Consider the following 101,066-nt stretch of genomic DNA (forward strand, 5'->3'; position numbering starts at 1 on the left):
CCCGACCCCGACAACTTCACCGCCCCGTTCTTCGGCGACGGCAACGTGCTGTCCAACAACTACGTCAACAAGAAGATCACCGGCGAACTGCTCCCGCGCACCGCCGCCGAAGCCGGCCGCGCCGCCACCACCACCGACTTCGAGGACCTCCAGAACCTCGTCGCCGACGACGTGCCGATGATCCCGCTGTGGCAGGGCAAGCAGTACGTCGTCTCCAAGGACAACATCAACGGCCTGGAGTGGACCCTCGACCCCTCGACCGTCTTCCGCTTCTGGGAGATCCAGAAGGGTGCGACCCAGTAGCCAGGTGTACGGGCGGGCGTCGGCCGCCGGGGGCGGTGGGAAGAGGGCTCACGCCGCTCTCACACCACGACGGCCAGGATGGACGCAGACGCGGCAGCCGCTTGCTCCCTCTTGCGGCTGCCGCGTCCCCGTGAAGTGGTCGGGAACCGGCCGCCCCGGTCGGTCCCGGCGCGGAGGCCGGCGGTGAGCGGTCGGACCGGTGGCGTTGCCGGCCACCCACGTACGGCGGCCGCCACGACCCGGTCGACGGGGGTTCCGACGATGCCGATGGCACGGGCGGCGTAGTGCGCCCGGCTGCGCTGTCCAGTGGCGTCCCGTGGGTGAAGCGGACGAGGTCGTCGGTCAACTGCCGCAATGGCAATGCGTGGTGGCCCGCTCCCGAGCACGACGACCGCGCGGCGGGAGCGGGCCGGCATCAGCGCCCCGTTCAGCGCGGCGCTCCGCCGGTTCGTCCGTGGCGTCCCCTTCCCGCGGTCCGCACGCCGGCGGAGCCGGACGCTGCCGACGCCGGGCATGCCTTGCCGTGAGCGCATAGAGTCTTGCCCATGACGCAAGACGATGGTGATCTGGACAGCCTGGTGCGCAAACGCATCCGCGCCCTGCGCGTGGCCCAGGGCTGGTCCCTGGAGGAGCTGGCGACCCGTGCCAACGTCAGCCAGTCCACGCTCTCCCGGATCGAGAACGGTCAGCGGCGGCTGGCCCTCGACCAGCTCGTCACCCTCGCACGCGCCCTGGACACCTCCCTCGACCAGTTGGTGGAGACCGCGTCGGACGACGTCGTCTCCAACCCGGTGGTCGACAGGGCGCACGGGCTGATGAGCTGGCCCATCAAGGCGGAACCCGGCATGACCGTCGTGCGGCAGCGCATGACGAACCCGCCGCCCGACCAGCCGTCCCGCATGCGGGCCCACCCCGGCCGTGAATGGCTCGTCGTCCTGTCCGGGACCGCGGTCCTGCTCCTGGGCAATCGCCGCCTGCGGATCGAGACCAACCAGGCGGCGGAGTTCCCGACGATGCTCCCGCACGCCATCGGGGCCGAGGGCGGACCGTGCGAGATCCTGGGCATCTTCGACCGCGACGCGCGCCGGGGCCATCAGCGCGGCGCGGACACCGGCAAGGCATCACCGTGACGGTTTGCGCGTGCCGCAGCGCAGCGGGCCATCGCCTTGCGCTTTCCGGAAGGCGCCGGGACGTGGCCGTACGGCCCGGTTAGCGTGGCCGCCATGAGCCACCCCCACCCGCAGGCAGCGCCCCATGGCGCGCCCCACGTCCACGATCACGACACGGACGTCCAGGCCGAGATCCTCGACCTGGACGCGGAAGTGCTCGCCGAACACACCGCGTCCCTCACAGCCTGGCTGCCGGTCGGGAACGGCCCCCGCCACATCGTGGACCTGGGCTGCGGCACGGGAGCCGGAACCCTCGCCCTGCTCCGGCGCTTCCCCGAGGCACAGGTGACGGCCGTCGACGCGTCGGCGCCGCATCTGCACCGCCTGCGGGCGAAGGCGGCCGAGGCCGGAGTGGCCGACCGCGTACGCCTGGTCCACGCCGACCTCGACGAACCGGCCTGGCCCGGTCTCCGCACCCCTGACCTGGTGTGGGCCTCGGCCTCGCTGCACCACATGGCCGACCCCGACAGGACCCTGCGCCAGGTCCACGACCTCCTGGCGCAGGGCGGCCTCCTCGCCGTCGTCGAACTGTCCGGCTTCCCCCGCTTCCTGCCCGAGGACGCCCCGGACGGCGCCCCGGGCCTCGAGGAGCGCTGCCACACCGCCCTCGACCACCACCACGCCGAGCACGTCCCCCACCGCGGGGCGGACTGGCCGGCCAAGCTGACCGGCGCCGGCTTCACCGTCGAAGCCGAACGCACCCTGGCCATCGACATCGCCCCGCCCCCCACCGAGGCCGTCACCCGCTACGCCCTCGCCACCCTGCGCCGCATGCGAACCGCCGTCGCCTCGGCCCTGACGCCGGACGACCTGACCGCCCTGGACCGCCTGCTCGACGCCGACCGCCCCGACGGCATTCCGCGCCGCACCGACCTGCACGTCCGCACCGAACGCACGGCCTGGGCCGCCCGGCGGGCGTGAGGTCCGTGCCGTGATTGGCCCCGCGTACCGCGGCGAGTAGTGTGGGAAATGCCCTGGAAGTCGGCTTTGCGCGGGGAATTCCGCGTCCCGTCCGGGACATCGTTCCTCACCTGACGGAAAGTCCGCGCGGCGGATCCGACCCCATCGCCGTCGGCCGTCATCGGGCAGAGACATCGCCATGATCTGGGAAGTACTGGTCCTGGGTTTCGTACTCAGTCTCGACAACTTCCGGGTGTCGATCGCACTCGGCACCGTTCCGTTCGGTCTGAAGCGCGCGGTGCAGGTTGCGCTGACCTTCGGGTTGTGGGACGCCGTCATGCCCCTGGTCGGGCTGCTGATCGGCCGCCGGATCGGGGAGTCCGTCGGGGACGTCGCCGATCTGGTGGGCGCCGCCGCCCTCGGTGGGTACGGTCTGTACCTCGTCGTCTCGGCCCTGCGGCACCCCGAGCCCGAGGAGTTGGACCATCCCTGGGCGCTGTTCGGCATCCCGCTGACACTGAGCCTGGACAACCTGTTCGCGGGGGCGAGCCTGGGGATCCTGGGACTCTCGCCGTGGTTCTCGGCCGCCGTCTTCGGCGTCACGACGGCGGTGATGTCGCTGGTCGGGCTGCAACTCGGCCGGGCCGCGGCGCGTCTGATCCGGCTCCGCCCGGACCTGCTGAGCGGGGTCACCTTGATCATCGCCGCCGTGGCACTGCCGTTGTGGTTCGGTGGCTAGCCGCGGTCCGCTCGGTCAGGGACGCGGTCCGGGCGGCGGGCTCGGTGCGGTCGGGGGACCAGCGGGGGACCGTGGGCGCGCGAGCCGGCGTTGGCGGCGTCGACCGCGCGGGCCACCAGGTGGTGGTCGGGCGACAGGTGGCAGACCGGGTCGGTGCGGGCCGCGTCGCCGGTGAGCAGGAACGCCTGGCAGCGGCAGCCGCCGAAGTCCACCTCCCGCCGGAAACAGCTCCGGCAGGGCTCGGGCATCCAGTCGGTCCCCCGGAACGCGGTCATCACCGGGGACTCCGCCCAGATCCGCTCCAGCGAGTCCTCCCGCACACTGGCCCGCGGCAACGGCAGGGTCTGTGCGGCCGGGCAGGGCAGGACGTCGCCGTTCGGCGTCACGGTCAGCTGCCGGGACGCCCAGCCGCCCATGCAGGGCTTCGGGTAACGGCTGTAGTAGTCGGAGAGGACGTAGATGACGTCCATGCGGTCCCGCAACCGCTCACGGGCCGCCCGTACGACGACCTCGGCGGCCTCCAGCTGGGCCCGGCTGGGCAGCAGCGCGGCTCGGTTCCGCCAGGCCCAGCCGTAGTACTGGGTGTTGGCCAGCTCCAGCCGGTCGGCACCCACCTCCTCGGCCAGGTCCAGCACGTCGGCGACGTGGTCGATGTTGTACCGGTGCAGCACCACGTTCACGGTCAGGGGCCAGCCCAGTTCCTTGACCACGTGCATGGCCTCGATCTTGCGCCGGAAGGACGGGACGCCGGCGATCCGGTCGGACGCGGCCGCTTCGTGGGCCTGGACGCTGATCTGCACGTGGTCCAGGCCCGCGGCCCGCAGCTGTTCGGCCCTCGGCCGCGACAGCCCCAGCGCGCTCGTCACGAGATTGGTGTACAGGCCCAGGTCGTGGGCGGCCGCCGCGATCTCCACCAGGTCGCGTCGCAGCAGCGGTTCCCCGCCGGACAGGTGGCACTGCAGAACTCCCAGTTCCGCCGCCTCGGCCAGCACCCGCCGCCACTCGTCCGTGGTCAGCTCGTCCTGGTAACCGGCCATGTTCAGCGGGTTGGAGCAGTACGGGCAGGCCAGCGGGCAGCGGTAGGTGAGTTCGGCGAGCAGACCGAACGGGCTATCCATCGGTGAGCTCCATCCAGCGCCGGGCGACGAGCCGGGCCAGGAACCGCCGCACCTCGTCCTCGGGGACGGTCCGGTAGCGGGTGCCCAGTTCGGTCACGATCTCGGCCACGGTGTGCCGTCCGTCGCACAGTTCGAGGATGGCCGCGCCGCTGCCGTTCAGGACCACCACCGTCTCGGGGTGCAGCAGCACCGGACGTCGTCTGGTCCGGCAGAAGGCGAGCCGGACATGGCGTGCCAGCCGGGGCCGGTCCGAACCGCGCACCTCGGTGCCGCGACCGGTCCGGGCCGTGGTCAGGGTCGTGGTCCGGGTCGTTCCGGCAGGGGTCGGGTCCATGGCGGTCACTCCGGGTAGGCCTGTTCGACGGCGTCCATCAGGCTCCACAGGACGTCGCACTTGAACGACAGCGCGTCGACGGCGCGCGCCTGGGACTCGGCGGAGAGGCAGTGCGACGTGACCACTTCGAGGGCGTGCTCGCAGTCACGGGGTGCCTGCTGCAGGCGGGTGCGGAAGTAGGCGAGGCCCTCGGGGGCGATCCACGGGTACCAGCGCTCGAACGCGGCCAGTCGTGCGGCCATCAGGTCGGGTGCGAACAGCTCGGTGAGCGAGGACGCCACCGCCTCCACCCAGGGGCGGGTCCGGGCGAAGCCCACGTACGCGTCGACGGCGAACCGCACTCCGGGCACCAGGTGCCGGTGGTCCCGGACCTCCTCGCGGGTGAGCCCGGCGGCCTCGCCCAGGCGCAGCCACGCCTCGGTGCCGCCCTCGCCGGCCGCGGTGCCGTCGTGGTCGACGATCCGCCGGATCCAGCGGCGGCGGAACTCGGGCTCGGGGCAGTTGGAGAGGATCGCGGCGTCCTTGCGGGGGATGTTCTCCTGGTAGTAGAAGCGGTTGGCCACCCAGCCGCGGATCTGCCGGCGGCTCAGCTCCCCGGCGTTCATCCGCACGTGGAACGGGTGCTGGTCGTGGTACCGCTGCGAGTGGGCGCGCAACGCCTCGACGAAGCCGTCGGCGCCGCTGCTCCTGCTCGTCCTCGTGGGTGTCGTCGTCACGGTGCTACACCTGGACCTCGAGGCCGTCCGTGGCCACTTCAACGCCGCTCTCCCGCACCGCACGCCGCTCGGGCGTGTCCTCCAGGAGGACGGGGTTGGTGTTGTTGACGTGGACGAAGATCGTCCGCCCCGCGGCCAGCGAGGGCAGCTGCGCCAGGCTGCCCTCCGGGCCGTCGATGGGCAGGTGGCCCATCTCCCGGGCCGTCCTGCCGGCCAGTCCGAGCCGTACGAGCTCGTCGTCACGCCAGCAGGTCCCGTCGATCAGCAGGCATCCGCAGCCCTCGAGCTCCGCGCGCAGCGCCGGCGTCAGCGATTGCACCGCCGGCAGGTAGACCAGCGTTCCCCCACTGCGCCCGTCGGTCAGCCGGTACCCGACGACGCGGCCGTGGTCCGCCTCGGTCGCGAACCGGGCCCGTTTGGCGGTGGGTACGTCGAACGCGCGGCAGGAGATGCCGTCCGTCAGGGCCAGATCGGTGCCGGGGACCACCGCCCGCCACTCGACGGCGCAGTAACGCCGGAGCGTGCTCAGGATTCCGGAGCCGTCGCACAGGGTCTTGTGCGCCGCCGGCGTGGCGTACACCCGCAGGGCCCGGGCCTCGCGCAACAGGAGCAGGCCCAGAGTGTGGTCCAGTTCGGCGTCGGTGAGCAGCACCGCTTCCAGCGGCGTCGTGCGGTCGCCCCGCGGGTGCAGTGCGGGGAAGGCTTCGAACTGGGAGCGGAGGTCGGGGGAGGCGTTGAGGAGGAACCACCGGCGACGGTCGGCGCTGACCGCGATCGAGGACTGGGTGCGCGGCGGGCCGGCCCCGGAGCGGATCGCGGCGCACACCGGGCAGCCGCAGTTCCACTGCGGGGATCCGCCCCCCGCCGCTGAGCCCAGCACTCGCACCAACACGCCGGAACTCCGTTCGTCGCAGGTCCGGGTCCGAAGCCGGCCCGGCCGTCCGTGGGCGTCCGGAGCCCGAGGCCGGGGCGCCGGACTCGGTCCGGCGTGCCCCGTGTCCGCTAGTCCTCCAACCGGGCGACGTACATGGTCACCTCGGCCGCGACCGCGATCTCCTCGAACTCGGGCGTCTCCCACTCAGCGAGCTGGGATTCCATGAATCCACCTCCTTCCCGCCGGACACGGCAGGTTCCGGTCGCGCTACGACCAGTCGGGGAGGGCGAAGGCGATCAGGGCGCTTCCGTGCCCCGCGCCGAGCATGCCGGGGAGGAACCCCTCGGCCCATCCGCCCCAACCGACCGGCACGGCGACGTACTGCCTGTCGTCGACCATGTAGGTGGTCGGGCTGCTGTGGTGGCCGCTGCCGCACTGGAACTGCCACAGCTCCTGCCCGGTGCGGGCGTCGAGTGCGTTGAACTCGCCGGAGGGCTCACCGGCGAACACCAGGTCGCCGCCGGTGGCCAGCACCGAGGCGCACATCGGGAGGTCGTTGCGCCAGCGCCACTGCTCAGCGCCGTCGGCGTCGAACGCGCTGACGGAGCCCGCCATGTCCTCGATGTCGACCTGAACGCCCGCGCCCCAGTACGGGATGCTCTCCTTGAACTCCCGCCGCCGACGGGTCGCCGTGGCGCCGGTGTCCTGGACGGGGACGTAGAAGAGCCCGGACTTCGGGCTGTAGGCCGCGTGGGTCCACTCCTTGGCGCCGGCCGGTCCCGGGTAGAAGTGGACGGGCTCTCCTTCCTTGTCCGGGTAGAGCTTGGCCGTCACCCGGCCGTCCCTCGTGATGGCCCCCCACGTGATGCGGTCCACGAAGGGGGTGATCCCGACCCTCGCCCCGTTCGTGCGGTCGAGGACGAAGAAGTAGCCGTTCTTGTCGAAGTGCCCGAGCAGCTTGCGCCCGTCCCGCTCGAACAGGATGCACTCGGCGATGCTGTCGTAGTCCCACACGTCGTGCGGGGTGCACTGGTAGTGCCAGCGGATCTGACCGCTGTCGACGTCCACGGCGATGACGCAGTCGGTGAAGAGGTTGTCGCCCTCGCGGACACCGCCGTCGAAGTCGGGCGCCGGATTGCCGGTGCCGACGTACAGCAGGTTGGTCTCCGGGTCGAAGGTGCCGGTGACCCAGCAGTTCGCCCCGCCACGCGCCCAGGCCTCGCCGTCGGCGGGCCAGGTCTCCGAGCCCGGCTCCCCGGGCTTGGGGACGGTGTAGCAGCGCCACTGGTGCTCGCCGGTGGCGAGGTCGAACGCGTCGAGGTGGCCGCGTACGCCGAACTCGCCGCCGGAACTGCCGACGACGACCATGTTCTTGACGACCAGGGGCGCCAGTGTGGCGCTCTCCCCGGCCCGGACGTCACCGTAGGTCCTGTCCCAGACCCGCTTGCCGGTGGTCGCGTCGAGTGCGAGCAGGCGGGCGTTCGGCGTGACGGAGAAGACCTTCCCCTGCGCCACGGCGACCCCGCGGTTCACGTTCCCGCAGCACAGGGACACGTCGAAGGGGACGGCGTGCTTGTACCGCCAGATCTCCACACCGGTCTTCGCGTCGAGGGCCCAGACCCAGCCGTCCCAGCCGGAGAGGAACATCACCCCGTCGACGACGATCGGGGCGGCCTCGAACGAGTAGGTCGACGCACCCGCGATCAGACCGGTCGTGCCGGCCTGGAAGACCCATGCGGGGACGACGCGCTTGACGCTCTCCGTGTTGATCTGGTCCAGCGGGCTGTACCGCTGCCCGTTGTAGGCGCCGTAGTAGGTGAGCCAGTTGTGCGGCTCCCGGCGGGCGTTGAGTATACGTTCGTAGTCGACGCCGGCCACCACGGGCGGCGCGACGTCCCCGCCCGCGACCTTGCCGCTCAGCATGCCTTGATCGACGGCCTCACCCGCGTCCACGTAGTCGACGGTCATGTGCTTCTCCTCCTCCTTCTTCCTACGGCCGCGGTTGCTCGGGGCGGTCGAGGCGGGCCTCCGGCGGAGCTTCTCCCATGACGACGATGGCACCGGTCAGTCCGCGGCCCTCGTCGTTGCCCGTGGGCGAGCCGAACCAGTAGTAGCCGGGCCCGTCGAGGTTGAGGGTCGCCCGTCCGCGCGAATGGTTCACCAGCCAGATGAACTTCCGGTCGCCATTGCTCGGCAGGAGCGCGCAGTGCGTGTTCAGGTCGTCGTTGACGAGTTCGAGCTCGATGTCGCCTCCATGGGGCATGACCAGAATGGAGGGATCCCAGGTCAGCTCATCCGGGTGGATCCGGATCGTGGCCTGCATGCTGCCGTCCGATTTCTCGGCGGCGTACCCGATGCTGCCGGTTCCCAGCACGTGACCCAGCGCCGCTTTGTTCTGTTCGGCCAACCCGATCTTGTCCAGCAGGTCGGATCGCTCCTGCATGGTCGTCATCGGGACTTCACTCTCCTCGTGCCGAATCGCTGCGTTTTCTCCGAATTGAATTCACTGAATTCATCGCACCGGATTGAATTACGCAGAAATGGCGGTAATTTGTCACCCAATAAGCACGCTACGCCGCATGGATCACACCGACAAGGGTGGGCGCGAGCGCGGGCGGGCTCATGCCGTTCGGCCGCGAGGCGCTACCGTTCGTCCCCCGTGTGCCACCGCCCGGAGGTCACATGAGGTCGTAGCGGTCGAGGCTCATGACCTTGTCCCACGCGGCGACGAAGTCCTTCACGAACTTCTCCCGTGCGTCGTCGCCGGCGTAGACCTCGGCGAGGGCGCGCAACTCGGAGTTCGAGCCGAAGACGAGGTCGACCCGGCTGCCGGTCCACCTGACCTCGCCGGTGGCCCGGTCGCGGCCCACGAAGGTCTCGTCGCCCGCAGCGGCCGGTTCCCACTGCGTGCCCGGGTCGAGCAGGTTCACGAAGAAGTCGTTGGTCAGCGACCCGGGCTCCGTGGTGAGCACCCCCAGCGGCGACTGCCGGTGGTTGGCCCCCAGTACCCGCAGGCCCCCCACCAGCACGGTCATCTCGGGCGCGCTCAGGTCCAGCAGGTTCGCACGGTTGACCAGCAGGTGCTCCGACGGCAGCCGGGCGCCCTCGCCGCGGTAGTTGCGGAACCCGTCCGCGACCGGCTCCAGGGCGGCGAAGGACTCCGCATCGGTCCACTCCTGCGTGGCGTCCGTGCGTCCCGGAACGAAGGGGACCCGTACGTCGTGGCCGGCCCTCCCGGCGGCCCGCTCGACGGCGGCGGACCCGGCGAGCACGATGAGGTCGGCCAGCGAGATCTTCTTGCCCCCGGTCCGGGAGTCGTTGAAGGCCCGCTGGATCCCCTGCAGGGTGCGCAGCACCTGTGCCAGTGCCCCGGGGTCGTTGACCTCCCAGTGCCGTTGCGGCTCGAGGCGGATGCGCGCGCCGTTCGCCCCTCCGCGTTTGTCGCTGATCCGGAACGTCGAGGCCGACGCCCACGCGGTCGAGACGAGCCGGGAGAGCGGCAGCCCGCAGGACAGGACCTGTGTCTTGAGCGCGGCGATGTCCGCCGCGCCGACGAGCTCGTGGTCCACGGCGGGGACCGGGTCCTGCCAGAGCAGCGTCTCCTGCGGGACCAGCGGTCCGAGGTAGCGCCGGACGGGGCCCATGTCGAGGTGCGTCAGTTTGAACCAGGCCCGGGCGAACGCGTCCGCGAGCCGGTCGGGGTTCTCCAGGAAGCGCCGTGCGATCGGCTCGTAGCCGGGGTCCGCCCGCAGCGCCAGGTCCGTCGTCAGCATGGTCGGGGCGTGTGCCACCGACGGGTCGTGGGCGTCCGGGACGGTGCCGGCCCCGCCGCCGTCCTGCGGGATCCACTGCCACAGACCGGCGGGGCTGAGCTCCAGGTCCCACTCGTAGCCGAACAGCGTCTCGAAGAAGCTGTTGTCCCACGTGGTGGGGGTGGGCGTCCATGTGCCGTCGAGCCCGCTGGAGATGGTGTCCGGGCCCTTTCCGGTGCCGTAGCTGCTCCTCCAGCCCAGGCCCTGTTCCTCCAGGGGGGCACCCTCGGGCTCGGGGCCGAGGCAGGCTTCGGGGTCGGCCGCACCGTGGGTCTTGCCGAACGTGTGGCCGCCCGCGATCAACGCGACGGTCTCCTCGTCGTCCATCCCCATCCGCCGGAAGGTCTCGCGGATGTCCCGGGCGGAGGTGAGCGGGTCCGGGACGGTGTTCGGCCCCTCCGGGTTGACGTAGATGAGGCCCATCTGGTCGGCGGCGAGGGGACTCTGCAACTCCCGGACGCCGCCATGGCGTTCGTCGCCGAGCCAGGCGTCCTCGGGTCCCCAGTAGACGTCCTCGTCGGGCTCCCACACGTCCGCCCGGCCGCCCGCGAAGCCGAAGGTCGTGAAGCCCATCGTCTCCAGGGCGCGGTTGCCCGCGAAGACCATCAGGTCGGCCCAGGAGATCCTGCGGCCGTACTTCTTCTTCACCGGCCAGAGCAGCCGGCGCGCCTTGTCGAGGTTGCGATTGTCCGGCCAGCTGTTCAGCGGCGCGAAACGCTGCATGCCGGCGGCCGCGCCGCCGCGGCCGTCGTGGATGCGGTACGTCCCGGCGCAGTGCCACACCATCCGGACCACGAGCGGCCCGTAGTGGCCGAAGTCGGCCGGCCACCACTCCTGCGACGTGGTCAGCGCCGCGTCGATGTCGCGCGCCAGGGCGTCGAGGTCGAGGCCGCCGAACTCCGCGGGGTAGTCGAATCCCTCCCCCATGGGATCGGCCCCGGGGTGGTGCTTCCGCAGGACCCTCAGATCGATCCGGTTCGGCCACCAGTCGCGGTTGTCCGCGCCGCCGGCCGGCCGGGTGCGGTGCCCGCCGGAGACGGAGAGGCCGAGGCCGCCCGCGTTGCCGGCGCTCGTCCCGCCGGCAGCGGCGCCCGGAGTGTCCGACACGGGGATCTCCTTCCGGAGGTTGCGTCGACGTTCAGATGTTCAGCGCGCGACGCACGGCCGGCGTGTTCCGCCGGGAAACCGGCACCATCTCGTTCGCCCGGTCGTCCATGACCAGGGACAGCTCGCCCTTGAGTCCGCGCTCGATCTCCCGGATGCGGCTGAGATTGACCACGTACCGGCGGTGCACCCGCAGGAAGCCGACGTCCGCCAGGTCGCTGTCGAGCTTGTCCAGGCTCAGGGAGGCGGCCCGCAACCGCCCCTGATCGGTGGAGAGCCACACGTCGTTCCCGTGCGATTCGGCGAAGGAGACCTCCGGCAACCGCAGCAGCACCATCCGGTTGTCGCGCATCGCGACCAGCCGGCGGGGCGGCACCCGGGGGTGCGCGGACCCCTCCACCCGGGGCAGCCGCACCCCGTCGGAAACCCCGAACAGCACCAGGCTCCCGATCAGGTGTCCGGAGGAGAAGACGGGCCGGAAGCTGATCGACGTCGGCTCGTCGGCGAGGTGGGCGAAGATCTGCGTCGAGCCGACCCAGCCGGGATCGTGGGCCCCCTGCCTGCTCGCGTACCGGGCGGCCGCGATGAACTCCGGCAGCCCGGGGTTCCACCGCAGGGTGGGGTCGATCGCCGGGGTGTACGCGGGGACGCCCAGGAGCACACTCGCCATGCCGTCGGCGATCACCACCTTGCCCGCGGTGTCCACCGCGGCGAGCGCCGCACCGGACGTCGCCCTGGCCTGGGTGTACGCCGCGACCAACTCGGCGCCGCTGTCCCGGGCGCGCCGCTTCAGCGGATACCGGGTCATGGTGACGGCGCTCGCCAGCCAGCTTTCGGCGGCCGGGGGCAGCCCGCTGCGCCAGCAGGAGATGTTCAGGACCGCGATCGGTTCCCTCGACACCACGTCACGCACCGCGATGCCCGCGCACACCCAGTTGTGGAACGCCTGGCACCAGTGCTCGGCGCCCCTGATCGGTACCGGGCCGTGCGCCTCGAGCGCCGTGCCCATGCCGTTCGTGCCGGCCGCGCACTCGGACCAGCAGGACCAGGGCGCCAGATTGCAGTCGCCGGCCCGGGCGAGCGTGGCGTGATCACCCCACGCGGCGAGGATCCGGCCGGTGGCGTCGGCGACGGTGACGACGCCGCCGAGGCTGCCCACCTCGTGGGCCACTGCGGCGGCGCGAAAGCCCAGTTCGGCGAAGACCACATCGTGCTCGGGCGTGCGGTCGGGCATCGCGACGGCGACCGGGGCCCTCGGGAGCCGGGGATCGACCCGGTACTGCTCCCGGCAGCGGTGCCAGGAGATCGCCACCAGGGGCCGGATGCCCGGGACGTGATCCTCGCCCTGCACGAACCTCTCCCACGCCGCGAGCACGGGGCCGTTGCCGAGGTTCGCCGAGTCGGGTTCGAGTCGATGTGCGTCCCTGTCCCTCATGGTTCAGAACCGCCTGTGGTCCATCCCCGGTGCCCGACGGCGCGGGCACGATCCGCTCCGGTCGCCGCCCGTGGCGGCCGGACCTGCGGCGGACCGGCGACCGCGTCGCGGGTCTTCCTGCCTCGTCACCCGTTCAGGCCGTGTCGCGGCCCTCCACTGCCCACCCTAGTACCGTCGACGGGATGTGGACGTCCGCTCGCTGCCAGGTGCGGGGTGCAGCTAGGCGGGGCGGCGGTAGATGCCGTGCCACCAGGTGTGCGCGAGTTCGCGGGCGAACGCGGGGTCGCTCGCGGCGCCGGCGGTGGTGACCTGGTCGGTCAGGGCGCGTTCGCCTCCGGTGACGATGATCCGCGTGGCGCTGACGGGGTCGAGGCCGGCGGGGGTGCGGCCGGCCTCCTGTTCGGCACGGAGGATCTTGATCGTCCAGTCGGTGAACTGGCGGAGCTCGGCCGTGAAGTAGTCGCGCACGGCGCTGTCGTACGCCGCGACCTCGGCGAGCGCCCGCCGGACGGCGGCGTGCCGCCGGTAGACCCGGATCACGTCGAGGAAGGCCGCCTCGAGCCCCTCGACCCCGGCCGCGGGCTGCCAGGCCGAGGTGACGTCGAAGGACGAGGCCATGAGCTGGTTCGCCAGGCGCAGCAGCAGGTCGATCTTGTCGCGGAAGTGGCTGTAGAAGGTCGAGCGGGCGACGCCGGCCTCGGTGCAGATCTGCTGCACGCCCAGTTCCGTGAAGTTCGCGCCGCCCGCCAGCAGGCGCTCGGTCGCGGCCAGGACGTCCGCCTCGGCCGAGGTGGGGCGGCCGACCTTCGCGGTGCGGCGGCGGGTGATCGAGGGCATGTCCGGATCCTGGGGTCGTCGCGGGGCCGGGGGTCTGCGGCAGCGAACGTCACATTACACCGCGTCCGGACATCGTGTAGCGTAATTTCCGGACGCAATGTCCGGACGCGGCGACTGGAAAAGCGTGAGGGACCGGTCGGGCCGCGGAGCAAGCACGTGTGCGTACGAGGAGTGACTGGTGAAATATCGTCTGCTGGGACGTACCGGGGTCTGGGTCTCCGAGATCTCCCTGGGCGCCATGACGTTCGGCGGCAAGGACCACCCGGTGTACGGCACCCACGGGGCCCTGGGGCAGCAGGAAGTGGACCGGGTGGTCGGCGCGGCCCTCGACGCCGGGATCAACTTCCTTGACACCGCGGACGTCTACGCCGACGGCGAGAGCGAGGAACTGCTCGGCCGGGCGGTCGGGCGGCGCCGGCGGGACGTGGTGCTGGCGACCAAGCTGCTCGCCCCGGTCGGGCCGGGCCCCAACGACCAGGGACTGTCGCGGCTGCACGTGATGCGGGCCCTGGAGGACAGTCTGCGCCGACTGCGCACCGACCACATCGACCTGTACCAGATCCACAACCACGATCACCTGACGCCGGTGGAGGAGACGCTGAGCGCCCTCGACGACGCCGTGCGCCAGGGCAAGGTCCGCTACGTCGGCTGCTCCAACCTGGCCGCCTGGCAGATCAGCAAGGCGCTGGGCATCTCCGCGCTGCACCACTGGACGGCGTTCGTCGCCAACCAGACGCACTACTCGCTGGTGGCGCGCGACGCCGAGCACGAACTGGTTCCCCTGGCCGAGGACGCGGGGCTGGGCCTGACGGTGTGGCAGCCGCTGGCCGGCGGATTCCTCACCGGCAAGTTCGACCGCGGCGGGACGACCACCGAACCGGACTCCCGCCGCGCCAGGAACGGCTTCGACTTCGTCCCCTTCGACGAGGACCGCGGCTTCGCGGTGCTCGACGCGGTCCGGGCCGTCGCCGCGCGGCACGAGGCGAGCCCGGCCCGGGTGGCGCTGGCCTGGCTGCTCGCGCAGCCTGCCGTCACCAGCGTCATCGTCGGCGTCCGGACGGTCGGGCAGCTCGCGGACAACGTCGCCGCAAGCGGCCTGACGCTGACCGCGCAGGATCTCGCCGAACTCGACGAGGTCAGCCGGCCGCCCGCGGTCTATCCGAACTGGATCCAGCAGTGGTTCGCCCCGACCCGGACACCCGCCGGCAACCTGGCCTGAAAGGCCCACCGGGTGGCCGCGACCACCAGGGGCAGGGCATCCGGACTTCCCCGAACGCCCTGCCCCACCGCCCGGCCGGGCGGTAGATTCCGTAGGTGCGTTGATCTTCCGGGCGGCGGCCACCACGTGCAGCCGCGGACGATGCGGGGGCGCCTCACGTCACGGGGCCGCCCCGGCAGGCATGCCCGTCGTCACCCCACCGGAGATCCCCATCATGACTGCCCGGCAGCCGCTCGAATACCAGACGTTCATCGCACTCGCCGCCGCCGATCCCGCCGTGGTCGGCCTCGTCCTCAAAGGCTCCCGGGCCCACGACGACATGGTCACCCGGCACTCCGACCACGACCTGTACGTGGTCGTCGCCGACGACGCCACGACCGGTCTCACCCGCTTCGCGGGCCACCGCACCGCCGAACTCGATCTCGTCATCGTCTCCCTCAGCGGGTTCCGGGCGGCCGGGATGCCCGGCTTCGAGCGCTACGCCCTCGCCCGTGCGAGGGTCGTGCTCGACCGGCTCGACGGAGGCATCGCCCGGATCCTCGCCGACAAGGCCCGTCTCGGCGCCGATGAGGCGTTCCGGGACGCCGGCCGCCGGCTCGACGCCTACGCCAACTCCCTCTACCGGTCGGTCAAGAACCACCGGGACGGCCAGGCTCTCGCCGCGCGCCTCGACGCCGCCGACAGCATGCGCTTCCTGCTCGAACTGCTCTTCGCCCTCGACCGTCGCCCCCGCCCCTACAACAAGTACCTGGAGTGGGAGCTCGCCCGGCACCCACTGCCGGGCTGGGACACCGACGTGCTGCTCCACGCCGTGGACCGCGTCTCGGCGACAGGCGACCCATTCCTGCAGCGGCAGCTCTTCGCCCTTGTCGAGACGGCGGCCCGGGAGGCCGGGCACGGCGAGGTGCTGGACGCATGGGGCGAGGACCTCGACCTCATGCGACCGCAATAGACCCTGTCCATGGCGCAGCCGGAGGGGTGTGTCAGAGTCTGCGCATGCTCGAGATCGTGGTGAGGACGGAGAACCGGGAGCGGCACGTCCGCGTGTCCGCCGAGGAGCTGGCCGGGTTCGTCCGGCGGATCGGTGGTGACGGTGACCGCTTCCTGGTGCTGCAGCGGATACCCGACCTGCCGGACGTCTTCGCCCAGGTCTGGCACCGGGCGGGTGGCGACTACACGCTGGAGTACCGGGACGGTGCCGCCGACCGGCACTTCCAGGCGATGACCGGCGGGCCCGAAACCGTGATCGCGGCGATCACCGGCTGGGCCCGCCGGGAGGCCAGTTGGGACGCCGGCGCGGCTTGGTCGCTCCTGGACATGGGCCCCGCCCGCGAAGTGCCGCCGCTCGACCTCGACGAGAGCGAGCATGCGGAGCTGGAGAAGTGCGTCCGCGGGGTACTGGTCGGCGGCTACGCCTCTCGCGCCGAACTGGCCGAGCTCGCCGAGGAGTACCTGGTCACGGAGGACCGCCGGCCCGTTTCGCGTGAGCAGGCGGAGGCGCTGGCAGACCGGTTGTGGCTGGAGCGGGTCGCGGAGCAGGCCGCGTGGCAGGGCGAGACCGACCCCGAGCGACTCACCCGCGCGTTCACCGCGCTGCAGCAGACCGGCATCACGGCCCGCGAGAACTTCACCTGCTGCCGCAGCTGCGGCCAGTCCGAGATCGGCGGCGAAGCAGGGCCCGACGCCCGAGGCTTCGTCTACTTCCACACGCAGTGCACGGACTCCGCGGCGGCCGGCCACGGACTGATGCTCCTCTACGGCGGTTTCGACGGCTCGACCGAGACCACCGCCGGCATCGGCCACGAGGTCATGGCTGCTCTCGAGGCGGTCGGCCTCCACGCCGAGTGGGACCGCGACCCCGGCCGGGCGATCACCGTCACCCCCCTGGACTGGCGCCGCCGCCTGGTCGGTTAGGGGCCGGCGTCAAGGATCACGCACGCCGGGGCCTGCGCCGGGCCGGTCATCGCGAGCACGACCGGCTGCTACGGCGAGGGGGCGACGTTCCTGCTCCTGGCGGCCGCGGCCCGCACCGCCCTGGCCGCGGTACGCCATCCGCGGCGGCGCGGTGAGGGCTGACCACCTGCGCACCGGCACCGCGTCTGGGGGAGGATGGGGCCCGGCCCGTCGGCGCCGGTGACGTCGCGAACGGGTCTGGCCGAGCAGCTGGATGAGGGGAACGGTGGAGATCGCCATGCAGGCCGGCACCGCGGCGCGGCCCCGCAGGCCGTTGAGCAGGGAGCGGATTCTGGGTACCGCGGTGGCCCTGGCCGACGACGGCGGGGTCGCCGCGCTGAGCATGCGGAAGATCGCGGCGGCACTCGGAGTGGTGCCGATGGCGCTGTACAAGCATGTGGCGAACAAGGACGAGTTGCTGGACGGCATGATCGACGCCGTGGTCGGGGAGATCGACCCGCCCGACGAGGGGACGGACTGGAAGCGGGCCGTAAGGCGGCGGGTGCTGTCGGCGCGCCGGATGCTGCTGCGCCATCCGTGGGCGCCAGGTGTGATCGAGGCCCGGATGAAGGCGCGTTCGGCTCCCACCCCGGCGGTGCTGGGGTACCTGGACTCGATGATCGGGACCTTCAGGGCCGGGGGGTTCACGGTGGATCTGGTCCACCATGCGATGCACATCATGGGCAGCCGTGTGCTCGGCTTCTCCCAGGAGTTGTTCGAGGACACCCCGGGCGGTGAACCGGACCCGGACGCGTTGCCGCCCGAGGAGATGGCCGCGCGCTATCCGCACGTCACCGAGCTGGCGATGGCGGTCGCCCATGACGCGGAATCCGTCGTCGGCGCCGGTTGCGACGACCAGCTGGAGTTCGAGTTCGCCCTGGACCTGATGCTGGACGGCCTGGAGCGCCTGCGGCAAGCGGCCTGACCCTGCGAGAGCACGTCCGCCAACACCTCCTTCTCCCACGCCTCTTGACGAGTGTACGCCGTACACCTACGGTGCGCAGCAAGGGAGTTCGGACATTGGGGGCGTGATGCGAGCGATCGTCCAGAAGAGGTTCGGTCCGCCGGAGGTCCTGCGGCTGGAGGACGTCGACCGGCCCGAGGCCGGGCCCGGCGAGGTGCTGGTACGGGTGCGCGCGGCGGCGGTCAACCCGTACGACTGGCACATGATGCGCGGCGACCCGTATGTCGCGCGGCTCATGGGCGGCATGGGGCTCAGCCGGCCGAAGGCGCCCGTGGCCGGTATTGACGCGGCCGGTCAGGTGGCGGCCGTCGGTCCCGGCGTGCAGGGCATCGAACCCGGTGACGAGGTGCTGGGCTTCTGCCCGGGGTCCTTCGCCGAGTACGCCCGCACCACCGCGGACCTGGTGGTCCCCAAACCCGAGGGGCTGACGTTCGAGCAGGCCGCGGCGGTGCCCATGGGCGCGGTGACCGCGCTGCGCGGCATCCGGACCGTCGGCGGGGCGAAGGCCGGGCAACGCGTACTGGTCAACGGCGCCGCCGGCGGCGTGGGCTGCTACGCGGTGCAGATCGCCTCGGCCCTGGACGCCGAGGTCACCGCGGTGTGCAGCCCCGGAAACGCGGAGCTGGTGCGCTCCTTGGGCGCCGCGCACGTCATCGACTACACCCGGGAGGACTTCGCCCGGTCCGGCGTGCGCTACGACCTGATCCTGGACAACGTCGGCAACCACCGGCTCGGCCGCCTGCGCCGTGCGCTCACCCCGGAGGGCACCCTGGTGGCCAACGGCGGCGGATCGCCCGGCCGCGCCGTCGGGGCGGTGGGCTCGACGCTGCGTCTGGTCGCGGCCAACGCGTTCGTCCGGCAGCGGCTGCGGGTGATCCTCCCCGCGGCTCCGGCCGGACCTACCCACGAGGATCTGCTCGCGGTCACCACGCTCATCGAGGCCGGCCGGCTCACCCCCGTGGTCGACCGGACCTACCCTCTGGCCGACGCCGCCGAGGGCATGCGCCACGTGGAGCGGGGCCACGCACGCGGCAAGTCCGTGATCACCATCGGCTGAAGGCTGCGGTTCCTGCCGGGAGCACGGGATCCGGGAACGGGGCCGCACTTCGGTGTCACCCAGGGCATACGGGCCGTCAGCCGAAGCCAGGGGGCGGGGAACTCACGGCTTCACAAGGCTCCCGCCTCTCTGGGATGCCGCTGATAACATCTGCACCCGTCGATCCCCCCACCCGAGCGAAGGCCCGGAAGTCGCGCAATGAGTCCTCTGATCGACCGCGCCGCCATGGAGTCGGCTTTCGGCCCCGACGGGCTGGTCACCGTGGATGAAACGGCTCTCGCCGGAATCGTCCACGAGCCCACCCGGGACTTTCTGAGGGACGTGGGCCTTCCGGACCGGATGGGCTGGTTCCAGGCGGATCAGCGGCTCGTCGACGGCGACCCGCGCATCGGCGGCGAGGCCTGGCGGGCCGTCGCCAGGAGGTACCCGCGTTCCCCGTTCGACATGTCGGCCTGGCTGTCCCTCGGCGGGATCGGCATGGACGACGTCAGCGTCGACACCACGACCGGGGCCGTGCACTGCGTTCCGGAGGACGGGGCCCCGCACCTGCTCAACAGCGGCGTGGACGCGCTGGCGTTCTTCCTCCGAGCGCTGGAGGAGGAACGGCCCGACTACGACGCGGAGGCCGCCACCGACGAGGGCGTCGACCCGGAGGGCGCGCACGACCGGCTGCTGGCGCTGATGCGCCGGACCGACGCCGCGGCCATGGAGGACGAGGAATCCGCCTGGTACTCCGTGCTGCGGTACGTGCGGAACCTCATGCAGGACTAGCGAGAGCCTGCCCGGCGGATCACATGAGGGCCGCGGGGATCGTGGAGGAGGCGTCCGACGCAATGCCGACGTGCGGATGCACGGCCGGCACCGTGGCGGAGGTCGGCAGGTTCGGCCCGTTCCATCAGATGCGCACGGGATTTGTGCGGCTGCCACAGGTTGCTTCGTCGGCCCGATGAGACCGCCCCGGGTCGCGGTCGGCGCCTTGACCGACGCTCGGCCATGCCGACCGGCCGGCCCTGGTGATGAGTTGTCGCGCCCGCACCCGTCACACCTACGACGGGACACGACGAGACGGAAGGACGACGCGATGAGCGCGGACACGCGGACGGAGGGGCTGGGCGAGCGCGGTGCGGACGGGAGCGGTCCTGGCGAGGTCGGCGAGCCGGCCTTCGCGGGGCTCGCGGAGCGGCACCGGCGGGAGCTGCACGTGCACTGCTACCGGATGCTCGGGTCGTTCGAGGACGCCGAGGACACCGTGCAGGAGACGTTCCTTCGCGCGTGGCGGCGGCGGGAGACCTTCGAGGGCCGGTCGACGTTCCGCGCCTGGCTGTACCGGATCGCCACCAACGCCTGCCTGGACCTGCTCGCCAAGCGCCGCCCGGAGCCCGCGACCGGCGGCGAGGTGCCGTGGTTGCAGCCCTACCCGGACCGGCTGCTCGACGAGATGCCCGCGGCCGACGCCGACGAGCCGGAGGCCGTCGCCGTCGCGCGGGAGACGATCGAGCTGGCGTACGTCGTCGCCGTCCAGCACCTCGCGCCGCGCCCGCGTGCCGTACTCATCCTGCGCGACGTGCTCGGCTGGCCGGCGAAGGACGTCGCGGGGCTCCTCGGCGACTCCGTCAACTCCGTCAACAGCGCGCTGCAGCGCGCCCGCGCCGGCATGCGGGAGCACCTGCCCGCCGAGCGGCAGGACTGGAGCGGCGGCGCCGGGGACTCCGGGACGCGAGAGCTGGTACGTCGCTTCACCGACGCCAGCGTGGCCACGGACGTCGGCCGGCTCGCCGGCATGCTCCGTGACGACGTCCGCTGCTCGATGCCGCCCACGCCGGGCCTGTCCTTGGGCCGCGAGGCGGTGGTCACCGGCTGGGTCGAGGACGGCTTCGAGGGCATGCGGGGACTGCACGGCGTCCCCACGGCGGTGAACCGGCAGCCCGCCGTCGCCTTCTACCTCTGGAACGAGCGCGAGGGCGCCCACCTGCCGTTGACGCTCGACGTCCTGCGCGTCGCCGGTGGGGTGATCACCGAGATCGTCATCTTCCACGCCGACCGGTTCCCGCGCCTCGGGCTGCCGGAGCGCCTGCCGGCGGACGGCACGGAGTAGTCCCGGTGCGGACGCTCGCGCTGCGCGGTGGCGCGCGTGTCGCGGTGGTCGCGGCGGAATGGTGCGGCGCGTTCGCCGTCGTCACCCGCGGTCGGGTGCAACTGGAGCTGCGTGACGGCGGGCCCGGGCCGGTCCTCGGACGCGACGCCGGGTTCTGGCTTCGCGACACCGGCGTCCGTGCGCTGCGCAACCCCGGCCGCCGTACGGCGAGGGTGCGCATCGTCACCCCCGGGGCCCGGACCGTCACATGCCGGTCGACGCACCCCGAACGCCGGTCACCGAACGATGGAGGAACGACATGAACAGCATGAATGACACCGGGGTTGTCGCAGGCCCGGCATCGTCCCGGGCCGGCCGCACCCACCGGCTCCGCAGGCTCGCCGGCACCGGTTTCATCGCCACGCTCGCGGCGATGGCGGCCACCACCCTCGCGGCTGCGCTTGCCCGGGCCGTCGGCGTCGACTTCGAGGTCCCCGACGGCGGCGAGAGGATCCCGTTGTCCGGGTTCGCCGTGGTGACCGGCTTCTTCTCGGTCGTGGGCATCGTCATCGCCGTCGCCCTTCTTCGCCGGAGTGCCCGCCCCGGCAGGCGATTCGTGTGGACGGCGGTGCCGCTGACCGCGGTCTCGCTGGTCCCGCCCCTGCTCGCCGGGGCGAACACCGCCACCACCGCCGCCCTCCTCGGGCTCCACCTCATCCCTGCGGCGGTGATGATCCCCACCCTTGCGCGGAGCCTCCGCACCGCGTGACACGCGGGCGCCGGCCTCGCCGCCGGCCCCGGGCGGAACGGCCCGGGGCCGGGCGGAACAGCGAGCCGGTCGCCGTCGGTCAGCGACGCGTATAGGGCCGGGTCAGGACCTCCATGTTGTGGCCGTCCGGGTCGGCGAAGTACGCGCCACGGCCGCCGAAGAGGCGGTTGATCCGACCGGGCTCGGTATGGCGGGGGTCCGCGTAGTGGGTGACGCCGACCGCTTTGAGCCGGGCGATCGCCTGGTCGAACTGCTCCTCGGACACGAGGAACGCGTAGTGCTGCGACTGGATCGGCTCGTCGAGCTTCTCGTAGTAGTCGAGTGTGACGCTGTTGCCGAGTTCGACGGGGAGGAACGGCCCGAAGGGGGCGCCGACCTCCAGGCCCAGTATCACGGCCAGGAACTCGGCCGAAAGCTGCCGGTCCCGGGCGTGGACAACGGTGTGGTTCAACTGGGCGGGAGCCGCTGACGGCTCGGTCGCGTACGGGTCCTGCCGGTCGTTCGGCATCGGTGACATCGGTCTCCGGGTCTCGGGTTCGCTGGGGTCGGTGCCGTCTGGGGGCACCACGGGGAGACTCGGAAGGAGGGGCGGGGCTCTTGCCCGCCTCGTGCTCACGCCAAGGCCGGCGACCCAGCTCGTGCATGGCTCGAGGCCGACCCGGCAGTCACCTCACGAAATGTAGTGACTGCCGGGTGCCCGGGCAACATCGGGGTCAGCGGGTGGTGCTCTCGGCGGCCTCCTGGATGAGGCGGGCGACGGCCTCGGGCCGGGAGACGGAGACCGCGTGGGAGGCGTCGATCTCCACGGTGCGGGCTCCGGCACGTTCGGACATGAAGCGCTGCGCGGCCGGGGGGATGTTGCGGTCCGCGGTGGCGACCAGGCTCCAGGTGGGGATCGCCTGCCAGGCGGCCGCGGTGGCCGCCTCCTCCAGGGCCGCCGCGGCGATCGGGCGCTGCGTGGCGGCCATCAGATCGGTCACGTCGTGCGGCACGTCGGCGGCGAACTGGTCGTGGAAGCTCTCGGTCTTGATGTACAGGTCGGTGCCGGTCCCGCCGTCGGACAGGGGGAAGGCCGCCGTGTCGTCGGTGAGGGGGAAGGGCAGTGCGTCGAGGTTCGGGCCGAGGGTGCTCCCGGGGTACTTGTCCGACAGCTCCATCGCGCTCTCGCCCTTGTCGGGGATGAACGCGGCGACGTACACCAGCGCCTTGACGTTGGTCTCCCCGGCGGCCGCTTCGCTGATCACGGCGCCGCCGTACGAGTGCCCGGCGAGGACGACCGGGCCTTCCACGCCCCTCACCACGCTCGCGACGTACGCGGCGTCACCGGCCAGGCTCCGCAGCGGGTTCGCCGCCGCGACGACCGGGTACCCGGCCTGGCGCAGGTGCGTGATGACGCCGTTCCAGCTGGAGGAGTCCGCGAACGCGCCGTGCACCAGGACGACCGTGGGCTTGTGCGGGGCGGGGTGGGTGGCGGTGTCGTTCATGGTGGTTCTTCTCCTTGGGCGTTGCGGGTCGTTGCCTCTGCCGGTGCGCCGGTGCGCGGTGCTGCCGACACCGAGAAACTTAGCGCCACATTGTCTCGTGCACAAGTTACTTGTGGGCAACTAAAGTGAACAGCCGCGATGGTCAAGGAACTTGTATATGCAGTTCGCCGATATATAGTGACGGCCATGACTGAACGTTCCCTGCAGGAGCCGACGTTGCTCCTGCTCACCGCCCTCGCCGATGCGCCCCGGCACGGCTACGCGCTGATCGAGGAGGTCGCCGCGATATCCGGCGGCCGGGTCCGTCTCCGGGCGGGCACGCTGTACGGGGCGCTGGACCGCCTGCTGGGGCAGGGGGTCGTCAGGGTCGAGCGGGAGGAGGTCGTCGAGGGCAGGCTGCGCCGGACCTACGCGCTCACCGACGCCGGCTACACCCTCCTCGCCGCGGAGGCGGACCGGTTGCGCGCGACGGCACACGAGGCCGAGCGGCGGATCGGGCTGGCCCGCCCCGGCGCGGTGGTGCGCCCGACGCGGGGCGGAGCGGGCGCATGAGGGGTGACGAGGCCGGGGCGGGGGAGCGCGGCGTGCGCGGGCGGCATCCGGTGATCGCCCTGTACCCGGCCGCGTACCGCCGCCGGCACGGCGCGGAGATCGCGGCGATCCTCGAGGACGCCGGCGCCGGTGCGGGCCGGCTGGAGGCGTTGCGCGAGACGGCTGCCGTGGCGGGGCACGCGCTGCGGATGCGCACGGGCCTGGGGTCGGCCCGCCCGGCTGGACGCCTGCTGGCCGGCCTGGTCCCGTACGTCGTCGCGGTGGCTGCCTCGTTGGCGGCGGCGCTGCTGGCCGTGTGGCCGCTCGATCCACTGCCCTGGGACGGCGAGCGTACCTACACCCCGCTCGCGTACGCGCCCTGGCCGGTCGCCCTGGGATGCCTGCTCGCGGGCCGCTGGGCGTGGGCGCGGACCGCGGCGGGCGCGGCCCTGCTCGGGGCGGGGGTCTCCGTACCGCTGGCCCAATGGTCGGGCGGCCCGGCGGGGTTGTCGCAGAACCTGCCGACCGTGCTCGGGCTGGCGCTCGCCGCGGCTGTGGTGCTGGCCGCCCCGCCCGACCTGCCACCGGTCGGTGTGGGTGCCCGTCGCGCCGGCGCCCTGATCGCCCTCGCCCTCGGGGTGCCGATGGTCGTGGGGTCGCTCACCGTCTTCCAGGCGCTCGCCGACGTCGGGGTGACCGTACCCGGGCGCGCGGACCCGATGCGTCTGTTCGCCTTCTTCGCCCCGCTGGTGCTGGCCTTCCCGGCGGCCTGGGGCCTGGCGCGACTTCGGCACGGTTGGGTCAGCTCGGTGGCCCTGGTCGCCGTGCCGTTGATCGTCCTGCTCCACCCCCACTGGCCGGCGGCCTTCGCCCCGTACGACTCCGGGTACCTGTGGGCGGAGATCGCGACCCTGACGTGTGTGGCCGCCCTTGTCATCCGTCTGGGTCTGCGCCTGCGATCGGCCCTGGAGCGCCGCCGGACGACGTGAGGCCGGGACCGGCGAGAGCGGCCGGAGCGGCAGCGTCATCGGTCAAGTTCCGTGTGAATCGGGCATGTTGAAGGAGGGCGGGTGCGGGGTTGCCCGCCCTCCGACGTGGTGTTCGGCACTACGGTCGGTGTCACAGAACCGGTGCGGGGCCGGTCAGTTGATGTGGAGCCGTGAGCGCTGCGGGCGTTCGGCCCGCACGACTCCGTCCCACGCTCCTCGACCGACGACAGAGAGAACCGGATGCGTTTCACCATTGCGGGCATCACGCTCGCGAGCACTGCCGTGATCACCACCCTGGCCGCCTCGCCGGCCGTCGCCGCGACCCCGTCGCTGCCCGCCCCCGACATCTCCGGCGTCCTGGCCGTCCAGAAGCAGGCCATGGCGAACGGTGCCCCGGGCGCGCTGACCCGTATCGACTCGGGCACCTCGAGCTACCGCATCTCCATGGGGCAGTCGGACACCGCCGCGGGTACCGCGATGGACGCGGACCGGCGGTTCCGGGTCGGCAGCGTCAGCAAGAGCTTCACCACCGTGGTGCTGATGCAGCTCGTCGCGGAGGGCCGGATCGACCTCGACGCCACGGCCAACACCTACCTGCCCCGGCCGCTGCCCGACGACCGCATCACCGTGCGGCACCTGCTCAGCCACCGCAGCGGCCTGTGGGACTACACCAACGACATGTTCTACGACACCGTCCCGGGTTTCGAATCGGTACGGAACAAGGTCTTCACCTACCAGGAGCTCATCGACCTCTCCACCGCCCACCAGCCCACCAACGCACCCGGCGCCGCCTACAGCTACTCCAACACCAACTTCGTCGTCCTCGGCGCACTCATCGAGAACGTCACCGGCGTCCCGATGGCCACCCACTACCAGCAGCGGATCCTCACACCGCTGAACCTGAGGAACACCACCTACGTCCACCCGCAGACCACCATCTCCGGCTCCTACGCCCACGGATACCTGCGCCCGGACGACACCACCCTGCCCCTGGTCGACTCCACCGAGCAGACCGTCTCCTGGGCCCAGTCCGCCGGCGCGGTCATCTCCAACGCCGCCGACCTGAACCGGTTCTTCTCCGCCCTGGTCTCCGGCAAGCTCGTGCCCGCCGCCCAGCTCCAGCAGATGATGACCATGGTCCCGGTCAACGCCGACGGCACCCAGTCCTACGGACTCGGCCTGCGGGCCAGGAAACTGTCCTGCGGCGTGACCGTCTACGGCCACACGGGCACCGTCCAGGGCTTCTACACCTACGCGTTCACCACCGCCGACGGCAAGCGCAGCATGACGTCCATGGCGAACACCTCCAACAACGGCACCGTCAACACCATCCTCGGCGGCACCCTCGAGGCCGCCTTCTGCGGCACGACCACCGCCAAGGCCACCACGCTCAAGACCACCGAGGGCGAACCCTTCACCGAGGACATCGCCCCCCAGGTCGTCCGCCACAACCGGTAGTCACCATCACCGGTGGTCGCCATCACCGGTGGTCACCGCACCCGGTCGACCCGGACCGCCGCCGCGCACCCGCACATCCTCCGGCGGGTGCGCGGCGGTTCCTCGGGGTCCGGTTGCGCGCGGCTCAGCGGTACGTCGGGACGGCGGCGGCCGCTTCCGCCGGGGCACCGGCCCGCGGGCGACGGAAACAGGCACCGGACAGGCAGAGCAGCAGCACCCCCGCGAGGAACGCGGCCCGCGGGCCGATGCCCTGATGGGCCCACCCGGCCGGCAAGGTCCCCAGCGCGCCCGCGCACATGCCCTTCCGGGAGCAGGGACTGGCGCAGCGACACCGCGGTCACGTTCCACACCAGGCCCACCGCGCCGTACACGGCGATCGGCACCGTCGCCACCAGGACGGACGAGGCCGAACCGATGCCGGCGCAGAGCACCGCGGTCGCCGGCACGGGCGGCGCTATGACGGACTCCGTCGTGGCCGGCGACGGCCGCCGCCGACCGTACGGGTCCCGAGGCCGTGGCGAGGCGAGACGTCAGGAACGGTGAACGCGAGGACAACAGCGGGCGTGCGGTCGGCGAAGAGCACGCGAACCATGCCGAATGACCACAACTCTCCCCGGAGGTGGAAGGTCATGGCCGGTGGCGCCGCACGGCTCGGCGCCATCCGTCCTGATCAAGGGAGAGTGCTGTGGTGCGAGCGACGTGGCCTGCGGAGAACGTGACGCCGGCGCCGGCGCTCCCACCGTCGGCCCGGCCCGGCGGCCGGGCACCGGACCGGTCCGGCGCCGCCCCGGACCGGCCGGCCGCCGCCGGACGGCTGCGCGCGGACATCCAGGGCCTGCGCGCCCTCGCGGTGGTGCTGGTGGTGCTCTCGCACGCCGGAGTCCGGCCGTTGGCGGGCGGCTACATCGGCGTCGACGTGTTCTTCGTGATCTCGGGCTTCCTCATCACCTCGTTGCTGTCGCGCGAGCTCGTGCGGACCGGCCGCGTGTCCCTGCGGCAGTTCTACGCCCGCCGTGCGCTGCGGCTGCTCCCCGCGTCCACCGCCGTGGGGCTCGTCACGCTCGGCGGGGCGTGGCTGTTCCTGTCGAAGGTCCGCTTCCAGGAGTACGTGGGTGACGCCCTCAGCAGCACCTTCTACCTGGTGAACTTCCGGCTGGCGAGCGCCGGCACCGACTACCTGAGGGCCGACAGCCCGCCGTCGCCCTTCCAGCACTACTGGTCCCTGGCCGTCGAGGAGCAGTTCTACCTCCTCTGGCCGTTGCTGCTGTGGGCGAGCTGGAGGCTGGCCCGGCGGCGGACCGGGCTCCTGGCGGCGCCCCTCGCCGTGCTGTGCGTGGTCTCCTTCGCGCTGAACGTGTCGGTCACCGGCGTCTCGCCCTCCTGGGGGTACTTCGGCTCGCACACCCGCCTGTGGGAACTGGGCGCGGGCGCGCTGCTCGCCCTTTCCGCGGGCAGGCTGCGGCGGTTGCCCGGCTGGGCGGCCGCGGTCATGAGCTGGACCGGACTGGTGTCGCTGGCGGTGGCGGCCCTTCGGTTCGACGACGACACGCCGTTCCCCGGGTGGTACGCCCTCGTGCCGGTGCTGGGCGCCGTACTGGTGCTGGCGGGCGGTTGCCCACCCGCCCGGTTCGGCGCCGGGCGGCTGTTGTCACTGCGCCCGGTCACGTGGGTCGGCGGCCTCTCCTACAGCTGGTACCTGTGGCACTGGCCGGCGCTGGTGATCCTGCCGATGGCGTTGAACCGACCGCCGACCGTCAGGTTCGGACTGGTCTCCGCCGCGTTCGCGCTCCTGCTCGCCTGGGCGACGCTGCACCTCGTGGAGAACCCGGTGCGGTTCCACCGTCTGTTCCGTGGCCGTCCGGTACGGGCGCTGGGGCTCGGGGCCGGGCTGACTGCGTGCGCCGTGGTCGCGGCACTGGTCGCGACGGCGTTCCCGCCGCCCATCAGCTCGGGTGTGGCGGCGCCCCGGCTGAGGAGCGTGCTCTCCGGGTCCGCCGACCCGCAGGCACGCCTGGCCCGGCTGCTGGCGGCACCGTCCACCAGCCTGCCGGCCAATCTGCGGCCAGGACTCACAGAGATCAAGACGACGACGTCCGCGATCTACCGGGACGGCTGCCACATCGGCTACGGGAGCGCGGCGACCCCGCCCTGCGTCTACGGCGACCGGTCCGCGCCGAAGACGGTGGTGCTCTTCGGGGACTCCCACGCGGCCCAGTGGTTCCCCGCTCTCGAGCGGCTGGCCCGGGAGCACCACTGGAGACTGGTCTCACTGACCAAGTCCTCGTGCAAGGTAGCCGCCGTCACCACCGTCTACCAGGGCCGGCCGTACACGTCCTGCGACCAGTGGCGCACCGGAGAACTCGCCCGGATCAGGTCCCTGCGTCCCGCGCTGGTCATCGCCTCCTCCTCGGACGCGGCCGACCTGGCCAGGCCGTCCGGAGACCCCCGCCGGCAGTGGACGGACGGATTCGAGCGGACCTACCGGGAACTGCTGGAGTCCGGTGCCCAGGTGCTGGCCGTCGAGGACACCCCCTGGCCCGAGGGCGACGCGGTCGAGTGCGCGGGAGGCCATCCGCTGGAGCTGCAACGGTGCGCGTCCGACACCGCGCACGCGGTCAAGGACCCCGACAAGAAGCGGGAGATCAGCGAAGCGGCGGCGGCCACCGGCGTCTCGGTCCTGGACCCCGTGCCCTGGCTCTGCGGGGCCGCGGGTGTCTGCCCCGTGGTGGTGGACGACACCTTCGTCTACCGCGACGACAGCCACCTCAGCGAGTCCTACGCCGAGGCCATCGCACCGGTACTGGACCACGCGATCAGCACCCGCTACGGAACCGACCTGACCCGGCATCCCGGAACGGCCGGCCCGAGCTAGGTGTCCGAGAGGAGGTCACCGACGGCGGCGATGCCCTCGGTGACCGCGTGCCGGCCGGTGTTGCCGAAGCCGAGCACGAGGCGCGACCCGCCGACCGGGTCCGGTGCCGTGCGGTGGGCGGCCATCCCGTAGAGGCCGACCCGTCGGGCCCGGGCCGCGGTCACGACCTGTTCCTCGTCGCGGCCCGGGCCGAGGTGGGCGACGGCGTGGAAGCCGGCGGCGAGACCGGTGAGCCGCACGCCGGGGGCGTGCACGGCGAGTGCCTCCACCAGGGCGGCGCGCCGCGCGGCGTACTTGGCGCGCATACGGCGGAGGTGACGGTCGTACCGTCCGGAGGCGATCAGGTGCGCCAGTGCGACCTGGTCGATGGTGGGCGATCCGCGGTCGTCGGCGGCCTTGAACGCGACGACCGGTGCGTGGAGGGCGGCCGGGCACAGCAGCCAGCCCAGCCGGAGGGCCGGCACGAGTGACTTGCTGACGGTGCCGATGTTCAGTACGCGGTCGGGGGCGAGGCCCTGGAGGCAGCCGACGGGGTCGCGGTCGTAGCGGAACTCCGCGTCGTAGTCGTCCTCGATGACGAAGGCGTCACGGCGCTGCGCCCAGTCGATCAGTGCGCGCCGTCGCCCGGCGGCCATGACGACGCCGGTCGGCCATTGGTGTGCCGGGGTGACGAGGACCGCTCGCGCGCCGGTGGCCTCCAGGGCCCGCACGTCGATCCCGTGCTCGTCGACGGGCACCGGTACGGCGGTCATCCCGGCGTCCGCGGCGGCCCGGGAGGTCGCGGCGGGCGCGCCCGGATCCTCGTGGGCGAGGGTGGTCACACCGCGGCCGGCCAGAGCGCGCAGGGCCAGGCCGAGCCCCTGGGCGTAGCCGGAGCAGATGACGGTGCGTCCGGGGTCGGCGGCCGCGGCCCGTACCCGCCGCTGGTACCCGGCCACCACCTCGCGCAACACGGGCGCGCCGTGCGCGTCGCCGTAGTCGAGCGCGGCCGTCGGCAGGGCGCGGGCCGCCTCGCGCACCGCCCACAGCCAGTCGGCGAGCGGGAAGGAAGCGAGGTCTGGGACGCCGGAGCGGAAATCGGCGATCAGCCGTGGCCCGGCGGATGGCTGCCGGCCCGCCGGTCGCCCGGGCGGCGTGACGGGCGCGGGCTGCGGGCAGGCGTGGGCGGAGACGGTGGTGGCGGCACCGATGCGGCCGGTGAGGTAGCCCTCCGCCTGGAGCTGGGCGTAGCAGTCCTGCACCAGACCGCGGGAGACCCCGGTGCGGCGGGCCAGTTCACGGGAGGACGGCAGACGTTCGCCGGCCTGGAGGCGGCCCGCCCGGATGGCGTCCCTGATCTGGCGTTCCAGCTGCGCGCGCAGCCCCTCGGCGCTGTTCCGGTCCACGGCGAGCAGCAGTTCGGGCGACAGACCGGACCAATGGAGCGGCATGGAATTGGAGCTTACCGGGGGACCGGCCGGCTTCTAGCGTCAATGCCATGACCACGCCACCCAGCGTCCCGCCCACCGGTACCGCCGCCGGCAACGCGCACCTCCCCGACCCGCCCTCCGCGCCCGTCCGCCCCCCACTGGTGACCCGTCAGCTGCTCCTGCGCTTCGTGACGGTGATCGGCGCCTCCGCCGGCTTCTTCCTGCTGCTGTCGGTGGTGCCGCTGTACGCGGAGCGCGGTGGCGGCGACGCCGGCCTGGCCACCGGCGCTCTGATGCTCGCCACCGTCGGCGGCGAGCTGGTCACCCCACGCCTGGTGGCCCGTTACGGCTACCGGACGGCGCTGGCCGCCGGGCTGGTCCTGCTCGGCGCGCCCGCACTGGTGCTCACCGCCGGGGACGGCATGGCGTGGATCGTCGCGATGTGCCTGCTGCGTGGGCTCGGCTTCGCGCTCACCGTCGTCGCGGGCGGCGCCCTGACGGCCTCGCTGATACCGGCCGAGCGGCGCGGCGAGGGGCTGGCACTGGCCGGGATCGTGTCCGGCGTACCGTCCCTGGTCGGCCTGCCGCTCGGTGTCTGGCTGGCCGCGCACGTGGGGTTCACCCCGGTGTGCGTGGCCGGCGGGGTGGTGGCGCTCGCCGCGGTCGTGGTGGTGCCGGGGCTGCCGGGGCGGGAACCGTCCGCGGGCCGGGACGCCGGAGTGGTCGCGGGCCTGCGCAACGGGGCCCTGGCCCGGCCCACCGCGGTGTTCGCGACGACCGCGCTGGGGGCGGGGATCATCGTCACGTTCCTGCCGGTCGCCGTCCCGGCGTCGCTGTCCGTCCTGGTGACGGTCGCGCTCTTCGCGCAGCCCGCGACGTCCACCGTGGCGCGCTGGTTCGCCGGCCGGTACGGCGACCGCCACGGCCCGGCCCGCCTGGTGCTTCCCGGCCTGCTCGCGTCGGCCGCCGGCCTCCTGCTGACGGCGGCGACGAGCAGCCCGCCGGCGGTGCTCGCCGGGGTCACGCTGTTCGGAGCGGGCTTCGGCGTGGCGCAGAACGCGACGCTCACGCTGATGTACGCCCGGGTCCCGGAATCCGGGTACGGCACGGTCAGCGCACTCTGGAACGTGGCGTACGACGGCGGGATGGGCGTGGGCGCCCTTGCCTTCGGCGTGACGGCGGCCCACACCGGTTACCCGGCCGCCTTCGCGCTCACCGCCGCCGCGATGCTCGTCGCCCTTGCCCCGGCCTGGCGCGACAGGTGAACAGGCCGGCCGCGCGCCAGGGTTCGGCCGACGGGCCGGGAAGTGCTTCAGCCGGCAGGTGCTCTCCCTCACTTCCGAGGTCGGCATCGCCCCTCGCGGGGGGCTCGGCATATGGTGGCGTCATGTTCGATCCCCGGGCGTTCGATGTGTTGGCCGGCGATCACCGTCACCACCAAGTGGAGCGGGCAACGATGCCGGAAGCAGGGCCGACAGGTTCTTCCAGCCCCTGGTCCAGGGGTATTCGGCTCGGCGTCCTCTTCGGGGGGCTGGCCTCACTGGTCTCCGTCGTCGGTATCGGCAGGACGTGGGGTGCATGCGACATCGGCGTCAATGCCGCCGCCGACTCCATGACGTTGCTGTTCCTCGCCCCCGTGATATGGGTTGCCGCAGCGGTCCCGTGGGCTGTCCTGTACGGAACCCTCGGCAGACGTCACCGAGCGGCGGCACTGACAGCAGGGCTCGTCTTCACCGTCTGGTTCACGTGGTTCCTGGTGACATGGCTCGGCATCATGGACTCCTACCCAGACCCTCTGTGCCCGGGGAACGTTCCGCCCTGGTGGCCGGGTTTCGTCCCCACCTGATCGCGCCCGGGCGCCGCGCGCCACCGGCGTCGGATCGCGCGGCCGATGGCGGCGGGTGCGTCCCGCCCATCGCGGTTTGCTCGCGGGGCTTTGCGTCGCTACCCTCACTTCGAGTTGGTTCTTGACGCGTCAAGCAGCGCGGCGTGATCGATGCGCGGCTTCCATGACCGGTGTCCCCCTCAGGGGGCGCACTTCGGCCGAGTCGGCGTCGCCGTTCTCGAATGAATTTTCCCCGGTTGTTCAGGGCCCATTGCGGCGTCGATTCGTCGGGGCTGTGAACATCACTTGATTCTCTCCCGATTGGCTCCGCCGGGATGGGAAATCAGGGAAGCGGCGGCGCCCCGACGGCCTTTCACCGCCACCCCTGAAACGCCATGAGAACGTCCGCGCCGCCGGGTTCAGCCCTGCGTCCGGGTGGCGTCCGCATGCCGCGTGAACTGCTGATAAGCCGTCATCGGCCACCATCCGGCCCGGGGTGACCCCGCTCGGGTTTTCAGTTCTGGAAAGGCACTGGATCGCCTTTCGTCATCTCCCGTCCGCCCAGCACGCGCTGCTTCTGACTAGCGTCGTTGGTGTTTGAAACTATCGACCCCAGAAGGGCCCCTCATGTGCATTCACGATGACAACCCGTCACACGGGCCGGACGGGCAGAGTCGGCGAGGGTTCCTCCGCAACGCCGCGTTGGCCGGTGCGGGGGCGGCAGCCGCGGGTGCCGGTGTGTCCGCGCTCGTCGGAACGCCCGCGTTCGCCGCGGACGCCGGTGAGAGCGGCAGGACCGGCAGCTGGAGCCCGGACCCGACGGCCCTCCAGTTCACCCTCGCGGTCATGCCGGACACCCAGTTCCTCTACTGGGGCAGCCAGGACAGCGTCAACAGGACGCCCATGGAGGAGTCGTTCCGCTACATCATCAACAACAGCGGTGACGGCGCCGACAACATCGTCTTCATGGCGCACCTCGGCGACCTGACGCAGGACGCCGACGCGTCGTCCTTCGCCCAGGTCGACAAGGCGTTCGCCCTCCTGGACTCGCACGGCGCCGCCTACAGCGTGGTCGCCGGCAACCACGACGTGAGCGGCGACGACTCCCGCGGTGACACGCCGTACCTGCAGACCCTGGGGCCGCGGCGGTTCAAGCGCTCGAAGACCTTCGCCGGAGCGGACCCGACCGGCTACAACACCGCCCACGTCTTCAAGGCCGCGGGCCTCTCGTGGCTGGTGCTGGCCCTGGACTGGCGGACCACCGACCAGGGCTTCGCGTGGGCCAACGAGGTCATCAAGGCCCACCCGAAGATGCCGGTGATCCTCACGGCGCACGACATCGTCTACTCGGACTACGATGACAACGTTTTCCCGTACGAGTCCGGCAACCCGGAGGACAACGCCGACCTCTCCGGCTACGGCCAGACGATCTGGGACAAGCTGATCAAGGACAACGACCAGATCTTCCTCACCCTCAACGGCCACTACTGGCCGTCCGGGCGTACGACCAAGAAGAACACCGCCGGCAACGACGTGTACATGCACATCACGAACTACCAGAACCGCTACTTCGGCGGCGGCGGCATGATCCGGCTGTACCACTTCGACCTGGCCCGCAACACCATCGACGTCGAGACCATCAACCCGTGGATCCTGGCCCAGGACCCGGAGTCCCGCAACAAGCTGGCGGCCGAGCACGCCCGCATCACCGGCGCGGTCGACGACTTCTCGGTGCCGATCGACTTCGAGAAGCGGTTCTCGAGCTTCATCCCGGTCCCGGTCCGGCCCGCCCGTCCGGCGGGCAGGCAGCTGGTCAAGGGCACGCTGGCCTACTGGCGCTTCGACGGCCAGGGCGCGCCCGGCACCCCGCTCACCGCGGGCGACACGGTCCGCGACCTGTCCGGCAAGGGCAACGACCTGACCGTGGTGACCGTGCCGGGCAGTGCCGCCGACGCGCTGACCTGGTCCGACGACCACCACCCCGACCAGCCGGCGCACGCCAGCCTGAAGTTCACCGGCGGCAGGAACCCGGTCAACGGCTCCTACCTGACCACCGGGGCCAAGGCCCCGCTGAACGCCGAGACGTTCAGGTCCGGGTACACCTTCGAGACCTTCGTGCGGATGCCGCTCGACTGGGACGCCGGCAGGAACGGCAACGCGTCGGTACTCAGCCGCCGGGGCTCGGCCGGAGCCGCCGGCAAGCACGGCAAGAACACCGACGCGGACGAGCCCCTGGCCCAGTTCGCCATCACGAACAACGGCCGCGAGGCGCAGTTCAACCACTACCCGCTCAACAACACCTATCCGACGACCAACTGGGGTCACGGCATGGTGGAGCTGAAGTGGTGGCACGTGGCGGTCGTCAACGACGGCCGCTACACGAGGATGTACGTGGAGGGCGCGCCCGTCGCCGACAACCCGAGCCGGGTGTCGCAGGGCCTCACCACGCTCGGGCTGCCCTGGCTGGTGGGCGGCCACGAGTACGCGGGTGCCGTCGACGTCGTCTTCCACGGCAACGTCGGTGACATCCGCATCGTGAACCGCCCGTTGTCCGTGGACGAGTTCCTGACCGCCGAGTAGGACATCGGGCAGGACGGTCCCTCCCGGAGCCCCGCCGGCGGGTGGCGGGGCCCCGGGCACGGACGGGCCGGGCCGTTCGGCGGCGCCGGCGTCGTTGCCTCACGCGCTGCGGGCGGTGATGTCGCCGTGAGGGGTCGTGGCGTGGATGTGGAGTTCGGTCGCGCCGTCGTTCTTCAGGGCGTTGCTGACGCGGCCGTGGCCGGCGCCGGCGTCCAGGGCGGCCGAGACGCCGGCAGCCGCGATGACCGTGATGTCGCCCATCTGGGTGCGCAGTTCGACCGTGCCGCGGACGGCTTCGGCGATACGGATGTCGCCCCGTGCGGTGCTGATGTCCGCGGGACCGGTGAGCCTGCCGATCTCGACGTCGCCGTCCACCGCGGTGAGGCGGACCCCGGCGGCCTCGTCGATCTTGACCTGCCGGTACGCGCCGTCGAAGGCGATGTCGCCGAGCCTGCCGACGCCGCGGAGCTCGCAGCCGGCGGTCCTGGCCTGGATGCGCGAGCCGGTGGGCAGTTGGACGGTGACCTCCAGGGATCCCGAGGGACCGAGGAGCCGGTTGGCGCGCTCGGGGGTGCGGATCTGCAGGACGCCGTCGGTGCAGGTGACGGTGGTCTGCTCGGCGGCCTGGACGTCACGGTTCTTGGAAGCGTCGGCGGGCAGGACCTCGACGGTGGTGTCGGCGCGGTCGCCGGCGATGAACTGGACGCGTCCCGCGGGGATCTCCAGGACGGCGGAGACGGGGGCGGGGGTGTCGAACTTCTGCATCGTGCTCTCCCGTTGTCGATCGCTGTTTCTGACACCGGAAACGCTACGTTGCTTTCCATTTTGTGGCAACGAGCTTGTTGCGTTGAAGCAGCGTAATTGCAGGTAGAGACTGATATATCGTTGCAACGATCGCGAAGGTAACGCAACGTCAATTGCTTCGATCATTGCAATGGCTGACAGGTGAACGCTATGCTGACGGAATCAGAGGGCACCACGAGGATCACCGAGGAGATCGCGATGCCGGGAGGCAGGCTCACCCAGCAGGAACGCCGGCAGATCGCGTCGGGGCTGGCCGACAGCCTCCCCTACGCCGAGATCGCCCGGCGCCTGGACCGTCCGACCTCGACGGTCACGCGGGAGGTGATGCGCAACGGCGGTCCCACCGCCTACCGCGCGGACCTGGCCCACCACGCCACGGAACGCCGGGCCCACCGGCGCAGGCCCGCCGCCTCCCGGGGACCGCAGTCGGCTCCTCAGGCGCACGGACGTGACGCGGAGGCCGTGGCCGAGTACGAGGAGACGTTCACTACGGTCATGATGGCCTCGGGCCTGAACAAGATGGCGGCCCGGGTGCTGACGTGCCTGTTCACCACCGACGCCGGCAGCCTCACCGCGGCCGGGCTCGCCCAGCGGCTCCAGGTGAGCCCGGCGTCCATCTCCAAGGCGATCACCTTCCTGGAGAGCCAGAGCCTGGTCCGCCGGGAACGCGACGAACGCCGCCGTGACCGCTACCTCGTCGACGACGAACTCTTCTACCAGGCGACCATCGCCAGCGCCCGGGCCAACGACCGGCTGGTCGCGACCGCACGCCAGGGCGTGGCCGTGCTCGGCCCCAACACCCCCGCCGCGGCCCGCCTGGAGAACATCGCCCGCTTCCTCGACTTCATCAGCGAAAGCATCACCCGCGCCGCCGAGCAGGCCCGCGCCGTCCTCCACACCAAACCCGACGCGACCTCAGACGATGCCGCCCAGCCGGGCCCGGACCGCGGATAGCCGGCACCAACCGCGCAGGATGTCCCGACCCCTCCGCGGCCTCCGCACCGGGTGAGGGCGAGCGCAACGGCCGCGTCTGGACGCGCGTGCCCGAGGGCTTCACGCGGTGACCTTGGCGATGAACGCGGCGAGGTTCGCGACGGTCCGCTGGATCTTCTCCTCCAGGGTGAGCGTCTCGTGGAGCCGCGCGCCGATTCCCGCGTCCTTTTTGCCCCTCACGTACAGCGGGCAGGCGAGGTCGCTGCAGATGTAGGCGCCCACGGTGTTGCCCTGCTGCCCGGCCTTGCCGGCCCTCGCGGCGACCATGAGCGAGACGCCGCCGGAGTGGGTGGTCAGGCACATGGAGCACATGCTGAGCCGGGCCTGCCAGGAGGTGGAGCCCGAGGAGCGCAGGGCGAGGGCCACCGTGCGGCCTTCCCGCTCGGCGACGAGGTAGGACCGGTCGGGGGCCTGGGGGTCGCGCCAGCCGAAGAAGTCCAGGTCGTCCCAGGGCTGCTCTGCCAGGTCGCGGGGCACGTGCAGACGCTTCGCCTCGCCCTTGCTGCAGTTCACGAAGGCGCTACGGATCTCTTGCTCGGTCAATGGGTTCATGGGCGGCAGGCTAGTTTGCCTAAACCCATTAGGCAAGTTCTTAATGGTCGAAGCCAAGACTGCCCGTGCCGTGCGCCGGGGCGGACGTCCGGCGAAAGTCGCGTGACCCTGCCAATGGCACCGGTGACACTGACGCCATGACTGGTTCCGTACCGCCGCAACTGCCTCGACTGCTTCGACCGCGGGCCCTGAGGCCCGGGGATCTCGTCGTCGTCGCATCGCTGTCCGGTCCGCTGCCGGCCGCTCACGAGCCCAACGTCGAGCGGACGGTGGGTGTGCTCGAGCGGATGGGATTCCGCGTGCGCCGGGCTCCGCTGCTCGAAGCGGGACGCCGCCACTGGTGGAGCGCGGCCACGCCGGCGGAGATCGCCGGTGAGCTCAACGGCCTTCTGCGTGATCCCGAGGTGCGCGCGATCGTCGCGAGCGACGGTGGCCAGACGGTGCTCGGCTACCTCGACCTGGTCGACGTCGAGGCGATCCGTGCCGACCCCAAGCCGATCCTCGGCTACAGCGACATCTCGCTGCTGCATCTGGTGCTCTACGCGCGCACGGGCCTGGTCGGGTTCCACGCCGACATGGCCGTCCCCGGCTTCGGCGGACACTGGCGGTCCGCGCCCGTGGCGCGCCAGGCGGAACTCGAGGACCTCTACTCCAGGTTGCTGACCGGTACCGAGGCGATCGGAGCGCTGCCTGCGAGCCCCTCGTGGGAGTGCTGGCGTCCTGGTCGTGCCGAAGGCCGGCTGATCGGCGGGGTGATCAATCGCATCGTGCTGACGCAGGCGACACGTTTCGCGCTACCGCTCGAACGGTTCGACGGCGCGGTGCTGTTCTGGGAGGAGATGGGCGGCCTGGCGTCGTACGTGTGGAGCTATCTGCAGGTGATGCGGCACAGTGGCATCCTCGACCGGATCTCCGGCATGGTCGTGGGCGTTCCGCGCGAGATCGGCGGACTCGAGCCGGGCGCGTCCCCCACCCTGCGCGAGATCGTCCTCGACGTCCTCGGTGACCGTGACATCCCGGTCCTGGGCGACGTCGATTTCGGGCATGCCGGACCGAATCTGCCGATGCCGGTCGGCATCCGCGTCGGCCTCGATGCGCGGCGGCGGACGCTGTCGCTGCTCGAACCGGCGGTGGGGCCGCACGCGGTCACGGGACCGGTCGGCTGAGCACCGCGGATCAGTGAGCCGCCGGCCCTCGGCGGCCGCCGCGCTCCGACGTCAGCGGCGCCCACGCCGGCAGCAGGCCGTACGACACCGCCCCGCACCGTCCTGGTGCGGGGCGGTCCCCACGGTCCGGCAACCCGCGGCTCAGCGGTAGTCCTCGGGGTGGCCCTGCATCCAGCGGTTGATCCGGTCGCGGGTCGCCACGAGCTCGTCCTGGTGCTCCTTGAGGTTCTCGAAGGAGGTGTCGGTGCCGAGGGTGCCGTGGAGTTCCGCCATCCATGCGAGAGGTTCGCGGAAGTGCCCGGGGCCCTGGGGGTCGGCCTTCATCGCGGCGTCGAGGCCGCCGAGTTCGTCGTGCAACCGCGTGAGGAAGTACTCGCACTCACCCGCGGACGTGGTGGGCGTGCAGCCGGAGTGGTACGTCGCCTGCAGGGTGGCGAAGGCGTCGCGCACCAGCTCCACCGGCGCCTTCGGCCGCGAGGCGGAAGCCGAAGCGGCCGCCGGCGCAGGGTCGTTGCCCGCGGTCCGGTCGGAACCGTTGTCCGACGGCGCGGAGCACGAGAGCAGAAGAGCGACGAGCGGGACCGCGAGCAGCGGGACACGGGCACCGGTCAGGTGCCGTGCGACGGGTTCCTTGATCATGGGAAGTACGACGTGCGGGACGATCGCTCGGTTCCTCGCGGCTCCGGGAAAACCGGCGGTGCCTAGGCCTGCAGGGTGAAGCGGAGGACGCGGGTGTCACGTACGAGGAAGCCGAGCCGTTCGTACAGCCGGTTCGCCGCCTGACGCGTGGGGCGGGACGTGAGGTCCACCGTGCGGGCTCCCGCCGCGTCGGCCAGGCGTACTGCCTCCTCGGTGAGGGCGGCGCCGACGCCGTAGCCGCGGGCGGCCTCGTCGACCACCACGTCCTCGATCCAGGCGCGCATCCCGGTCGGCAGGGGGAACATCGCCAGCGTCAGCGTCCCGACGACGCGACCGTCGACGCGCGCCACCAGCACCGTGTTCGCCTCGGCGGCCAGGAGCCTGCGCAGCGATTCGTGGTCCGGCGGCGCGGCGCCGGCCGACAGCTGGGGCAACAGGCGGGTGAACGCCTCGACCATCTCGTCGTCGGCTTCGCGGACGACCACAACCTCAACGCTCATGATCCGGTTCCTGTCCAGGTGTCACGGCACCGGGCGGCCTCCGCGGTGCCCGGGGGCGCGGCCTCGTACGGCCACGGGCACCAGTCTCCTCATGCATGCTGCCGGGGGGCCATTCCTGCTCATCCACCCGTGGGCGGCGCGGCGGGCGCGGGACGCACCGGGGGACCGCGGGGACCGCGGCCGCGGGGGACCCCGCGCTACGTCGTCGCCCTGCGTTCGCGGGTCTCCGGTTCCTCCGTCGCTTCGTGCGAGGGGGCACCGGCTTGCGTGAGCGGCGCCAGCCGGTCGGTGGCGGTGTCGACCAGTTGCAGGTCGGTCTTGGTGTGGGCGATGGCGGCGTCGATGAGGAGGGCGACGAGGGGGTCGTGGGTGTGGGTGCGGCGCAGGCGTGTGAGCGCGGCGAGTTCGGAGAGGTAGGTCTGACGCTGGGCGGCCACGAGGGCGTCGACGGCCTCGGCGCCCAGCGAGGCCGCGCCGAAGAGCTTGAGGAAGAGCTCGTCGCGGTATCCGCCGGTGCGGACCCAGGCCGTCGTCGCCCAGCTGTCGAGCTCGTCCAGTCCCTGGGAGGTGAGGGTGTAACGGGTCTTGTCCGGGCGGTCGTTCTGCGCGACGTGGGAACGGATGACGTGCCCGTCGCGGACCAGCCGGTCCAGGATCTGGTACAGGTGCCCGATGTTGAGCCCGCCCCACTGCGGGCCGATCGCCTCCTCGAAACGGCCCTTGAGCTCGTAGCCGTGACTCGGTCCCTCGGCCAGCAGCGCGAGCACCGCATGGTGCAGTGGCATTTTGCATCCCCTCTGTGTTGTGACAATGTACCCCTGCATTGCCGCAATGCAGGAGGGGTGGTCGGAACCATGGGCGTGGCCTTGCGGGGTGTGACCCGCCGGCATCCGGGGGTGGTGGCGCTGGACGGCGTCGACCTGGAGATCGGGGACGGCGAATCGGTGGCCCTGACCGGCCCGTCCGGCGCCGGAAAGTCGACGGTGCTCCATGTCGTGGGCGGCATGGACCTGCCCGACTCCGGCACGGTGGAGGTCGACGGCACCGCACTGGGCCCGGGCGGACTCGATGCCCACCGCCGCCGGATCGGCTTCGTCTTCCAGCGCTTCCATCTGCTGCCCGCCCTCACCGTGCTGGACAACGTACTTGCCCCGGTGCTGCCCCGCCGGGTGGACTTCGACCGGCGGGCCCGCGGCATGGAACTGCTGGAGGCCGTGGGCCTGGCCCACCGGGCCGGGGCCCTGCCGTCGGAGCTGTCGGGTGGTCAGCAGCAGCGCGTCGCTGTGGCGAGGTCGCTGATCAACCGGCCTGGTCTGCTGCTGGCGGACGAACCGACGGGCAACCTGGACAGTTCGACGGGCCGGGAGATCGTCGACCTGCTGCTGTCGCTGACCGCGCAGTACGGGATGACGATGCTGGTCGCGACGCACGATCTGGAGGTCGCCGCGAGCTGTGACCGGATCGTGCGCCTGCACGACGGACGGGTCGTGGCCGACGAACGGATCACGCCGGCGGCCGACGTCCTGGACCGGCTCGGGGGGCTGCGCCCGTGATCGCGATGATCTGGTCGCAACTGCGGCGTCAGCGGACCCGCGCGCTGGCCCTGGCCGCGGGCATCCTCGTGGCCGCCACCAGCTTCACCCTGCTCACCTCGACAGTGACCACCAGTCAGGCCCGGACCACGGAGACCGTGCGGAAGAACGCCCGCTCCGCCTACGACGTCCTGGTGCGCCCCCACGGCAGCCAGACCGCCCTCGAGCGCGGCGACCAACTGGTCGGGGCGAACTTCCTGTCCGGCATCTTCGGCGGCATCGGCACGGGCCAGTACGAGCGGATCAAGGAGATGCCCGGGATCGAGGTCGCCGCGCCCGTCGCCAACGTCGGCTACCTGATGGTGCAGGGAACGCTGAAGGTTGACGTGTCGTCGTTCCTCGACGGCACGGCGCGGGCCCAGATGCTGCGCATCAAGCCGACGCTGACCGCGGGTATGGGCCGCTATCGCGCCGCCGACCAGTACGTGTACGTCAGCCGCAACCCGATCGAGCCGTCCAAGACGCTCTCCGACTCCACGTTTCCGGGTCTGCTCGAGGAACACGCGGACCACCGGACCTACCCCGTGTGTTGGTACTACAACTACAACAGGACCGATGTACACGTCGAGCACACCGACGACGGCGGATTTGGGCCACTGCAGCCCAACCTCATACGCGAGGACCGCCGCGAGGAGTCGCCGTTCGACCCCGACATGAACAGCTGGCTCACCTGCCGATCGGAAGGGGGCAAGGCGGTCGCCGAGATCCCGGTCTCCTATCCCGTGCTGCTGTCGGCGGTGGACCCCGCCGCCGAGGACCGGCTGGTGGGCCTCGGGCACGCCGTCACCTCCGGCCGCATGCTCACCGACCGGGACAAGCCCGCCTGGGGCCGCAAGGAGAACTGGTCCAACGAGTCCTACTGGACGATCCCGATGGTGCTCAGCGACCAGGCCCTGACCGCGGGGAGCGTGAACGCGACCGTGGAACGCCTGGACACCGGCGACCCCGTCGCCCTGCGCGGCAAGCTCGGCAGTCCCGCCGCCCACGACTTCGTCAACGACCTGAGCGGAACGCCGGTGGGACGTGTCGGCGCCGACCTCGAACAGGGCTTTCCCGGCACGTCGCTGTTCGCCCCGCAGGCCGACAGCTACTGGACCGTCGGCCCCGTCGACTACCGCCGCGCCGGGGCGGACCTGGAGCCGCGCGCCCGCGAGGACCAGTCCCCGGAGACCTGGCGCACCTACCAGGACCGCCAGTTCATCGAGTTCGTGCCGGAGGAGAACACCGGGACCCAGTTCCGGGAGGTCGTCAGCCACCCCGGAACCACCTGCTGGGGCACCCGCACCTGCGGGCAGGAGGACTACGGCAGGACACCGATCCCCTACCTGAAACCGGTCGGCCGCTACGACGCCGCCAAGCTCCCCGGCTTCTCCGGCGCGTCCTCGCTGTCCGCCGTGCCGCTGGAGACCTACCGCTCCCCGCAGGTCACCGGCGCCGACGAGGCCGGGCGGAAGGCACTGGGCGACAAGCCGCTGCGTCCGGACCGCAACCTCGGCGGGTACCTGGCCGCACCGCCCACCATGCTCACGTCCCTGGACGCGCTGCCCGTGCTGACCGGCAGCCGCCGGCAGCCGACCGTGCAGGACAAGGCCCCCATCAGCGCCATCCGCATCCGGGTCGCCGGCGTCACCGGAGTCGACCCCGCCTCACAGGCACGGGTCAACGCGGTCGCGGGCCGCATCCGCACCGCGTACCCCGGTCTCCAGGTGGACATCACCATCGGCAGCTCACCGGCACCGCAGACCATCGCGCTGCCCGGCGCCGACGTCGTCGAGAACTGGACCGCCAAGGGCGTGGCCCTGCGCATCCTCAAGGCCGTCGACGCCAAGAGCGCCGTGCTGTTCGTGCTGGTCCTCGTCGTCTGCGCGCTGTTCCTCGCCCAGGCCGCCCTGGCCTCCGTGCGATCGCGCCGCACCGAGATCGGCACCCTGCGCTGCCTGGGCTGGAGCCCGCCGGAGATCCTCCGGCTCATCCTCGGCGAACTCCTCGTCATCGGCCTGGGCGCGGGAGCCCTCGGCGCAGCGCTGACCTACGTCCTCGGCGTGGTGCTGGGGCTTCCCGACGCCGGATGGAAGGCGGCGCTCGTGCTGCCGGTCGCGCTACTGCTCGCCGTCACCGCGGGGCTGATCCCGGCCTGGCGCGCCACCCGCCTCGAACCGCTGGACGCGATCACGCCCCCGGTGACCGCCACCGGACGCGCGGCTCCCGTCCGTACGGTCCTCGGGCTCGCGGTCCGCAACCTGCTGCGCTTCCCCGGCCGTACCGCGCTCGGCGCGGCGGGACTGGCCCTCGCGGTGGCGGCCTTCACCGTCCTGCTCGCCCTCACCCTGGGCTTCCGCGGCGAGGTGGCCGGCTCACTGCTCGGCAACGCCGTCGTCGCACAGGCCCGCGCCGCGGACTACCTGAGCGTCGCGCTGTCGCTGCTGCTGGGAGCCGCCGGGGCGGTGGACGTCCTGGTCCTGTCCATGCGCGAACGCGCCGCGGACCTCGCCGTCCTTCGCGCCACCGGCTGGACGACCCGCGAACTGGCCCGGCTGAGCTACTACGAGGGCGCGCTGCTCGCCGTGCTGGGCGGACTGGCCGGAGCGGTCACCGGGCTCGCGGCGGTGCTCGCGATCGGGTGGGGCACGCTGGGCGGGCGTCTTCCGGCCGTCGGCGGCGCGGCGCTGCTGGCCACCCTGGCCGCGGTGGTCCTGGTCTGCGCGGCCCTGGCCCTCCCGGTCCGCACCCAGTCACGCGTCGCCCCGGCCCATCTGCTGGCGAGGGGGTGACCGGCCCCCGGGCCCAGCGGGGACGGTCACCCGTCACGGAGCCCCGGGCGTGGGCCACGGTCCGGGGCGGTCCAGCCCGCGGTGATCCTCCGCGAGCAGTGGATGTCGAACCGTCGCGGTCGGTTCGGCTACGACACCCGAGCGGAGTCGTCGACGGGGGTCCGGGCCGCGGACCGGGCCTGGTCACCGTCCTCCGGGGGAGTGTCCTCCAGCAGGATCCGCAGCACGTCTTCCAGCCGCCCGGCCAGCCGGTCGGGATCCGCCTCCACCAGAGCCGTGTTCCCGATCAGTTTCCGCATCAGCCACACGCCGGCGATCAGCGACAACGCGAGCGCGGAACGTTCCGAGGTGTTCTCGCCCGTCAACAGGCCGACGAGGCGCCGTTCCACGTGGCGCTCAATGCCCAGGCGGGCGATCTCGGCCGTTCGCGGATTCGAGGCGGACCGCAACGTCAGCAGGAAAGGGCTCAGTTCGTCGGCTTCGGGTGCGGTGCGCTCCACCAGCGACCTGGCGACGTCGTGGACCAGGGTCGCCGGATCGCTGCCCACCACGGTGCGCGGGGCGAAGGTTGTGTCCACCACCTCGGCGAACAGTTGTTCCTTGGAACCGAAATAGCGGTTGACCATCATCGCGGTGACGCCGGCGTCCTTCGCGATGTCCCGAACGCCCGCGCCGTCGTAGCCGAGCCGGGTGAAGGCCTCCACAGCGGACGAGAGGATCGCCTCGCGGGTCGCGGCCGCGTTCCGGGACCGACGGGGGGCGGCAGGGTGCGGCTCGGGCCGGGGCGATTCGTTGTCCACGACACAAGTGTAGTGAGGCCGAAAGTGCGGTCTACGGTGGTAGAGCTGTCGAGGTCTCCGCGGTCCGGCCGCCGCCTGGCCACCGACTTCGTGCCCTACGGCTCATCAGGGCGCGGCGTCCTCGCGGGCGCCTTCGAACGAGGCGCCCCGTTCGGCTCGAACCCGGCCCGGCCGCGGTCCCGTTGTGGCGCGCGCTGCCCTCGGCGGTCTCGCGCTCCACTGGGGTGTGCTCACGGCCCTGCCCGAACCGCTCGCCGGGACGGCGGGCCGTCAGGTCAACCCCTCAGGTCAACCCGACGGCCCGCATCCGCCGCAGTGCCGGCGGGCGTGGCGCCGGGTCCGGGCGCCTTGTGGCGCCCGGACCCGCATCGGTGCCCCCGTTCTCAGAACGCGGAGCGGATCAGTCCGCCGTCCACGCGGATCGTGGCTCCGCTGACGTACTCGGCATAGTCGCTGCACAGGTACGCCACGGCAGCGGCGATCTCGTCCGGCTTGCCGAAACGGCCGCGGTCGTTCGGAATGAGGGCCTCGACTGCGTTGGGCTGGACCTCTTCCCAGGTCTCACCCCACCCGCGGGCGGGACCGATCGCGGTGACGAACTCCTTCGTCGCCTCGACGAGGATCGCGCCGGGCGAGACGGTGTTCGAGGTGACGCCGGTGCCCTTGAGGTCCCGGGCCAGCGACACCGCGAGGTTGTGCCGCGCCGCCAGCGTGGCGTTGTACTGCGGATGGGTGTTCATCGGCTGGGACGCGAGACCGCCACCGATCGTGACCACACGGCCCCAGCCGCGCTCGCGCATCGCCGGAACCAGGTGCCGGATCATCCGGACACCCGAGACGACGTTGACGTTGTAGGTCTCGGTCCACTCCGCCGGACTCGCCTCCGCCCACGACAGATGCCGGTAGAAGCCGGCGTTGTTCACGAGGATGTCGACGGGACCGTCGGCGGTGGCCGCCCGGGCGACCGCGGCGGCGCCCTCATCCGTGGCCAGGTCGCCCAGCACGGTGGTGGCGGCGCCTCCGGCCCGGCGGATGCCGGCGGCGACCCGTTCCGTGCGGTCCTTGTCCCGGCCGTGGATCACGACCGCGGCGCCCTCCGCCGCCAGCATTTTCGCGGTGGCCTCGCCCAGGCCGGCACTCGAACCGGTGACCAGAGCGCGCTTGCCCTCGAGATTGAGGTTCATTCCTTGCTCCCATGCGGATTGCTCCCGCGCCACGGCGCGGGCAGGTGGTGCTGTGCAGGTAAGTATACAACTGTAGACTTGAGGGCGTTCCACCACGTTCTCCCGGGGCGTCGCCGCAGGTGAGCGCGTCCCCGGCGACGGCAGGACGCACCGGCCGAGACGTCGTGGACGTCGTCGGGTCGACGCAGGTCGTGCCTCGCGAGAAAGCCGGCCGTCACAGCCGGCCGAGGCGGCTGGAGTACGTGACCCGCCTCGAGCGCCCCGGCCACTGCCTGGCCCCGGGCAGGAGCCGGCGCGGTGGTCGTGCCCCCCGGCGCCGATGAAGCCCTTCCCCACGCCTCCGGCGCGCGAGGCCGGTCCCTCGGGCCGGGCGGAGGGGTCCTCCCCGCGGCATCGGTCGATCACCGCCGTGGGCCGGCCCCGCACGCCGCCGGCATGCGGCCGTCACGACCCGCAAAGCATGGTGGGGCCGGTCCCGCCGGACCGGCCCCACCAAGTTCCGCCGAACCGCCTAACGCCGTGTCAGAGACACGTCGGCGGTGACGGAGTCACGACCGTGCGGCCGCACGGTGCGCTCGGCCGTCCGGTAGCCCTCGGCGCTCACGGTGAGCGTGACGGTACGTCCGGCCTCAGGGAGCCACAGCTGGTACGTGCCGTCGACGGCGGTGCTCAGCGTGTACGCACCCGTCCCGGTACCGACCCGCACCGTGGCTCCGGCCAGCGGCGTGCCGCCGCCGTTCTGCCCGGCGCCGCTGACGGTGCCGCTCAGGTGCGTCCACCCGGGCGGCGCCACCACCGTCATGGTGACGGGCACGGTGACGGAGGCGTACGGCCCGTCGCTGTCGATCACCAGCCGCGCCCGGTGCACGCCCGCGTCGGCCGGTCCCATGGACCGGGCGTCGACGGTGACGGTCAGCTCCGCCGTCCTGCCCGCGCCGACGGAGGACGCGTCCGCCTTCCCCGCCAGCCACGCCACGTCCCCGTGGGGCGCGTCGTAGCCGGGCAGTTCGAGCGCGGAGGTCTGCATCACCCTGTCGGCGCTCTGGCCGCCGAGGACGGACCAGCCGGGTGCCCCGGCCGCCGCGTAGAGCGGCTGCGGAAGGTTCGGCAGCGCGCTCCAGGCGTCCGCGCCCGGATCGTAGGCGTACGCCTCGTTGGTCACCGCGGCGGCCCCGACCAGCACACCGCCGGCGGCCATGAGCCGGCCCGCCCCGACGGCCGTCGCGGCGCCCCAGAAGTCCACCGGCGGGTCGGCGATCGGAGTCCAGCGGCCCGCGGCGCGGTCCAGGGCGTAGCCGACGGCCGTGGCGTGCGGAGGCTGCCCGTCGCCCTGGTGGACACCGCCCGCGCAGTACAGCGTCCCGTCCACGGTTCCGCAGCTCTGCCAGGAGGTCGGCAGCGGGTAGGCCGGGCCCGTGGACCACGTGTCGCCCGCCGGGTCGTAGACCTGCACGTCGCGCGTGCCGCAGGAGTAGGCGGTGCAGCCGCCGACCACGTACAGCCGGTCGCCCACCGCCGCCGCGGCCGAACTGCCGTAGGCCTTCGGCGCGTCGGCGATCCGCGACCATGTGTTGCTCGCCGGGTCGTAGACCTCGCCCCCGGCAATCGGGGCTCCTGCGCGGTTCTTGCCGCCGACGACGTACAGCTTGCCCCGGACGAACCCGTAGGCCGCGCCGCTGCGCTTGGTGACGGCCGGGGCGAGGTCCTTCCAGGTCGCCGTGGCCGGATCGTAGGAGCGCAGGGCGGTGGTCCACTGGCCGTCGGGCGTCTGACCGAGACCGGTGTACAGGACGCCGTCGTACGCGGCCGCGATGCCCCCGGTCATCGGCTGCGGGAGGTCCGCGAGCGGCTGCCACGCCTGTCCGGCGGTCGCCCCGGTGGCCCGGCCGGATGACGTGGCCGCGGTCGTCGCGGTCGTCGCGCTGTCGAGCGGATCGGGCCTGGCCGCCGTCCGCTGCCTGGCGGCGCCGGGCACGCGCGCCGAGGTGTCCGCGACGGCCTGCTCGCCGACGGCGAGGGACGCCGGGGCGCCGCCGGTGTTGCGGACCTTCACGGTGACGGTCTTCTTCCCGCCCCAGGGAACGGTGACGCCGACCGCACCGGGGGTGGCCTTCAGCCGTGACGGGCGGAGGGCGAAGTCCGCCGTGGTGACGGCGTCGGCCTTGACCGTCACGGTGGACGTCCCGGCCGGATAGCCGAAGGCGGGCAGCCCGGCGGTGAACTCCTGGCGGCCGGTCCGGGAGGAGAACGCCCAGTACAGCCCGTCGCCGACGGCCGGGTCGTCCGGCGAGGCGATGGTACGGCCGCCGTCCTGCGGCGCCTTCGCGGCGGAGACGGCCGCCCCGACGATTCCGGCGCCGGTGTTGGCGTCCGTCACACGGCCCGTCAGCAGCCCGCCGGGCACGGTGACCAGCGAGCGGGTGCCGACGGCGACGTTGTCCAGCTGCCAGATGCCGGTCAGGGAGCCCGCGAAGTGGAAGCGCAGCCGCACCGAGGCCTTCCCGGCGTAGGCGGTGAGCGGAACCGTCTGGTGGGAGGGGCCCTCCACGACGTCCGTGTGGTGCCAGATGTTCTCCCAGTGGTCCCCGCCGTCGGTGCTCACGTCGATGTCGGCCGTGGGGTCGTTGAAGCGCCACAGACTGGGCAGAGCGGTGTCGAACTCCAGCGCCGGACGGGTCTGCGCCGAGAAGTCGTAGGCGGGACTGATCAGTTCGGTGTCGACCGCGCCCCAGCCGAGGGCGTAGTCGTCGACCTGGGCGAAGCCGCCGTCACCACCGGTCTGGTTGCCGCGGGTGAGCGGGTCGTCGAATCCCCAGCCTCCGGCGTCGGTGTGGTTGACGATGCTCCACCCGGCAGGCTTCGCCGCGGTGTCGAAGGACTGGAACCCGCCGCCGTGGTAGTCGACGGCGTAGCCGGGCGGGAGGGTGCCGGAGCCGACCAGCGGGAGCGTCAGGTCGGCCGTCCTCGGCGACGACCCGAGCGCGACCTTCGTCTCGGCCGGCCTGTATCCGGGATACAGCCCGGTGGCGCGCAGCGTGTACGTCTTCCCGCGCTCGAGCCGGACGGAGTAGCGGCCGGTCCTGGGGTCGGTATGCACGGTGCCGGGGACGCCGTCGACGGTGAGGCGGGCGTAGACGCCCCACCCGTGTCCGCCGCCGTCCCGGACCGTGCCGGAGACCGTGGCGGTCGGCACCGCCGTGAGCGCGGCGTTCCGGGTCAGCTCCGCTGCGTCCGCGAGGGTGACGGTGCCCAGGTTCTTCTGGTCGTAGCCGAAGGCGTCGACCGTCAGCGGGTACGAGCCGGTGGGCGCCACCAGCGACCACCCGCCGTCCGCCCCGGTGACCGCCGAGTGCGTGCCCAGCCGTACGGTCGCCCCCGGCAGCGCCTTGCCGGTCGCCTTGTCCGTGACCTTGCCGCTCACGGTGCCGTGCGGACCGGGGCGGAAGGCGCCGACCCCGTTCGGGGTGCCCAGGCCGGTGGGCCCGTCGTAGCCGGGACCCGCCGTGCAGCTGTTCGCGGGCTCGCAGGCGGGCGCGGTGTCCGGGTCGCAGGGCGCGTCGTCGGAGCACTGCGCGTTGCTGCCGGTGGTCACGTCGTTGAGCGCGCCGGGTGTGCGGTAGGGGTACGCGGCCGGGTAGGTGCCCTCGACGGGCGTCCCGGCCAGCGCGTACAGACCGGCGATGATCGGGGCGGAGGCGCTGGTGCCGCCGTAGACCCCCCACCCGCCGCCGGAGTAGGTGTTGTAGACCGCCACGCCCGTGTCGGGGTCGGCGACGGCGCTGACGTCCGCCACCGATCGCCGGTCACAGCCGGTACCGGTCTGGAACGCCGGCTTCGGCTGGTACGCGGAGCACCCCGAGCCCGTGCCGCTCCACACCGTCTCCGTCCAGCCCCGCGCACCGCTGTCGTTCCTGCTGAGCGAGGTGCCGCCGACCGACGTCACGTAGGGGGAGGAGGCCGGGTAGCTCAGCCCGTGGCCGTAGTCGCCGGAGGCGAAGACCACGGCGGTCCCGGGGTGGTCGAAGTACGCCGCGTCCAGGGCGGCGAGGTCCGGGCCGTCGTAGTAGGCGCCGTAGGAGTTCGACACGTAGCGGGCGCCCAGCCCGACCGCGGTGTTGACGGCGCTGCCCAGATCGTCGGTGGCGGAGCTGTCGGCCTCGACGAGGAGGATGTGCGCCTTCGGGGCGACGGCCGAGACCATGTCCAGGTCGAGGGAGATCTCACCGGCCCAGCCGTCGTTGGGCTGCGGGTAGTCCGTACCTCCGCGCTGGTCGACCTTGCGGAAGCAGCCGGTGTCGGTCGTGCACGGCGGCAGCCCGTACTGTGCCCGGTAGGCGGCGAGGTCCTGTTCGGCGTTGGGGTTGTCGTACGCGGCCACGACCGCGATCGTCGCCCCGGCGCCGCCGTCCTCGGGCAGGTCGTACGCCGAGCGCAGGTCGGCCGGACCGAACCCGTCAGGAGCGGCGGACCGCGCGCCGCGGCCGCCGGCGGTGTCGGCCTGCCGCACCGCGAAGCAACCGAAGTGCCCGGGCTGCGGGGTCCCGCACAGCGACTCCGCCGCGGGCCCGGTGTCGTCGGCGACCGCGGCGCTCTGCTGCGGCAGTTGGACGGCGAGCGCGGTCAGCAGCAGGGCCGCGGCCGCGCCGGTCGCACGTTGCCACAGGGATCCCGTCGGTCTGGAGAGGGGGCGCGAGAGGCGGGGCACGAGCACAGGGCGACTCCGAGGGACGGCGGAGTGGACAGGGCGGTATTCCGATAACGATGTCGGACGACTTCACGGTCGCCCGAAGAAAGATCGCGTGCCCCCGACGACCGGGTCAATGGCTGGAGTTGGCGACTTGGCGCCGTGTGTCGTGTTCACGCCGCCCCGGCGATGGGCCCCCCGCCGTCAGCGACAGGGCGCGTTGCCGGGCCGCACCCGCGCGTGGAGCCGAACGGTCCATGTCGGCATCGGAATTGCGCAAGCCGTGGCGAGCGTGAGGGTCCTGGCGTCTCGCCCCACGGCAGTGCGACCGATGAACGGCGCGTCGACTCGCCAGCCGGCCCACCGCTTGCCGGGGAGCGGGAAGGCTGATGCCCCACGACGAGCCCGGTCCGTGGGAAACCTCTGTGCGGACGGGGCGGGACAACTGACGGGCATTCGGCACCGCCGGCTTGGTACCGCCGAGTTCTGGCGTACTCCGGCCTGACCCCGGCGACCGTGCCCGCTCGTGGCCAGGCCTCTGTATCTCGCAGATCGCCGCGCACCGGCACGGCGCACTGGCGCCGACCGCGACGATCGGACAGATGACAGTGGGCTCCGGGCCGACTTCGGCGCGGTATTCCTTAAGCCGTCGCCTCGGGTTGATCGGCAGTGGGCATGCCTTCGACAAGGCTCCCCAGGACCGTCTGGAGATATGGCGTGAGGTCCTTTACGTCACCGTTGAGGGCGTTGATGCCGAGGACGTCCCGCATGAGCAGGAAGCCGATGTTCACGGACATGATCAGTGCGGCCCGCTCATGACGTTGGTCCCCTGAAAGCCCTTCAGCCAAGACTCGTTCAAACCGTTGCTCGATCAACTCCCTCATGATCTGTACGGCCTCAGGGCTGGATGTGGAGCGAATTGTCATGAGCATGCCGTCCATGCCCCGTCCGGGCGGCGGCGTGGCGAGAAACGTGGCGGGCGACTCCCTCAAGTCCGCCAAAGGCAGGTCCATGGTGAGTTCAAGGGCTGCCGCAAAGAGGCCCTCTTTGGAGCCGAAGTAGTGGCCCACGAGCCGAGGGTCGACGCTCGCCCGCCTGGCGATCTCGCGCAGGCCCACGCCGTCGTAGCCGCGCTCGGCGAAGGCGTCGATCGCGACGTCGCGAATGCGGTCCCGGGTCTCGGTCGTGGCAGAGGGTGCCTCGCGGGCCGAAGCGTTGCGTGCAGTCATGGGTGCAGTATAGGCTCACCGTCATTCCACAGTCGTGGAAAGGTCGAGGGTCAGCGGTATATGATTTCGACCGGCCGAGCGGGCGGCATGTCATCGTGCCGCTAATCCGGCATTCCATATGTCGCTTTCTTCGAAGCAGGCATTTTCTCGATAAATTTCCGCAAAAGGAGTTTGCGTGACCGTCTCCACGGATCATGAGGACAAGGCCGAGGCGCGTAAGATCGCCGAAGCGCTGACGTACCTGCACGGTTTCGGCAACCTGCACTCCAGCGAGGCCCTGCCCGGCGCGCTGCCGGTCGGCAACAACGCCCCCCAGCGGCCCCCCTTCGGGCTGTACACCGAGCAAATCAGCGGTAGCGCCTTCACCGAGCCGCGTGCCAGCAACCGTCACTCGTGGATGTACCGCATCCGGCCGTCGGCACAGCACCGCGCTTTCCACCGGATCGACGGTGGCACGTTCTGCGGCATCGCCGACGCCCAGGTGGAGATGAATCGCTCCTTCTGGCGGCCGCTGCCCGACCCGGCGCCCGGGACCGACTTCGTCGCCGGCCTGTGGACTCTCGGCGGCAATGGCGACCCGAGTGCGCGCACCGGTATGGCCGTGCACCTCTACGCCGCCAACACCTCCATGAAGGACAAGGTGTTCAGCAACTCAGATGGCGAGATGCTGATCACCCCACAGGCGGGTGAGCTGCTGGTGCGCACCGAGTTCGGCCTGTTGCACGTCAAGCCCGGCGACGTGGCACTGATCCCGCGAGCCGTGCGCTTCCGGGTCGAGCTGCTTGACGACATCGCCCGCGGCTACGTGGCCGAGAACTACGGCCGGCCGGTCATCATCCCCGAGCTCGGCCCGCTCGGCGCCAACGGCATGGCCAACCCCCAGCACTTCCGCGCGCCGGTCGCCGCATACGAGGACGTCGAGCGCCCCGTCGAGGCGATCGTCAAGTACAGCGGCGAACTGTGGGCGTCGACCTACGACCACTCCCCACTCGACGTCGTGGCCTGGCACGGCAGTCACGTGCCGTACGTCTACGACCTCTACTCCTTCCAGAACGTCGGCACCCTCACCCACGACCACACCGACCCGTCGATCTACACGATCCTCACGTCGCCGACCGACACCCCCGGCGTGCCCAACATGGACTTCCTCGCCCCGACCGGGCGCTGGGAGGTGTCGGAGGACAGCTTCCGGCCGGCCTACTACCACCGGAACATCAGCACCGAGTTCTACGGAGTGATCGAGGTCCCGGAGGGCGGCGCGACCAGCATGTACGGCGAGCCGGGCTCGAGCTCCCTGCAGAACATGATGACGCCGCACGGCGTGGTCCCGGAGATCGACGACTTCGCGACCAACATGCCGTCCGGTCCTCAGCGGCTCAACTGGGGCCTCATGGTCGTCTACGAGTCCCGGGACCCGTTCAAGGTCACCCGCCAGGCCCTCGAGTCGCCGCGCAAGCACGAGGACTTCGACGCGCTCTGGCAGGGCTACGAGCGCCGTTTCGCACGTTGATCGTTCCAAGGAGACATTGATGCACGACAGGTTCGATATTCAGGACGTCCTCTCCCGGTACGTCCGCGCCACCGACGAGCGGGATGTCGAGGCCCTGGCCGGACTGTTCGCAGAAGGCGGGGAGTTCCGGTTCTTCGGTCGGTCCGGTACCGAGAAGTACCAGCGCGTCGGAAAGCCGCTCGTCGGCCCGGAGCAGATCGGGGAGTTCGTCGCGAGCTGGCCCCCGCTCCCGGAGCGGATGTACTTCCACCACATGACCACCGACCACGTCATCGAGATCGACGGTGACGAGGCGACCATGAACGCGCAGTTCCTGGTGATACCGGCGATCGCCACGGCGGAGCCCGAGGGCGGCTGGCCGGCGGACCTTCGCGGCATACAGGGCAGCGCCATGCCGACCATGATCGGCTTCTATGACGCACACCTCCGCCGGATCGACGGAGTGTGGAAGCTGACCCGGTTTGACGTCCTGCACAGCCTGCCGAACCTCGGGAACTGACCCGGACCACAGGTGACCCTCAACCGGTCTGCCCGTCCTGTTCCGGGACACGCCCACTACTGAGCCCGGTCCTGGCGAGAGGGCACGCAAGGCCGAGACGGGAACGGGCCGCACCCCCCGAGGGGCGCACGGGTGCCGCCGCCCATCCATACGCCGCTGCGGGCGTGATGGGCGGCGGCACCGTGCACTGGCCGCACTGGCCGCATGGGCCGAGGGTGCATGCGCACGCCGAGGTGGCCGCAAAGACCAATTCACCACGCCGCCCGCTCGTTCGCTCGCGTCATTCCGCAAGGAGAGCGTTCGCCGGTGCCGGCTGTGCCGCCCGGCCGGCTTCCCACCGCATGTTCCGCCGTCGCCTGAACGGCACGCGCCCGGAGATCTCACCGACCACGTCGCGGGCGCGTCACTGCCCGCATCCTTTCCTACCTGGAGGTCACGCGAGTGCCGAAGAGGACAAATACTTTGTATTCGGGGACTCGGCCGGTCCCCGGAGAACGTCACACCGCAACGATTGTTTCCAGCCTCGCCATCACGGGAATCGCCGTCGCCGTCATGCAGACGCTGCTGATTCCGGTCCTGGCCGATCTTCCGGGTCTCCTGCACACGTCCGCGGCCAACGCCACCTGGCTCCTGACCTCGACGCTTCTCGCCAGCGCCGTCTCCACGCCGATCATGGGTCGCCTCGGGGACCTGTTCGGCAAGCGTCGGATGCTGCTCACGAGCCTCGCGATCATGATCGCAGGGTCGATGCTCTGCGCCTTCACCGACAGCCTCGCCACGATGATCGCGGGCAGGGCCCTTCAGGGCTTTGCCACAAGCGCCATTCCGCTCGGCATCGGAATTCTCCGGGACACTCTGCCACGAGAGAAGCTCGGTACGGCGATGGCATTGATGAGTTCTTCCATCGGCATGGGCAGCGCACTGGGACTGCCCGCCGCAGCCCTCGTCGCCGAGCACGTTGACTGGCACTTCCTGTTCTTCGGTTCGTCCGGGCTCGGCTTGCTGTCGATGGCACTCACTTTCTCCCTCGTACCTGAGTCGCCGGTCCGGGCCAAGGGCAGGTTCGACTGGCCGGGCGCGATTGGGCTGAGTGCCGGACTGGTGGCCCTGCTGCTGGCGATCACCAAGGGCGCTGCCTGGGGGTGGAGTTCGCCCACCACTCTGGGGCTCTTCGTTCTCGCAGTTCTCATCCTGCTTCTCTGGGGCGCGGCGGAGCTCAGGATGTCCACGCCGCTGGTAGATCTGAGGGCGACCGCCCGTCGCGAAGTGCTGCTCGCCAACCTCTCCGCGTTCATGCTGGGAATCGCGTTCTACGTGATCACGCTGGTCCTGCCGCAACTGCTGCAGTTGCCCACCTCCGGTGGGTACGGGCTCGACCAGTCGATGGTCGTCGCCGGTCTGTGCGTGGCGCCGATCGGCATCATGATGATCCTGGTAACCCCGGTGTACTCCCGTATCCTGGCCACTTGGGGCCCCAAGGCCGCGATGATGACCGGAATGATCGTCATGGGGATCGGCTACGGCGCGGGAATGGGTCTGATGAGCGCCGTCTGGCAAACGGTCGCCGTGGCGGTGGTCGTCGGCGCCGGCATCGGTCTCGCGTACTCCGCCCTTCCGGCTCTCATCGTCAGGGCGGTGGACCAGACGCAGACCGGGGCGGCCAACGGGCTTAACACCCTTGCGCGTTCCGTCGGCACATCGATGTCCAGCGCCGTCACCGGCATGGTGCTGGCTCGCACCTCGGTACGGTCCGGCACCCTCGTCGTGCCCACCATCAGCGGTTTCCGGATCTCGTTCGGCATCGCCATAGGCGCGCTCCTCGGCGGTCTGCTGCTGGCGGCGTTCTTGCCCTCACCGGTCGCCGCGGACATCGTGAAGGCCGCGGCCCGTGGTGAGGGTGAGGAGGACGGCCCGGCGTCGAGCCGGTCGGCACCGGTCGCCGGGGCGCGCGGGGCATCGCACCGCGGTTGACGTCAGGTGCGGGAAAGCGAATCGGGTCCTCGGGCACAGCGCCGTCCGGAGCGGCCGCCTCAGAACCGAGAACGCCGCCCTGCCGTTGCACGAGGCCCCGCTGGTAAGAGACACCCATCAGGTCCCACAGGATCTGCTGGGGCTCGTCGGCAGCCAGCAGCGCAGTGGCGTGGTGGGCGATGTCCTTGTCATCTGCCACATGGGCGACTTTGCCGCGAGCCTGTTCGATCAGATTCCAGAACTGTTCGAGATCCGTGGCCGCACGGCATGGCACCGCACCCATGTCTGACAGCCCGGCTTGTGGAACCTCGTGTCATTCCCCATCAGCAGCGTCAGCGTCCTCAGCCAGATGTTCGAGCACGCCGACTGTGCCCCCGCCCCGATAAAACAATGAGGCGGCCTGCGGGAACCTTCGTATCTTGGCACCATGACGAACGAAGGAGAGCCACGGATCCATGTGAACTGCTGGGGCGACACGTCGGATCCGGTCCCAGGTCGGCGTGGGGCCCGCCAGGACAGCTGCTCGTGCTTCGACCAGTCCAGGCCTCATCCGAGAGCCCGAGTCGGATTTCACTCCGAGCGCCAGGACCCCTCCGCTCCAGGATGGCAGCGTCTCCTGGAGATGGTCGACGAGGCGGCCGCCGACAAGCGCGAAGAGTTCCGCCCCCTGATTGAGCTCACCCCGGAGGAGCGGCGGCAGATCGTCACCTTGCCGCCGAGCATCGCCCAGCTCACCGCGGTCAAGCACCTGGTGCTCTACGGCAGCAACCTGGTCCGAATCCCACCCGAGATCGGGGCGATGACCAGCCTGGAGGAACTCACGCCCTACACGTCCTACCGGCTGCACTGGTTCCCGTACGAGATCACCCGGTGCCAGAAGCTGACCCGCAGCACGGTGAGCACGCGCGCATTGTTCGGTAACTACAAGGTGCGACCGCCGTTCCCTCGACTGCAGGCTTCCCTGAACTTCGTCACGAACCTCGACCTGGGAAACCTGGATCCCCGGCGCTGGGGCACCGCCACCATTCACAGCTGCAGCGTCTGCGACCGCCCGCTGGAACAGGGCGGACTCCATCAGATGTGGATCTCCCTGCGTGTGGCCACTGATGTACTGCCCCTGCTCATCAACGCCTGCTCAGCGGCATGTGTCGACGTGCTGCCCGACGGTCCTCACGAGTACATCCCCACACCGCACAAAGGCGGCAGAGTCGAACAGCCTGCGTCTGATTGGGACTGATCAGCCGAGTACCTCGCCGCTCGCCGGAGAAACGACGACGGCCACGTCCCTGGAGCTCAAACCGTCTGGGCGGGGAGGCTGACGTCGCGGGTAGTCGAGCGTCCATGCCCGCTCGGTCGATCCACGTTCTTCGTCTCACCTCACCGCGCGAACATGTCTCATGCCCGGATGAGGTCCCTCAACCCTTACGCGGGCCAAGCCGGAGAAGCGCCCCGCCGGCTGCACCACTCTCAGAGTGCCCCAAGGGGGCGGGGCCCCGGAGGAACACCGAGCACTCTCGTTCCATCGGCGGCCCCGCGGGTGTGGCTCAACCCAGAGTACGGTCCCCCGCTCATCGGCGAGTTCTGCCCCGGACTTCGTGATTATGGCCGGACAACCCTTGGTGCTGTGACCGCCAGGTTGCACCGGGTTGGCGCTTCACTCCTGTTCGGAGGCAGCGGCGAGGTGACGGCGACAGAGGTCGGCAGCCGTGAGGTGGGGCTTTCGCAGCGCATCGCTGTAGAGCCGCATCTCACGAGCCGCTCGGTCCAGGTGCTGCCAGAAACTGAGGGGCAGGTCGAGATCGAGGTCCGTGCCGAGCTCGACCAGGCAGTCGAAGGCAAGTCCCAGTTCGTTGTGCTCCAGGAATTCCAGGGTCGCTGAGAGATCTGTGCCTGGTTGTTTTATGAGCTGGCCCCGGGCGGCATCGAGGTGGGCACGCGTCTTGTTCCAGCCGGCCCGGACAGCCTCACGATCAACGGTCATGGCGTCAGTGTTACCGATGGCCGTCGGCGAGGTCACGGGACTTTCACCGGGGAGGTCGTCGTTGGTGCCTGATGACCGGTGGGGCACAGTAGGGGGCATGCCTGCGTACGAGACGATGTCGTTCCACCTCGAGACCGAGCGGCTGATAATGCGGCCGTGGGCGGACTCGGACGCTGATGAGTTCAGCGCCCTCCTCGCCGAACGCGGCAAGGGGACGCCCACCGTTGAGCAGACCCGGACGGGCATCGCCGACCTGCTCGCCGCGACGGAGACCACGGGGTTCGCCCTGCTGCCCATCCAGCGCCGTGAGGAAGGCGACTTCATCGGCTACTGCGGGTTGATCATCGGTCGCTCCACCGTGGAGGAGCCCGAAATCGCCTATGAGCTGTTCCAGCGCGTGCATGGGCGTGGCTACGCCACCGAGGCGGCCGGCGCGGTGCTCGAGGCCGCTGCGGCGACCGGGCGGAAACGGCTCTGGGCGACCGTCGGCACGTGGAACGCGCCGTCGTTGCGTGTCCTTGAGAAGCTCGGGTTCGAGCGGGATCACGTCTCCACGGAGGACAACGGCGAAGTCGTCTGGCTCACCCGCGCGTTGCCGTGACGCGGGGTCGCTCCGTGCAGGTGAGCGGGACCTACGCCGGCGGTCCAGACGCCGCGGTTGCGGCGGACCGGCGCCGCCCGCCGCCGGCGGGCAGGGTCCGGGGCGGTCACGCGAAGGGTGACAAGCCCTTGGTTTCCAGGTGCGCGAGCAAGGCGTCGAGACATGCGTCGGCCGTGGCCAGGTCCGCACGGAAGAACGAGTCCTCGCCGAGCGCCCCACCGCTGACGACGACCATCCATGCCTTCCTGTGCTCAAGCATGCGGTCACCATCGACTTTGAAAACGGTCGTGACCCCGCGCTCGGCCAGCCATGCCATCAGTTCGAACATGTCCATACGCGCCCTCCGAGGAGATCGTCCCACCCGGAGCGCGCCTTCCCGGGCCGCCGCCGCGCCGTCTCCGCGCCGATCGAGGCCACACCACGACGCCCCGACGCCGACAACTGCTGTCGTCCCGGCCGCAGGTCACGGCGCTGACCACTTACGAGCTTCCGATTCTCGGCTACTGTGCGTGCCGCGGTACGCCGACACTCCACGCCGAACCACTGCCGACCGTGGTGGCACGCGTTCTCGGTTCTGTGATCCCGATCGGGACCGGCATCCCGCGTTGAGGGCCTGCGGCGGCGACGAGTGTGCGCGCGGTGCGGGGTGAGTCTCGCTTCACAGCGGACGGACCCCGACCGGCGCCTCCTCGCCATCAGATCGCTGCGGTGGAAGGAACTCTGGGAGCGGACGGCCTGACCGGAGCCCGACGACGGGGTCGGATGATCGCCGACAGGTGGCGGAAATGTGGCCGGTGTCCGGACATGGCATCCGCCACGCACCTTCTGTGCGAATTCCGTTCGCCTCCCGTACGCCTTTTCCGTATCTGATGGCAGACGGCCGTGAGCGCGGCGGGTACGATCCCGTCCGTCCACTGCCGTCTCGCTCTGGGTTGCACGCCCGGCGTCCGGGGCTGACAACGTTGTCATCTGGTGAGGCCGAACCGTGCGTGCGTATTGCGACGCTGGAGAGGTTACGTGTCCATCAGATCCCATCCCCCCTTGCCCCCCGCGGTCCTTCCGGGAACCGCGCGCGGGCGCCGACGGCCGCTGCGCGCGACCGTCGCCGCACTGCTGACCGGTGCGCTCGGCCTCGGCGCGCTGGCGGGTGGCGGCGCGGCCGCCGCCGTGCCCGCCGCCACCACGTCCACGGGGTCCGGCGGGACGGACTACACCAAGCTCGTCGACCCGTTCGTGGCGACCGCCGGCGACGACGGCAACGACCTGCCCGGCGCCCAGGCGCCGCACAGCCTGGCCAAGGTCAGCCCGCTGACCACGCCGAACCGCAACCACCCCGGGTACGACTACAACGAGGACCACATCGCCGGGTTCACCGCGACGAACCTCGACGGCGTCGGCGGCTCGGGAGGCGGTGGCGACCTGCTGGTCGTCCCGACCTCCGTGCGGTACGACAAGCGCCCCGCGCCCAGCACGTACGCGCACGCGTACAGCCACGCGGACGAGACCGCGACGCCCGGCTACTACCAGGTGGGCCTCGGGGCCATCTCCGGTACCGGGTCCGCGGTGACGCAGGACCCCGGCACCATCAAGGCCGAGGTGACCGCGACCACGCGCACGGCGCTGGAGCGGTTCAGCTTCCCCGCCGGGTCGGACCCCGAGCTCGTCCTCGACCTCGCGAACAACTTCACCAGCCGCACCCGCTCGACGATGAAGGCGACGACGCTCCCGGACGGGACCACGTCGATCACCGGCCTCATCGCGGGATCGTTCAACGGCGCCTCGTACAAGCTGTACTACGACGCCACCACGAACGTCCCCGTCACCTCGCTGAAGAGCTGGGGCGCCGACGGCAAGCTGAGCGACGCGACCGAGCAGGACGGCGCCGACACCGGTGCCGTCCTCGGGTTCGACAAGTCCCACGGGGACGACATCGAGCTGCGCATCACGCTGTCGCCGATCAGCGCGGAACAGGCCGCGACCGACCAGCGCAACGAGGTGGGCGACCTCACCTTCGACCAGGCGCGAGCGCGGACGAAGGCGGAGTGGAACAGCGCGCTCGGCGCCGTCGACGTGCGCGCCTCGGCGAAGTCCGACCCCGGGTCGACGCTCACCAAGGAGTTCTACACGCACCTGTACCGCATGTACGCGCTGCCGGTGAACGCCACCAGCACCAGCGGGACGTACCGCGGCGCGGACGGAGCGGTGCACAAGGCGAACGGCTTCACGTACTACGACGGCTGGTCCACCTGGGACGACTTCCGCAAGTACTCCGTCGAGGCCTACATCGACCCGGCCACCTACCGGGACATGATCCAGTCGCTGATCGAGCTCTTCGCCGACGCGCGCGCCTCCGGCAAGAGCCTCGGCAGCCTGACCCACTCGGTCCCGACCGTGCGCTGGGAGCGCTCGGCCGTGCTGGTCGCCGACGCGCTGTCGAAGGGCTACAAGAACTTCGACCGGCTCGACGAGGCGTACCCGGCGCTGCTGTCGTACTCCGGCTACTACACGGGTACGCAGCTGCGGCAGGGCTACGTCACCGGTGACCCCGGTACGACCGTGCAGCGCGGCTACGACCAGTGGGCGCTGTCCGTCATCGCCGACGCGCTTGGCAAGAAGGACGACGCGGAGAAGCTTCGCGCGCAGTCGACCATGGCGATCGACAACCTCGTGAAGTCCGGCGCCTGGACCGCGGCCGACGGCACCAAGGTCGGTCTGCTCACCCCGCGTGCCGCGAACGGCGACTGGCAGAGCGCCGACTACGAGAAGTTCGAGGCGGCCGGCCTCTACCAGGGCACGCTCTGGCAGTACCACTGGTACGACGCGTACGACATGGGCGGTCTCATCGAGGCCATGGGCGGCGAGAAGGCCGGCAAGGCCGCGGTCAAGCACATGTTCGGCGAGGACTCGACCGTCGACGACGGTTCGACCATGCTGCACTCCAACGCGAACGAGATCGACCTCCAGGCCCCCTACCTCTTCAACTACGTCGGCGAGCCGAGCCTGACGCAGAAGTGGGTGCGCGCCATCTACACCGGCGAGACCTGGAACCGCTACATCGCGACGGGCTCCACGAACGAGGCCCCCAGCTCCGGCGGCCAGTTCACCCCGCCGATCAAGACCCAGGTCTACAAGCTGTCCCCGAACGGCTTCCTGCCGACCATGGACAACGACGCCGGCACCATGTCGACCATGTTCGTGGGCGCGGCGCTCGGCCTGTTCCCGGTGACCGCCGGCTCCAGCCAGTTCCAGATCGGCAGCCCGTTCTTCGACTCCACGACGATCAGCTACGCCAACGGCTCGAAGTTCACGGTGAAGGCCGACGGCGTGTCCCCGAGCAACTACTACGTGCAGAACGCGACCCTCAACGGCAAGCGGTTCGACAACACGTGGCTCGACTACTCGCAGATCATCTCCGGCGGGACGCTGGACTTCACCATGGGCTCCAAGCCCTCCCAGTGGGGTGCCAAGACCAAGCCCGCGTACTCGCTGAACACCGACGGGGGCGACACCGGTGACGGCGACACGGGCACGGACAAGGGCGACACCGTCGTCTCGGCCCGCCCGGGCACCGTCGACACCACCGCCGACGGCACCGTCGACGGCAGCGTGAAGCTCACCCTGGACGGACCGGCGACCTTCGACGCCCACAAGGGAACCAGCCTCACCAAGACCGGCGCGGCGAGCGTGACCGGCCTGCCGAAGGGCGTCACCGCGGACCTGCGCGTCGGCGACAAGCGGACGGCGACGCTGTCCCTCACCGGCATCACCCAGGTCGACGCGCGCTTCGGGATCACCTTCCGCGACGCGGCCTTCGCCCACGGCGTAGGGGCCTCGACCGTGAGCGGCACCGGGATATCCCCGACCGACCCGCTCCTCATCTCCGCCGCCGCGGTGCACCGCAAGGCCCTCGGCGCACTCGTCGACCAGGCGTCCGTGGTGCGCAGCGCCAACTACTCGGACGGCTCCTGGAACCTGTTCCGGTCGGCCCTCGAGCGCGCGCGGACCGTCCTTGCGGACACCGGCTCCGCGACGGGCACGATCATGGCCGCGCAGGACGCGCTGCGGACCGCCATCGACGGGCTGACCATCGACGAGGGCGGCTACGCCGTGCTGCAGGCCGAGAGCCCCGACCAGAAGGAGGGCCCCAGCCTCGTCAGCGAGCGGAACAACTCGGACGGCAACCTCGGTGGCGTCACCGAGGGATCGTGGGAGCGGTTCACCAAGCTGGACTTCGGCGGGGTCGCCCCGCGGACGATCTCGGTCCGCTACGCCAACTCGCAGCCGACGAACGCCAAGCCCAGCAGCGTCGACATCCACGCCGGCGCCGCCGACGGCCCCGTCGTCGCCACCGTCTCGCTCCCCGGGACCGGAGGCTGGCAGTACTGGAACACGGTGCAGGCGGCCGTCACCGACCCTGACGCCCTGCTGGGCGCGAAGAGCGCGACGTTCGTGTTCCACGCCCCGTCGGGTCAGCAGTGGGTGTCGAACTTCGACTGGTACCAGTTCTCGCCGTACGAGGTCTCGACGTCCCCCACGACCACGCTCGCCACGCTGACCGCGGTGAACAGCACCGCGACCGGCAACGGTTCGCTGCCGCTCAACCTCGGCAACGGCATCTTCGAGAACGTGACGAACGGCGCGTGGGCGCAGTGGAAGGACACCAACCTCCGCAACGGCGCCGACACCGTCACCGTCCGCTACGACAAGCCCCAGTCGCGGGCGGCGTCGGACTCGCACATCGAGCTGCACCTCGGCTCGAAGGACGGTGCGAAGAGCGTCGACATCCCGCTGGACTACAGCGGTTCCGGCTGGGGAACCATCGCCACCACGAGCGTGCACCTCGACCCGAGCGTCTTCACCGGCGTCCAGGACGTGTACGCGGCGTTCGTCTCCAGCACGCAGACCGCCTCCCAGCCCTACGTGGGCAACGTCTACTCGCTGGCCCTGACGCAGACCGCCGACGCCCCCGTGGGCTTCGACGCCACCGCGTGGCGCTCCAACAGCGGCGGCGGCCTCAAGAGCGAGCCCGTCGGCTGGACCGGCTCCGGTTCCACCACCGACCTCGGCGGCACCTACAACGGCGCCTGGGTCAACTACGGGGACGTCGACTTCGGCGGTTCCCCGAAGAGCACCGTCACGATCACCTATGTCAACAACTCCGCCCGCTGCGGCACCGGCTCCGCCGTCCAGCTCTACCTGGACTCCTTCGACACGGCCAACCCCGGCACGCCGTACGCGACCGTGCCGCTGCCGGTCACGGGATCCGCGTGGTCGTCCGGAGGGACGACGAGCCTGACGCTGCCCAAGGCCGTCACCGGCACGCACACCGTCTACCTGCGGCTGACGACCACCCCGGACTCCTCGCACCCGTACGTCGCGAACCTGGGCCGGATCACCTTCAACCACGTCGAGACGCCCGCCGTCACGGACAAGTCCGCCCTGCGGAAGGCGATCGAGCAGTACGAGGGGCTCTCCGCCGACGCGGCGCGCTACGACGCGATCGACTTCGGTGTGTACGGACGTGAACTCGCGACCGCACGCACCCTCGTCGCCGCCGACGACGCGACCCAGCTCGAGGTCGACACGCAGACCCGCAGCCTCACCCTGGCCGCGGGCCAGCTGGTCCCGCTCCCGCGGCTGAAGCTGGAGGACCTGGTCACCACCGCGTCGGCCCTCGACAACGACCGCTACACGGACGCGTCGTGGCAGGCGTTCACCGCGGCACTCGCCGCGGCGAAGACCGCGGTCGCGGACGACGCGGCCACGGACGCGACCCTCACCACCCGGTACGACGCCCTCCACCATGCGATGTCCGCGCTCACCACGAAGCCCAGGACGGTGCCGGCCGCGCCCGACGCGGTCTCGGCGACCTCGTCCGGCACGAGCGTGACCGTCGCCTGGTCCGCACCCAAGGACACCGGCGGCTCACCGGTCACCGGCTACCGGATCACCCTCAGCGACGGCCACCAGATCAGGGTCGACGATCCGGACAGCCGGAGCACGACCTTCACCTGGCTGCGGTCCGGCAGGTCCTACACGGCACGCGTCCAGGCGGTGAACTCCGTCGGCACCTCTCAGTCCAGCGCCACCACGGCACCCGTGGTCACCGGCGGCGGCAAGCCGCAGAAGCCGGCCGTGACGGGTGTGATCACCGACGGCAAGCAGGTCCGCGTGACCTGGCGGGCGGCCGGCGACGGCGGATTCCCGGTCATCGGCTACACCGTGGCCCTCGACGACGGAACCACCGCGCACGTTCCCGCCACCACGGGCACGACGCTGCTCACGACCACGGGCAAGACGAAGGCCCACACGGCCACCGTCACCGCGGTCACCCTCGCCGGAACCTCGGACGACACCGCCGCGACCGCGCCGGTGACCACCTCGGCGGCCGCCGAGGCGGACGCCTCCGACCCGGCCTACGAGCCGTCCCCCTTCCCGGACGACACGCTCAACGCCACCTACGCGTCGGACAAGTGGCCGGGCACCGGTGACGGGACCGACTACTTCTACGGGCTGCTCAACGGCTTCGAGGACCTCGACTCCGGCATCCTCGCCGCCAACACCAAGGTGCCGGGCGGCACCCCGCCCACCGCCGAGAACGACCGGATCGCCGTGCGCATCAACAACGCGGCGACGCAGAAGGAGGTGGACCGGGCCGAGGTCGACGCGACCAACAGCTCCACCGTCACGATGGCCGACGGCCTCGGCTCCCGGCTCGGCCAGATCTACCTGGACGCCCTGAACGGCGGCCGGCTGCCGAAGACCGGCGCGCTGTTCTCGCGCGTCACCAAGGGCCTCGACATGGGCGGAGCGGCGAAGGACCACTTCGGCTACCAGCGCCCGTACGTGCGGCTCGGGTTCGTCGGCGACGGCGGCGCCGTCTACGAGTCGCAGGACGGCTCCTACGGCAGCCTCACCACCAGCGGTTCGTACCCGAGCGGCCACACCTACGGCGGCTACGAGGCGGGGACCGTCCTCGCCACGCTCCTGCCGGAGCTGGCACCGTCGATCCTCGCCCGCACCTCGGAGTACGGGGACAACCGCATCGTCCTCGGGTTCCACTACCCGCTCGACGTCATGGGCGGCCGCATCGCCGCACAGGCCACTGTCGCCCACCGATGGGCGGACCCCGACTTCGCGAAGCTGCTGACGCAGGCCCACACCGAGATGGAGAACGTGCTGCTCGCCACTTGCGAGAAGGAGGGCTACGGCGACACCCTCGAGGCATGCGCGGGCGACTCCTACGCCGGCATGAGCACGGCGCAGCACGTCGACCTGTACACGCAGCGCCTGGACTACGGGTTCTCCCGGGTCGGGGAGTCCGGGCAGGCCCTCAAGGCGCCGTCCGACGCGGCGGCCCTGCTGATCACGGCCTTCCCGGAGCTCACCACCGCTCAGCGCACCCAGATCCTCGAGCAGACCGCGACGGACTCCGGCTCCCCGCTGGACCTCACCGCGGACGGCGGAGCGAGCTGGGAGCGGATCAACCTGTCGGCCGCGATGGCGGCGAAGGTCGTCGTCAACGCCGACGGATCGGTCAAGGTGACGAACCACACCGACGCCACCAAGGCCAGTGTTGCCGACGCCAAGGCGATCACCGTCGGAGGCGTCGCCATCGACGGGTTCGACCCGGCCGTGTCCACGTACGTCGTGGACTGGCCGAAGAACAGGAAGATCCCGGCGCTGTCCGCCGTACCGGCCGAGTCCGGCGCGCGGGTGAAGGTCACCGACGGCAGCTCGGTCCTGTCGTCGGCCGGGCACCGGTTCACCACCCGCACCATCAAGGTGACCTCGGCCAACGGTTCGGTCACCCGGACCTACACGGTCGGGTTCCAGCCCACGGACCGCGACGACCGGCCGGTCGCGGCCGGCGGCAACGGTGGTGACCGCACCACCGTGGCAGCCGACCTGCTGAGCAGCGGAGGCGACGGCACGGGTTCCGCGGGCGGCGCGGGATTCTGGGCGCCGGCGACGGAGTGGGCGAACCCCATGTGGATCCCCCGGTCATAGGGCCCATGTGACGGCCGGACCCGCCGTGTCCCGTGAGGCCGCGGCAGGGTCCCGCCGATCACCTGGGAACGTCCTACCGCCGGCGGCCCCTCCGAGTGAACGAGAGCTGTTCACCCGGAGGGGCCGTCGGCTTTCCGGCACGGGCGGACCACCCCGCACGCACCGCGGGAAGACGTCAAAAGTTCTCCGCGGATTCGTACATCCCTTTGCCCACCTCGGAAGTCCTACTGCGTTGACGGCCTCGTTGTGCCGTCGACCCGTAGAACATTTGGGGTATACATTTTGAAAACCGGCATAAAAATCACATCCCGTGCGGTCGCGGTGACCGTCACCGCGGGTGCGGTGCTGTCCGCTGGGGCGCTCACCGCCCCGGCGCAGGCCGCCACACTGGTGGTGCCCACGATCACCGCCAAGGGCGGCTTCGTGATGAACAACGGAACCGGCAAGTCCCTCTACTCGAAGGCCGCCGACACCCGTCGTTCCACCGGCTCCACCACCAAGATCATGACCGCTCGTGTCGTGCTCGCCCAGCCGAATCTGAACCTTGACGCCAAGGTGACGATCCAGAAGGCGTACAGCGACTACATCGTCTCCAAGGGCGCCTCCTCGGCGCGCCTGATCGTGGGCGACAAGGTGACCGTCCGCCAGCTGCTGTACGGGTTGATGCTCCCGTCCGGCTGCGACGCGGCGTACGCCCTCGCCGACAAGTTCGGCACCGGCTCCACGCGGGCCGCACGGGTCAAGTCGTTCATCGGCAAGATGAACTCGACGGCCAAGAGCCTGGGTCTGAAGAACACCCACTTCGACTCGTTCGACGGCATCGGGAACGGGGCGAACTACTCGACGCCCCGCGACCTGACCAAGCTCGCCAGCAGCGCGCTGAAGTACTCCACCTTCCGTACCGTCGTGAAGACGACGTCGACGAAGCAGAAGGTGACCACGAAGAGCGGTGGCTACCGCTACATGTCGTGGACGAACACCAACACGCTGCTGAAGAGCTACTCCGGAACCATCGGGGTCAAGACCGGCTCCGGCGCGGTGGCCAAGTACTGCCTGGTCTTCGCCGCCACCCGGAACGGCAAGACGGTCATCGGGACCGTGCTCGCCTCCTCCTCGGCGACCAGCCGTGCGACGGACGCGACGAAGCTCATGAACTACGGCTTCAAGAAGTAGGCACTTCCGCTGTGACGAAGGGTCTGCCCTCGGCCGTGCGGCCGAGGGCAGGCCCTTCTTCGTCATGCCCGTTTCAGGGTGACGTCGTGGGTGACGACGGCTCCCTTCCTGAGCCGGACGGTGGCCACGGTCGGCCGGTAGCCGTCCTTGGCGACGATGACGGTCAGCGGGTTGTTGCGGGTGTCGAGCCAGAGCCCGAAGGTGCCGTCGGGGCGCGTCGTGAGCGTGTGGGAGCCCGCCCAGCTGTCGATCTGCACGGTCGCGCCGGCCAGGGGAGCGGTGGCTCCGGTGGCGGTCGTCCCGAGGATCGTCCCGCTGATGCCGCCCCAGGTTCCCGGCGGGTTGACGTGCAGCGTGACGGGGATGTCGGGGAGTGCGTAGGGGGTGTCCGTGAACAGTGCCAGCCGGGCGCCGATGTCGCCGGGCTGCGCGACCTCCAGTGCCGTGGTGTCGAAGGTGAGCGTGAGGACCGTCCTCTGACCGGGGGCCAGGGTGATCTTCTTGGCGGACTCGCCGAGCCAGCTCACCTCCGACAGTCCCGCCTGGTCGTAGCCGGGCAGGAGCTCGACCGCGGTGGTGGGGGAGAGCTCGTAGGCGTCGACCGTTCCGCCGACCTTGTAGAAGCCCGTCGCGCCGCCGCTCCTGAACGTGGGGGTGTTGGCGTTGGGCAGGGCGTTCCACGCGCCGGTCGCGGGGTCGAGGGCGAAGCCCTGGTTCGTCAGCTGGCTGTCGTCGGTGACTCCGCCGGAGATCAGCAGCAGTCCGTTGGCCGCGGTGTACGCCGCGCCCCACAGCGGGATCGGCATGTCGGGCAGGTCCGACCACTTGTCGGTGGCGGGGTTGTAGACGTACGCGGAGGACACGGCGACGGCGCCTCCGCTCTCCCCGCCGGCGCAGTACACCTTGGTGCCGATGGCGGCGCAGGACTGCCAGGCGATGGGCTCCGGATAGGGGGCGATCCCGGACCAGCGGTTCTCGCGGGGATCGTAGACGGAGGCGTCGGTCGTGCCGCAGCTCGTGGCCGAGCAGCCGCCGATCGTGTACAGCTTCCCGTCGAGGACGGTGCTGCCCGATCCGGCGTACGCCTTGGGCGCCTTCGCGCCGCTGGTCCAGGTGTTGCGGACCGGGTCGTAGACGTCCAGGCCCGGGTCGATGCCGCCGGTGCTGCTGCCCCATCCGCCGGCGGCGTAGAACTTGCCGTCGATGAAGCCGTGCGCGGGGGCGCGGCGCGGGTGCGGGGACGACGTGAGGCGGGTCCAGGTGCCCGTGTCGGGGGAGAGGCGGTACAGGTCGCCGGTGTCGTCCTCCCCGTCGTATCCGTACGCCGAGTAGACCTTGCCGCCGTAGGTGTCGACGACGTTGTCCATGATGGCCGTGGGCAGGTCGGTGACGGGCTTCCAGGCGTCACCCGACGGCCCGGCCGTGGCGGAGGCCGCTGTGTGCCCGGCGGTGCGTGTGGTCCGGCCGTCGATCTGCGCGGTGTGCCCGTCGGCGCCGGACCGCGGGAGGAGGCGCTGGGTGACGCGGCGGAGGGGGGCGCCTTCCTCGGTGCCGCCGGAGCCCGCTCGTTCCGCCAGCGTCAAAGTGGCCGGGGCGCCTCCGGTGTTGGTGACGGTCAGTTCGTGGGTCGCGCTTTTGCCGAGGACCGCGGTGGCCTCGATCGGGTCGGTCTTCAGGGACAGTTGGCCCGCCTTGAGCTTCCACGACGAGGTGACGGCGCTGTCGGCGAGGGCGGTGACCGTCTTGGTCCGGTCGGTGTAGCGCGGTGCCGCCGCTGTGAGGGTGTGCCGGCCCAGGGGGGCCGTCAGGGTGAAGAAGCCGTCGCCGAGGTTCGGGTCGTCGGGCGTCGCCGCCGTGGTCGTGCTCAGGGCGGGCCGGTCGGGGTCGGTGACGGTGGCGGATGCCGGCCCGGCGCCGGTGTTGGCGTCGGTGACGGTTCCGTTGATCAGTCCGGCCGGGGTGGGCGTGAGTCCCCGGCCGCCGATGAAGACGTTGTCCACGGCCCACCACAAGGCGTAGGAGGCGGTGTAGTGGAACCGCAGCCGGACCGAGGGCTTGCCCGCGTACGCGGCCAGGGGTACGTCGAGGTGCTTCGGGCCGGCCGCGTCGGTGGTCAGGGACCGGATGTTCGTCCAGGTCCCGCCGTCGTCGGTGCTGGCGTCGAGGTCGGCGGTCTGACCGAAGAACGGCTTCAGGTCGGTGTCGAATGCCAGCTCGGGGACCGCGACGTCGGTGAAGTCGAACCGCGGACTGACCAGGCTGGAGTCCTGGGCGGCCGGGTACCCGTAGTGATCGCTGTCCACCACCGCGAAACCGCCGTCGCCGCCGGTGGTGTTGGACCGCGCTCCGGGGTCGTCGAACGCCCAGCCGCCCTGTGTTCCCTCGGCGTTGACGACCTTCCAGCCCTCGGGCGCGGAGTCCGCCGAGGTGAACTCCTGGGTCGGGCCGGTCAGCTTCGGCGCGTAGGCGGGGCCGCCCGCCGACCAGACGTCGGCGGGCACCGGGACGTCGAGCTTCTGCGCCGTCGTGCCTGCCGCGAGGTGCCGGGTGACTTCCTCGTAGCCGGGAAGGGAGGCCGTGATCCGCAGGGTGTGCGCCCGGTTCTGGGGGAGGTCGAGGCTGTACGCGCCGGTCGCGGGGTCGCTCCACACCGGGCCGCCGGGTGAGCCGTCCACGACGATCCTGGCGTAGAGCGGCCAGCCGTGACCGGATCCGTCGGTGATCTTCCCGGTGATCGTGCGGCTGGGGACCGTGTGCAGTGCGTAGTCCCTCGTCAGGGCGGCTCCGTCGGTGATCGTCACATCCGATGTGGTCGCGGTCGCGTAGCCGAACGCCTCGACCGAGATGTCGTAGGTCCCGATTGGCAGGGACAGGGTGTAGGCCCCCGTGGCGTCGGAGTGCACCACGACGTCACCGCCGGATATCGCGGCCCCGGCCACCGGTTCGCCGGTCCCGGAGTCCGTGACCGTCCCCGCGACCTCCCCGCGCGGCCCGCCGCGGAACGCGCCGAGGCCGCGGGGTGTGCCCAGTCCCGTCGGTCCGTCGTATCCGGTCCCCGCGGTGCACAGATAGGAAGGGTCGCACTCGCCGTTGGACCCACTGGTCACGTCGTTGAGGCCGCCGCCGGCGGCGTAGGGGTAGGAGTTGGGGTAGCTGTCGGCCGCCGGCGTTCCGGCGGCCGCGTAGATCCCGGCGATGATGGGTGTGGCCGCGCTGGTCCCTCCGTAGACCTGCCAGCCGCTTTGCCCGTAGCTCTGGTAGACCGCGACGCCGGTGGTGGGGTCCGCGACGGCCGAGACGTCCGCGACGGTGCGCCGGGGGCACCCCGTGTCCTTCTGGAAGGCCGGTTTCGTCTGGTACGCGGAGCAGCCCGAGCCGGTGCCGCGCTCGCCGTTGCTCCAGACCGACTCCGACCATCCGCGCGGAGTGCTCGGGTCACGGGCGAGGGAGGTCCCGCCGACCGAGGTGACGTAGGGGGACGCGGCGGGATAGGGAACCCCGTAGTTCAGGTCTCCCGACGCCACGACCATGGCGACACCGGGGTGGTTGTAGTGCGGGTCGGTGGTCTCGGCGGGGTCCTCACCGCCCCCGGGGAGACTGTCGTAGTAGGAGCCGTAGGAGTTGGAGACGAACTTGGCGCCGAGCGCGACGGCCTGGTCGACGGCGGCCCCGAGGTCCTCGCGGTCCGCGCTGTCGGCCTCGACCAGCAGGATGTGCGCGTTCGGCGCCACGGCGGAGACCATGGCCAGGTCCAGCGAGATCTCCCCGGCCCATTCGGGGTCGGGCTGCGGGTAGTCGGGGCCGCCGCGCTGGTCGACCTTGCGGAAGCAGCCGTTGTCGCTCGTGCAGGGCGGCAGGCCGTACTGCTGCCGGTACACCGCTAGGTCCTGCTCGGCGGTGGGGCCGTCGTACGCGGCGACCACGGCGACGGTACGGCCGGTGCCGCCGCCCGGGGGAAGGTCGTAGGCGCTCCGCAGATCGGCGGGGCCGTACCCGGCCGGCTCCGACGCCCGCCTGGCGGTCGCGAGGTCCGTGCGGCGCAGCGCGAAGCACGCGAACTCGTTCTTCTTCGGAGTGGAGCAGGAGGGCTCCACGGACAGTCCGTTGTCCCGGGCGGGGTCCGCGGCCTCGCGCGTCGCACCGGCCGGCGTCCGCGCGGTGGCCGGCGCCTGCGTCCCCAGCAGGGTGAGCAGCGACAGGCCCAGCACCGTCAGGCCGGCGGTGAGTCTGTGCCGCCCGAAACGCGTGAGCTTTCTTGATATGTGCAAGTAAGTGTTCCCGTCCGTCCGGTGATGCGCGGTCAACAGGGGCCCGGCTGCGAATGAATCCATTCACTGCGGGCCCCATTAGACATCGCTTCTCCGATTCAGGTGGCCGGTTGAGCCGATCGCGCCGGATCGGACGGAGCGAACCGGGGGAACGGGTAATTCCGTTCCCGTCGTACGGCGGATAAGCTCGCGAGCGAATAAACATCGCCGGGCAAACAATTGACGGGATTTTGCGCGGCGGTGATGCCCCGACCCTGCCCGCGCACGGAATCCGGGAAAGGCGGGGATGTCGGCCGATGCCCCGGCACATCGCGTCATGGGTGCCAATTGACCGCAAGCGGGGCACACATGCCCGGAGGCGCCGTCCGGGCGGCAGGTCGGGAATCGGGCGATGCATGCGCCAATCACCGGCATCGGTGGGACCTGTTACTCGCGGCGCCATTGATCACGTCTACTATCCGGTATCCGGACGCATTCACGCCGGCCGCACCGGAGAGCGTAAAGCGGCGGCCCTTTTCCGCCCTTTTCGGTGTTGACACGGATGCAAGATCTCTCCGCTAATGGACTCCCGGCGACCACAGAAGTTCGCTGTCGAACCTTCATGTTTCCGCGTTCCTGTGATGACTTGGGAGTCGGACGTTGCGCGTACCACACATATCCGTTCCACCGCTGCGGCGGCGGATGTCCACCTGGCCGGCGGTGATCGTCACCGCCGCGATGGCCGTCCTCGGCATCCAGACACCGTCCCAGGCCGCGGCGCCCTCCGCCGCGACCGCCGGTGCGCCCGCGGCCGCGGACGGCCAGGCGCCGTACGAGGCGGCGTGCGGCGCCGCCAGGAAGGGCGAGGCCACCTGCTACGCCCTGCGCCGCACCGATGTGAAGCCGTCCAAGGGTCTGCGCACCCAGGCGGCTCCGGGCGGGTTCGGCCCGGCCGATCTGCGCTCGGCCTACAACGTCCCGGCGGGCGGCGGGGCGGGGCAGACCATCGCGATCGTCGACGCCTTCGACGACCCGACCGCCGAGGACGACATGGCGGTCTACCGCGCGCAGTACGGCCTGCCCGCCTGCACCACGGACAACGGGTGCTTCCGCAAGGTCGACCAGCGCGGCGGCACCGACTACCCGCAGCCCGACCCGGACTGGGCCGGGGAGATCTCCCTCGACCTCGACATGGTCTCGGCGATCGCGCCGAACGCGCACATCCTGCTCGTCGAGGCCGACACCCCGGGCTTCGAGGACCTCGGCGCCGCCGTCGACAAGGCGGTGGAGCTCGGCGCCAAGTTCGTCTCCAACTCGTACGGCACCGACTACCGCTTCGGCAGCGGTGAGGACCCGTACCAGACGACGGTGCTGGACGCCCACTACAACCACCCCGGCGTCGCGATGGTCGCCTCCTCGGGCGACTTCGGTTACGGCGTCTCCTACCCGGCCGCTTCGTCCCACGTGACCGCGGTGGGCGGCACCTCCCTGACCGCGGACAGCGGGACCAGCCGCGGCTGGTCCGAGACCGCCTGGGGCGGCGCGGGGTCCGGGTGCTCGCTCTACGTGCCCAAGCCCGCCTTCCAGAAGGACACCGGCTGCGCCAACCGCGCCGTCGCCGACGTCTCCGCGGTGGCCGACCCCGGCACCCCCGTGGCGGTGTACCAGACCTACGGTGGCGGCGGATGGGCGCAGTTCGGCGGCACCAGCGCCGGTTCGCCCATCATCGCCGCGGTCTACGCCAACGCCGGCACCCCCGTCGCGGGCACCTACCCGAACTCCTACCCCTACGCGGCGGACGGCGGGCTCTTCGACGTCACCACCGGCGACAACGGCACCTGCGCCCCGGCCTACCTGTGCTCCGGCGCCGCCGGATACGACGGCCCGACCGGTCTCGGCACCCCCGACGGACTGCGGGCCTTCCGGACCGGCCCGCACGGGACCCTGTCCGGCACCGTCACCGACCAGGCCACCGGCAAGCCCCTCGCCGGCGCCACCGTCAACGCGGGAACGGACAACGTCACGCACACCGGCGCCGACGGCCGCTACACCCTGGGCCTCCCGGTGGGCCACTACGACATCACCGTCGATGCCTACGGCTACGCCGGCGGCACCGCCAAGGACGTCGACATCACCGAAGACGGCACCCTCATGCGGGACTTCGCGCTGAAGCCGGTCCCCAGCCAGGCCGTCTCCGGCAAGGTCACCGACGGCTCCGGCCACGGCTGGCCGCTGTACGCCAGGATCACCGTCGACGGCGTCCCCGGCGGCCCGGTGTGGACCGACCCGGCCACCGGTGCCTTCACCCTCAGCCTCCCCGAGGGCCACGACTACACCCTCCACGCCGACGCGTCCCTGCCCGGCTACACGACGGCGACCAGGCACCTGACCGTCACCGACGCGCCCCAGTCGATCCAGCTGTCCCTGCCGGCCGACCCCTGGAAGGCCACCGCACCGGGGTACGCCGTGCACCTCGACGGTGCCACCGAGCACTTCGCCTCCACCGACTCCGCCCCGCAGGGCTGGCGCGTCGTCAACGCCGACGGCAGCGAGGGCGGCTGGACCTTCGACGACCCGTCAGGACGCGGCAACCAGACCGGCGGCGACGGAGCCTTCGCCATCGCCGACAACCCCACGATCGGCTCGCCCTACGACACCCAGCTGATCAGCCCCGCCTACGACCTGACCGACGCGACCGATCCCGAAGTGGCCTTCGACGCCATGTACTGGGTGTCCGACGGCAAGGCGCTCTCCATCGACGCCAGTTCCGACGACGGCGCCTCCTGGAAGTCCCTGTGGACCGCGGCACCCGGCTTCACGGACCACGCGAAGGTCGAGATCCCGCTCGACGGCTTCGCCGGCAAGCGGGACGTCCGGGTGCGCTTCCACTTCGTCACCGAGTTCGCCTGGTGGTGGGGCGTCGACGACGTCTTCGTCGGCGACCGCGGCTACACGGCCACTCCCGGCGGCCTGGTCACCGGCACCGTGACCGACGCCAACACCGGCGAGGGCCTGGTCGGCGCCGGCGTCACCGTCAAGGGCGAGCCGGGGGCGACCGCGACGAGCGTCGCGACCCCCGAGGACCCCGCAGTCGGTGACGGGCTCTACCTCATGTTCTCGCCCGGACTCGGAAAGCACGAGATCAGCGCGGCGAGGCCGCGCTACACGGAGCAGACCAAGACCGTCGGCATCGCGGCCGACAGCGCCGTTTCGGCCTCCTACAAGCTCAAGGCCGGGCAGCTGACCGTGACGCCGGACATCGTCGGGGCCACCCTCGGCTGGGGCAAGTCCGCCACGCGGAACATGACGGTCAAGAACACCGGAGGCGCCCCCGTCACCGTGACGTTGGGCGAACGGGCCGGAGGCTTCCAGTCCCAGGCCCGCGGCAGCGGCGCGCCCCTCCAGACCGTCAAGGGGCACTTCTCCCTGCACGCCAGCAAGACGGGCGCGGCCCCGACCGCCGCGAAGCGCACCGCCGCGCCGTCCGGGGACGCCTGGCAGACCGCGCCCAACCTCCCGGAGACCGTCCTCGGCAACGCGGTCGGCACCTACGAGGGCAAGGTCTACTCCGCCTTCGGCTACACCGGCTTCGACGTCAGCAACGCGATGTACGTCCTGGACCCCGTCGTCGGCGGCTGGAGCCAGGTGGCCAGTGCGACCGACCGCCGGGAGGCGCCGTCGGGCCAGTTCGTCGACGGCAAGTTCTACACCGTCGGCGGCTGGCTCCCGGACAGCACCACCGATCCCAAGCTGGAGATCTACGACCCCGTCGCCGACCGCTGGAGCACCGGGGCGCCGTCCCCCGCGGCCTACGCGGGCCAGGGCAACGCGGCGCTCGACGGCAAGTTCTACACGGTCGGCGGCTGCGACGACCGCTGCGGCACCGCCGAGGCGTACGCCTACGACCCCGACACCGACTCGTGGGCCCGGATCGCCGACTACCCGGAGCGCGTCGCCTGGGAGTCGTGCGGCGGCATCAACGGCAAGCTCTACTGCGCCGGCGGTGACGCCGACTCCCTCGGTGAGAGCAAGCACGCCTACGTCTACGACCCGGCCGCCGACACCTGGACGTCGCTTCCCGACCTGCCGATCCCGCTGTGGAGTTCGTCCGCCACCGCGGCGAACGACCGGCTCGTGATGTCCAGCGGCATCAGCCACGAGGCCATCACCAACCAGGTCTTCGCCTACGACCCGGAGGCCGGCGCCTGGACCGCCCTGCCCAACGCCAACGTGGCCACCTACCGCGGCGGTGCCGCACTCGGGCTCTACAAGATCGGCGGCGGAAGCGAGCCGTACACCCCGAGCAGCACCGTGGAACTCCTGCCCGGATACGACCAGGGCGGCACGACCGACGTCCCGTGGCTGAGGACGAGCGCCCGGCACTTCACCCTGCAGCCCGGTGCGAGCACCACCGTCACCGTCACGCTGGACGCCTCGGTGCCCGAGATCACGCAGCCGGGCGACTTCACCGCGCAGCTGGCGCTGGACAACGACAGCCCGTACGGGATGCGGAAGGTCCCGGTGTCCCTGCACGTCGACCCGCCGAAGACCTGGGGCAAGATCACCGGCACCGTCCGGGGCGTCCAGAGCGACGGCACCACCAAGCCGCTGGCCGGCGCGACCGTCGAGATCGGCAGCTGGGCCGCCGACTACTCCCTGAGGACCGCCGCCGACGGCACCTACTCCCTGTGGCTGGACTCCCGCAACAACCCGCTGGACGTCATCGTCGCCAAGGACGGCTACCGCCCGGTGGCGACCACGATGAAGGTCAGGAAGGGGGAGACCGTCACCGGCGACTTCACGCTCAAGAAGCAGTAACCGCCGGTTGTCCGGCGCAGGCGGACGCGGGCCGGCCCCTCGGGGCCGGCCCGTTCCCGTCACGCCACCGGGGCGTCGAAGTCGATCGGGTACCGGAACTGCCAGGCGTTCCTGTCGGGTTTGGCCAGCTTGAACATCACCGGCAGCAGCGCGTCGCGGACCACCCGCGCGACCGGGCCCGCGGCCTTGCGGGCGTTGGTGCGGGCGGTCTCCTTGATGATCCGCTCGACCCGGGGCCGGCGCAGCTCCTCGTAGCGGGTCAGCGCCTGCGGCAGGGGCAGGTCGCGCAGGCAGCGGGCGAGTTCGACGGAACTCTCCGCGGCGAGCGAGGCGCCCTGGCCGGAGCTGGAGGAGGGGGCGTGGGCGGCGTCCCCGGTGAGGACCATGCGGCCGCGGCTCCAGCGCACCGAGTGCGGCAGGTTCTCCGTGCTGCCGGCGAAGAGCATCGTCGCCGGGTCGGTGGCGGCCAGCATCTGCTCGGCCGGGGTGGCGTCGCCCTCGCAGACCTCGGCCAGGTGCTTCAGCCAGTAGGCGCCCCCGCGTTCGCGCTGCTCGTCGGTCGACAGCGGCCGCGCCACCGGCAGGTTGACGAACCAGATGCCCGTGCCGTCGTCGAGGACCTGCCAGGCGAAGAAGCACCGCTTGCCGAAGGCCATCTGCATCATGCCGCCGGTGGAGGCGACGCCGGTGCCGGCGACCATCGCGCCGAACCCGGCCGTGCCCGCGAACCGCGGCGCTGCGGCGGCCGGGTCGATGAGGCGGCGGACCGTGGAGCGCAGCCCGTCCGCGCCGATCAGCACGTCGGCGGTCGCGGTGCTGCCGTCCTCGAAGCGCGCGGTGACACCGGCGGCGTCCTCGCTCGCGTCGACGATGCGCTTGCCGTGGACGGTGCTCACGCCCCGCTGCGCGGCCGCCTCACGCAAGGTCCGGAACAGTTCCGCGCGGAGCACGAAGCGCGTCGGGTCGATGCCGGGCAACGTGCCGAACTCGGCCAGCTTCCTGCCGTTCCAGCTCCTCAGCACGATGCCGTTCATCTCCGTGCTGACGGCGCGGATCGCGTCGCCCACGCCGATCGCGTCGAACGCCTGGAATCCGTTCGGCGCCAGGCCCATGCCGCCGCCGACCCCCTCGGCCGGGCGGTCGTACGCCTCGAAGACAGTCGCCTCGACGCCCGCCTGCTGCAGCGCCATCGCCGTGACGGGCCCGGCGACACCGCCGCCGATGACCAGTGCGGAGCGGACCTTGCCGTTCGTCGTGCCAGTCGAGTTCGTCATGAATCGATAGTTGCACTGCAACTAGTTGCTAGTCAACTAGTTCGACCGTGGGTAGCATCGGGGCATGAGCGCTGCGCCCCGGAGTTCCCCCCTCGCCCTGACCGTGCTGGCCCTGCTGCACTACAAGCCGCTGCACCCCTACGGCGTCCAGCGGTTGCTCAGGGAATGGGGCAAGGACCAGGTCGTCAACGTCGGCCAGCGGGCCGGCCTGTACCGGACCATGGACCGGCTGCTCGCCGCCGGACTGATCGCCGTCCGTGAGACGGGCCGGGACGCGCAGTACCCGGAGCGCACGGTCTACGAGGTCACCGACACCGGCAGCGCGACGGCGCACCGCTGGCTCGACGAGATGCTCTCCACGCCGAAGCAGGAGTTCCCGGAGTTCCCCGCCGCGCTCTCGCTGCTGATGATGCTGACACCGGAGGCGCTGCGGGATGCGCTCAGCCGTCGCGCCGAGGCCCTGGAGACGGCCCTCGCCCGGCACGACGCGGACCTCGTCCGGGAAGCGGAGAGCGGTCTGCCGCGGATCGCGACGCTGGAGCTGGGGTACGTGCGCACGATGACGGCGGCGGAGCTGACGTGGGTCCGGGGCGTGCTGGCCGATTGCGCGCAAGGACGCCTGGCCTGGTCGCCCGAGGAACTGCTCGCACACGCGGGCGAGGACGCCTGAGCACCCGCCGGCTGCCGCCCTTTCCCCTCACGCCTGCGCCGGGCAGGCCCGGAACCGCGGCCCCGACCATCCGGTCGCGGCACGGGGACGACGGGCCCGCCCGGCGTGGGGCGGCGTCAGTCGTCGCGCCCGGCCCCGCGATCGGGTGCGCTCATGTCCCCCGTCGCGGGCGTGCCCTCGGCGAGGCCGTAACGCAGGTACACGGTGCCCTTCGGGTTGGCCACCGGCGGTTCGAGGAGCGTGACGTTCGTGGGCACCGCACCACCGTCGAACACCTTCTTCCCGACCCCCAGCACGATCGGATGCACCCACAGGTCGAGACGGTCGAAGAGCTTCTCCCGCAGCAGGGTCTGCACCAGGTCCAGGCTCCCGACGACCTTCACGTGCTCGTGACGGTCACGGATCTCGCGCACCGCGCCGGCCAGATCCGGGCCGAGCCGCGTCGACCCGGCCCAGGACAGGTCCGGCCTGCCGCGCGAGGCCACGTACTTCGGGACGCTGTTGAAGAGCGCGGCGATCTCGCCGTCCTCGCCGCCCTTCTGGTGCGGCCAGTACGCGGCGAAGATGTCGTACGTCCGCCGGCCGAGCAGGAGGGCGTCCGTGCCCTCGTACGCGGCCCCTACCTGCGCCCCGGCGACCTCGTCCAGCAGGGGCGCCTGCCAGCCCCCGAACGGGAACCCCACCGGGTCCTCGTCGGGGCCGCCGGGCGCCTGCCCGACGAGGTCGAGGGTCGCGAACAGCTCGATGTGGATGAGGCCCACTGCTTACTCCCGATGAGAGGCTTGTCCCTGACGAGAGGCAGACCCGTGGGCGCCGCAGGACTCATCGCGGCGACGGCACCCGCCTTCGTCCTCGCCGGCCGCCTCGTGCGGAGCGACGGCCACCGGCCCGTCCCACGGCCGGCGTTCTTGCCACGCCTCACGGCCGAGTTGCTGGAGATGCCCGGAATCATGCGGCAGTTGGAGATGCACCGCGCCATGGGTCGATACATTGGGGGTCTGCTGTCGGGGCAGGCTGCCGGATGCGGGATCCGGCGAGGTTGAGGAGTCGTTGACATGGGGGAGTCCGGGTTCACGGAGCGCTGGCTGGAGACCGGCTCGGGTCCCGGTGCCGTGGTCCGGGCCCGTGTGACCCAGGTGAACCAGGCCGTCCAGGCGGCGTACCGAGCGTGGCTGGATCATTCCACCTCGTGCACCACTTGCCGGGACGGGGCCGCCCGCGACTGCACGGAAGCGCAGCCGCTCTGGGACAAGTACCAAGCGGCCCAACAGGCGGCCCTGTGACCTCGTCCCGGACGGAACCGGTACCGCATCCCGTGCGGTCGACCAGCAGGCCGGAATCGGATGGAGGACGGAATGGAGCCCTTCGAACTCCGCCGCGCGGTTGCGGCAGGACGGGCGACCGCGTCGGAACTGGGTCTTCGGGTCGACGATGTGGTCGTCGTCCACGACTCGGACCGCGTCGCGCTGCGCCTGGTCCCGTGCGATGTTCTGGCCCGGGTCGCGCCTCCGGGGCAACTGGCCGATTCCGAGTTCGAGGTGGAGGTCGCCCGCCGTCTCGCCGAAGCCGACGCTCCGGTGGCCGAGCTCGAGCCTCGGGTCGACCCGCGCGTGTACGTGCGTGATGCCTTCGCCGTCTCGCTCTGGACCTACTACGAGCCCGCGGAGCCGGCGATCGCGCCGGCCGACTACGCGGACGCGCTCCTGCGGCACCACACCGCCCTGCGCCGGATCGACCTGGACGCACCGCACGCCATCGACCGGGTCACCGCGGCACTGAGCGAGGTGAACGACCGGCAGCGGTCGCCCGAGCTGGCGGAATCCGACCGGGACCTCCTCCGCGACACCCTCGGCGGACTGAGCGCCGCAATCAGCAGCGAGAAGGCCGGCGACCAGCTGCTGCACGGCGAACCGCATCCGGGCAACCTCCTCCACACGAGACGAGGGCCGCTCTTCGTGGACCTCGCCACGTGCTGCCGCGGCCCGATCGAGTTCGACCTCGCCCACGCCCCGGAAGAAGTGGGAAGGCACTACCCGGGCGCCGACCACTCACTGATCCGTCGGTGCCGCGCCCTGAACTGGGCCATGTTCTCCGCCTGGCGCTGGCGACGGGACGACCGGATGCCCGACCGGGACCACTGGAGAGCGGAGGGGCTCAGCCGGGTCCGTGCCGCACTCGAACGCTGCTGACCGGGCGCTCGTCCCCGGGCTCCAGGAGATACGAGCCGGAAGCGCCTGACGCCGAAGCCGTCCGTGCACCGCAGGGACAGGCTCCGGCGGCTTCCGCACCGGCCGGGCGGCGCCGCACCCGGTGTGTCGTGGCGCGGCGCCGCTGCCGTACGAGTCCCGGGTCAGCGGACCCGGATGAAGACCACGTCGTACCCCAGGTTAGTCCCGCGGTTCTTCACGTAGACGCCGTCCTTTCCACCGTTGGGGTTGCCGGTGTTGCCCTCGACGGTGGTGAAGGAGGAACCGCCGCTCACCGTCCGCACGATGCCGATGTGCTCCTGGCCGTCGTTGAAGTTGCTCCCGCCGTTCCAGTCGAAGGCCACGATGTCGCCGGGCTGCGGACTGGTCGTCACCGACAGGTGGTAGTTGCCGGCCCGTGCCTGCTTCACCCAGCCGGAGACGTAGCTGTTGCGGTAGGAGGTGGCACCCGTCTGCCTGGCCACCCAGCTCACGAACGTCGCGCACCAGGCGTAGTTGTTGGTGGACAGGGAGAGCCCCACCGACGCCCCGTAGCTGTTGGCCCGGGCGCTGCCCTCGACCGTGCCGACCTCGGCGGCGGCGACGTCGAGGAGCTTGGCGTACCCGCCGCCGGGCGGGGGCGACGTGGGCGGGGTGACCGCGCCGTACAGGGCGGCCTTGGTGTTCGGGCCCACCCTGCCGTCGACCGCGAGGCCCTTCTCGGCCTGGAAGTCCCGCACCGCGCTGTCGGTCATGGGCCCGAAGTCGCCGTCGACGGCGAGATCGGCGCCGTGGTGGTTGAGGAGGCTCTGCAGCTCGGTGACGCAGCCGCTGCGCTGGCCCTTGACGATGTCAGTCGGGCACGAGCCGGAGGTGAGGTTGATCGGCGCGGGGGCGCCGCTGCCGCCGCCACCGCCGATGTTGGAGTACAGGGCGGCCTTGGTGTTCGGGCCGACCTCGCCGTCGGCGGACAGGCCGTGCGAGGACTGGAAGGACTTCACGGCCGCCAGGGTCGCGGGACCGAACTCACCGTCGACGTCGATGTGCTGGCCCTTGCCGTTGAGCAGCGCCTGCAGGGTCGCGACGCAGCCGCCGGTCTGGCCCTCGACGATGTTCGCCGGGCACGAGGAGGACCGCAGGTCGAGGCCGGTCGACGGCGCCTCGTCGGTGTCGTACAGGGCGGCCTTGGTGTTCGGGCCGACCTCGCCGTCCACCGAGAGGCCGTGCGAGGACTGGAAGCTCCGGACCGCGCTGTACGTCTCCGGGCCGAACTCGCCGTCCACGCTGACTTCGTAGCCGAAGTGGCGCAGCAGCCGCTGGAGTTCGGTGACGCAGCCGCTCTTGCTGCCCTGCACGATGTTGGCCGGGCACGAGGAGGACGTGAGGTTGACCGGTGCGGGCGCGGTGCCCCCGGTCGCGTAGAGCTTGCTCTTGGTCTGGGGGCCCACCCGGCCGTCGACGGCGATCGCGGTGGCGGCCTGGAACTCGCGCACCGCGTAGTACGTGTTCGCCCCGAACTCGCCGTCCACCACGAGGCCCGCGCCGTGGGCGTTGAGCAGGTTCTGCAGCTCGGTGACGCAGCCGCTCACCTGGCCCTGAACGATGTCGGTCGGGCAGGACGACGAGGTGAGCTTGATGGGCGCCGGCGCGGCCATCGCCGGGCCGGCGCCCATCAGGGTGGCCGCCGTGAGGATCGCCGCGGTGGCCGCGAGACTCACGATCCGGGCGCGCCAGCCGGGTCTTGCGTCCGGGGCGGGAAGGCGTAAGGCGTTTCTCATGACTGCGGAGGTCTCCTTCGACGGAACATCTGACGAGCGACCGGGTCGAGAGGCCGCCGGGCGGCCGCGCACGACGGTGACAGCTGGTGCCCGGGCGGGCAATCCCTTTCGAACAAATGGCCGGATCGCGTCGTCGTGCGGGGGAGGGGGTACCGCCTCGCAGGAGATCCCGGCCGGCCCTGCGCCGCGCGGGCCGGGACCGCGCGAGCCGAACCGGCCGCCTGAGGTGTCCTCGCTCGCCGCCTCTGCCGCAGCCCTGCCGACCCGGCCGGGCCGAAGCTCCCTAGGGCCGGGCCCTGGGACCGCGGGCCGGAGGGGTGCGCGGCCGGAGGCGCTCTCCCTGCGGCCCGAACATGATCAGATATTCGACCGGTCCGCCGGGTCCGGCGTTCGCGACTCCGTGCGCGGTGCGGGTGTCGAACTCGACGACGTCCCCGGCGCTCAGGACGAGGTCCTGCTCGCCGAGCGCCAGCCACAGCCGCCCGTACAGGACGCACAGCCATTCGTACCCGTCGTGCGAGGTCTGCCGCGGCCGCGCCGGCGGCGCGTCGACGGCGGGCAGGACGTGCTTGTGGGCGTGCAGTCCCCCCACGTAGGGGGTCAGCGGCAGCACCGTCTTGTCGTTGCCGGATCGCTGCGGCAGCGGGGCGCGCGGACCGGTGGCGGCCGCGGGTGCGGTGCCGGCCAGCTCGTCCAGGGAGATGCCGTAGGCCTTCGCGAGCTGCAGCAGAACCTCCAGGGTCGGCTTGCGCCGGCCGGTCTCGATCCGCGACAGCGTGCTCGGCGAGATGCCGGTCGTGCGGCTGACGCCGGAGAGCGTGGCGCCACGTCGCTCACGCGCGGCCCGCAGCCGCGGGCCCATGGCCGCCAGGGCGTCGGACACGCCGTCGTCGGTCACCGTCACCCCGCTCCCTCCGGCCGTGCCGTGCCACCTCCGTGGCCCTGCCCTGCAAGTTTGCCAGACTGGCAAGGGTCCTCGCCTCGGCCGGCCGCCTCGCCGCATGATCGGTGGGCAACCACGGCCGCCCGTGAACCGAGGAGACACCATGCACCAGCCCTCGCCGTCCGCCGACCTGCGCCACCGCACCATCGAGGGGCCCGCCGGCCGTCTGCACCTGGTCGAACAGGGCGAAGGGCCGCTGGTCCTGCTCGTCCACGGCTTCCCCGAGTCCTGGTACTCCTGGCGACACCAACTCCCGGCGCTCGCGGCGGCGGGGTACCGGGCAGTGGCGCTCGACGTACGCGGCTACGGCCGCTCCTCCAGGCCGGCCGCGACGGACGCCTACCGGATGCTCGACCTGGTGCAGGACAACGTCGCCCTGGTGCACGCTCTGGGCGAGGAGACTGCCGCGGTCGTCGGACACGACTGGGGCTCCAACATCGCCGCGTCCTCCGCACTGCTCCACCCAGAGGTCTTCCGCGCCGTCGCGCTGCTCAGCGTCCCCTACACGCCGCCCGGCGGCCCCCGCCCCACCGACGTCTTCGCGCAGATGGGCGGAGAGGAGGAGTTCTACGTCTCGTACTTCCAGGAGCCCGGCCGGGCCGAAGCGGAGATGGAGCCCGACATCCGGGGCTGGCTCGCGGGCTTCTACGCGGCCCTGTCCGCCGACACCATGCCCGCCCAGGGCGAGCCCGACCCGCACTTCGTGGCCCGCACCGGCGGCCGGCTGCGTGACCGCTTCCCCGGCGGCAAGCTGCCGGCCTGGCTGACCGAGGACGATCTCGACGTGTACGCCGGGGAGTTCGAGCGCACCGGCATGACCGGGGCCCTCAACCGCTACCGCACCATGGACCGCGACTGGGAGGACCTCGCCCAGTACGCCGGCGCCCCGATCAAGCAGCCGTCCCTGTTCATCGGGGGCGCCCTGGACGCCTCCACGACCTGGATGGCCGACGCGATCGACGCCTACCCGGCCACCCTCCCCGGCTTGGCGGCCACCCACGTCCTGGACGGCTGCGGACACTGGATCCAGCAGGAGCGCCCCGAGGAGGTCAACCGCCTGCTGACCGGCTGGCTCGACTCCCTCCAGGGCTAGCCGGTGATGTCGGGCCCGTGCCGGGCCAGGGAGACCGTCCGGCAGGGGACCGCGTCATCCAGCCGGCACCGTCGGGTGCGGGTATCGGCGGCGCAGGAGGCACCGGCGTCCCCGATGGCAACGGCGAGACCGGCGGCGACGGATACGTCGTCATCCGGTGGTGGCCCGCGGGGCGGGCGGGTCGCGAGCGCGCCCTTGCCCGCGCCGATTACCGTTGCGGCTTCGTCTTCGCCAGGATGAACCCATGACCGAGATCCAGACCCCCCGCCTGCTCCTGCGCCGCTGGCAGGACGACGACCTGGTGCCCATGGCCGAGATCAACGGCGACCCGCAGGTCATGCGCTGGGTCGGCGACGGCTCCGTGCGCGACCTGGAACATACGGCGGAAGCCATCGAGCGGTGGGAGGAGGAATGGGACGAGGAGGGCTTCGGGCTCTTCGCCGTCGAAATGCTGGCCTCGGGCGAACTGGCCGGTTTCACCGGCCTGACCCTGCCGGAGTTCCTGCCGGAGGTGATGCCGGAGGTGTCGGTCTGCTGGCGGCTGGGACGGCAGTTCTGGGGCCAGGGCTACGCCTCGGAGGCCGCCCACGCCGCGATGGAGTTCGCGCTCCAGGACCGCGGCCTGGAGCGCCTGATCGGCATTGCCCGGGTCGGTGACAACGCCTCCGAGAACGTCATGCGCAAGCTCGGCATGGCGCCGCAGCGCGAGACCACGCACCCGGAGTACGGTTTCCGGCTGCGTGTCCACACCATCGACCTCACCGAGTTCGACGCCTGACCCCGACCGCCCCACGAACGGGCACCCACGCCGACCACGACCCGCGTCGACGGCCCGGTCCACGCGGACACAGAGCGTGGTCGGCCACCAGCCGCTTTCGACAGGGCACGGCCGACCGGGGGGCCGGCGCCCGCAACCTGGTGGATCATTCGTTCGTCCTCAGTGACAACAGCGTCCCCACGGCACTGAGAGGCAGCCATGCCCCACCCCGAGGAGCCCCTCGTCGAGTACTGCTTCATCATCACCTTCAGCCACCGCGAACAGGATCTGATGACCTTCTCCGGCACCTACACACCCGCGCCGGGAATGACCAGACACGACGTCTACAACACGATCCGCGCCGACCACCTTCGCCGGCTGCCCTCGCTCATCCACGACTACTGCCAGGTGAGCTTCTTCTCGCTGGAACGCAACCAGCTGCTGTGACCGGCTGTCCGCCGGACGGCAGCTTCGTCATCTCCGGGCGGACCCTCGCAGGAGAGCGAGTTAAGGTACGGCCTATGTCTGATGGATCGATGTCCACGGGCCGCCTATGGGCAGTCCTGCTCGGGGTCGACGCTGTGGTGACTGCGTCGGCGATCGTGGTTTCGAGGCAGAGCGGAACACCTTGGACCGAAACCTTGGTCAGTTCGGGTGCGATTGCTCTTGCGGGCCTGATAGCCGCCCCATGGGCGATAAGGCGTGGCAGGGCAAGGGTTGAGGAAATAAAGCGGCAACAGCGCTGATTCCGTCCGGCCTTCGGAGAGGCCCCGGGGAGGCGGCTCCCCGCCTCCCCGGCTCACAGAGTGCGTGCTCAGTCGACACAGAATTCGTTGCCCTCGATGTCCAGCATGGGGATGCACGACTCGTTTTCTCCATCGGCGTACAGCGTTTGCACGTGGGTGGCGCCGAGCGCGACCAGTCGCGCGCACTCGGCTTCGAGCACGGCGAGGCGCTCGTCCCCCACCAGCCCGGTGCCGACCCGGACGTCGAGATGCACCCGATTCTTGGCGGTCTTGCCTTCGGGGACACGCTGGAAGTACAGGCGGGGGCCCACGCCCGAGGGATCACTGCAGGCGGACCATGAACTCTGCTCGGCAGGAGGCAGGGTGCGGTTGTAGTCGTCCCAGGTGGCGAACCCCTCCGGAGGGGACGGCATGACATACCCCAGCACCTCGCACCAGAAGCGGGCGACGCGCTCGGGTTCCGCGCAGTCAAAGGTGACTTGGAACTTCTTGATCGCTGACATCGGCGCACCATAGCAGGCGGCCCCCGCCGTGAGACCCGGGCCACCGGACCTGTGCCCCAGGCGGGCCGGTACGGCCGCGGGTCCCTAGTCCGAACCGTCCGGCCGGGACAGGGGGACGTACAAGGCCTCACGCAGTCGGGCCGTCATGCCGACGCTCAGGCCCATCCTTGCGTGCTTGACCTCCCGGGCGAATACCGCGATCCGGTCGAGGTCTCGCAACTGCCGCCGCAACTCCTCCGCGAGTGATTGTTCGAGGTCGCCCTCGTCGTCGTCGCTCTCGTACATCAGCTGATCCATGGCTTCGACGGCTCGGCCGCTCACCCAGATCGCGAAGTCCGCACAGCCGTGCATATAGGTCTCGGCGGCGTGGAGCACCGCAGCGGCAGCGGAGTCGTCAGCATCGTCAGGGCCGTCCTGCCCGTCGTTGTGGCAGAAGTCGCTCAGGTAGAACGAGCCAAGCCCGCGTTTGATCTCCGCAAAGGCCGTCGAGTCGCCGAGGGCGGCTTCCCACAGGGCGTTGAGCAGCGGCCGGAGACTCAAGGTGAACTCGAACCGGTCCTCCTTCGGCAGCCGCTCATGCGTCCGCATCAGGCGTTCTGCAACTGCCACTGCGAACAGAACGCGCTCACCGTCCGATGCGGCGGTCAACCTCTCGGACACCCTTGCGTCCAGGTCCTTCCACGTCTCCTGCGTCACAGCCGTGGCTCTCTTCCGTGGTGTTCAGCCGATCGGCGCAGACTGTACCTCCGGATGCGTCCGGCGCCTTCTCTCCCGCTGGGAGCACCCTCATTCGCGCGGGAAGGAACGGGTCGGCGGAGCCGCCTTCCCGGCTGAGCCGCGGGCGATGCCCGCCCGCGCGGTTCCGCCCCATCGACGCGCCGGGCTCCGCCGTCGGGTTAGTCTGTGCCCTACCGGACACGGGGTGCCCCATTCGGGGGCTGAGATCACACCCGTCGAACCTGAACCAGTTCGCACTGGCGGAGGGATGTCTTCCATGCCATTGGCGCATGTTTCCGGCGGTCTGCCCGCCGACGGCCGACCCACAGTCTTCGACGGGCGCATGCCGGTGGCCGCCGGCGATCTGCGGATCGAGGCGCACGGCATTCAGCCGGTCCCGGAGAGCAACCGCTACGGCGGCCCGGGGCGCCTGTTCACCGTGTGGTTCGCCCCCAACCTCACCATGACGGGCGTGTTCACCGGCACCATCGGCATAGCCCTCGGCCTGGACTTCGCCACCGCACTCGCGGCCGTGGTGCTGGGCACCGTGGTCGGCGCGATACCCACCGCCTATCTGGGCACATGGGGGAGCCGGACCGGCGCGGGGCAGCTGCCGCTGGCCCGGCTCGCGTTCGGCGGGGCCGTCGCGGTGCCGGGCGTCCTGCAGTGGGTGTCCTCGGTCGCCTGGGACGCGCTGATCGGGCTGTTCGGCGGGGACGCACTGGCGCGGCTGTGCGGCTGGCCGTTCTGGCTCGGGGTCCTGGTCATGATGCTCGCCCAGGGCGCTCTCGGCGTCCTGGGCTACGAGGCGATCCACCGGCTCCAGATCGTCATGACGTTCGTGCTCGCCGCCGCGTTCGCGCTGATCGCCTGGAAGTTGCTCGACGGCGTCCACCCCGCGGTCACCGGCTCCGCCCATGGCGCCGACCGGGGCGGGGCGTTCGTCCTGACGAGCACCATCGCGTTGAGCCTGGCCCTTTCCTGGGCGCCGTACGCCAGCGACTTCAGCCGGTACCTGCCCAGGACGACTTCCGGCCCGCGCATGTTCTGGTACACCCTGGCGGGCCTGGTGGTGTCGTTCGTGGGCGTCCAGGCCCTCGGGCTGTGGGGCGCGTCCGTCCTGACCGACCAGACCGCCGCGGGCGTGGCCAAGCTGCTGGGCGGCGGGCCACTGGGGGAGTTCGGGCTGCTCGCCGTGGCTCTGGCGGCCCTGTGCAGCAACGCCATGAACGACTACAGCGGATCCCTGGCCCTGCAGACCGTCGGTGTACGCGTTCCCCGCCCGGCCGCGGCCGCTTTCGCCGCGCTACTGGGCTTCCCCCTCGTGCTGTGGATGCACGCGGCCGACACCACCGCCCGCTTCCAGAACGTGCTGCTGTTCGTCGGCTACTGGATTCCCGGGTTCGTGGCGATCGTCATCGTCGACTGGCTGGCCCGGGCACGGGCGCGGGCGGGCGCGGAGATCGACCTCGATGCCGAGACGGGCCGGCCGCAGCCCGGCTGGGCCGCCGTCGTCGCGTTCGTGGCCGCCTTCGGCGCGGCGGTGCCGTTCATGGACACCAGCCTGTACGTCGGCCCCGTGGCGGAGGCCCTGCACGGCGCGGACCTCTCCTACTACGTGGCGTTCCTCGTGGCCCTCGGGGTGTACACCCCGCTGCGCCTGCGTCTGCGCCGTCATCCGCGGCCCTGAGCCGTCGCGCCCCGCCTTTCCCGTCGCCCGGAACCGCCGCCGGCGCCCGTACACCGTCCGTCCTCCAAGGAGCGAGTCCGCATGCCCCCGACTTCCGCCGATCACACCGCCTTCGCCGCGCAGGCGCTCTCGCGCGTACGGGCCCACTCGCCGCTCGTCCAGTGCCTGACCAATTCGGTGGTGACCGGGTTCACCGCCAACGTCCTGCTGGCGCTGGGTGCTTCACCCGCCATGGTCGACATACCGGGGGAGGCCGGACCGTTCGCCGAGGTCGCCTCGGGCGTCCTGGTCAATCTCGGCACCCCGCACGCCGAGCAGCGCTCCGCCATGGCCGAGGCCGCACGGGCGGCTGCCGCGGCCGGCACCGCGTGGGTGCTCGACCCGGTGGCCGTCGGCGCACTGCCCGTGCGCACCGCGCTGGCGCGCGAGCTCCTGGAACTGCGGCCGACGGTCGTGCGGGGCAACGCCTCGGAGATCATCGCGCTGGCGGGAGCGGGCGGCGGCGGCCGCGGAGTGGATTCCTCCGACGGCGTCGAGGCGGCGCAGGAATCGGCACGGCGCCTGGCCGCGGCGACCGGCGGCGTGGTCGCCGTCTCAGGGCCCGTGGACTTCGTCACCGACGGGACGCGCACGGCTCGCATCGCCAACGGCGACGCGCTGCTCACCCGGGTGACGGGCGGCGGCTGTGCACTGGGCGCCGTGATGGCCGCCTACGCGGCAGTGGACGAAGACCGCTTCGCCTCGACGGTGGCGGCCGTCACCGCCTACACGGTGGCCGCCGAACTGGCCGCGAAGCAGGCCGCCGGGCCCGGCAGTTTCGCCGTGGCGTTCCTGGACGCGCTTGCCGCGGTGGGAGAGTCGGACATCGCCGAGCGGGCGGCCGTTTCGTGACGGCCACACCGGTCGATCTGTCGGTCTACCTGGTCACGGACGCGGCCCAGTGCAGGGCCCGCGGCCGAAGCGTGGCCGAGACCGTCGCCCAGGCGCTGGCGGGGGGCGTCACCGCGGTGCAGATCCGCGAGAAGCACGCCGACGGCGGTGATTTCCTGCGCACGGTCACGGAGGTGGCCGCGGTGCTCCCGGAGCATGTGGCGTTGATCGTCAACGACCGGGTGGACGTGTTCCTGGCCGCCCGCGCCGCGGGCCTGCGCGTGTCGGGGGTCCACGTCGGGCAGTCGGACCTGCCTCCGGCCGCTGTACGCGCACTGATCGGACCGCACGCGGTCCTGGGCCTGAGCGCCGCCACTCCCGATGAACTGCGCGCCGCCGCCCGGGATCCGGCAGCCGTCCACCACGTCGGCATCGGCGCACTGCACGCCACCCGCACCAAGTCGGACGCCCCGCCCCCGCTCGGCCATGACGGCTTCGCCCGGCTCGCCCGGTCCAGCGAGCTGCCGGCTGTGGCCATCGGCGGCGTGAACCCGGCCGACGTGCCGCACCTGCGGCTGGCCGGCGCGGCGGGGGCAGCGGTCGTGTCCGGGATCTGCGCCGCCGAGGACCCGCGTGCCGCGGCCCGCGCGTACGCCCTCGCGTGGGGCCGAGCGCCGACCCGGAGCCGGAGCCGGGAGAAGAACCCGGCCTGACGGCGCCAGGCCGCAAGGAAGCCGGCAACCGGGCTCTGCGCAAGGCCCACAAGCGGATACCTGTGCTCAGTGGTGCCGGCCGCTCCCGGGTGCGCACGGTGACGTTGACGACCGCGACCGCGACCGTGCAGTGCCGGGCCGTCGCCGCCACAAGGAGCGCATGCGCGCGCCGGCACCGCTCGCCGGCGGCACCGACCCCGTGGGGCGAGGTGTGGAGCACTGGATCGACGCCGCGCTCGTCGACGAAGCCGAGGACGTCGACGGCGCGCCTTGCCAGGAGGGGGAGGGCGGCCGGATCCTCTTCGAGGAGCACGACGGCGCGGCCGTCGGTCCGCGCCCAGCCGCGCGCGATTTCCGGATGAGGGACCTCCACGTCTTCGGGCTCACAGCACCTCCGGTGCCTGATGGGGGGTTCCGTCGCGCGCCTGGGCCCGGTGGAGTCCGGTGCCGCCCTGCCATACGGCCAGGGAGGAGAGGCCGATCGGGATGATGACCAGGCCGGAGCTCACGCAGCCGGTCCGGGTCGCGCGCGTACCGTCAGCCTGCAAGGCGGGGCGGATCCCCGCGAGGGGTGCTGCTCCGGGGCGGTGATCAGGCTCCTGATCTCGCAGGCACTCGCCTCACTACCGTCTGTGTCATCGCAGGGGTGGGCATGGGTCCATGCGATGGCCCGGCGGCGGAGCCGCGGCGCGCAGGCCTGCACGCCGGTCACCAGGGCGACGGCTTGCTTCTGCGGGGGAGGGTCCGGCGTGCGGCCGTTCACACGGCATGGGGCGATCATCAGGCGTTCGCCGTCACCGGTCCGGGAGCGGCCTCGGCCGGCCGTTGACGGTCGGGACTCGCCCGCGCGGTGCGGTCGTGTCCCCCGTCATGATGCAGCGGATCACGGTCCGTCTCCGCCGCTTCACAGCCGTCCGGTACCCGCCTGGGCGGGCCCTGGTGCGATCACCGCTGGTCCGGCTCGGTGAGCCCAGACAGGCCGCAGGGGCGGACGGCTCGGGCCACGACCCGGGGAATCCGCATTGGTCCCGTGCCCTGCCCTGCCCGCACGGCTGCGGCTGCGTCGACTGGCCGGAGATCCGGCCCAGCACCCGCACGGACTCGCCCCGCAGCTCGGCCCGAGCCGTTGGGTGAACTTCCCGCGGTCCTCGGCACGGCGGAAGCCCGGCGCCCGCTCGAACGCGAGGGCCGGGCTTCCGATCGCCGTGCGGTCAGCTACCGATGGTGCCGCAGGCCGAGTCGATCGCCGCGCCGTGGCGTTCCAGTCGGCTCTCCAGGTCCGCGGGAGGCTCGGTGCCCTTCTCGACGATGCCTGCCAGGTCCCTGTAGTCCGCGGCCAGGGTCTTGACGGCCTGCCGGGTGGCGTCGTCGTCGGCCTTGGCGGCGGCCGCGTCCAGTTCGGCCGCAGCGGCGTTGAAGTGCCCGACCAGCTTCTTCGGGTCCTGTTCCTTCGCGAATATCGGGTCGTACTTGGTGATGGACTCCTTGGCGGCTATGCAGCCCGCGTCCGTGGCCTTGAGCACGGTGGGGAGTACCAGGGCCGTGATGGCGATGCCGACGGCGAGCGACAGGATGGACAGGATGGTTCCGACCCAGGCCAGTGCCTTGCCCACGCCGACCTTGCCGGCCCGCACGATGCCGAGAATGCCGAAGAGCAGACCGAGCGGGGAGAAGAAGAAGGCGAGAATCAGCGAGGCGATGGCGAAGCCGTTCTTGGCCGGCGGCTGCGGGGCGATGAAGTAGCCCGCGGGCGGCTGTTCCGTGACGACGGCGTCGGCGTTCTTGGGGTCGGACACGTGAATTTCCTCGGATCGGGTCACAGGCGATCAGTTCACCCATGTTGAAGGCGCACTTTATCCCGGCCCTCTGCAGGCGTGAGTGAACAGCGGATGGCCGGAAGGCGGCGGGTGCCTCCATGCGTTTCGTCAATGCTCTTGCCGACGTCCAGACCGAGGAAGGCGCCCGCCTCGCCGATGCCGATCGCCGTGACCCCACCTGTTCCGCGACCTCTCCGGCCGGCGCACCGGCCCATCGGGCTCGCGCGCGGATGCCGTGCCGGAGCGCGCCGCGGGGCCCGCGGGGGCGGGCGCGGCGCCACTGCGGACGAGGCTTCGTGCACGTCGCGGAACGCACGCCGGAGAGCCTGCTCGCGCTCCGGTCCTGCCCCCGTGCGCCTCTGCTGGTGGCCGGCTCGGGCTGCCATGATCGCTTTCGGGCGGCCGACGTGCCGCGGTGATCGACACGGGGGGACGCATGACGCGGCGATGGCTTGTGACGGGGTGTTCGTCGGGACTGGGCCGGGCGTTGGCCGATGCGGTGGCGGAGGCCGGTGATCCGTGGGGTCACTCCCGTGCGTTCTCGGAGGCGGGCTCGGACGGCGGAGCGGGGCTCGGCAGGACGGTTGGAGGCGGAGGTGACGAGATGGCCGGCGATTTCAGGTGGCGCACGGGTGAGCGCCACAACATCCACGCCGGCACGGCCAGCACGCAGGTGATCACTGCGAGGGTGGGGCGCAGGCCGATGACGGTGCCCAGAACCCCGGCGAGCAGCGCGGCCGGCGGACGCAGGGCGAACGCCAGCCACATGCCGCTGGACTGGGCGCGGCCCTGCAACCGCGGCGGGGCCAGGAGTTGGCGGACACTGCGGATCAGCCCGCCACTGGCCACCGCACAGCCCGTCTGCACCACCATCGCCGTCCCGATCGCCACCTGAGTGACGATGCCCGGGCGCGCCAGGAGCAGCGGGAGCTGGGTGACGGGAGCCAGGGCCAGGGCGGTGACGATGACGCGCCCTGGGCCGTAACGTGCGGCGAGGTGGCGGCCGGTGATGCCGCCGATCACACCTCCGATCCCTCCCGCGCCCATGACCAGGCCGAGGACCGTGGGAGGCCAGCCCAACGTACGCAGAAGGAACAGGCCCCAGATCGCCGCGCACGCTGACATCGCGCTCGCGGAGACGCAGTTGGACAGCACGGCCGCGCGGACGACCGGCGTGCGGAGCGTGTAGGTGAGTCCGGCGCGGATGTCGGCCCACATGCTGTCCGGGCGATCACCCGGATCCCGGGCGGGCTCCACCGTCTTGACGCGCATGAGCAACACGGCCGACAGCAGGTAGGACAGGGAGTCCGCGGCCACCGCACGCCCCGCCCCGAGGAGGCCGACCAGCACCCCGCCCACGTTCGCCCCGACCGTGTCCGCCAGCGAATTGCCCGTGCCCAGGCGGGCGTGGGCCTCGACCAGCCGATGGCGCTCCACCAGTTGCGGAACGAAGCTCGTCGACGCCGTGCTGCCCAGCACTTGCAGCGAGGCGACCAGGAACGTCACCGCGTACAGCTGGAGCAGCGACGGCGTCGCGACCAGGGACACCAGGGGGATGCTGGCCAGGACCGTGCCCGTGGCCAGCTCGCAGCCGATCACCAGTGGCCGCTTGGGCCACCGGTCGGCCAGCACTCCCGCGTGCAGGGTGAACAGGAGCGGCGGAAGACGCCCGGCCACCACCAGGCCGGCCACCTGCAGGGTGGACGCCTGCAACTGCAGCGTGGCCACGACCGGGAAGGCCACCGAGGTCACCCCGCTGCCCGCGACCGAGATGCCCTGACCCACGGCGTAGTTGCGGAAGTCGGGGTGCCGCCACAGGGACCGCCCCGCGTCGCGGTCGAGGCCGGCGCCTGTGCCGCCGACCGGGGAGGGGGTCATCGGCCCGCCCGGATCAGATCCAGGACGTCGGCGGTGGGGCGCACGTCCGCGAAGGACCGGTACAGGGTCCGCAGCGCCGCGTTGTGGACCTCGTCGCTGTCCGCCGCCGCACCGTCCGCGACCACGATCACGCGCAGTCCCAGCGTCGAGGCGTCCCGGGCGGAGCCGGCCACGCACACATCGGTCACCACCCCGCACACCAGCACGGTGTCGACGCCGCTTGCGGCCAGTACCTCGGGCAGAGGACACGAGCCCGGGAAGAACGCACTGCTCGCCGTCTTCTCCACGACCACGTCACGATCGGTGTCCACGCCCAGTTGCGGCCATAGGCGGTCGGCCGGCTCCCCGCTGCCGCCCGAGGCGCGGTACAGCTCGGCCACCTCGCGGCCGTAGAACTCCTCGTGCGCCGCGCCGCGCGGCCCGGCCCCCGGAACGACCCATGCGACGAGCCCGCCGGATGCCCGCAGCGCGGCGGCGAGGCTGCGGATCTGCGGGATGATGCCGCGGAAGCAGGGCCCGTCGAAGAACGGCACCATGTCGACGACGACCAGCGCGCTGCGGGCCGGGTCCAGGTGGGCGTAGGCGTGGCGGCGGCCGCGGCGCTGCTCATGGCGGGCGTACTCGCGCTCCGCGATGGACCAGGCGTGTGCCCGGGCGCCGTGCATGTCGGTCAACGCGTCATCTCCTCGGTGGGCGCCGCGGTGGTGGTGCGGGGCTGGTAGCCGCCTGCTTGGAGCGTGAACATGGCGGCGTAGGCGCCGCGCAGGGCCATCAGTGCTTCGTGGGAGCCGGACTCCACGATGCGGCCGGCGTCGAAGACGTAGATCCGGTCGCAGTCGACGACGCTGGCCAGCCGGTGCGAGATGAGCACGGTGATCTGGTCGTCGCGGAGCCGGCCGCGCAGCACCGCCTCGTAGACGGCGTGTTCGGAGGGCGGGTCCATGCTGGCGGTCGGCTCGTCAAGGAGCAGCAGCGGGGCGTTCTTGTACATCCCGCGACCCACCGCGATCTTGGCCCATTGGCCGCCGGACAGTTCCTGGCCGCCCTTGAACCGCTTGGAGAGCAGCGTGTGCCACTGGCGGGGGAGTGCGGCGATCACCGCGTCGGCGCCGGAGGCGCGTGCGGCGTCCATGGCGAGCCCCGGCTCGGCGGTGGTCAGCTCGCCCGCCGAGACGGTGATGTTCGCGAGGGCGCTGAAGGGAAAGCGCACCGGGTCCTGCAGGACGCAGGCGACCTGACGGTGCAGCGACTGCGTGTCCATCGTGCGGATGTCGACGCCGTCCCAGCACACGCTGCCGCCCTGTGCCTCGTACAGGCCCGCGAGCAGTTTGGCGCAGGTGCTCTTGCCCGATCCGTTCAGGCCGACGAACGCGACCGTCTGCCCGGCGTGCAGGGTCAGGCTGATGCCGTCCAGGGCGGGAGCGGTCTTGCCGGGGTAGGCGAAGCGCACGTCCCGCAGGGTGATGGTCTTCACGCGGTCCGGGGCCTGAAGGGCGGCCTCGACGGGCAGCAGCCGGCGGCATCGTTCCTGGACGGCGAGGAGGTCGTCGACCCACATGGCCTGCTCGTAGACGAGGTGGGCGACCTCCACGAGCCGGACGAGGGAGGCCTGCCCGGCCTGGATGGCCAGCACGGCGCCGGCACCCGCCGCCAAGGGCAGCCACCCGGCCATCAGCATCGCCGCGAGAGCGACGTAGGTGACGCCGGTGCCCACCCCGCCCACGGAACGACCGGCCAGGTTGAGCAGGGCGGAGTGCACACCGAGGCGGGTGTCCTCCGCCGCGATCTGCGTCGTCAGCCGGCGGTGCTCTTCCAGCAGCGCGCCTTGCGCGGTGTCGGAGCGCAGTTCGGCAGCCGCCTCCACGTCGAGCAGCAGCCAGGAGAACACCCGGACCCGGCGCTGCAGGGCGTTCCACCGCTTGAACGAGTGGAAGCGGGCCCGGGCGCTGCGGACCGCGGCCGCGCCCACCGGCAGGACGGACAACAGGAGCAGGGGGAGCAGCACGGGGTGCAGGACGCCGAGCACGCCGGCGGTGCCGACCAGACCCAGCGCGGCGGAGGCCAGGGAGACGACCTGGCCGACGATCTGCCGGGCGTAGAACAGGCCGCGGTCGTTGGCCCGGTAGACCTCGTCGTGCCAGTCGGCGTCCTCGACCGCTTCCAGCCGCACGTGCGCGGTGAGCCGCAGGAAGTCGCACTCGAGCGCGGTGCGGATCTTGGGCGTGACACGGGCCTGAGCTGTCGCGACCGCGGCCTCCAGCAGCGCGCGAGCGGCGAGGAAGCCGACCACGAGGAGGATCTGCGGAAGGGCGGCGCGGACGCGATCGGGGGTGGGGCCTCCCGCGAACAGGTGCTGCAGGACGGCGACCGAGGCGAGCAGACCGAACGCGCTCATGGCGGCGGACGACAGCTGGCAGACGACGACCGCCGTGGTGGCCGGGCGGTCGGCCTGCCAGGCGAGCCGCCCGATCAGCGCGGTGATCTTCGGCAGACGGGCCAGGACCTGGCGGACGCTGGCGCTGGCGGCGGCCCCGTCGTGCACCGACCAGTACGCCTCCTCCAGACCGTCGGTGATGTCGCCCTCCTCGCCGTCGTCCTTCCGGACGGAGGCCGGGGGCAGGGGGAGCGAGGTGGTCCGCGGACCCGGGATCGCGTCGGCTGACGCATCGGAGGGCTCGCTCATGCCGCCCACCTCGGGGCCGGACGTGACGAGCGGTGTCCCCGAGTGGCGACGCGGTGCATGCCGTCAAGCGGGCGTCGGCGCCGTCCACATCGCGAGGGCGAAGGCGGGGGCGGGGGCGGGGGCGGGGAGGCGGGACGACGATGCATGACATCCTCCATCTGAGTGCCGAAGGGGCGGCGGTGCACTGGGAACGCGCTGGACCGGTTGCTTCCCTGAGGGTGGTCCGGCGCGGTCGTCGTGTTCAACGACCCGGGCCGGAATATCGAACACACGTTTTTCGGTCGCTCCCGGAAGCCCGAGACGGAGCGCATGCGGGAGCGTGGCGGATGCACCGACCCGGATCCCGCAAGAGGGCCGGGGAACAGCGAATTTGGCCGAATCGCCGAGGTTCCGCCTGACGGCTCGCGGAGGGCTCCGGGGCATCGACCGGTGTGCGGGCAGGCGTCCGGCTGGGCAAGTCCGCAAAGGATTCTTCGCAAGGGAGTCTTTGCAAAGAGGGCTTTGCGGTCTAGCGTGCATGTGCATGGCAGAGATTCCCGCGGACAAATCCGTCGTCCTGGACGCCAAGGGCCTACGCGCCCTGGCCCACCCCGTGCGCGTACAACTGCTCGGTCTGCTGCGGCACCACGGACCCGCCACCGCCACGCAGCTGGCCGACCGCCTGGGACTGAACTCGGGGGCCACCAGCTACCATCTGCGCCAGCTCGCCGCGGCCGGCTTCGTTGCCGAGGACCCGGACAGGGGCAACGCGCGGGAACGGTGGTGGCGTTCGGTGCACCAGCTGACCCGCTTCAACTCCGAAGAGCTGGCAGAGCGGGAGCCCGAGGCGGCGTTGGCGTATCTCCAGTCGGTGCACAACGCGTACACCCTGCGCACCCAGCAGGCTCTCAACGGTCTGCAGACGCTGCCGCGGCCCTGGCGGGAGGCGTTCGACATGAGCGACACCGCCCTGCGCGTCACTCCGGCAGAGGCCCGGGAGTTGCGGGACGAGATCTGGTCCGTGATCAACCGGTACCGACGGGCATCGGACGACGAAGAACCCCAAGGCGCCGAGCGGGTGTGGGTGAACGTCCATGTGCTGCCCGATGCCGACATCGCCGAGCAGGAGGCGGAGAGCTGATGCCGCCCGGGGGGAGGAGCACGGCCGCCCCGGCGCGGCTGCGGCCGCTCGCGGGGATCCTCACGGCGTTGCTGGTCGCGCAGAGCGGCACCAGGATCTCGGCCATCGCCATTCCGTGGTTCGTGCTCGTCACCACGGGCAGCGCCACGCAGACCGGTCTGGTCGCGTTCTGCGAGATGGGCCCCTACGTGGCGGTCAAGGCCTTCACCGGGCCGCTGGTCGACCGGGTCGGACCGCGCCGGATCTCGTGGGTCGCGGATGTCGTCAGCGCGGCCACCGCCTCGCTGATCCCCGTGCTGCACGCCGCAGGCATGCTGTCGTTCGGGGCCCTGCTGGCCCTGGTCGCCGTGATCGGAGCCGTCCGCAGCCCCGGGGATCTGGCGAAGGACGTCATGATCCCGGAGGCGGCAGAGCTCAGCCGGGTGCCGCTGGAGCGGGCAACCGGACTGGAGGGCGTGGTCGAGCGCCTGTCCGGGACCGTGGGGCCCGCCGCCGGGGGCGCCCTGGTGGCACTGGTGGGCCCGATGGCCGGACTGGGCGTCAACGCGGCCTGCTTCGTGCTGGGTTCGCTGGTCGTCGCCGCGGCGCTGCCACGCGGGATGGGACGACCGCACGGGCGCCCCGAAGGGACCGCCGGGGCCGAAGGTGGCACGGAAGGCGGTTACTGGCACCGCCTGCGACAGGGCTTCGCGTTCCTGCGCCGGGAGCCGCTGCTGCTCACGCTCAGCGCGATGATCGGCGTCACGAATCTGCTGGACGCCGCGTGCGCAGCCGTGTTCGTGCCGGTGTGGGCCAAGGAGTCCGGTCACGGGCCGGCCGCGATCGGCCTGGTGTGGGCGGCGTTCAGCGTCACGGCGACGGTCGGCAGCTTCGTCGCCGCGGCGGTGGCGCACCGGTTGCGGCGTCGGCCGGTGTTCTTCCTCGGCTGGCTCGTCGCGGGGGCGCCGCGGTTCCTCGTCCTCGCGTCGGGGGCTCCGCTGTGGGCCGTGGCGGTGGTGATCGGCATCGGCGGCCTCGGGGGCGGCTTCATCAACCCGATCATCGGCGCGGTCACGTACGAGCGGATCCCGCCGGAGATGGTGGGCAGGGTCCGGGGCATCGGCCAGGCCCTCACCTGGGCCGGGATTCCACTGGGCGGCCTGCTCGGCGGCGCGGCCGTGGCGGGCGTGGGTCTCGCACCGGTGCTGGTGGTTGCGGGGATCGTGTACTTCCTGACGACCAATCTCGCGGGCCTGCGGCCGGAATGGCGCGCGATGGACCGCCACCGCGGCAAAGGACGCGCCGAGCCGGTCCCGCCGGCCGCCCCGGCAGAAGCCACCCGATCGGCGACGTAGCAACCGTTCCCCGGCATGACGACGACGGCGGATGGCACATACCCGGTCGCGGCAGCCGGGGCCCGATGCGCCGTGCGGTCCCGTTGGCGGGCGTTCAGATCCGGTCCGGAAGCCAGCCCCGCTGAACGGCGCGCACGCCCGCCTCGAAACGGCTGCGCGCGTCGAGGCGGTCCATCAGCTCGGAGGCGATCCGCCGGGCCGTGCGGTGCGACACCCCGAGCCGCTTGGCGATCGCCTCGTCGGTGTGGCCCTCGGCCAGGAGCCGGAGGGCGGTCGCCTGCTGGCCGGTGAGCCCGTTCGGGCTGGTGGGGACGATCTCGCCGAGCGGCTGGGCTGCCTCCCAGGTGGTCTCGAACAGCGCGCACAGCGCGGTGAGCGTGCCCTGCCCGGTCAGCAGGACGGCGCCCGCGGCGGTGTCGTCGCTGCTGACCGGGATCATGGCGGTCAGCCGGTCCATGATGATCATCCGGGTCGGCAGGGACGGGGTCGTGCGGATCCGGCCGCCCAGTTCGGCCAGCCAGGTGGCGTGTTCGACGGTCGGGCGGTGGGTGCGGACACTGTCGAGGTAGATCGTGCGCATGCGTACCCCGCGGTCCAGCAGGTCCTGGTTGAGCGGCCGTGAAGCGGCCATGTTCTCCGCGGTCTGCGGCCCGCCCGGGGCGAAGGTCAGGAACTCCTCGCGCACCTCGCGGGTGAGCACGGTCAGCCGGTCCCGTATCTGGTCGAGGCCGACCAGTTGCTCCACCCCGGGATGGCTGGTGGCTGGGCGGAGCTCGGCGTACTCGGAGATGAGCTGGGCCGCGGCTGCCCGCGAGGCCTCGAGGCGCTGCTGCTGGGCCGCCAGCTGAGCCTGCTGGCGGCCCATCAGGATCTCCATGCCGATGTCCGGCGAGACGGCCCGGAGCCGGCCGGCGTCCCCGGCGGCCGGGCGTACCAGAGCCAGCTCGCTCAGTGTGTCGAGTGCGTCGCCCACCTCCTCCGCGGAGAGCCCCACGGCCTGGGCGAGGGCCGCGACACCGGCGGACGGATGCCCGAGCATGGCGCGGTACACCGTCTCCGTGACGGAATCGAGCCCGAGAGCGGTCAGCATCTGGTTCCCCCTGGTTTTCCTACGCACGGCATCCCCCTGCTCGACGATGATGTTCGCAGAGGGACGGGGGATCGTCACAGAGGCAGGACGGAACCGGCCAGGGCCTCAACGGTCCAGTGCGCAAGGCGACTTGTCGGCGCCCTCGGCTGGGACTCTGGAGCGCATGTACCTGGTCCACGCGCATCTGGAACTGCCCCCAGGTGAAGAACTGCCGCAGAATGTCAAGGCGTTGGTGCGATCGTCGATCGTCCCCCGTGACCGCGTCGAACACGTCGCCGTGCACCCGGTCCCGCCCTCCGAACTCACGCTCGGCTTCTATCTGCTGGCCGGTGGGCTCGACGAGGCGGAGGAGCGGGCCCTTCGGGTCTGCCGCCGACTGCTGTGCGATGTGGATCAGTTGGCCGCGGCGCGTCTGACCGGCGCTGGGGTGCCGCTGATGCCGCTGGCCTTCCTGCCCCGGAGACCGGGCTGAACCGGCGCGTGTGGACGCATCGGTCCAAGGCCCTTTCCGTCCATCCCGGAACTCTTCTCACAGGTCCGAGCTGCGACGAACCTATTGGTCACCGGCCGGGCCAGGCGTCACCGCGGGACGCGAGGGCAGGCCGGACACCGCACGTCTCCTTCGGAATGAACGGAAACAGGCATGCTTCGCACCCGAATCGCCAAGGCCGCCGCGGTCTCCTCCCTCGTCCTTGCCGCGGCTCTCGCCGCCCCGGTGGTCTCGCTCCCGTCGACGGCGGACGCGGTTCCGTCCTCCTCCGTTCTCGTCGCGGACGCCGGCTGGCAGGTCACCCCGGACGACGCGGGCCGGCAGGTGACCCCGGACGACGCGGGCTGGCAGTAGGCCGCCCGCCGGGAGCGACTGGCGCCGTGCGGCGATGGAGCCGCCACCAGGCGAACACCTGGCACTGACGCCGGCGGACATGCAACGGGCGGCGCCCCCTCGACCCGAGGG

At 71.5% G+C, this 101,066-nt stretch carries 81 protein-coding genes, 2 pseudogenes and 1 riboswitch; of the genes and pseudogenes, 45 read left to right on the forward strand and 38 right to left on the reverse strand.

Going from position 1 to position 101,066, the window contains the following annotated elements; translation table 11 throughout:
* From ACFW3D_RS20295 to ACFW3D_RS20310, 4 genes and pseudogenes are all read left to right on the forward strand, one after another.
* A pseudogene (locus ACFW3D_RS20295) lies at positions 1-303 on the forward strand (ABC transporter substrate-binding protein); the annotation flags it as partial.
* A gap of 545 nt (positions 304-848) precedes the next feature.
* Positions 849-1,433 carry a helix-turn-helix domain-containing protein gene (locus ACFW3D_RS20300; protein WP_500505608.1) on the forward strand — a complete coding sequence of 195 codons (585 nt, stop codon included), beginning with the start codon at positions 849-851 and terminating at the stop codon, positions 1,431-1,433.
* Positions 1,434-1,526: 93 nt separating this feature from the next.
* Positions 1,527-2,393 carry a class I SAM-dependent methyltransferase gene (locus ACFW3D_RS20305; RefSeq protein ID WP_500505609.1) on the forward strand — a complete coding sequence of 289 codons (867 nt, stop codon included), beginning with the start codon at positions 1,527-1,529 and terminating at the stop codon, positions 2,391-2,393.
* A gap of 178 nt (positions 2,394-2,571) precedes the next feature.
* Positions 2,572-3,111: a manganese efflux pump MntP gene (locus ACFW3D_RS20310; protein ID WP_500505610.1), complete on the forward strand. Its 540-nt coding sequence runs from the start codon at positions 2,572-2,574 to the stop codon at positions 3,109-3,111.
* Here ACFW3D_RS20310 and pqqE read toward each other — a convergent pair.
* From pqqE to ACFW3D_RS20360, 10 genes are all read right to left on the reverse strand, one after another.
* Positions 3,108-4,229 (reverse strand): pyrroloquinoline quinone biosynthesis protein PqqE, encoded by a 1,122-nt coding sequence (gene pqqE / locus ACFW3D_RS20315; protein WP_500505611.1) that lies wholly within the window; start codon positions 4,227-4,229, stop codon positions 3,108-3,110. The genes ACFW3D_RS20310 and pqqE overlap by 4 nt on opposite strands.
* On the reverse strand, positions 4,222-4,563 hold the full coding sequence (gene pqqD, locus ACFW3D_RS20320; protein ID WP_500505612.1) for a pyrroloquinoline quinone biosynthesis peptide chaperone PqqD: 342 nt from the start codon (positions 4,561-4,563) through the stop codon (positions 4,222-4,224). The genes pqqE and pqqD overlap by 8 nt, the downstream gene beginning before the upstream one ends.
* A 5-nt stretch (positions 4,564-4,568) precedes the next feature.
* The gene (gene pqqC, locus ACFW3D_RS20325) at positions 4,569-5,279 is read right to left on the reverse strand and encodes a pyrroloquinoline-quinone synthase PqqC (RefSeq protein ID WP_500505613.1); all 711 of its coding nucleotides are present in this window, start codon (positions 5,277-5,279) and stop codon (positions 4,569-4,571) included.
* Between the two features lie 4 nt (positions 5,280-5,283).
* Positions 5,284-6,171: a pyrroloquinoline quinone biosynthesis protein PqqB gene (gene pqqB / locus ACFW3D_RS20330; protein ID WP_500505614.1), complete on the reverse strand. Its 888-nt coding sequence runs from the start codon at positions 6,169-6,171 to the stop codon at positions 5,284-5,286.
* Between the two features lie 110 nt (positions 6,172-6,281).
* Positions 6,282-6,377 (reverse strand): pyrroloquinoline quinone precursor peptide PqqA, encoded by a 96-nt coding sequence (gene pqqA, locus ACFW3D_RS20335; RefSeq protein WP_500505615.1) that lies wholly within the window; start codon positions 6,375-6,377, stop codon positions 6,282-6,284.
* Between the two features lie 43 nt (positions 6,378-6,420).
* Entirely contained in the window at positions 6,421-8,121 is a 1,701-nt protein-coding gene (locus ACFW3D_RS20340) for a PQQ-dependent dehydrogenase, methanol/ethanol family (RefSeq protein ID WP_500505616.1), read from the reverse strand.
* 22 nt (positions 8,122-8,143) lie between these two features.
* Positions 8,144-8,605 (reverse strand): MSMEG_3727 family PQQ-associated protein, encoded by a 462-nt coding sequence (locus tag ACFW3D_RS20345; protein WP_500505617.1) that lies wholly within the window; start codon positions 8,603-8,605, stop codon positions 8,144-8,146.
* A 226-nt stretch (positions 8,606-8,831) separates the two neighbouring features.
* Positions 8,832-11,072: a catalase/peroxidase HPI gene (katG, locus tag ACFW3D_RS20350; RefSeq protein ID WP_500505618.1), complete on the reverse strand. Its 2,241-nt coding sequence runs from the start codon at positions 11,070-11,072 to the stop codon at positions 8,832-8,834.
* A gap of 31 nt (positions 11,073-11,103) precedes the next feature.
* The gene (locus tag ACFW3D_RS20355) at positions 11,104-12,504 is read right to left on the reverse strand and encodes a DNA-binding protein (protein ID WP_500505620.1); all 1,401 of its coding nucleotides are present in this window, start codon (positions 12,502-12,504) and stop codon (positions 11,104-11,106) included.
* A gap of 219 nt (positions 12,505-12,723) precedes the next feature.
* Positions 12,724-13,341 carry a TetR/AcrR family transcriptional regulator gene (locus ACFW3D_RS20360; RefSeq protein WP_500505621.1) on the reverse strand — a complete coding sequence of 206 codons (618 nt, stop codon included), beginning with the start codon at positions 13,339-13,341 and terminating at the stop codon, positions 12,724-12,726.
* A gap of 178 nt (positions 13,342-13,519) precedes the next feature.
* On the opposite strand from ACFW3D_RS20360, the gene ACFW3D_RS20365 reads away from it, so the two are divergent.
* From ACFW3D_RS20365 to ACFW3D_RS20400, 8 genes are all read left to right on the forward strand, one after another.
* Positions 13,520-14,560 carry an aldo/keto reductase gene (locus tag ACFW3D_RS20365; protein WP_500505622.1) on the forward strand — a complete coding sequence of 347 codons (1,041 nt, stop codon included), beginning with the start codon at positions 13,520-13,522 and terminating at the stop codon, positions 14,558-14,560.
* Positions 14,561-14,774: 214 nt separating this feature from the next.
* Positions 14,775-15,512 carry a hypothetical protein gene (locus ACFW3D_RS20370; protein ID WP_500505623.1) on the forward strand — a complete coding sequence of 246 codons (738 nt, stop codon included), beginning with the start codon at positions 14,775-14,777 and terminating at the stop codon, positions 15,510-15,512.
* Between the two features lie 44 nt (positions 15,513-15,556).
* On the forward strand, positions 15,557-16,474 hold the full coding sequence (locus ACFW3D_RS20375; protein WP_500505624.1) for a DUF6891 domain-containing protein: 918 nt from the start codon (positions 15,557-15,559) through the stop codon (positions 16,472-16,474).
* A gap of 277 nt (positions 16,475-16,751) precedes the next feature.
* On the forward strand, positions 16,752-17,438 hold the full coding sequence (locus ACFW3D_RS20380) for a TetR/AcrR family transcriptional regulator (RefSeq protein WP_500505688.1): 687 nt from the start codon (positions 16,752-16,754) through the stop codon (positions 17,436-17,438).
* A gap of 106 nt (positions 17,439-17,544) precedes the next feature.
* Positions 17,545-18,534, forward strand: coding sequence for an NAD(P)-dependent alcohol dehydrogenase (locus ACFW3D_RS20385; protein WP_500505689.1), 990 nt, complete (start codon positions 17,545-17,547; stop codon positions 18,532-18,534).
* A 198-nt stretch (positions 18,535-18,732) separates the two neighbouring features.
* The gene (locus tag ACFW3D_RS20390; protein WP_500505625.1) at positions 18,733-19,305 is read left to right on the forward strand and encodes an SUKH-4 family immunity protein; all 573 of its coding nucleotides are present in this window, start codon (positions 18,733-18,735) and stop codon (positions 19,303-19,305) included.
* A 310-nt stretch (positions 19,306-19,615) separates the two neighbouring features.
* Positions 19,616-20,629: an RNA polymerase subunit sigma-70 gene (locus tag ACFW3D_RS20395; protein ID WP_500505626.1), complete on the forward strand. Its 1,014-nt coding sequence runs from the start codon at positions 19,616-19,618 to the stop codon at positions 20,627-20,629.
* A gap of 298 nt (positions 20,630-20,927) precedes the next feature.
* The gene (locus ACFW3D_RS20400) at positions 20,928-21,377 is read left to right on the forward strand and encodes a DUF6069 family protein (protein ID WP_500505627.1); all 450 of its coding nucleotides are present in this window, start codon (positions 20,928-20,930) and stop codon (positions 21,375-21,377) included.
* Between the two features lie 79 nt (positions 21,378-21,456).
* Here ACFW3D_RS20400 and ACFW3D_RS20405 read toward each other — a convergent pair whose 3' ends face one another.
* Together ACFW3D_RS20405 and ACFW3D_RS20410 are read right to left on the reverse strand one after the other, a co-directional pair.
* On the reverse strand, positions 21,457-21,885 hold the full coding sequence (locus ACFW3D_RS20405) for a VOC family protein (protein ID WP_500505628.1): 429 nt from the start codon (positions 21,883-21,885) through the stop codon (positions 21,457-21,459).
* 205 nt (positions 21,886-22,090) lie between these two features.
* On the reverse strand, positions 22,091-22,861 hold the full coding sequence (locus ACFW3D_RS20410) for an alpha/beta fold hydrolase (RefSeq protein ID WP_500505629.1): 771 nt from the start codon (positions 22,859-22,861) through the stop codon (positions 22,091-22,093).
* Positions 22,862-23,047: 186 nt separating this feature from the next.
* Here ACFW3D_RS20410 and ACFW3D_RS20415 point away from each other — a divergent pair, with 186 nt between their 5' ends.
* The 4 genes from ACFW3D_RS20415 to ACFW3D_RS20430 all read left to right on the forward strand — a co-directional run bounded on the left by ACFW3D_RS20415 (position 23,048) and on the right by ACFW3D_RS20430 (position 28,711).
* The gene (locus ACFW3D_RS20415) at positions 23,048-23,413 is read left to right on the forward strand and encodes a PadR family transcriptional regulator (protein WP_500505630.1); all 366 of its coding nucleotides are present in this window, start codon (positions 23,048-23,050) and stop codon (positions 23,411-23,413) included.
* The gene (locus ACFW3D_RS20420; RefSeq protein ID WP_500505631.1) at positions 23,410-24,381 is read left to right on the forward strand and encodes a hypothetical protein; all 972 of its coding nucleotides are present in this window, start codon (positions 23,410-23,412) and stop codon (positions 24,379-24,381) included. The genes ACFW3D_RS20415 and ACFW3D_RS20420 overlap by 4 nt, the downstream gene beginning before the upstream one ends.
* A gap of 240 nt (positions 24,382-24,621) precedes the next feature.
* Positions 24,622-25,839, forward strand: coding sequence for a serine hydrolase domain-containing protein (locus tag ACFW3D_RS20425; RefSeq protein ID WP_500505632.1), 1,218 nt, complete (start codon positions 24,622-24,624; stop codon positions 25,837-25,839).
* Positions 25,840-26,524: 685 nt separating this feature from the next.
* Positions 26,525-28,711 carry an acyltransferase family protein gene (locus ACFW3D_RS20430; protein ID WP_500505633.1) on the forward strand — a complete coding sequence of 729 codons (2,187 nt, stop codon included), beginning with the start codon at positions 26,525-26,527 and terminating at the stop codon, positions 28,709-28,711.
* On the opposite strand, the gene pdxR is transcribed toward ACFW3D_RS20430, so the two are convergent.
* The gene (gene pdxR / locus ACFW3D_RS20435) at positions 28,708-30,141 is read right to left on the reverse strand and encodes a MocR-like pyridoxine biosynthesis transcription factor PdxR (RefSeq protein ID WP_500505634.1); all 1,434 of its coding nucleotides are present in this window, start codon (positions 30,139-30,141) and stop codon (positions 28,708-28,710) included. The genes ACFW3D_RS20430 and pdxR overlap by 4 nt on opposite strands.
* A gap of 47 nt (positions 30,142-30,188) precedes the next feature.
* On the opposite strand from pdxR, the gene ACFW3D_RS20440 reads away from it, so the two are divergent.
* The 3 genes from ACFW3D_RS20440 to ACFW3D_RS20450 all read left to right on the forward strand — a co-directional run bounded on the left by ACFW3D_RS20440 (position 30,189) and on the right by ACFW3D_RS20450 (position 34,525).
* Complete coding sequence (locus ACFW3D_RS20440) at positions 30,189-31,385, forward strand: MFS transporter (RefSeq protein ID WP_500505635.1); 1,197 nt, start codon at positions 30,189-30,191, stop codon at positions 31,383-31,385.
* Between the two features lie 122 nt (positions 31,386-31,507).
* Complete coding sequence (locus ACFW3D_RS20445; RefSeq protein ID WP_500505636.1) at positions 31,508-31,966, forward strand: hypothetical protein; 459 nt, start codon at positions 31,508-31,510, stop codon at positions 31,964-31,966.
* A gap of 717 nt (positions 31,967-32,683) precedes the next feature.
* Positions 32,684-34,525 (forward strand): LamG-like jellyroll fold domain-containing protein, encoded by a 1,842-nt coding sequence (locus tag ACFW3D_RS20450; RefSeq protein WP_500505637.1) that lies wholly within the window; start codon positions 32,684-32,686, stop codon positions 34,523-34,525.
* Positions 34,526-34,624: 99 nt separating this feature from the next.
* Here the strand turns inward: ACFW3D_RS20450 and ACFW3D_RS20455 are convergent, their stop codons facing one another.
* Entirely contained in the window at positions 34,625-35,290 is a 666-nt protein-coding gene (locus ACFW3D_RS20455; RefSeq protein WP_500505638.1) for a DUF4097 family beta strand repeat-containing protein, read from the reverse strand.
* Positions 35,291-35,527: 237 nt separating this feature from the next.
* On the opposite strand from ACFW3D_RS20455, the gene ACFW3D_RS20460 reads away from it, so the two are divergent.
* Complete coding sequence (locus ACFW3D_RS20460) at positions 35,528-36,283, forward strand: helix-turn-helix domain-containing protein (protein WP_500505690.1); 756 nt, start codon at positions 35,528-35,530, stop codon at positions 36,281-36,283.
* Between the two features lie 99 nt (positions 36,284-36,382).
* On the opposite strand, the gene ACFW3D_RS20465 is transcribed toward ACFW3D_RS20460, so the two are convergent.
* Positions 36,383-36,874, reverse strand: coding sequence for an FBP domain-containing protein (locus ACFW3D_RS20465; RefSeq protein WP_500505639.1), 492 nt, complete (start codon positions 36,872-36,874; stop codon positions 36,383-36,385).
* Positions 36,875-37,011: 137 nt separating this feature from the next.
* Here ACFW3D_RS20465 and ACFW3D_RS20470 point away from each other — a divergent pair, with 137 nt between their 5' ends.
* Positions 37,012-38,040: a S66 peptidase family protein gene (locus ACFW3D_RS20470; protein WP_500505691.1), complete on the forward strand. Its 1,029-nt coding sequence runs from the start codon at positions 37,012-37,014 to the stop codon at positions 38,038-38,040.
* 141 nt (positions 38,041-38,181) lie between these two features.
* Here the strand turns inward: ACFW3D_RS20470 and ACFW3D_RS20475 are convergent, their stop codons facing one another.
* The 3 genes from ACFW3D_RS20475 to ACFW3D_RS20485 form a co-directional block, all read right to left on the reverse strand.
* Positions 38,182-38,679, reverse strand: coding sequence for a hypothetical protein (locus tag ACFW3D_RS20475; protein ID WP_500505640.1), 498 nt, complete (start codon positions 38,677-38,679; stop codon positions 38,182-38,184).
* A gap of 62 nt (positions 38,680-38,741) precedes the next feature.
* Positions 38,742-39,179 (reverse strand): GNAT family N-acetyltransferase, encoded by a 438-nt coding sequence (locus ACFW3D_RS20480; RefSeq protein WP_500505641.1) that lies wholly within the window; start codon positions 39,177-39,179, stop codon positions 38,742-38,744.
* A gap of 197 nt (positions 39,180-39,376) precedes the next feature.
* Positions 39,377-39,964, reverse strand: coding sequence for a PadR family transcriptional regulator (locus tag ACFW3D_RS20485; RefSeq protein ID WP_500505642.1), 588 nt, complete (start codon positions 39,962-39,964; stop codon positions 39,377-39,379).
* A gap of 69 nt (positions 39,965-40,033) precedes the next feature.
* Here ACFW3D_RS20485 and ACFW3D_RS20490 point away from each other — a divergent pair, with 69 nt between their 5' ends.
* On the forward strand, positions 40,034-40,732 hold the full coding sequence (locus ACFW3D_RS20490; RefSeq protein WP_500505643.1) for an ABC transporter ATP-binding protein: 699 nt from the start codon (positions 40,034-40,036) through the stop codon (positions 40,730-40,732).
* A 5-nt stretch (positions 40,733-40,737) separates the two neighbouring features.
* Positions 40,738-43,542: an FtsX-like permease family protein gene (locus tag ACFW3D_RS20495; protein WP_500505692.1), complete on the forward strand. Its 2,805-nt coding sequence runs from the start codon at positions 40,738-40,740 to the stop codon at positions 43,540-43,542.
* Positions 43,543-43,670: 128 nt separating this feature from the next.
* Here the strand turns inward: ACFW3D_RS20495 and ACFW3D_RS20500 are convergent, their stop codons facing one another.
* The 4 genes from ACFW3D_RS20500 to ACFW3D_RS20515 all read right to left on the reverse strand — a co-directional run bounded on the left by ACFW3D_RS20500 (position 43,671) and on the right by ACFW3D_RS20515 (position 51,439).
* Positions 43,671-44,342, reverse strand: coding sequence for a TetR/AcrR family transcriptional regulator (locus tag ACFW3D_RS20500; protein WP_500505645.1), 672 nt, complete (start codon positions 44,340-44,342; stop codon positions 43,671-43,673).
* Positions 44,343-44,725: 383 nt separating this feature from the next.
* Entirely contained in the window at positions 44,726-45,526 is an 801-nt protein-coding gene (locus ACFW3D_RS20505; RefSeq protein ID WP_500505646.1) for an SDR family NAD(P)-dependent oxidoreductase, read from the reverse strand.
* Positions 45,527-46,037: 511 nt separating this feature from the next.
* The gene (locus ACFW3D_RS20510; protein WP_500505647.1) at positions 46,038-50,231 is read right to left on the reverse strand and encodes a carboxypeptidase regulatory-like domain-containing protein; all 4,194 of its coding nucleotides are present in this window, start codon (positions 50,229-50,231) and stop codon (positions 46,038-46,040) included.
* A gap of 620 nt (positions 50,232-50,851) precedes the next feature.
* Positions 50,852-51,439 carry a TetR/AcrR family transcriptional regulator gene (locus ACFW3D_RS20515; protein WP_500505648.1) on the reverse strand — a complete coding sequence of 196 codons (588 nt, stop codon included), beginning with the start codon at positions 51,437-51,439 and terminating at the stop codon, positions 50,852-50,854.
* Positions 51,440-51,614: 175 nt separating this feature from the next.
* Between ACFW3D_RS20515 and ACFW3D_RS20520 the strand changes: the two genes are divergently transcribed.
* The 5 genes from ACFW3D_RS20520 to ACFW3D_RS20540 all read left to right on the forward strand — a co-directional run bounded on the left by ACFW3D_RS20520 (position 51,615) and on the right by ACFW3D_RS20540 (position 56,656).
* Positions 51,615-52,949 (forward strand): homogentisate 1,2-dioxygenase, encoded by a 1,335-nt coding sequence (locus tag ACFW3D_RS20520; protein ID WP_500505649.1) that lies wholly within the window; start codon positions 51,615-51,617, stop codon positions 52,947-52,949.
* Positions 52,950-52,968: 19 nt separating this feature from the next.
* Complete coding sequence (locus ACFW3D_RS20525) at positions 52,969-53,448, forward strand: nuclear transport factor 2 family protein (protein ID WP_500505651.1); 480 nt, start codon at positions 52,969-52,971, stop codon at positions 53,446-53,448.
* Positions 53,449-53,910: 462 nt separating this feature from the next.
* Complete coding sequence (locus ACFW3D_RS20530; RefSeq protein WP_500505693.1) at positions 53,911-55,419, forward strand: MFS transporter; 1,509 nt, start codon at positions 53,911-53,913, stop codon at positions 55,417-55,419.
* 85 nt (positions 55,420-55,504) lie between these two features.
* The gene (locus ACFW3D_RS20535) at positions 55,505-55,708 is read left to right on the forward strand and encodes a hypothetical protein (protein WP_500505653.1); all 204 of its coding nucleotides are present in this window, start codon (positions 55,505-55,507) and stop codon (positions 55,706-55,708) included.
* A gap of 333 nt (positions 55,709-56,041) precedes the next feature.
* Positions 56,042-56,656, forward strand: coding sequence for a leucine-rich repeat domain-containing protein (locus ACFW3D_RS20540; protein WP_500505654.1), 615 nt, complete (start codon positions 56,042-56,044; stop codon positions 56,654-56,656).
* A gap of 417 nt (positions 56,657-57,073) precedes the next feature.
* On the opposite strand, the gene ACFW3D_RS20545 is transcribed toward ACFW3D_RS20540, so the two are convergent.
* A complete protein-coding gene (locus ACFW3D_RS20545; protein WP_500505655.1) occupies positions 57,074-57,400 on the reverse strand; it encodes a MafI family immunity protein in 327 nt (108 codons plus the stop codon).
* Between the two features lie 97 nt (positions 57,401-57,497).
* Here ACFW3D_RS20545 and ACFW3D_RS20550 point away from each other — a divergent pair, with 97 nt between their 5' ends.
* A complete protein-coding gene (locus ACFW3D_RS20550) occupies positions 57,498-58,001 on the forward strand; it encodes a GNAT family N-acetyltransferase (protein WP_500505656.1) in 504 nt (167 codons plus the stop codon).
* Positions 58,002-58,107: 106 nt separating this feature from the next.
* On the opposite strand, the gene ACFW3D_RS20555 is transcribed toward ACFW3D_RS20550, so the two are convergent.
* A complete protein-coding gene (locus tag ACFW3D_RS20555) occupies positions 58,108-58,335 on the reverse strand; it encodes a hypothetical protein (protein ID WP_500505657.1) in 228 nt (75 codons plus the stop codon).
* Positions 58,336-59,042: 707 nt separating this feature from the next.
* On the opposite strand from ACFW3D_RS20555, the gene ACFW3D_RS20560 reads away from it, so the two are divergent.
* Positions 59,043-66,011, forward strand: coding sequence for a glycoside hydrolase domain-containing protein (locus tag ACFW3D_RS20560; protein WP_500505659.1), 6,969 nt, complete (start codon positions 59,043-59,045; stop codon positions 66,009-66,011).
* Between the two features lie 321 nt (positions 66,012-66,332).
* Positions 66,333-67,184 (forward strand): D-alanyl-D-alanine carboxypeptidase family protein, encoded by an 852-nt coding sequence (locus ACFW3D_RS20565; RefSeq protein WP_500505660.1) that lies wholly within the window; start codon positions 66,333-66,335, stop codon positions 67,182-67,184.
* A 62-nt stretch (positions 67,185-67,246) separates the two neighbouring features.
* Here ACFW3D_RS20565 and ACFW3D_RS20570 read toward each other — a convergent pair whose 3' ends face one another.
* Complete coding sequence (locus ACFW3D_RS20570) at positions 67,247-71,452, reverse strand: carboxypeptidase regulatory-like domain-containing protein (RefSeq protein WP_500505661.1); 4,206 nt, start codon at positions 71,450-71,452, stop codon at positions 67,247-67,249.
* Between the two features lie 717 nt (positions 71,453-72,169).
* On the opposite strand from ACFW3D_RS20570, the gene ACFW3D_RS20575 reads away from it, so the two are divergent.
* The gene (locus ACFW3D_RS20575; RefSeq protein ID WP_500505694.1) at positions 72,170-76,249 is read left to right on the forward strand and encodes a carboxypeptidase regulatory-like domain-containing protein; all 4,080 of its coding nucleotides are present in this window, start codon (positions 72,170-72,172) and stop codon (positions 76,247-76,249) included.
* Positions 76,250-76,308: 59 nt separating this feature from the next.
* On the opposite strand, the gene ACFW3D_RS20580 is transcribed toward ACFW3D_RS20575, so the two are convergent.
* A complete protein-coding gene (locus tag ACFW3D_RS20580) occupies positions 76,309-77,523 on the reverse strand; it encodes an FAD-dependent oxidoreductase (protein WP_500505662.1) in 1,215 nt (404 codons plus the stop codon).
* Positions 77,524-77,587: 64 nt separating this feature from the next.
* Here ACFW3D_RS20580 and ACFW3D_RS20585 point away from each other — a divergent pair, with 64 nt between their 5' ends.
* Positions 77,588-78,193 (forward strand): PadR family transcriptional regulator, encoded by a 606-nt coding sequence (locus ACFW3D_RS20585; RefSeq protein WP_500505664.1) that lies wholly within the window; start codon positions 77,588-77,590, stop codon positions 78,191-78,193.
* A gap of 116 nt (positions 78,194-78,309) precedes the next feature.
* Here ACFW3D_RS20585 and ACFW3D_RS20590 read toward each other — a convergent pair whose 3' ends face one another.
* Entirely contained in the window at positions 78,310-78,954 is a 645-nt protein-coding gene (locus ACFW3D_RS20590; protein ID WP_500505665.1) for a dihydrofolate reductase family protein, read from the reverse strand.
* Positions 78,955-79,248: 294 nt separating this feature from the next.
* Between ACFW3D_RS20590 and ACFW3D_RS20595 the strand changes: the two genes are divergently transcribed.
* Together ACFW3D_RS20595 and ACFW3D_RS20600 are read left to right on the forward strand one after the other, a co-directional pair.
* Complete coding sequence (locus ACFW3D_RS20595) at positions 79,249-79,476, forward strand: hypothetical protein (RefSeq protein WP_500505667.1); 228 nt, start codon at positions 79,249-79,251, stop codon at positions 79,474-79,476.
* A gap of 72 nt (positions 79,477-79,548) precedes the next feature.
* A complete protein-coding gene (locus ACFW3D_RS20600; protein WP_500505668.1) occupies positions 79,549-80,382 on the forward strand; it encodes a phosphotransferase in 834 nt (277 codons plus the stop codon).
* A 161-nt stretch (positions 80,383-80,543) separates the two neighbouring features.
* On the opposite strand, the gene ACFW3D_RS20605 is transcribed toward ACFW3D_RS20600, so the two are convergent.
* Both ACFW3D_RS20605 and ACFW3D_RS20610 read right to left on the reverse strand, forming a co-directional pair.
* Positions 80,544-82,157 (reverse strand): peptidoglycan-binding protein, encoded by a 1,614-nt coding sequence (locus tag ACFW3D_RS20605; RefSeq protein WP_500505669.1) that lies wholly within the window; start codon positions 82,155-82,157, stop codon positions 80,544-80,546.
* 283 nt (positions 82,158-82,440) lie between these two features.
* The gene (locus tag ACFW3D_RS20610; RefSeq protein WP_500505695.1) at positions 82,441-83,019 is read right to left on the reverse strand and encodes a helix-turn-helix domain-containing protein; all 579 of its coding nucleotides are present in this window, start codon (positions 83,017-83,019) and stop codon (positions 82,441-82,443) included.
* A gap of 184 nt (positions 83,020-83,203) precedes the next feature.
* Between ACFW3D_RS20610 and ACFW3D_RS20615 the strand changes: the two genes are divergently transcribed.
* From ACFW3D_RS20615 to ACFW3D_RS20625, 3 genes are all read left to right on the forward strand, one after another.
* Positions 83,204-84,193: an alpha/beta fold hydrolase gene (locus ACFW3D_RS20615; RefSeq protein ID WP_500505670.1), complete on the forward strand. Its 990-nt coding sequence runs from the start codon at positions 83,204-83,206 to the stop codon at positions 84,191-84,193.
* A gap of 244 nt (positions 84,194-84,437) precedes the next feature.
* Positions 84,438-84,971, forward strand: coding sequence for a GNAT family N-acetyltransferase (locus tag ACFW3D_RS20620; protein WP_500505671.1), 534 nt, complete (start codon positions 84,438-84,440; stop codon positions 84,969-84,971).
* A 198-nt stretch (positions 84,972-85,169) separates the two neighbouring features.
* On the forward strand, positions 85,170-85,397 hold the full coding sequence (locus ACFW3D_RS20625; RefSeq protein WP_500505672.1) for a hypothetical protein: 228 nt from the start codon (positions 85,170-85,172) through the stop codon (positions 85,395-85,397).
* 367 nt (positions 85,398-85,764) lie between these two features.
* On the opposite strand, the gene ACFW3D_RS20630 is transcribed toward ACFW3D_RS20625, so the two are convergent.
* Complete coding sequence (locus tag ACFW3D_RS20630; protein WP_500505673.1) at positions 85,765-86,199, reverse strand: VOC family protein; 435 nt, start codon at positions 86,197-86,199, stop codon at positions 85,765-85,767.
* Between the two features lie 84 nt (positions 86,200-86,283).
* A complete protein-coding gene (locus tag ACFW3D_RS20635; protein ID WP_500505674.1) occupies positions 86,284-86,895 on the reverse strand; it encodes a hypothetical protein in 612 nt (203 codons plus the stop codon).
* A gap of 212 nt (positions 86,896-87,107) precedes the next feature.
* A riboswitch (TPP riboswitch) is annotated at positions 87,108-87,202 on the forward strand.
* On the opposite strand from ACFW3D_RS20635, the gene ACFW3D_RS20640 reads away from it, so the two are divergent.
* The 3 genes from ACFW3D_RS20640 to thiE all read left to right on the forward strand — a co-directional run bounded on the left by ACFW3D_RS20640 (position 87,194) and on the right by thiE (position 90,189).
* Complete coding sequence (locus tag ACFW3D_RS20640) at positions 87,194-88,606, forward strand: purine-cytosine permease family protein (RefSeq protein ID WP_500505675.1); 1,413 nt, start codon at positions 87,194-87,196, stop codon at positions 88,604-88,606. (Overlaps the previous riboswitch by 9 nt.)
* A gap of 81 nt (positions 88,607-88,687) precedes the next feature.
* The gene (gene thiM, locus ACFW3D_RS20645) at positions 88,688-89,497 is read left to right on the forward strand and encodes a hydroxyethylthiazole kinase (RefSeq protein ID WP_500505676.1); all 810 of its coding nucleotides are present in this window, start codon (positions 88,688-88,690) and stop codon (positions 89,495-89,497) included.
* Positions 89,494-90,189, forward strand: coding sequence for a thiamine phosphate synthase (gene thiE / locus ACFW3D_RS20650; RefSeq protein WP_500505677.1), 696 nt, complete (start codon positions 89,494-89,496; stop codon positions 90,187-90,189). The genes thiM and thiE overlap by 4 nt, the downstream gene beginning before the upstream one ends.
* A 136-nt stretch (positions 90,190-90,325) precedes the next feature.
* Here thiE and ACFW3D_RS20655 read toward each other — a convergent pair.
* The 6 genes and pseudogenes from ACFW3D_RS20655 to ACFW3D_RS20680 all read right to left on the reverse strand — a co-directional run.
* A pseudogene (locus tag ACFW3D_RS20655) lies at positions 90,326-90,562 on the reverse strand (non-homologous end joining protein Ku); the annotation flags it as partial.
* Between the two features lie 10 nt (positions 90,563-90,572).
* Positions 90,573-90,698 (reverse strand): hypothetical protein, encoded by a 126-nt coding sequence (locus ACFW3D_RS20660; RefSeq protein WP_500505679.1) that lies wholly within the window; start codon positions 90,696-90,698, stop codon positions 90,573-90,575.
* Positions 90,699-91,400: 702 nt separating this feature from the next.
* Positions 91,401-91,985 (reverse strand): DUF4190 domain-containing protein, encoded by a 585-nt coding sequence (locus ACFW3D_RS20665; protein ID WP_500505680.1) that lies wholly within the window; start codon positions 91,983-91,985, stop codon positions 91,401-91,403.
* A gap of 546 nt (positions 91,986-92,531) precedes the next feature.
* Positions 92,532-93,884, reverse strand: a complete 1,353-nt coding sequence (locus ACFW3D_RS20670) for an MFS transporter (RefSeq protein WP_500505681.1) — start codon at positions 93,882-93,884, stop codon at positions 92,532-92,534.
* On the reverse strand, positions 93,881-94,549 hold the full coding sequence (locus tag ACFW3D_RS20675) for an isochorismatase family protein (RefSeq protein WP_500505696.1): 669 nt from the start codon (positions 94,547-94,549) through the stop codon (positions 93,881-93,883). The genes ACFW3D_RS20670 and ACFW3D_RS20675 overlap by 4 nt, the downstream gene beginning before the upstream one ends.
* Positions 94,550-94,554: 5 nt before the next feature.
* Complete coding sequence (locus ACFW3D_RS20680) at positions 94,555-96,567, reverse strand: ABC transporter ATP-binding protein (protein WP_500505682.1); 2,013 nt, start codon at positions 96,565-96,567, stop codon at positions 94,555-94,557.
* Positions 96,568-97,090: 523 nt separating this feature from the next.
* On the opposite strand from ACFW3D_RS20680, the gene ACFW3D_RS20685 reads away from it, so the two are divergent.
* Both ACFW3D_RS20685 and ACFW3D_RS20690 read left to right on the forward strand, forming a co-directional pair.
* Positions 97,091-97,687: an ArsR/SmtB family transcription factor gene (locus ACFW3D_RS20685; RefSeq protein ID WP_500505683.1), complete on the forward strand. Its 597-nt coding sequence runs from the start codon at positions 97,091-97,093 to the stop codon at positions 97,685-97,687.
* Entirely contained in the window at positions 97,687-99,021 is a 1,335-nt protein-coding gene (locus ACFW3D_RS20690) for an MFS transporter (RefSeq protein WP_500505684.1), read from the forward strand. The genes ACFW3D_RS20685 and ACFW3D_RS20690 overlap by 1 nt, the downstream gene beginning before the upstream one ends.
* Positions 99,022-99,115: 94 nt before the next feature.
* On the opposite strand, the gene ACFW3D_RS20695 is transcribed toward ACFW3D_RS20690, so the two are convergent.
* Positions 99,116-100,111 carry a helix-turn-helix domain-containing protein gene (locus tag ACFW3D_RS20695; protein ID WP_500505685.1) on the reverse strand — a complete coding sequence of 332 codons (996 nt, stop codon included), beginning with the start codon at positions 100,109-100,111 and terminating at the stop codon, positions 99,116-99,118.
* Positions 100,112-100,274: 163 nt separating this feature from the next.
* Here ACFW3D_RS20695 and ACFW3D_RS20700 point away from each other — a divergent pair, with 163 nt between their 5' ends.
* Both ACFW3D_RS20700 and ACFW3D_RS20705 read left to right on the forward strand, forming a co-directional pair.
* Positions 100,275-100,583 carry a hypothetical protein gene (locus ACFW3D_RS20700; protein WP_500505686.1) on the forward strand — a complete coding sequence of 103 codons (309 nt, stop codon included), beginning with the start codon at positions 100,275-100,277 and terminating at the stop codon, positions 100,581-100,583.
* 171 nt (positions 100,584-100,754) lie between these two features.
* Positions 100,755-100,955: a hypothetical protein gene (locus tag ACFW3D_RS20705; protein WP_500505687.1), complete on the forward strand. Its 201-nt coding sequence runs from the start codon at positions 100,755-100,757 to the stop codon at positions 100,953-100,955.
* Positions 100,956-101,066 lie beyond the last annotated feature (111 nt).

This window comes from Streptomyces sp. NPDC058864, from assembly GCF_042742985.1.
Lineage (GTDB): Bacteria > Actinomycetota > Actinomycetes > Streptomycetales > Streptomycetaceae > Actinacidiphila.

What these genes read in the sequence shown, in the direction of transcription:
- ACFW3D_RS20300 (WP_500505608.1), top strand. Translation starts at nt 849, where the DNA reads ATGACGCAAGACGATGGTGATCTGGACAGCCTGGTGCGCAAACGCATC.
- ACFW3D_RS20305 (WP_500505609.1), top strand. Translation starts at nt 1,527, where the DNA reads ATGAGCCACCCCCACCCGCAGGCAGCGCCCCATGGCGCGCCCCACGTC.
- ACFW3D_RS20310 (WP_500505610.1), top strand. Translation starts at nt 2,572, where the DNA reads ATGATCTGGGAAGTACTGGTCCTGGGTTTCGTACTCAGTCTCGACAAC.
- pqqE (WP_500505611.1), bottom strand. Translation starts at nt 4,229, where the DNA reads ATGGATAGCCCGTTCGGTCTGCTCGCCGAACTCACCTACCGCTGCCCG.
- pqqD (WP_500505612.1), bottom strand. Translation starts at nt 4,563, where the DNA reads ATGGACCCGACCCCTGCCGGAACGACCCGGACCACGACCCTGACCACG.
- pqqA (WP_500505615.1), bottom strand. Translation starts at nt 6,377, where the DNA reads ATGGAATCCCAGCTCGCTGAGTGGGAGACGCCCGAGTTCGAGGAGATC.
- ACFW3D_RS20340 (WP_500505616.1), bottom strand. Translation starts at nt 8,121, where the DNA reads ATGACCGTCGACTACGTGGACGCGGGTGAGGCCGTCGATCAAGGCATG.
- ACFW3D_RS20345 (WP_500505617.1), bottom strand. Translation starts at nt 8,605, where the DNA reads ATGACGACCATGCAGGAGCGATCCGACCTGCTGGACAAGATCGGGTTG.
- ACFW3D_RS20355 (WP_500505620.1), bottom strand. Translation starts at nt 12,504, where the DNA reads ATGAGGGACAGGGACGCACATCGACTCGAACCCGACTCGGCGAACCTC.
- ACFW3D_RS20360 (WP_500505621.1), bottom strand. Translation starts at nt 13,341, where the DNA reads ATGCCCTCGATCACCCGCCGCCGCACCGCGAAGGTCGGCCGCCCCACC.
- ACFW3D_RS20370 (WP_500505623.1), top strand. Translation starts at nt 14,775, where the DNA reads ATGACTGCCCGGCAGCCGCTCGAATACCAGACGTTCATCGCACTCGCC.
- ACFW3D_RS20375 (WP_500505624.1), top strand. Translation starts at nt 15,557, where the DNA reads ATGCTCGAGATCGTGGTGAGGACGGAGAACCGGGAGCGGCACGTCCGC.
- ACFW3D_RS20380 (WP_500505688.1), top strand. Translation starts at nt 16,752, where the DNA reads ATGCAGGCCGGCACCGCGGCGCGGCCCCGCAGGCCGTTGAGCAGGGAG.
- ACFW3D_RS20385 (WP_500505689.1), top strand. Translation starts at nt 17,545, where the DNA reads ATGCGAGCGATCGTCCAGAAGAGGTTCGGTCCGCCGGAGGTCCTGCGG.
- ACFW3D_RS20390 (WP_500505625.1), top strand. Translation starts at nt 18,733, where the DNA reads ATGAGTCCTCTGATCGACCGCGCCGCCATGGAGTCGGCTTTCGGCCCC.
- ACFW3D_RS20395 (WP_500505626.1), top strand. Translation starts at nt 19,616, where the DNA reads ATGAGCGCGGACACGCGGACGGAGGGGCTGGGCGAGCGCGGTGCGGAC.
- ACFW3D_RS20400 (WP_500505627.1), top strand. Translation starts at nt 20,928, where the DNA reads ATGAACAGCATGAATGACACCGGGGTTGTCGCAGGCCCGGCATCGTCC.
- ACFW3D_RS20405 (WP_500505628.1), bottom strand. Translation starts at nt 21,885, where the DNA reads ATGCCGAACGACCGGCAGGACCCGTACGCGACCGAGCCGTCAGCGGCT.
- ACFW3D_RS20410 (WP_500505629.1), bottom strand. Translation starts at nt 22,861, where the DNA reads ATGAACGACACCGCCACCCACCCCGCCCCGCACAAGCCCACGGTCGTC.
- ACFW3D_RS20415 (WP_500505630.1), top strand. Translation starts at nt 23,048, where the DNA reads ATGACTGAACGTTCCCTGCAGGAGCCGACGTTGCTCCTGCTCACCGCC.
- ACFW3D_RS20420 (WP_500505631.1), top strand. Translation starts at nt 23,410, where the DNA reads ATGAGGGGTGACGAGGCCGGGGCGGGGGAGCGCGGCGTGCGCGGGCGG.
- ACFW3D_RS20425 (WP_500505632.1), top strand. Translation starts at nt 24,622, where the DNA reads ATGCGTTTCACCATTGCGGGCATCACGCTCGCGAGCACTGCCGTGATC.
- pdxR (WP_500505634.1), bottom strand. Translation starts at nt 30,141, where the DNA reads ATGCCGCTCCATTGGTCCGGTCTGTCGCCCGAACTGCTGCTCGCCGTG.
- ACFW3D_RS20440 (WP_500505635.1), top strand. Translation starts at nt 30,189, where the DNA reads ATGACCACGCCACCCAGCGTCCCGCCCACCGGTACCGCCGCCGGCAAC.
- ACFW3D_RS20445 (WP_500505636.1), top strand. Translation starts at nt 31,508, where the DNA reads ATGTTCGATCCCCGGGCGTTCGATGTGTTGGCCGGCGATCACCGTCAC.
- ACFW3D_RS20455 (WP_500505638.1), bottom strand. Translation starts at nt 35,290, where the DNA reads ATGCAGAAGTTCGACACCCCCGCCCCCGTCTCCGCCGTCCTGGAGATC.
- ACFW3D_RS20460 (WP_500505690.1), top strand. Translation starts at nt 35,528, where the DNA reads ATGCCGGGAGGCAGGCTCACCCAGCAGGAACGCCGGCAGATCGCGTCG.
- ACFW3D_RS20465 (WP_500505639.1), bottom strand. Translation starts at nt 36,874, where the DNA reads ATGAACCCATTGACCGAGCAAGAGATCCGTAGCGCCTTCGTGAACTGC.
- ACFW3D_RS20470 (WP_500505691.1), top strand. Translation starts at nt 37,012, where the DNA reads ATGACTGGTTCCGTACCGCCGCAACTGCCTCGACTGCTTCGACCGCGG.
- ACFW3D_RS20475 (WP_500505640.1), bottom strand. Translation starts at nt 38,679, where the DNA reads ATGATCAAGGAACCCGTCGCACGGCACCTGACCGGTGCCCGTGTCCCG.
- ACFW3D_RS20480 (WP_500505641.1), bottom strand. Translation starts at nt 39,179, where the DNA reads ATGAGCGTTGAGGTTGTGGTCGTCCGCGAAGCCGACGACGAGATGGTC.
- ACFW3D_RS20485 (WP_500505642.1), bottom strand. Translation starts at nt 39,964, where the DNA reads ATGCCACTGCACCATGCGGTGCTCGCGCTGCTGGCCGAGGGACCGAGT.
- ACFW3D_RS20490 (WP_500505643.1), top strand. Translation starts at nt 40,034, where the DNA reads ATGGGCGTGGCCTTGCGGGGTGTGACCCGCCGGCATCCGGGGGTGGTG.
- ACFW3D_RS20495 (WP_500505692.1), top strand. Translation starts at nt 40,738, where the DNA reads ATGATCTGGTCGCAACTGCGGCGTCAGCGGACCCGCGCGCTGGCCCTG.
- ACFW3D_RS20505 (WP_500505646.1), bottom strand. Translation starts at nt 45,526, where the DNA reads ATGAACCTCAATCTCGAGGGCAAGCGCGCTCTGGTCACCGGTTCGAGT.
- ACFW3D_RS20515 (WP_500505648.1), bottom strand. Translation starts at nt 51,439, where the DNA reads ATGACTGCACGCAACGCTTCGGCCCGCGAGGCACCCTCTGCCACGACC.
- ACFW3D_RS20525 (WP_500505651.1), top strand. Translation starts at nt 52,969, where the DNA reads ATGCACGACAGGTTCGATATTCAGGACGTCCTCTCCCGGTACGTCCGC.
- ACFW3D_RS20540 (WP_500505654.1), top strand. Translation starts at nt 56,042, where the DNA reads ATGGTCGACGAGGCGGCCGCCGACAAGCGCGAAGAGTTCCGCCCCCTG.
- ACFW3D_RS20545 (WP_500505655.1), bottom strand. Translation starts at nt 57,400, where the DNA reads ATGACCGTTGATCGTGAGGCTGTCCGGGCCGGCTGGAACAAGACGCGT.
- ACFW3D_RS20550 (WP_500505656.1), top strand. Translation starts at nt 57,498, where the DNA reads ATGCCTGCGTACGAGACGATGTCGTTCCACCTCGAGACCGAGCGGCTG.
- ACFW3D_RS20555 (WP_500505657.1), bottom strand. Translation starts at nt 58,335, where the DNA reads ATGGACATGTTCGAACTGATGGCATGGCTGGCCGAGCGCGGGGTCACG.
- ACFW3D_RS20575 (WP_500505694.1), top strand. Translation starts at nt 72,170, where the DNA reads ATGGCCGTCCTCGGCATCCAGACACCGTCCCAGGCCGCGGCGCCCTCC.
- ACFW3D_RS20580 (WP_500505662.1), bottom strand. Translation starts at nt 77,523, where the DNA reads ATGACGAACTCGACTGGCACGACGAACGGCAAGGTCCGCTCCGCACTG.
- ACFW3D_RS20585 (WP_500505664.1), top strand. Translation starts at nt 77,588, where the DNA reads ATGAGCGCTGCGCCCCGGAGTTCCCCCCTCGCCCTGACCGTGCTGGCC.
- ACFW3D_RS20595 (WP_500505667.1), top strand. Translation starts at nt 79,249, where the DNA reads ATGGGGGAGTCCGGGTTCACGGAGCGCTGGCTGGAGACCGGCTCGGGT.
- ACFW3D_RS20600 (WP_500505668.1), top strand. Translation starts at nt 79,549, where the DNA reads ATGGAGCCCTTCGAACTCCGCCGCGCGGTTGCGGCAGGACGGGCGACC.
- ACFW3D_RS20605 (WP_500505669.1), bottom strand. Translation starts at nt 82,157, where the DNA reads ATGAGAAACGCCTTACGCCTTCCCGCCCCGGACGCAAGACCCGGCTGG.
- ACFW3D_RS20610 (WP_500505695.1), bottom strand. Translation starts at nt 83,019, where the DNA reads ATGGGCCCGCGGCTGCGGGCCGCGCGTGAGCGACGTGGCGCCACGCTC.
- ACFW3D_RS20615 (WP_500505670.1), top strand. Translation starts at nt 83,204, where the DNA reads ATGCACCAGCCCTCGCCGTCCGCCGACCTGCGCCACCGCACCATCGAG.
- ACFW3D_RS20620 (WP_500505671.1), top strand. Translation starts at nt 84,438, where the DNA reads ATGACCGAGATCCAGACCCCCCGCCTGCTCCTGCGCCGCTGGCAGGAC.
- ACFW3D_RS20625 (WP_500505672.1), top strand. Translation starts at nt 85,170, where the DNA reads ATGCCCCACCCCGAGGAGCCCCTCGTCGAGTACTGCTTCATCATCACC.
- ACFW3D_RS20630 (WP_500505673.1), bottom strand. Translation starts at nt 86,199, where the DNA reads ATGTCAGCGATCAAGAAGTTCCAAGTCACCTTTGACTGCGCGGAACCC.
- ACFW3D_RS20640 (WP_500505675.1), top strand. Translation starts at nt 87,194, where the DNA reads ATGCCATTGGCGCATGTTTCCGGCGGTCTGCCCGCCGACGGCCGACCC.
- thiM (WP_500505676.1), top strand. Translation starts at nt 88,688, where the DNA reads ATGCCCCCGACTTCCGCCGATCACACCGCCTTCGCCGCGCAGGCGCTC.
- ACFW3D_RS20670 (WP_500505681.1), bottom strand. Translation starts at nt 93,884, where the DNA reads ATGACCCCCTCCCCGGTCGGCGGCACAGGCGCCGGCCTCGACCGCGAC.
- ACFW3D_RS20675 (WP_500505696.1), bottom strand. Translation starts at nt 94,549, where the DNA reads ATGCACGGCGCCCGGGCACACGCCTGGTCCATCGCGGAGCGCGAGTAC.
- ACFW3D_RS20680 (WP_500505682.1), bottom strand. Translation starts at nt 96,567, where the DNA reads ATGAGCGAGCCCTCCGATGCGTCAGCCGACGCGATCCCGGGTCCGCGG.
- ACFW3D_RS20685 (WP_500505683.1), top strand. Translation starts at nt 97,091, where the DNA reads ATGGCAGAGATTCCCGCGGACAAATCCGTCGTCCTGGACGCCAAGGGC.
- ACFW3D_RS20690 (WP_500505684.1), top strand. Translation starts at nt 97,687, where the DNA reads ATGCCGCCCGGGGGGAGGAGCACGGCCGCCCCGGCGCGGCTGCGGCCG.
- ACFW3D_RS20695 (WP_500505685.1), bottom strand. Translation starts at nt 100,111, where the DNA reads ATGCTGACCGCTCTCGGGCTCGATTCCGTCACGGAGACGGTGTACCGC.
- ACFW3D_RS20700 (WP_500505686.1), top strand. Translation starts at nt 100,275, where the DNA reads ATGTACCTGGTCCACGCGCATCTGGAACTGCCCCCAGGTGAAGAACTG.
- ACFW3D_RS20705 (WP_500505687.1), top strand. Translation starts at nt 100,755, where the DNA reads ATGCTTCGCACCCGAATCGCCAAGGCCGCCGCGGTCTCCTCCCTCGTC.